99 protein-coding genes and 4 pseudogenes (1 of these 103 only partly in view) are annotated in these 114,492 nt (G+C 71.6%); 53 read left to right on the top strand and 50 right to left on the bottom strand.

Going from position 1 to position 114,492, the window contains the following annotated elements; translation table 11 throughout:
* The 7 genes from ACIBJH_RS45295 to ACIBJH_RS45265 form a co-directional block, all read left to right on the top strand.
* Positions 1-258 carry the end of a zinc-dependent alcohol dehydrogenase gene (locus ACIBJH_RS45295; protein ID WP_399122848.1) on the top strand. It extends 765 nt beyond the left edge of the window, so the window shows 258 of its 1,023 coding nt (coding positions 766-1,023); the start codon falls outside the window, past its left edge; its stop codon occupies positions 256-258.
* A 5-nt stretch (positions 259-263) separates the two neighbouring features.
* Positions 264-1,142, top strand: coding sequence for a universal stress protein (locus ACIBJH_RS45290; RefSeq protein WP_399122846.1), 879 nt, complete (start codon positions 264-266; stop codon positions 1,140-1,142).
* A gap of 80 nt (positions 1,143-1,222) precedes the next feature.
* Positions 1,223-3,604, top strand: a complete 2,382-nt coding sequence (locus ACIBJH_RS45285) for a phosphoketolase (protein ID WP_399122845.1) — start codon at positions 1,223-1,225, stop codon at positions 3,602-3,604.
* Positions 3,605-3,635: 31 nt separating this feature from the next.
* Entirely contained in the window at positions 3,636-4,649 is a 1,014-nt protein-coding gene (gene gap, locus ACIBJH_RS45280; protein ID WP_399122844.1) for a type I glyceraldehyde-3-phosphate dehydrogenase, read from the top strand.
* Between the two features lie 149 nt (positions 4,650-4,798).
* Positions 4,799-7,489, top strand: coding sequence for a GNAT family N-acetyltransferase (locus ACIBJH_RS45275; RefSeq protein WP_399122842.1), 2,691 nt, complete (start codon positions 4,799-4,801; stop codon positions 7,487-7,489).
* Positions 7,490-7,501: 12 nt separating this feature from the next.
* Positions 7,502-8,233, top strand: coding sequence for a CBS domain-containing protein (locus ACIBJH_RS45270; RefSeq protein WP_399122841.1), 732 nt, complete (start codon positions 7,502-7,504; stop codon positions 8,231-8,233).
* Between the two features lie 20 nt (positions 8,234-8,253).
* Positions 8,254-8,763 (top strand): flavodoxin domain-containing protein, encoded by a 510-nt coding sequence (locus tag ACIBJH_RS45265; RefSeq protein WP_399122840.1) that lies wholly within the window; start codon positions 8,254-8,256, stop codon positions 8,761-8,763.
* Positions 8,764-8,844: 81 nt separating this feature from the next.
* Here the strand turns inward: ACIBJH_RS45265 and ACIBJH_RS45260 are convergent, their stop codons facing one another.
* Positions 8,845-9,834 (bottom strand): GerMN domain-containing protein, encoded by a 990-nt coding sequence (locus ACIBJH_RS45260; protein ID WP_399122839.1) that lies wholly within the window; start codon positions 9,832-9,834, stop codon positions 8,845-8,847.
* Positions 9,835-9,978: 144 nt separating this feature from the next.
* Between ACIBJH_RS45260 and ACIBJH_RS45255 the strand changes: the two genes are divergently transcribed.
* Both ACIBJH_RS45255 and ACIBJH_RS45250 read left to right on the top strand, forming a co-directional pair.
* Entirely contained in the window at positions 9,979-10,965 is a 987-nt protein-coding gene (locus tag ACIBJH_RS45255; RefSeq protein ID WP_399122838.1) for an Acg family FMN-binding oxidoreductase, read from the top strand.
* Positions 10,966-10,970: 5 nt separating this feature from the next.
* The gene (locus ACIBJH_RS45250) at positions 10,971-11,558 is read left to right on the top strand and encodes a hypothetical protein (RefSeq protein ID WP_399122837.1); all 588 of its coding nucleotides are present in this window, start codon (positions 10,971-10,973) and stop codon (positions 11,556-11,558) included.
* An 18-nt stretch (positions 11,559-11,576) separates the two neighbouring features.
* Here ACIBJH_RS45250 and hypE read toward each other — a convergent pair whose 3' ends face one another.
* From hypE to ACIBJH_RS45190, 12 genes are all read right to left on the bottom strand, one after another.
* Positions 11,577-12,611: a hydrogenase expression/formation protein HypE gene (gene hypE, locus ACIBJH_RS45245; RefSeq protein WP_399122836.1), complete on the bottom strand. Its 1,035-nt coding sequence runs from the start codon at positions 12,609-12,611 to the stop codon at positions 11,577-11,579.
* Complete coding sequence (gene hypD / locus ACIBJH_RS45240; protein ID WP_399122834.1) at positions 12,608-13,711, bottom strand: hydrogenase formation protein HypD; 1,104 nt, start codon at positions 13,709-13,711, stop codon at positions 12,608-12,610. Before hypD ends, hypE begins: the two co-directional genes overlap by 4 nt.
* Positions 13,708-14,328, bottom strand: coding sequence for a CBS domain-containing protein (locus ACIBJH_RS45235; RefSeq protein ID WP_399122832.1), 621 nt, complete (start codon positions 14,326-14,328; stop codon positions 13,708-13,710). The genes hypD and ACIBJH_RS45235 overlap by 4 nt, the downstream gene beginning before the upstream one ends.
* Positions 14,321-15,682 carry a Ni/Fe hydrogenase subunit alpha gene (locus tag ACIBJH_RS45230; RefSeq protein WP_399122831.1) on the bottom strand — a complete coding sequence of 454 codons (1,362 nt, stop codon included), beginning with the start codon at positions 15,680-15,682 and terminating at the stop codon, positions 14,321-14,323. The genes ACIBJH_RS45235 and ACIBJH_RS45230 overlap by 8 nt, the downstream gene beginning before the upstream one ends.
* Positions 15,679-16,431: an oxidoreductase gene (locus tag ACIBJH_RS45225; RefSeq protein ID WP_399122830.1), complete on the bottom strand. Its 753-nt coding sequence runs from the start codon at positions 16,429-16,431 to the stop codon at positions 15,679-15,681. The genes ACIBJH_RS45230 and ACIBJH_RS45225 overlap by 4 nt, the downstream gene beginning before the upstream one ends.
* 1 nt (position 16,432) lies before the next feature.
* Positions 16,433-17,239, bottom strand: coding sequence for an FAD/NAD(P)-binding protein (locus ACIBJH_RS45220; RefSeq protein ID WP_399122829.1), 807 nt, complete (start codon positions 17,237-17,239; stop codon positions 16,433-16,435).
* Positions 17,236-17,700: a Crp/Fnr family transcriptional regulator gene (locus ACIBJH_RS45215; protein WP_399122828.1), complete on the bottom strand. Its 465-nt coding sequence runs from the start codon at positions 17,698-17,700 to the stop codon at positions 17,236-17,238. The genes ACIBJH_RS45220 and ACIBJH_RS45215 overlap by 4 nt, the downstream gene beginning before the upstream one ends.
* The gene (locus tag ACIBJH_RS45210) at positions 17,700-18,839 is read right to left on the bottom strand and encodes a 4Fe-4S dicluster domain-containing protein (RefSeq protein WP_399122827.1); all 1,140 of its coding nucleotides are present in this window, start codon (positions 18,837-18,839) and stop codon (positions 17,700-17,702) included. Before ACIBJH_RS45210 ends, ACIBJH_RS45215 begins: the two co-directional genes overlap by 1 nt.
* 547 nt (positions 18,840-19,386) lie before the next feature.
* Entirely contained in the window at positions 19,387-19,644 is a 258-nt protein-coding gene (locus tag ACIBJH_RS45205; protein WP_399122826.1) for a HypC/HybG/HupF family hydrogenase formation chaperone, read from the bottom strand.
* Positions 19,645-19,650: 6 nt separating this feature from the next.
* Positions 19,651-21,939, bottom strand: a complete 2,289-nt coding sequence (gene hypF, locus ACIBJH_RS45200; protein WP_399122825.1) for a carbamoyltransferase HypF — start codon at positions 21,937-21,939, stop codon at positions 19,651-19,653.
* Positions 21,936-22,445 carry a hydrogenase maturation protease gene (locus ACIBJH_RS45195; protein ID WP_399122824.1) on the bottom strand — a complete coding sequence of 170 codons (510 nt, stop codon included), beginning with the start codon at positions 22,443-22,445 and terminating at the stop codon, positions 21,936-21,938. The genes hypF and ACIBJH_RS45195 overlap by 4 nt, the downstream gene beginning before the upstream one ends.
* A gap of 190 nt (positions 22,446-22,635) precedes the next feature.
* A complete protein-coding gene (locus ACIBJH_RS45190) occupies positions 22,636-23,466 on the bottom strand; it encodes a universal stress protein (protein WP_399122823.1) in 831 nt (276 codons plus the stop codon).
* A gap of 167 nt (positions 23,467-23,633) precedes the next feature.
* On the opposite strand from ACIBJH_RS45190, the gene ACIBJH_RS45185 reads away from it, so the two are divergent.
* Both ACIBJH_RS45185 and ppdK read left to right on the top strand, forming a co-directional pair.
* Positions 23,634-24,536, top strand: coding sequence for a universal stress protein (locus ACIBJH_RS45185; RefSeq protein ID WP_399122822.1), 903 nt, complete (start codon positions 23,634-23,636; stop codon positions 24,534-24,536).
* A gap of 15 nt (positions 24,537-24,551) precedes the next feature.
* Complete coding sequence (gene ppdK / locus ACIBJH_RS45180; protein ID WP_399122821.1) at positions 24,552-27,239, top strand: pyruvate, phosphate dikinase; 2,688 nt, start codon at positions 24,552-24,554, stop codon at positions 27,237-27,239.
* 104 nt (positions 27,240-27,343) lie between these two features.
* Here the strand turns inward: ppdK and ACIBJH_RS45175 are convergent, their stop codons facing one another.
* The 8 genes from ACIBJH_RS45175 to ACIBJH_RS45140 all read right to left on the bottom strand — a co-directional run bounded on the left by ACIBJH_RS45175 (position 27,344) and on the right by ACIBJH_RS45140 (position 39,506).
* Positions 27,344-28,867, bottom strand: a complete 1,524-nt coding sequence (locus tag ACIBJH_RS45175) for a pyridoxal phosphate-dependent decarboxylase family protein (protein ID WP_399122820.1) — start codon at positions 28,865-28,867, stop codon at positions 27,344-27,346.
* Between the two features lie 115 nt (positions 28,868-28,982).
* The gene (locus tag ACIBJH_RS45170; RefSeq protein WP_399122819.1) at positions 28,983-30,581 is read right to left on the bottom strand and encodes an acetolactate synthase large subunit; all 1,599 of its coding nucleotides are present in this window, start codon (positions 30,579-30,581) and stop codon (positions 28,983-28,985) included.
* Positions 30,565-31,938, bottom strand: a complete 1,374-nt coding sequence (locus tag ACIBJH_RS45165; RefSeq protein ID WP_399122818.1) for an FAD-binding oxidoreductase — start codon at positions 31,936-31,938, stop codon at positions 30,565-30,567. The genes ACIBJH_RS45170 and ACIBJH_RS45165 overlap by 17 nt, the downstream gene beginning before the upstream one ends.
* 30 nt (positions 31,939-31,968) lie before the next feature.
* The gene (locus tag ACIBJH_RS45160) at positions 31,969-33,561 is read right to left on the bottom strand and encodes an oleate hydratase (protein WP_399122816.1); all 1,593 of its coding nucleotides are present in this window, start codon (positions 33,559-33,561) and stop codon (positions 31,969-31,971) included.
* Between the two features lie 257 nt (positions 33,562-33,818).
* Entirely contained in the window at positions 33,819-35,303 is a 1,485-nt protein-coding gene (locus ACIBJH_RS45155) for an anion permease (RefSeq protein WP_399122815.1), read from the bottom strand.
* Between the two features lie 206 nt (positions 35,304-35,509).
* The gene (locus tag ACIBJH_RS45150; protein WP_399122814.1) at positions 35,510-37,378 is read right to left on the bottom strand and encodes a hypothetical protein; all 1,869 of its coding nucleotides are present in this window, start codon (positions 37,376-37,378) and stop codon (positions 35,510-35,512) included.
* Between the two features lie 29 nt (positions 37,379-37,407).
* Entirely contained in the window at positions 37,408-37,608 is a 201-nt protein-coding gene (locus ACIBJH_RS45145; protein WP_399122813.1) for a hypothetical protein, read from the bottom strand.
* A 149-nt stretch (positions 37,609-37,757) separates the two neighbouring features.
* On the bottom strand, positions 37,758-39,506 hold the full coding sequence (locus ACIBJH_RS45140) for a LuxR C-terminal-related transcriptional regulator (protein ID WP_399122812.1): 1,749 nt from the start codon (positions 39,504-39,506) through the stop codon (positions 37,758-37,760).
* Positions 39,507-39,839: 333 nt separating this feature from the next.
* Here ACIBJH_RS45140 and ACIBJH_RS45135 point away from each other — a divergent pair, with 333 nt between their 5' ends.
* From ACIBJH_RS45135 to pflA, 6 genes are all read left to right on the top strand, one after another.
* Positions 39,840-41,318 (top strand): APC family permease, encoded by a 1,479-nt coding sequence (locus tag ACIBJH_RS45135; protein WP_399122811.1) that lies wholly within the window; start codon positions 39,840-39,842, stop codon positions 41,316-41,318.
* Positions 41,319-41,370: 52 nt separating this feature from the next.
* A complete protein-coding gene (locus tag ACIBJH_RS45130) occupies positions 41,371-42,591 on the top strand; it encodes an arginine deiminase (protein WP_399122810.1) in 1,221 nt (406 codons plus the stop codon).
* A gap of 22 nt (positions 42,592-42,613) precedes the next feature.
* Positions 42,614-43,615, top strand: a complete 1,002-nt coding sequence (gene argF, locus ACIBJH_RS45125; protein ID WP_399122809.1) for an ornithine carbamoyltransferase — start codon at positions 42,614-42,616, stop codon at positions 43,613-43,615.
* Between the two features lie 3 nt (positions 43,616-43,618).
* Entirely contained in the window at positions 43,619-44,542 is a 924-nt protein-coding gene (locus tag ACIBJH_RS45120) for a carbamate kinase (RefSeq protein WP_399122808.1), read from the top strand.
* 148 nt (positions 44,543-44,690) lie between these two features.
* Positions 44,691-46,949: a formate C-acetyltransferase gene (gene pflB / locus ACIBJH_RS45115; RefSeq protein WP_399122807.1), complete on the top strand. Its 2,259-nt coding sequence runs from the start codon at positions 44,691-44,693 to the stop codon at positions 46,947-46,949.
* Positions 46,946-47,692, top strand: coding sequence for a pyruvate formate-lyase-activating protein (gene pflA, locus ACIBJH_RS45110; protein ID WP_399122806.1), 747 nt, complete (start codon positions 46,946-46,948; stop codon positions 47,690-47,692). Before pflB ends, pflA begins: the two co-directional genes overlap by 4 nt.
* A 128-nt stretch (positions 47,693-47,820) precedes the next feature.
* Here the strand turns inward: pflA and ACIBJH_RS45105 are convergent, their stop codons facing one another.
* Positions 47,821-48,909, bottom strand: a complete 1,089-nt coding sequence (locus ACIBJH_RS45105; RefSeq protein WP_399122804.1) for a 4-hydroxy-3-methylbut-2-enyl diphosphate reductase — start codon at positions 48,907-48,909, stop codon at positions 47,821-47,823.
* Between the two features lie 166 nt (positions 48,910-49,075).
* Complete coding sequence (locus tag ACIBJH_RS45100; protein ID WP_399122803.1) at positions 49,076-50,461, bottom strand: tol-pal system YbgF family protein; 1,386 nt, start codon at positions 50,459-50,461, stop codon at positions 49,076-49,078.
* Positions 50,462-50,789: 328 nt separating this feature from the next.
* Here ACIBJH_RS45100 and ACIBJH_RS45095 point away from each other — a divergent pair, with 328 nt between their 5' ends.
* From ACIBJH_RS45095 to ACIBJH_RS45065, 7 genes are read left to right on the top strand one after another with little or no spacing between them, the layout of a single operon-like run.
* A complete protein-coding gene (locus ACIBJH_RS45095) occupies positions 50,790-51,719 on the top strand; it encodes an acyltransferase domain-containing protein (RefSeq protein WP_399122802.1) in 930 nt (309 codons plus the stop codon).
* A 55-nt stretch (positions 51,720-51,774) separates the two neighbouring features.
* Positions 51,775-53,601 (top strand): acyl-CoA dehydrogenase, encoded by a 1,827-nt coding sequence (locus ACIBJH_RS45090; protein ID WP_399122801.1) that lies wholly within the window; start codon positions 51,775-51,777, stop codon positions 53,599-53,601.
* The gene (locus ACIBJH_RS45085) at positions 53,598-54,668 is read left to right on the top strand and encodes a 3-oxoacyl-ACP synthase III family protein (RefSeq protein WP_399122800.1); all 1,071 of its coding nucleotides are present in this window, start codon (positions 53,598-53,600) and stop codon (positions 54,666-54,668) included. Before ACIBJH_RS45090 ends, ACIBJH_RS45085 begins: the two co-directional genes overlap by 4 nt.
* Complete coding sequence (locus ACIBJH_RS45080) at positions 54,665-55,504, top strand: SDR family NAD(P)-dependent oxidoreductase (protein WP_399122798.1); 840 nt, start codon at positions 54,665-54,667, stop codon at positions 55,502-55,504. Before ACIBJH_RS45085 ends, ACIBJH_RS45080 begins: the two co-directional genes overlap by 4 nt.
* Before the next feature lie 13 nt (positions 55,505-55,517).
* Positions 55,518-56,645 (top strand): beta-ketoacyl-ACP synthase III, encoded by a 1,128-nt coding sequence (locus ACIBJH_RS45075; RefSeq protein ID WP_399122797.1) that lies wholly within the window; start codon positions 55,518-55,520, stop codon positions 56,643-56,645.
* Positions 56,606-56,872 (top strand): acyl carrier protein, encoded by a 267-nt coding sequence (locus tag ACIBJH_RS45070; RefSeq protein WP_399122796.1) that lies wholly within the window; start codon positions 56,606-56,608, stop codon positions 56,870-56,872. Before ACIBJH_RS45075 ends, ACIBJH_RS45070 begins: the two co-directional genes overlap by 40 nt.
* Positions 56,872-58,107 carry a beta-ketoacyl-[acyl-carrier-protein] synthase family protein gene (locus ACIBJH_RS45065; protein WP_399122795.1) on the top strand — a complete coding sequence of 412 codons (1,236 nt, stop codon included), beginning with the start codon at positions 56,872-56,874 and terminating at the stop codon, positions 58,105-58,107. The genes ACIBJH_RS45070 and ACIBJH_RS45065 overlap by 1 nt, the downstream gene beginning before the upstream one ends.
* 317 nt (positions 58,108-58,424) lie before the next feature.
* Here the strand turns inward: ACIBJH_RS45065 and ACIBJH_RS45060 are convergent, their stop codons facing one another.
* Positions 58,425-58,754: a TfoX/Sxy family protein gene (locus ACIBJH_RS45060; protein ID WP_399122794.1), complete on the bottom strand. Its 330-nt coding sequence runs from the start codon at positions 58,752-58,754 to the stop codon at positions 58,425-58,427.
* Between ACIBJH_RS45060 and ACIBJH_RS45055 the strand changes: the two genes are divergently transcribed.
* Both ACIBJH_RS45055 and ACIBJH_RS45050 read left to right on the top strand, forming a co-directional pair.
* Positions 58,748-59,467, top strand: a complete 720-nt coding sequence (locus ACIBJH_RS45055) for a DUF2182 domain-containing protein (protein WP_399122793.1) — start codon at positions 58,748-58,750, stop codon at positions 59,465-59,467. The genes ACIBJH_RS45060 and ACIBJH_RS45055 overlap by 7 nt on opposite strands.
* Positions 59,468-60,054: 587 nt before the next feature.
* A complete protein-coding gene (locus tag ACIBJH_RS45050; RefSeq protein WP_399122792.1) occupies positions 60,055-60,366 on the top strand; it encodes a hypothetical protein in 312 nt (103 codons plus the stop codon).
* Between the two features lie 373 nt (positions 60,367-60,739).
* Here ACIBJH_RS45050 and ACIBJH_RS45045 read toward each other — a convergent pair whose 3' ends face one another.
* Positions 60,740-61,408 (bottom strand): winged helix-turn-helix transcriptional regulator, encoded by a 669-nt coding sequence (locus ACIBJH_RS45045; protein ID WP_399122791.1) that lies wholly within the window; start codon positions 61,406-61,408, stop codon positions 60,740-60,742.
* An 80-nt stretch (positions 61,409-61,488) separates the two neighbouring features.
* Between ACIBJH_RS45045 and ACIBJH_RS45040 the strand changes: the two genes are divergently transcribed.
* Together ACIBJH_RS45040 and ACIBJH_RS45035 are read left to right on the top strand one after the other, a co-directional pair.
* Positions 61,489-63,072 (top strand): DHA2 family efflux MFS transporter permease subunit, encoded by a 1,584-nt coding sequence (locus ACIBJH_RS45040; RefSeq protein ID WP_399122790.1) that lies wholly within the window; start codon positions 61,489-61,491, stop codon positions 63,070-63,072.
* A complete protein-coding gene (locus ACIBJH_RS45035) occupies positions 63,069-63,860 on the top strand; it encodes an SAM-dependent methyltransferase (RefSeq protein ID WP_399122789.1) in 792 nt (263 codons plus the stop codon). The genes ACIBJH_RS45040 and ACIBJH_RS45035 overlap by 4 nt, the downstream gene beginning before the upstream one ends.
* Before the next feature lie 87 nt (positions 63,861-63,947).
* On the opposite strand, the gene ACIBJH_RS45030 is transcribed toward ACIBJH_RS45035, so the two are convergent.
* The 7 genes and pseudogenes from ACIBJH_RS45030 to ACIBJH_RS45000 form a co-directional block, all read right to left on the bottom strand.
* Positions 63,948-64,613: a vitamin K epoxide reductase family protein gene (locus ACIBJH_RS45030; protein WP_399122788.1), complete on the bottom strand. Its 666-nt coding sequence runs from the start codon at positions 64,611-64,613 to the stop codon at positions 63,948-63,950.
* 110 nt (positions 64,614-64,723) lie between these two features.
* Positions 64,724-65,200, bottom strand: a pseudogene (locus ACIBJH_RS45025) (hypothetical protein); the annotation flags it as partial.
* Between the two features lie 283 nt (positions 65,201-65,483).
* Positions 65,484-65,858, bottom strand: a complete 375-nt coding sequence (locus ACIBJH_RS45020) for a hypothetical protein (protein WP_399122787.1) — start codon at positions 65,856-65,858, stop codon at positions 65,484-65,486.
* Positions 65,859-66,519: 661 nt separating this feature from the next.
* Entirely contained in the window at positions 66,520-67,209 is a 690-nt protein-coding gene (locus tag ACIBJH_RS45015; protein WP_399122852.1) for a DUF4142 domain-containing protein, read from the bottom strand.
* A gap of 194 nt (positions 67,210-67,403) precedes the next feature.
* On the bottom strand, positions 67,404-67,817 hold the full coding sequence (locus tag ACIBJH_RS45010) for a VOC family protein (RefSeq protein WP_399122786.1): 414 nt from the start codon (positions 67,815-67,817) through the stop codon (positions 67,404-67,406).
* Entirely contained in the window at positions 67,814-68,398 is a 585-nt protein-coding gene (locus ACIBJH_RS45005; RefSeq protein ID WP_399122785.1) for a dihydrofolate reductase family protein, read from the bottom strand. Before ACIBJH_RS45005 ends, ACIBJH_RS45010 begins: the two co-directional genes overlap by 4 nt.
* Positions 68,399-68,735: 337 nt before the next feature.
* Positions 68,736-70,250 carry an exo-alpha-sialidase gene (locus ACIBJH_RS45000; protein WP_399122784.1) on the bottom strand — a complete coding sequence of 505 codons (1,515 nt, stop codon included), beginning with the start codon at positions 70,248-70,250 and terminating at the stop codon, positions 68,736-68,738.
* Between the two features lie 65 nt (positions 70,251-70,315).
* Here ACIBJH_RS45000 and ACIBJH_RS44995 point away from each other — a divergent pair, with 65 nt between their 5' ends.
* Positions 70,316-70,468 (top strand): hypothetical protein, encoded by a 153-nt coding sequence (locus tag ACIBJH_RS44995; RefSeq protein WP_399122783.1) that lies wholly within the window; start codon positions 70,316-70,318, stop codon positions 70,466-70,468.
* Between the two features lie 567 nt (positions 70,469-71,035).
* Here ACIBJH_RS44995 and ACIBJH_RS44990 read toward each other — a convergent pair.
* From ACIBJH_RS44990 to ACIBJH_RS44980, 3 genes are read right to left on the bottom strand one after another with little or no spacing between them, the layout of a single operon-like run.
* Positions 71,036-71,758, bottom strand: coding sequence for a hypothetical protein (locus tag ACIBJH_RS44990; protein ID WP_399122782.1), 723 nt, complete (start codon positions 71,756-71,758; stop codon positions 71,036-71,038).
* Positions 71,758-72,153: a hypothetical protein gene (locus ACIBJH_RS44985; protein WP_399122781.1), complete on the bottom strand. Its 396-nt coding sequence runs from the start codon at positions 72,151-72,153 to the stop codon at positions 71,758-71,760. Before ACIBJH_RS44985 ends, ACIBJH_RS44990 begins: the two co-directional genes overlap by 1 nt.
* Before the next feature lie 30 nt (positions 72,154-72,183).
* Entirely contained in the window at positions 72,184-75,135 is a 2,952-nt protein-coding gene (locus ACIBJH_RS44980) for a CHAT domain-containing protein (RefSeq protein WP_399122780.1), read from the bottom strand.
* A 298-nt stretch (positions 75,136-75,433) separates the two neighbouring features.
* Between ACIBJH_RS44980 and ACIBJH_RS44975 the strand changes: the two genes are divergently transcribed.
* From ACIBJH_RS44975 to ACIBJH_RS44950, 6 genes are all read left to right on the top strand, one after another.
* Positions 75,434-75,514 carry a PhnA domain-containing protein gene (locus ACIBJH_RS44975; protein WP_399122851.1) on the top strand — a complete coding sequence of 27 codons (81 nt, stop codon included), beginning with the start codon at positions 75,434-75,436 and terminating at the stop codon, positions 75,512-75,514.
* A 160-nt stretch (positions 75,515-75,674) separates the two neighbouring features.
* Positions 75,675-76,016: an ArsR/SmtB family transcription factor gene (locus tag ACIBJH_RS44970; protein WP_399122779.1), complete on the top strand. Its 342-nt coding sequence runs from the start codon at positions 75,675-75,677 to the stop codon at positions 76,014-76,016.
* Positions 76,013-77,746, top strand: coding sequence for a SulP family inorganic anion transporter (locus ACIBJH_RS44965; protein ID WP_399122778.1), 1,734 nt, complete (start codon positions 76,013-76,015; stop codon positions 77,744-77,746). The genes ACIBJH_RS44970 and ACIBJH_RS44965 overlap by 4 nt, the downstream gene beginning before the upstream one ends.
* Positions 77,743-78,153: a pyridoxamine 5'-phosphate oxidase family protein gene (locus ACIBJH_RS44960; protein ID WP_399122777.1), complete on the top strand. Its 411-nt coding sequence runs from the start codon at positions 77,743-77,745 to the stop codon at positions 78,151-78,153. The genes ACIBJH_RS44965 and ACIBJH_RS44960 overlap by 4 nt, the downstream gene beginning before the upstream one ends.
* Positions 78,153-78,578: an ATP-binding protein gene (locus ACIBJH_RS44955; protein ID WP_399122776.1), complete on the top strand. Its 426-nt coding sequence runs from the start codon at positions 78,153-78,155 to the stop codon at positions 78,576-78,578. The genes ACIBJH_RS44960 and ACIBJH_RS44955 overlap by 1 nt, the downstream gene beginning before the upstream one ends.
* A gap of 49 nt (positions 78,579-78,627) precedes the next feature.
* Positions 78,628-79,041 carry an anti-sigma factor antagonist gene (locus ACIBJH_RS44950; RefSeq protein ID WP_399122775.1) on the top strand — a complete coding sequence of 138 codons (414 nt, stop codon included), beginning with the start codon at positions 78,628-78,630 and terminating at the stop codon, positions 79,039-79,041.
* 103 nt (positions 79,042-79,144) lie between these two features.
* Here the strand turns inward: ACIBJH_RS44950 and ACIBJH_RS44945 are convergent.
* Together ACIBJH_RS44945 and ACIBJH_RS44940 are read right to left on the bottom strand one after the other, a co-directional pair.
* A pseudogene (locus ACIBJH_RS44945) lies at positions 79,145-79,312 on the bottom strand (hypothetical protein); the annotation flags it as partial.
* A 319-nt stretch (positions 79,313-79,631) separates the two neighbouring features.
* Positions 79,632-79,820 (bottom strand): hypothetical protein, encoded by a 189-nt coding sequence (locus ACIBJH_RS44940; protein WP_399122774.1) that lies wholly within the window; start codon positions 79,818-79,820, stop codon positions 79,632-79,634.
* An 8-nt stretch (positions 79,821-79,828) separates the two neighbouring features.
* Between ACIBJH_RS44940 and ACIBJH_RS44935 the strand changes: the two genes are divergently transcribed.
* The 15 genes and pseudogenes from ACIBJH_RS44935 (at position 79,829) to ACIBJH_RS44865 (ending at position 99,011) form a co-directional block, all read left to right on the top strand.
* A complete protein-coding gene (locus tag ACIBJH_RS44935; RefSeq protein ID WP_399122772.1) occupies positions 79,829-80,017 on the top strand; it encodes a response regulator transcription factor in 189 nt (62 codons plus the stop codon).
* Entirely contained in the window at positions 80,014-81,069 is a 1,056-nt protein-coding gene (locus ACIBJH_RS44930) for a sensor histidine kinase (RefSeq protein WP_399122771.1), read from the top strand. Before ACIBJH_RS44935 ends, ACIBJH_RS44930 begins: the two co-directional genes overlap by 4 nt.
* A gap of 897 nt (positions 81,070-81,966) precedes the next feature.
* Entirely contained in the window at positions 81,967-84,783 is a 2,817-nt protein-coding gene (locus tag ACIBJH_RS44925) for a SpoIIE family protein phosphatase (protein WP_399122770.1), read from the top strand.
* 315 nt (positions 84,784-85,098) lie between these two features.
* Complete coding sequence (locus tag ACIBJH_RS44920) at positions 85,099-86,223, top strand: sugar ABC transporter substrate-binding protein (protein WP_399122769.1); 1,125 nt, start codon at positions 85,099-85,101, stop codon at positions 86,221-86,223.
* Positions 86,220-87,002, top strand: coding sequence for an ATP-binding cassette domain-containing protein (locus ACIBJH_RS44915; RefSeq protein WP_399122768.1), 783 nt, complete (start codon positions 86,220-86,222; stop codon positions 87,000-87,002). The genes ACIBJH_RS44920 and ACIBJH_RS44915 overlap by 4 nt, the downstream gene beginning before the upstream one ends.
* Positions 86,999-88,249, top strand: coding sequence for a sugar ABC transporter permease (locus ACIBJH_RS44910; RefSeq protein ID WP_399122767.1), 1,251 nt, complete (start codon positions 86,999-87,001; stop codon positions 88,247-88,249). Before ACIBJH_RS44915 ends, ACIBJH_RS44910 begins: the two co-directional genes overlap by 4 nt.
* Before the next feature lie 40 nt (positions 88,250-88,289).
* A pseudogene (locus ACIBJH_RS44905) lies at positions 88,290-89,354 on the top strand (LacI family DNA-binding transcriptional regulator); the annotation flags it as partial.
* 50 nt (positions 89,355-89,404) lie between these two features.
* Complete coding sequence (locus ACIBJH_RS44900; RefSeq protein WP_399122766.1) at positions 89,405-90,409, top strand: sugar phosphate isomerase/epimerase family protein; 1,005 nt, start codon at positions 89,405-89,407, stop codon at positions 90,407-90,409.
* Positions 90,410-90,452: 43 nt separating this feature from the next.
* The gene (locus tag ACIBJH_RS44895) at positions 90,453-91,886 is read left to right on the top strand and encodes an aldehyde dehydrogenase family protein (protein WP_399122764.1); all 1,434 of its coding nucleotides are present in this window, start codon (positions 90,453-90,455) and stop codon (positions 91,884-91,886) included.
* Positions 91,887-91,937: 51 nt separating this feature from the next.
* Complete coding sequence (gene iolD, locus ACIBJH_RS44890) at positions 91,938-93,905, top strand: 3D-(3,5/4)-trihydroxycyclohexane-1,2-dione acylhydrolase (decyclizing) (RefSeq protein WP_399122763.1); 1,968 nt, start codon at positions 91,938-91,940, stop codon at positions 93,903-93,905.
* On the top strand, positions 93,902-94,681 hold the full coding sequence (locus ACIBJH_RS44885; RefSeq protein ID WP_399122762.1) for an HpcH/HpaI aldolase/citrate lyase family protein: 780 nt from the start codon (positions 93,902-93,904) through the stop codon (positions 94,679-94,681). The genes iolD and ACIBJH_RS44885 overlap by 4 nt, the downstream gene beginning before the upstream one ends.
* A 25-nt stretch (positions 94,682-94,706) precedes the next feature.
* On the top strand, positions 94,707-95,966 hold the full coding sequence (locus tag ACIBJH_RS44880) for a Gfo/Idh/MocA family protein (RefSeq protein ID WP_399122761.1): 1,260 nt from the start codon (positions 94,707-94,709) through the stop codon (positions 95,964-95,966).
* Entirely contained in the window at positions 95,959-96,918 is a 960-nt protein-coding gene (locus ACIBJH_RS44875) for an NAD(P)-dependent oxidoreductase (protein ID WP_399122760.1), read from the top strand. The genes ACIBJH_RS44880 and ACIBJH_RS44875 overlap by 8 nt, the downstream gene beginning before the upstream one ends.
* Positions 96,915-97,691 carry an SDR family oxidoreductase gene (locus tag ACIBJH_RS44870; protein WP_399122759.1) on the top strand — a complete coding sequence of 259 codons (777 nt, stop codon included), beginning with the start codon at positions 96,915-96,917 and terminating at the stop codon, positions 97,689-97,691. The genes ACIBJH_RS44875 and ACIBJH_RS44870 overlap by 4 nt, the downstream gene beginning before the upstream one ends.
* 210 nt (positions 97,692-97,901) lie before the next feature.
* Positions 97,902-99,011 (top strand): sugar ABC transporter substrate-binding protein, encoded by a 1,110-nt coding sequence (locus ACIBJH_RS44865; RefSeq protein ID WP_399122850.1) that lies wholly within the window; start codon positions 97,902-97,904, stop codon positions 99,009-99,011.
* A gap of 39 nt (positions 99,012-99,050) precedes the next feature.
* Here the strand turns inward: ACIBJH_RS44865 and ACIBJH_RS44860 are convergent, their stop codons facing one another.
* A complete protein-coding gene (locus ACIBJH_RS44860) occupies positions 99,051-100,196 on the bottom strand; it encodes an acyltransferase family protein (protein ID WP_399122758.1) in 1,146 nt (381 codons plus the stop codon).
* 1,032 nt (positions 100,197-101,228) lie between these two features.
* On the opposite strand from ACIBJH_RS44860, the gene ACIBJH_RS44855 reads away from it, so the two are divergent.
* On the top strand, positions 101,229-101,393 hold the full coding sequence (locus ACIBJH_RS44855) for a hypothetical protein (protein WP_399122757.1): 165 nt from the start codon (positions 101,229-101,231) through the stop codon (positions 101,391-101,393).
* Positions 101,394-101,406: 13 nt separating this feature from the next.
* Here the strand turns inward: ACIBJH_RS44855 and ACIBJH_RS44850 are convergent, their stop codons facing one another.
* The 9 genes from ACIBJH_RS44850 to ACIBJH_RS44810 form a co-directional block, all read right to left on the bottom strand.
* Positions 101,407-102,057, bottom strand: coding sequence for a ScbR family autoregulator-binding transcription factor (locus ACIBJH_RS44850; RefSeq protein WP_399122755.1), 651 nt, complete (start codon positions 102,055-102,057; stop codon positions 101,407-101,409).
* Positions 102,058-102,224: 167 nt separating this feature from the next.
* Entirely contained in the window at positions 102,225-102,662 is a 438-nt protein-coding gene (locus tag ACIBJH_RS44845) for a VOC family protein (protein ID WP_399122754.1), read from the bottom strand.
* Positions 102,663-102,791: 129 nt separating this feature from the next.
* Positions 102,792-103,040 carry a ferredoxin gene (locus ACIBJH_RS44840; protein WP_399122753.1) on the bottom strand — a complete coding sequence of 83 codons (249 nt, stop codon included), beginning with the start codon at positions 103,038-103,040 and terminating at the stop codon, positions 102,792-102,794.
* A complete protein-coding gene (locus ACIBJH_RS44835; protein WP_399122752.1) occupies positions 103,037-104,359 on the bottom strand; it encodes an NADH-ubiquinone oxidoreductase-F iron-sulfur binding region domain-containing protein in 1,323 nt (440 codons plus the stop codon). The genes ACIBJH_RS44840 and ACIBJH_RS44835 overlap by 4 nt, the downstream gene beginning before the upstream one ends.
* A complete protein-coding gene (locus ACIBJH_RS44830) occupies positions 104,356-105,141 on the bottom strand; it encodes a ferric reductase-like transmembrane domain-containing protein (RefSeq protein WP_399122750.1) in 786 nt (261 codons plus the stop codon). Before ACIBJH_RS44830 ends, ACIBJH_RS44835 begins: the two co-directional genes overlap by 4 nt.
* Complete coding sequence (locus ACIBJH_RS44825; protein WP_399122749.1) at positions 105,138-106,331, bottom strand: FAD:protein FMN transferase; 1,194 nt, start codon at positions 106,329-106,331, stop codon at positions 105,138-105,140. The genes ACIBJH_RS44830 and ACIBJH_RS44825 overlap by 4 nt, the downstream gene beginning before the upstream one ends.
* A complete protein-coding gene (locus ACIBJH_RS44820; RefSeq protein ID WP_399122748.1) occupies positions 106,328-106,627 on the bottom strand; it encodes a hypothetical protein in 300 nt (99 codons plus the stop codon). The genes ACIBJH_RS44825 and ACIBJH_RS44820 overlap by 4 nt, the downstream gene beginning before the upstream one ends.
* 92 nt (positions 106,628-106,719) lie before the next feature.
* Positions 106,720-108,123: an ATP-binding protein gene (locus tag ACIBJH_RS44815; RefSeq protein WP_399122746.1), complete on the bottom strand. Its 1,404-nt coding sequence runs from the start codon at positions 108,121-108,123 to the stop codon at positions 106,720-106,722.
* Positions 108,120-108,806: a response regulator transcription factor gene (locus tag ACIBJH_RS44810; protein WP_399122744.1), complete on the bottom strand. Its 687-nt coding sequence runs from the start codon at positions 108,804-108,806 to the stop codon at positions 108,120-108,122. Before ACIBJH_RS44810 ends, ACIBJH_RS44815 begins: the two co-directional genes overlap by 4 nt.
* Positions 108,807-108,940: 134 nt before the next feature.
* On the opposite strand from ACIBJH_RS44810, the gene ACIBJH_RS44805 reads away from it, so the two are divergent.
* Positions 108,941-111,307: a heavy metal translocating P-type ATPase gene (locus ACIBJH_RS44805; RefSeq protein ID WP_399122742.1), complete on the top strand. Its 2,367-nt coding sequence runs from the start codon at positions 108,941-108,943 to the stop codon at positions 111,305-111,307.
* A gap of 116 nt (positions 111,308-111,423) precedes the next feature.
* Entirely contained in the window at positions 111,424-111,939 is a 516-nt protein-coding gene (locus ACIBJH_RS44800) for a DUF2231 domain-containing protein (protein ID WP_399122741.1), read from the top strand.
* A 111-nt stretch (positions 111,940-112,050) separates the two neighbouring features.
* Here ACIBJH_RS44800 and ACIBJH_RS44795 read toward each other — a convergent pair.
* The 3 genes and pseudogenes from ACIBJH_RS44795 to ACIBJH_RS44785 form a co-directional block, all read right to left on the bottom strand.
* Positions 112,051-113,046: pseudogene (locus ACIBJH_RS44795) on the bottom strand (phosphatidylglycerol lysyltransferase domain-containing protein); the annotation flags it as partial.
* Positions 113,047-113,216: 170 nt separating this feature from the next.
* Positions 113,217-113,888: a hypothetical protein gene (locus tag ACIBJH_RS44790; RefSeq protein WP_399122740.1), complete on the bottom strand. Its 672-nt coding sequence runs from the start codon at positions 113,886-113,888 to the stop codon at positions 113,217-113,219.
* A gap of 170 nt (positions 113,889-114,058) precedes the next feature.
* Positions 114,059-114,184, bottom strand: coding sequence for a hypothetical protein (locus ACIBJH_RS44785; protein ID WP_399122738.1), 126 nt, complete (start codon positions 114,182-114,184; stop codon positions 114,059-114,061).
* Between the last annotated feature and the right edge of the window lie 308 nt (positions 114,185-114,492).

The following is a 114,492-nucleotide window of genomic DNA, read 5'->3' as shown; positions in this document are numbered from 1 at the left end:
CTCGTCATGGTCGCCCTGCCCGCGCACGGCACGATCCAGGTCCCGATCTTCGACACCGTGCTCAACGGCACCTCGGTCATCGGCTCGATCGTCGGCACCCGGCAGGACCTCGCCGAGGTCTTCCAGCTGCACGCCACCGGACGGACCAAGGTCATCTCCGAGACCCGCCCGCTGAGTTCGGTCAACGAGTCCATCGCCGACGTGCTACGCGGCGACGTCAAGGCCCGGATCGTCTTCGACCTCGCCATGGGACGGTGACGGAGATGACGAAGGCCCTGCCGATCGTCGTCGGCGTCGACGGCTCCGAGCCCAGCCTGCGGGCCGTCGACTGGGCGGCCGACGAGGCCGCCGTACGCGGACTTCCGCTGCGGCTGGTGTACGCGTCGCTCTGGGAGCGTTACGAGGGCACCTCGCTCGCCGACGACTTCCACAAGCCGTCCGAACAGGTACGGGCCGAGGACATCGTCGACAGTGCCGCCCGCCGGGCGCGCCGCCGTCATCCGGACCTCGACGTCAGCGTCGACGTACTGCCCGAGGAACCCGAGTACGCGCTGGTGCGGGAGAGCCGCAGCGCCTCCGCGCTGGTGACCGGCACCCGCGGCCGCAGCGGTCTCGCCGAGGCGCTGCTGGGCTCGGTCAGCCTGACCGTGGCCGGGCACGCGCAGTGCCCGATGATCGTCGTCCGCGGCAACCACGACAACCAGGCCCGCACCGCCACCCACGGCCGCGTCGTCGTGGGCGTCGGAGAGAAGCCGGCGGGCTCGGCGGCCGTGCGGTTCGCCTTCGAGGAGGCGCGGCGCCGCGGGGTGCCGGTGGATGTCGTACGGGCCTGGCGCTGGCCCGCCCACGAGACCACCGACCATCCGCTGATGTCGGGAGAACCCGCCCGGCTGCACGAGCGAGAGGCGGCGGAGGCGCTGGAAGCGGCCCTTCAGGACGTTCCCGCCGACGTCGAAGCACACCGCCGTACGGTCGAGGGCCCCACCCGGGCCGTGCTCGTGGACGCCTCGCGTGACGCCGACCTCCTGATCGTCGGAGCCAAGCGCCGCCCCGGGCACTACGGACTCCAACTCGGCCGCGTGGCCCACGGAGTGCTGCACCACTCCGCCTGCCCGGTCGTCATCGTGCCTGAGCACGCATGAGTACGAGCCTGTCCAACTCCGCCCGTTGACCCAGTAGTTACGTCTCTCTCGACTCACGCCGATGACTTCCGGAGCCTCCGATGCCCAAGGTCGAAGACCAGCAGAGCACCGTACTGACCGACGACGAACTGCGCACCCTGGACGCCCACTGGCGTGCCGCCAACTACCTTGCCGCCGGGCAGATCTACTTGATGGCGAACCCGCTGCTCACCGAGCCCCTGAAGCCGGAGCACATCAAGCCACGCCTGCTGGGCCACTGGGGCACCTCGCCCGGCCTCAACCTCGTGTACACCCACCTCAACCGCGTGATCAAGGCGCGCGGCCTGGACGCGCTGTGCGTGTGGGGCCCGGGGCACGGCGGCCCGTCCGTGCTCGCCAACTCCTGGCTGGAGGGCAGCTACAGCGAGACCTACCCGGACGTGAGCCGCGACGGGGCGGGCATGGAGCGCCTGTTCAAGCAGTTCTCCTTCCCCGGCGGCGTGCCCAGCCACGTGGCGCCGGAGACCCCCGGCTCCATCCACGAGGGCGGCGAACTCGGCTACTCCCTCGCCCACGCGTACGGCGCCGCCCTCGACAACCCGGACCTGCTGGTCACCTGTGTGATCGGTGACGGCGAGGCGGAGACCGGCCCACTGGCGGCGGCCTGGCACTCCAACAAGTTCCTCGACCCGGTCCACGACGGCGCCGTCCTGCCCATCCTCCACCTCAACGGCTACAAGATCGCCAACCCGACGGTCCTCTCCCGCCTCCCCGAGTCCGAACTCGACGAACTGCTACGGGGATACGGCCACGACCCGATCCACGTCACAGGCGACGACCCGCTCCAGGTGCACAGGGCCATGGCCGCCGCGTTCGACGACGCGCTGGACCGCATCGCCGTGATGCAGCAGTCCGCCCGCGAGGACGGCGTCACCGAGCGCGTGCACTGGCCGGTGATCGTGCTGCGCACCCCGAAGGGCTGGACCGGACCCGCCGAGGTCGACGGCGTCCCCGTCGAGGGCACCTGGCGCGCACACCAGGTCCCGCTGTCCGAGGTTCGCGAAAACCCGGAGCATCTACGGCAGTTGGAGGCCTGGCTGCGCTCCTACCACCCGGAGAAGCTCTTCGGCCCGGACGGCCGGCCCGTCGCCGACGTCCTGGCCTGCGTCCCCGAGGGCACGAAGCGACTGGGTTCCAGCCCGTACGCCAACGGCGGCCTGCTGGTGCGCGACCTGCCGATCCCGTCCCTGGACCGTTTCGCGGTACCGGTCGAGAAGCCGGGCACCACCCTGCACGAGCCGACCCGCGTGCTCGGCGACCTCCTCGAACAGGTCATGCACGACACCTCGGCCAGCCGCGACTTCCGCGTCGTAGGACCGGACGAGACCGCCTCCAACCGCCTCCAAGCCGTCTTCAACGCCAGCGGCAAGGCCTGGCAGGCCGGGTACCTCCCGGTCGACGAGCACCTGGAGCGGCACGGCCGCGTGATGGAGATCCTCTCCGAACACACCTGCCAGGGCTGGCTGGAGGGCTACCTCCTCACCGGCAGGCACGGACTGTTCTCCTGCTACGAGGCCTTCGTCCACATCGTCGACTCCATGGTCAACCAGCACATCAAGTGGCTGAAGACATCAAGGGAGTTGGCGTGGCGGGCGCCGATCGCCTCCCTCAACTACCTGCTCACCTCGCACGTGTGGCGCCAGGACCACAACGGCTTCTCCCACCAGGACCCGGGTTTCGTCGACCACGTCCTCAACAAGAGCCCGGAGGTGGTACGGGTCTACCTCCCGCCGGACGCCAACACCCTTCTCTCGGTGGCCGATCACGTCCTGCGCAGCCGTGACTACGTCAACGTGGTCGTCGCCGGCAAGCAGCCTTGCTTCGACTGGCTCTCCATGGAACAGGCCCGCGCCCACTGCGCGCGCGGGGCCGGGATCTGGGAGTGGGCGGGCACCGAGAACGGCGGCGAACCGGACGTCGTGCTGGCCTGCGCCGGTGACGTCCCGACCCTGGAGGTGCTGGCCGCCGCCCAGTTGCTGCGCCGCCACCTGCCGCAGCTCGCCGTCCGGGTCGTCAACGTCGTCGACATGACCCGGCTGCTGCCGCGCGAGGAACACCCGCACGGGATGAGCGACTTCGAGTACGACGGCCTGTTCACCGCCGACAAGCCGGTCATCTTCGCCTACCACGGCTACCCGTGGCTCATCCACCGCCTCGCCTACCGCCGGGCCGGCCACGCCAACCTGCACGTGCGCGGCTACAAGGAGTCCGGCACCACGACCACCCCGTTCGACATGGTCGTCCGCAACGACCTCGACCGCTACCGCCTCGTCATGGACGTCATCGACCGCGTTCCCGGCCTCGCGGTACGCGCCGCCGCCGTACGCCAGCAGATGGCCGACGCCCGCACCCGCCACCACGCCTGGATCCGCGAACACGGCACCGACCTGCCCGAAGTCGCCGACTGGACCTGGAACGCCTGAAAACCCCTGCCCAGTAAAGGAGTTCACCGCCATGACCGTACGTGTCGGCATCAACGGCTTCGGCCGCATAGGCCGCACCTATCTGCGCGCGGCACTCGACCGCGCCGAGGCGGGCACCCAGGACGTCGAGGTCGTCGCCATCAACGACATCACCTCGCCCGCCACCCTTGCCCATCTCCTGGAGTACGACTCGACGTTCGGCCGCATCGGACGCGAGGTCACCCACGACGACACCTCGATCACCGTCGACGGCCGGCGCATCGAGGTCACCGCAGAACGCGATCCGGCCGCGCTGCACTGGTCCGACTACGGAGCCGGCATCGTGATCGAGTCCACCGGCCGCTTCCGCGACCGCGACTCCGCCGCCCTGCACCTCAAGGCGGGCGCGCACACCGTGCTGCTGTCCGCCCCTGGCAAGAACGTGGACGCCACCATCGTGATGGGCGTCAACGACACGACGTACGACCGCCGCCAGGACCGGATCGTCTCGGCCGCGTCCTGCACCACCAACTGCGTCGCCCCGATGGTCAAGGTGCTGCACGAGACCTTCGGCATCGAGCGCGGAATGATGACCACCATCCACGGCTACACCAACGACCAGTCCCTCCTCGACGGCCCGCACAAGGACCTGCGCCGGGCCCGCTCGGCCGCTTTGAGCATCATCCCGACCAGCACCGGCGCCGCCCGCGCCGTGGGCTTGGTGGTGCCGGAGATGGCCGGCGCCCTGGACGGCATCGCCGTACGCGTACCGGTCGAGGACGGGTCCCTCACCGACCTCGCGGTGGTCCTGAACCGTGAGACGACGGTGGACGAGGTCAACGCCGCGTTCGCCGAGGCGGCCGACGGCCCGCTCAACGGCATCCTGCGCGTCTCGAAGGCCCCGATCGTCTCCCGCGACGTCATCGGTGACCCCGCGTCCTGCATCTTCGACCCGGCGCTCACCCAGGCGAACGGCACCCTGGTCAAGGTCTTCGGCTGGTACGACAACGAGTGGGGCTACACCAACCGCCTCCTCGACCTGACGGCACTGGTCACCGACGACTGAGCACGACCGCGAGAGGCCCCGTGAGGTGGGCCTGTGGGCGGATTCCTGAGGGCCGAAAGGCCCCATGGTCCGCCCCCAGGCAGCCCATGGGGCCTCTCTCCGTTCCGCGGGACGCTCGAAGTGTCGAAGAACCCCGGAGGAGACCCCCGATGACGGACGACGTGCTCAACCGACCCACAGTCCACGCCCTGCTCGCGGACGGCACCACCGTGTGCATCCGTCCCGTCGAGGCCCGCGACCACGACCAACTCCAGGGCCTCTACGAGGAGATGTCTCCGGAGAACCTGCGGCTTCGCTTCTTCGGAGTGAGCCGTCGCTCCGCCGAGATGGCGGCCGACCGGGCCTGCAGGCCGCACCCCGGATACCGGGCCCTGCTCGCCGAGACCCAGGGTCAGGTGATCGGGCTCGCCGAGTACGACAACGGCGGCACCGGGACGGCGGCCGACATATCCGTCGCGGTCGCCGACGGACTCCACCACCGGGGCGTCGGCACCCTCCTCGTGGAACACCTGGTCTCCGCCGCCCGCGCCGAGGGCATCACCACGTTCACGGCCGACGCGCTCAGCGAGAACCACGAGATCCTGCGGCTCTTCGCCGACCTCGGCCTGCGCACCGCCCGCCGCTTCGAGGGCCCCGAGATGCGCTGCACCATCGAGCTGGACGAGGACGAGAACTACTTGTCGGCCACCGAGGCACGGGGCCGGGCTGCCGACGTCGCCAGCCTCGTACCGTTGCTGCGCCCGGACGCGGTCGCCGTCGTCGGCGCCGGACGTACGGCCGGTTCGGTGGGCCGGGCGATCCTGCACCACCTCAAGGCCGGCGGCTTCACCCGCCGCCTCTTCGCGGTGAACCCCGCGGCCACCTCGATACTCGGCGTACCGAGCTATCCCTCCGTCGGCGCCCTGCCCAGGACCCCTGACCTCGTGGTCGTCGCCGTACCCGCCGCCGCTGTCCCGGCCGCCGCCGAGGAGTGCGGCAAGGCGGGCGTACGCGCCCTCCTCGTCGTCACGGCGGGGCTCGACCACGCCCAGGCCACGGCGTTGACGGCGGCTTGCCGGACGTACGGCATGCGGCTCGTCGGCCCCAACTGCCTCGGTGTCTCCAACACCGACCCGGAACTGAACCTCGACGCGACCTTCGCCGCGGGCCACCCGAGCCCCGGCACCGCGGGCATCGCCGTACAGTCCGGCGGTGTCGGCATCGCCCTGCTCGACGGGCTGTCCCGGCTCGGCATCGGCGTTTCGACCTTCGCATCGCTGGGCGACAAGTTCGACGTCAGCGGCAACGACATGCTGCAGTGGTGGGAGAGCGACGGCACCACCGACCTCGCCCTGCTGCACCTGGAGTCCTTCGGCAACCCGCGGGCGTTCTCCCGCACCGCGCGGCGCGTGACCCGCCGTATGCCGGTCCTGACCGTCGACGCGGGCCGCACCGACGCCGGCCGCCGTGCCGCCGCCTCGCACACCGCGGCAGCGGCCACCCGCACCATGACCCGCGGGGCGCTGTTCACCCAGGCCGGCATCACCGCGACCCACTCGGTCGGCGAACTCCTCGAAGCCGCCGCCCTGTTGCACTCCCAGCCGCTGCCCACCGGCTCCCGGGTCGCGATCGTCACCAACGCGGGCGGAGCCGGGGTCCTCGCGGCCGACGCCTGCGCCGAGGCCGGGCTCGCCCTGCCGACGCCCACCCCGGAACTCGTGGACGACCTGCTCGCCGTACTGCCCGAGGGCGCCGCGACCGGCAACCCGATCGACGCCACCGCGGCCGTGAGCGAGGAGCAGCTGAGGGAGTGCGTGGACCGGATCATGCGCCACGCCGGCGTCGACGCCGTGCTCGTGGCCCTGGTCCCCACGGCGGTCGCCGAGGCGACCGGCGACGATCTTGTCCGGGCCCTCACCCGAGCAACCGGACGCCGGCCCAAGCCGATTGCCGTAGTACGGCTCGAACAGGCCCTGCCCGTCGAGCTGTTGCCCACCACGGACGGACATACCGTCCCCGCGTACGCCGAACCCCAGGCGGCGGCACGGGCGTTGGCGCACGCCGCCCACCGTGCGGCCTGGCTCGCCCGGCCCGCCGGGACGATCCCCGACCTCGACGGAGTCGAGACCGCGCGCGCCCACAGCGTCGTCGAGACCTACCTCGACGCGAACCCGGACGGCGGCTGGCTCGACCCGCGCCGGTGCGCCGAACTCCTCGGCTGCTACGGCATTCCCCAGCTCGCCTGGGCCTGGGCCGACACCGAGGACGGTGCCGTCCTCGCCGCCGAACGGCTGCGCGGCGCCGACGGCCGGGTCGTCATGAAGGGCTACTGGCCCGGCCTGCTGCACAAGAGCGAACAGCACGCCGTCCACCTCGACCTGCGCGGCGACGCCCAAGTGCGCGCCGCCTTCCGGGACTTGGAGACCCGGTTCGCCGGACTGCTGACCGGCGTGGTGGTGCAGCCGCTCGCCGAACGCGGCACCGAACTGTTCGCCGGTGTCGTCCAGGACCAGGTCTTCGGACCGCTCGTCCTGTTCGGGCTCGGCGGCACCGCCACCGAGATCCTCGCCGACCACACCGCCCGGCTCGCCCCGCTCACCGACCACGACGTGCACGACCTGATCACGGCCCCGCGCTGCGCCCCGCTCCTGTTCGGCGCCCACGGCAGCCGCCCCGTCGACCTCGAAGGCCTCGAACAGCTGCTGCTGCGGCTGTCCCGGATGGCGAGCGACCTGCCGCAGCTGGCCGAGGCCGACTTCAACCCCGTACTCGCGGCACCGGGCGGAGTCTCCGTCCTCGATGCCCGTGTCCGCCTGCTGCCCCGCGGGGCGCAGGACCCGTATCTGCGCCGACTTCGCTGAGGAGGGAACACCATGAAGCACAACAAGGTCGGCTCCGTGATGACCACGGAGGTTGTTCGCGCCACCTACGGAACGCCGTTCAAGGAGGTGGCACGCCTGCTCGGCGAACACCGCATCAGCGGCCTGCCCGTGATCGACGAGGACGACAAGGTCGTCGGAGTCGTCTCCGAGACGGACCTGATGGCCCACCAGGCCGAGACCCCCGACCCGTACGAGCCGAAGAAGAGGTTCCGGTTCGCCGACCTGACGCGCAGCGCCAAGCGGCGGGCCGCGAAGGCCACGGCCCGCACCGCCGGCCGGCTGATGACCGAGCCGCCCGTCACCGTGCACGCCGAGGACACCATCGTCGAGGCCGCCCGGACCATGGCGCAGCACCGTGTGGAACGGCTGCCCGTCCTCGACGAGGAGGACCGGCTCGTCGGCATCGTCACGCGGCGCGATCTGCTCCAGGTCTTCCTGCGCTCCGACGCGGACATCCACGACGAGGTCGTCGAAGAGGTGCTGGTCCGTGCCCTGTGGCAGGGCCCGCGCAGCATCGACGTCTCCGTGGTGGAGGGCGTCGTCACCCTCGCCGGTCAGATGGAGCGCAAGAGCGAGACGGAGATCGCCCTCTCCATGACCCGTCAGATCGACGGTGTCGTGGCGGTCGTCGACCAGCTCACCTACCGGCGGGACGACTCGCACATCCAGCCCGAGGAACAGACCTATCGCGGTGTCACCGAGGACTGGTTGCGCCACCTGTGAAATGAGAGGAGGGGACCGCCATGCCCACCAGCGTGCTGGTCGCCTACGGAACGACGAACGGATCGACCGCGCAGATCGCCGAGGCCGTGGCCGACGTCCTGCGCAAGGCGGGACTCACCACTGACCTGTTGCCCGCCGCGTCCGTGTTGAGCGTCATGCCCTACGACGCCGTGGTGCTCGGCAGCGGGCTGTACGCCGGCCGCTGGCACCGCGACGCCCGCCGGTTCCTGAACCGGCACGGCCGTCAACTGGCCGAGCGCCCGGTGTGGTTGTTCAGCAGCGGCCCGCTCGACGCCTCGGCCTCGGAGCGGGACATACCGCCCGTGTTCGGTGTGCGGCGGGCCATGGCCCGGCTCGACGCCAAGGGGCATGCCACCTTCGGCGGCTGTCTGGAGGAAGGTGCCAAGGGGCGTATCGCCCAGTCGATCGTGCGCAACGGGAAGGGCGGAGACTTCCGCGACTTCGGCGCGATCGAGGAGTGGGCGGAGCGGATCGCGGACGAGTTGCTGACCGCGCGGAAGGAGGACTGACCTGTTGTACCTCTCCTTGAGCACGGAAGGGCCCCGGCGCGGAACCGATGCGCCGGGGCCCTTCCGTGCCGCGGGCCGATGTCAGCGGTTCACGGTCAGCGGCACCGTGTCGACGGTCACCTGCCTGCCGTCCTTGGGCGACAGGAAGTACGCGGTGAGCAGCCCCGGGCCGGTCCGGGCCGCCTTGTAGGGGAACGTCACGTCGAAGGTGCCGCGTGTGCCGGTCCCGGACGTCGCCCTGACCAGGACGTCGGCGGCGGTGCGCCCGGCGGTGTCGGTGACCCTCAGCCGGAACTGCGCCTCGAACGTGTTGGCACTGCCCCACACCCTCAGCGGGGTGCGCACGGTGTCACCGGCCATCGGCGACTCCACCAGCACGGCGGGCGCCCGGTCCTCGAAGTCCCCCCGGCCGACCGGCCCGTTGAGGACGACGCCCTCGCCGCCGAAGGAGGTCACCGCCTTGCCGTCGAGTTCGAACGCGACCTTGTGGACGGTGGGGAACCGGGTCACCGTGAACACGACCTGGGCGAGCCGCTCCCGCATCGACAGGCTGCCGCCTCCGTCGTCGTAGCGGCCGGTCAGGTCGACCGTGGCCACGTGGTTCCGGACGACGAGGGACCGCAGTCGGGTCCCGGACGGGATCGCCGTGGTGCGGCCGTGGGCGCGCTCGTAGTGGTCGGGGCCGGCCAGCAGGGCCCGTACGGCGGCGGTGGCGGTCGCCGGCCCGGTCACGGTGCGCGGGGCGGGGGAGACCTTTTCACCGTGCAGGAAGTACACCCCCGTACGGACGCGGGTCGCGGCCGTGCCGCCGGTGGTGGCGGGCGGTGCGGTGGTCTTCGGTGCAGTGGTCCTCGGGGTCGCGGTGCCGGGCTGCGCGGGTGTGCCCGAGGTGCCGCCCGACGTGCCCGTGCCGACGGTGGAGGGCGAGGCCGGGCCGGTGACGGCCGGCGTTCCCGTACCGGCGGTCGTACCGCACGCGGTGACCGTGAGCAGAGGCAGCGCCAGTGCCGTGGTGAGCACGGCGGTGCGGCGGCGGTGGCTGGTGGATGCGAGTGACGATGCGTTGTTCATGGCGTTCTCCTCCGACACTTCCAGCGAACTCCTCCCGACGGGCGGTCACCAGTGCCGCCCGACCCGTGTCCAGGGCCGGAAGGCTCATGCGCGGGAGCGGAAGGGCGAGGACCCTGGGATGAGAAGGCCGACGAAGGGGGCACCATGTCTGTGTCGTACGAACAACACGGCCGAGCGGCCCTGCACTTGGCCCATGCCGCGTCCCTCGCGCCCTCGCCGCACAACAGTCAGCCGTGGTTCTTCGCCGAGGAGGGCCACGACCACGGCTTCGAGATCCACGCGGACCGCGGGCGGCGCCTGGCCCTGACCGATCCGGGCGGCCGCGAGACGGTCATCGCCTGTGGGGCGGCACTGTTCAACGCGCGGATCGCGGTGCGCAAGCTCGGCTTCCGGCCCGCCGTCGACCTGCTCCCGGAGACCGGCAACCCGGCCTACCTGGCCCGTGTGGCCTTCGCCGCCCATGTCCCGGCGACCTACGAGGAGGCGCTGATGGCGGGCGTGATGGCGCACCGGCACACGCACCGCGGGCCGTTCGCCGCCGAGCCCGTCCCGGAGGAGCTCCTCGACGACCTGCGGGAACAGGCACGGGCCGAGGGCGCCGCCCTCCAGGTCGTCGAGGACCCGGACCAGCTGGACCGGCTCGCGGATCTGGTGCGCACGGCGGAGGACGTGCACCGCGCCGACCGGGGGCACACCGCCGAGATCGCGGGATGCGTCGGACCGGCGGGAGTGCCGGTCGAGGCGTGCCTGTACCACCCGGACTGCGTACTGCTGTCCGGCCGCGACTACCTGGGCCTCGTCCGGCAGTTCGCCGTACCGCCCCAGAAATGGGTGTCGCGCACCGGCACGGTCGCCGTCCTGACCACCCCCTACGACACCCGAACGGACTGGCTGCGCGCGGGGCAGGCGCTCCAGCGCGTGCTGCTGTACGCGGAGGCCCACGGGGTCCGGGCGGCCTTCCACACCCAGCCCCTCGAAGTGCCCGCGGTGCGTGCGGAGGTCCGCACGGGCATCGCCTTCGGCCGGTTCCCGCAGCTCGTCCTGCGCCTCGGCCACACGAACCAGACCTGGGCCACGTCACGGCGCGGGCCCGCCGAGACACTGCTCCACAGCGACATGCAGGTCAGGTGAGGATCGTGACCCCCGGCAGGCGCGGAAAGACGGCCCGGATGCGCTGGTGGCGGCTTCGGCGCAACCCCCTCAGGCGCCGCAGCTACCTCGTCGAGGCCTGGCTGCTCCTCGCGGCCTCGGTCCTCGCGGTCCTGGCCGCGGTCGGCACGGGCGCCTGGACGGCCCTCGCGGTCGAGCGGCACATCGACGCCCTGCGGGCCGGCCGGCACTCGGTGTCGGCCGTGCTCATCGAGGACGCCGTACGCACCGTGGGCACGGCCGAGGGCAGTGACAGCTACCGGGCCACCGTGCGCTGGACCGCGGCCGACGGAACGCGGCGCACAGGTCTGGCCCACGTGGACCCCGGCAGCGAGGTCGGGACCACCACTCACGTCTGGCTGGACGGCCGGGGCCGACTCGTGCCCACCCCCGCGACCGCGACCCAGGCACGGATCGAGGGTGCGGTGCTCGGTGTCTGGGCCGCCGCGGGTGCCGCAGGGGCGGTGCTCCTCGTCGGCCGGGTGTTGTCCGGGCGGTTGGAACGGCGGCGCCTGGACCAGTGGGACGCCGACTGGGCGCGGGTCGGTCCGAAGTGGGGTCACAAGACCGGCTGACGAGCCCGTGATCAACGGTCAGCAGATGCGCGGGAGTTGCTCGCCGAGCGGCATCTCCACGATGCGCCGGGCACCGACCAGGGTCCGCAGCGTCACCCGCCCTGGCGATCCCTCCCGCAGCACCTCGCCGATCCGCACGGCCCGCGCCCCCTCGGCCACCGATCGCATCGCGGCGAGGGCGTCCTCCGCCGCGCCCGCGTCCACGAAGGCGACGAGACAGCCCTCGTTGGCGACGACCATAGGGTCCAGGCCGAGCAGGTCGCAGGCCGAGGCGACCGCCTCCGGCACCGGAACCGCGCTCTCCTCGATCTCCACGGCGGCGCACGAGTCGCGGGCGATCTCGTTGAGCGAGGCGGCCAGCCCGCCCCGCGTCGGGTCGCGCAGCACGTGCACGGCACCGCCCAGCGGAGCCAGGGCCCGCACCAGCCGGTGCAGCGGCCGGGAGTCGGAGGCGATGTCCCCCTCGAAACCGAGGCCCTCGCGGGTGCTGAGCACGGTCGTGCCGTGCAGCCCGATCGGCCCCGACAGCAGGACGGCGTCACCCGGGCGTGCCAACGCGGCGGACGGGGTGAGGAGTTCGTGCCGTTGCCCGACGCCGGTGGTGTTGATGAACAGCCGGTCCGCCGCGCCCCGCCCCACGACCTTGGTGTCCCCGGTGATCACGGGCACGCCGACGTCCTGGGCGGCCTTGCCCAACGACTCCATGACGGCCCGGAGTTCGGCCAACGGCAGCCCCTCCTCGACGATCAGGGAGACCGACAGCGCGAGCGGCCACGCGCCCCGCATCGCCAGGTCGTTGACCGTGCCGTGCACGGCGAGGGACCCGATGTCCCCGCCGGGGAAGAACAGCGGGCTGACGACGAAACTGTCCGTGCTCATCACCAGTCCGGGGTGTCCGGGCAGCAGCGCCGCGTCCTCCAGCGGTCCCGGGCCGCCGCCGACGGCGGGCAGCACCAGCCGGTCGAGCAGCTCCTCGGTGAGCCGTCCGCCGGCGCCGTGGCCCAGCAGGACGACCTCGTCCTCGTGGGCCGGGGTGGGGCATTGGATGTTCATGCCGTACTCCTCGTGGGCGTGCGTCCGGCCGCGTGGAAGGCGGCACAGGTGCCCTCGGACGACACCATGGGCGCGCCGAGGGGATGACGGGGTGTGCAACGGGTCCCGTACGCGGCGCAGTCGGTGGGCAGCCGGGCCCCGGTGAGGATGGACCCCGCGATGCACTCGGCGTCCTCGACCGGGCACAGCCCGCCCACGTCGAAACGCCTGGCGGCGTCGAACTCCCGGTACTCCGCGGCGAGTTCGAGCCCGCTGTCGGGCAGCTCGCCGATCCCGCGCCAGGCCCGGTCGGTCACCCGGAACACCTGGCGGACCGCGTCCTGCGCCGCCGTGTTCCCGGCCCGCCGCACGGCCCGCACGTACTGGTTCTCCACCTCGTACCGGCCCGATTCCAGCTGCCGTACGGCCATGAGGATGCCCTCCAGCAGGTCCAGCGGCTCGAACCCGGTGACCACGATGGGGACTTGATACCGGTTGGCGATCGGCTCGTACTCGTGCCAGCCCATCACCGCGCACACGTGCCCGGCGGCCAGGAAGGCCTGCACCTCGCAGTCGGGGTCGTCGAGCAGCGCAGTCATGGCCGGCGGCACGAGGACGTGACTGACCAGCATCGAGAAGTTGGCCAGCCCGAGGCGGGCCGCGTGCAGCACCGCCATCGCGTTCGCGGGCGCCGTCGTCTCGAAGCCGACGGCGAGGAACACGACCTCGCGGTCGGGGTGTTCGGCGGCCAGGCGTACGGCGTCCATCGGGGCGTAGACCACCCGGACGTCCGCGCCGCGCGCCCGCAGCGACAGCAGGTCGGTGTCCGTGCCGGGCACCCGGAGCATGTCGCCGAAGCTGGTGAGGATCACGCCGGGGCGGGCCGCGACGGCCATGGCCCGGTCCAGGGTCTCCAGCGGGGTGACGCAGACCGGGCAGCCCGGACCGTGGATCATCCGCATGCCGGCGGGCAGCAGTTCGTCGATGCCCTGGCGGACCAGGGTGTGGGTCTGGCCGCCGCACACCTCCATGATCCGCCAGGGTCGCGTGGCTGTCCGCCGCAGCTCGTCCAGCAGCCGCCGGGCGAGCACCGGGTCCCGGTACTCGTCCAGGTACTTCATCGGTGGGTGAGGTCGAGCCGGATGTCGACGACCCCCTCCACGGCCCGCACCGCCCGGGCCACCACGGGCACGAGCGACCGGTCGGTCAGGACACCGCCGAGCGTGACCACGCCCTCGGTGACACTCACCGTCAGGTCGGTGGTGACGGGGAGGCGGCCGAGCACGTGGTGCCGGATCTCCTCGGCGATCTCCTCGTCGCCCCGCAGGAACACCTTCAGCAGATCGCTGCGGCTGACGACACCCTGGAGGAAACCGACCGCGTCCACCACGGGCAGCCGCTTGACGTGCCGCCGGGCCATGATGCGGGCGGCCTCGGCGAGCGTGGCGTCCGCGTGCACGGTCACCGCCGGGGCGCTCATCAGCTCGCCCGCGGTCACGGCGCCCGCCTTGGCGGGTATCGGCGTGTCGCCCTCGACAGCGCCCCGGTACTCCTCCTTGGCCAGCAGATCCGCCTCGGACACCACACCGACGACCCGTCCCTCGCCCGCCAGCACCGGCACGGCGCTGACCTTCCACTGGTCGAGCAGCTCGACGATCTCCTTGAAGGGCGCCTCACTGCCGATGGCGACGGCGGTGTGGGTCATCACATCGCTCACGGTGTACGGGGATTCAGACATCACAGCCTCCCGAGGTTGTGTCCGAGGTTCGGACGACGGTCAGGTCGAGGAAGTGGGTGGAGCACGAGATGCACGGGTCGTGGTTGCGGATTGCCCGCTCGCACAGGGCCGTCAACTCGTCGTCGTCCGGGTCGTGTTCGCGGATCGCGTGCTGGGCCAGGCGGCGCAGGTCGTCCTCGATCGCACCCTGGTTCTGCGCGGTCGGCGGCACCAGCAGCGCGCTGCGCACGATGCCGTCGGCGTCGAGTTCGTAGCGGTGGTAGAGCAGCCCGCGCGGGGCCTCGGTGGCGCCGTGCCCGACACCGGCGACCGGCGGCACCTCCGTGTAGGGGTGCGCGGGCGGCTCGTAGCCGTCGATGATGCGCAGCGCCTCGGTGAGGGCGTACACCGTCTCCACCGCGCGGACCAGGATGGACCGGTACGGATTGCGGCACACGGCCCCCTCGCGCGGATCGCCCAGCCCCGCCTCGATCGCCGCCTCCCGCGCCACCGGCGACAGCAGCCGCCCGCTGACCGCGAACCGGGCGAGGGAGCCGGTGAGATGCAGGCGCCCGTCGAGCCGCGAGTGCAGGGCGGTGGAGTGCGCGACATGGGTCTCGACGACGTGCTCGGTGAACTCCCGTACCGGGAAGGAGGAGGTGGTGCCGTCGGCGCGCAGGACGGTCGGGGTGCCGCCCTCGATGGCGTACGTGTCCGGTTCCGCCAGGGCGAGCAGGTCGGCCTCGACGCTCGCGTCCGGGAACTCGAAGCCCGCGACCCAGCGCACGGTCTCCCACGCGTCGTCGAGCGCCTGCTTCAACTCCTCGGTCAGCGACCGCAGTTCGGTGCGCGCCGGAGCCCGGTGGAAGCCGCCGAGGCGCACGTTGACCGGGTGCACGGCCCGCCCGCCGAGCAGCTCCATCAACGAGTTGCCGGCCTTCTTCAGACGCAACCCCCGCTCGACCTCGGCGCGATGCGTACGCGCCAGGTCGATCGCGCTCGGTCGGCCCAGGAAGTCCGGGGCGTGCAGGAGGTAGATGTGCAGGGCCTGGCTCTCGATCCACTCGCCGCAGTACAGCAGCCGGCGCAGGTCGCGGATCACCGGGTCGACGCTCACCCCGCAGGCGTCCTCGATCGCCGCGCAGGCGCTCATCTGGTAGGCCACCGGGCAGATCCCGCACACCCGGGCGGTGATGTCCGGCGGCTCGGTGTAGGAACGGCCGCGCAGGAAGGCCTCGAAGAAGCGCGGCGGCTCGTAGATCTCCAGCCGCGCGCCGGTGACCGTGCCGTCGTGCACATGGAGGCTGAGCGCCCCCTCGCCCTCGACCCGCGACAGCGAGCCGACGTGCAGCACACGGGATCCACGGTGCGTCACTTTCCCAACTCCTTGTCGAAAGCAGGGGCGTTGAAGGTGTGCAGGAACCGCACCACGGCGTCCTCGTCGAGGCCGTCGCGGCGCAGCACCGGGATCAGCGCGGGCAGGTTCACCGTGCCGGCCGGGCCGAAGCAGCCGAAGCAGCCGCGATGGTAGGCCGGGCACAGCGCACCGCACCCGGCGTGCGTGACCGGGCCGAGGCACGGAGTTCCGTGGGCGACGGTCACGCAGACCGTCCCGCGCCGCTTGCACTCGAAGCACACGCTGTGGTCCGGGACGTCGGGCTTGCGGCCGGCCAGGAACGCGGTGATCACCTCGATGAGCTGCCGCCGGTCGACCGGGCAGCCGCGCAGTTCGAAGTCGACGTCCACATGGGCCGAGACGGGGGTGGAGGTGGCCAGCGTGGAGATGTACTCGGGGTGCGCGTAGACCGTGCGCCGGTACTCGTCCACGTCGGCGAAGTTGCGCAACGCCTGGATGCCGCCGGCGGTGGCGCACGCCCCGATGGTCACCAGATGGCGGGAGTCCGCCCGGATCCTGTGAATCCGCTCGGCGTCCTCCGGTGTGGTGACCGAGCCCTCGACGAGGGACAGGTCGTAGGGTCCGGGCGCCATCGTGCTGGACGCCTCCGGGAAGTGCGCGATCTCCACCTTGCCCGCCAGCGCCAGGAGTTCGTCCTCGCAGTCCAGCAGGGTGAGCTGACAGCCGTCGCAGGAGGCCAGCTTGAACACCGCGAGTTTGGGTGCCATCTCACAACTCCCTAATGGACAAAAGGGGTTCGGCGAGGTCCCAGCCGACGACCGCACCGGCCTGGCACACCAGCAGCGGACCGAGCTGGCAGTGCCCGCAATGGCCGGTCGCACAGCGCATGTTGCGTTCCAGCGAGACCCGGACGCGGTCCCGCGCCACACCACGATGGGCGAGTTCACGGGCGGTGGCACGGATCATCGGCTCCGGACCGCAGACGAACGCCGTCGTGTCCTCCGGATCGAAGTGTGCCCGCCCCAGCAACTGGGTGACCACACCGATGTCCCCGCGCCACTCCGCGTCGGGCTGGTCGACCATCACGCCGGTGTACGCCGTGGCCCAGCTCTCGATCTCCTTCCGGCCGATCAGGTCATCCGGGGTGCGGGCCCCGATCAGCACGTTGATACGGCGGTACGCCTCCGGCTCGGCCAGTGCGCTCAGGATCAGCGGCCGCAACGGGGCGAGCCCGATCCCGCCCGCCACGACCAGCACGTCCCGGCCGCGCGCCCGCTCCAGCTCCCAACTCGTGCCGTACGGACCACGAATACCGACGACATCGCCGACCCGGGCCGCACAGAGTCCGTCGGAGACCGCGCCCACGGAGCGGATCGTGTGCGCGAGACCTCCCGTGGCCTGCACGGAACTCACCGAGACGGGGATCTCGCCGCGCCCGAAGCAGTGCACCATCGCGAACTGCCCCGGCACGAAGTCGGGCAGCGCGCCGTCCACCGGTTCGAGCCGCAGGGTCACCGTGTCGCCGGTCTCCTGCCGGCGGGCGACCACGCGATGGGGGACCGGTACGGCGGTCATCGCGGTTCCTTCGTCTCGTACGTCCCGTACAGGTCGACCAGCCGGGCGCGGGCCGCGTTCAGCCGGTGGGCCAGCACCCGGCCGACCCAGTGCTCGACGGCCTGCCCGAAGGCCGGGTCGTCCAGGCACATCAGCCGGACGGCGACCGCGTCGAACTCGTAGGCCCGCAGCTGGGTCACCGTCGCGGCGCCCAACTGCCAGACGTACGGCTCGTACAGCCAGGACCAGCCGACGAGATCCCCGATCCCGAGCGTCTCGACGACCGGCGGCCGGCGACCGGGCACATGCATGTCGAGCGCGGCGGTACCGTCCCGGATGATCCAGAACCGGTTCGCGTGCCCGCCCTCCTCGAACAGCCGGGTACCCGGTGCGAAGGTGACGTCGCGGCCGAGGCGCAGGAGCCGTTCTCGGTGGTCCGGGGGCAGCGCGTGGTTCATCCGGAGAGCGATCGAGGGAGGCATCAGTCCGTCTCCGTTCCGTGTTCGGCGTCCAGCGCGGCGACTTCCTCCGTGATGTCGATACCGGCCGGGCACCAGGCGATGCAGCGCCCGCAGCCCACACAGCCGGAGGTGTCGAACTGGTCGTGCCAGGTGGAGAGTTTGTGGGTCAGCCACTGCCGGTAGCGGCTGCGGGGCGTGGAGCGGACCGGCCCGCCGTGCAGATACGAGAAGTCCAGGTCGAAGCAGGAGTCCCAGCGCTGCCAGCGCTCGGTGTGGTCACCGGTCAGGTCGGTGACCTCCTCCGTGGTGGTGCAGAAGCAGGTGGGGCACACCATCGTGCAGTTGCCGCAGGTCAGACAGCGCTCGGCGACGTCGTTCCAGCGCTCGGCGTCCAGGCTCCCGCTCATCAGCGTCCGCAGGTCGACCGGCGGCATCGAGCGGCCCATACGGTCGCGGGCCGCGTCCACAGATACGCGGGCAGTGGTCTCGGTCCCCGAGTCGGCCGCGCGATGCGGGACTTGCTCGATCAGCCGGGCCCCCTCCTCGCTCCCGACACGCACCAGGAACCGATGACCGTCCTCGTCGATCACCTCGGTCAGCGCGAGGTCGTAGCCGGGATCGGCCGCGGGCCCGCCGCCCATGGACACGCAGAAGCAGGTAGCGCCCGGTTCGGTGCACTCGGCGGCGATCAGCAGCGCCCGCCGCCGACGCTTCCCGTACCCGCTGTCCTCGTACCGCCCGCCGGTCAGCACCCGGTCCTGGATCGCGATGGCCCGCAGATCGCAGGGCCGGACCCCGAGGAACGCGTACGCCGGCGGCTCGGGCGCGTGCTCGGTGAAGACCACCCGCCCCTCCGGCGTCCGGTCGGCACTCCACAGCCGCTCGCGCGCCGGATGCAGATACGACTTCCAGGACTGCGGCCCCGCACTGTGCGCGAAGGCGGCCCCGTCCTCACGGCGGACCAACCGGTAGCGCCCGGCGTCCAGTTCGACGCCCCAGCCGTAGGGGAGCGCGTCCGCAGAGTCCAGCTCTGACAGCACGATCGCACCGTCCCGGACGGTCGGCCCGACGACGGTGCGTCCCTGAGCCACAAGTGCCGCGACCAGTGCGTCCAGACCGTGCCGGTCGAGTACGGCGGCCGGGGCTGCGGGGGCGGTCATGTCGGTCCTCCTCGTACTGGGTGGATCGCGCTTCTCCACCTTCAGCTTCCGACGCGAAAGGGCCCCCACGGCAGGGGCCAACCGGCCCTGCCGCACCAGCCGACCGGATCAACCGAAAGAGACGTGCCGAACGGCACGCCCGGTCATGGACGGCCTGCGGCTCAGAGGCGACCGGTGGTCTCCTGGTCTGCGCGCCCAGCTACGGACGGCCTGCGGTTTCGAACCGGCCTGTGGTTTCCCGTCTGGGCGCTGGCGCGCGGTGCCGTCTGAGGGGCGCGGGGAACGGCGCGATCAGCCACGGATGGCCTGCGGTTTCGAACCGGCCTGTGGTTTCCCGTCTGCAGGCGGGCGCGCAGTGCTCCCGAAGGGGCGCGGGGAACTGCGCGCCCGGCCACGGACGGCCCGCGGCTTCGAGACGACCCGCGTGGTCCCGTCTGCACGCTGGCGCGCAGCGCCGCCCAAGGGGCGCGGGGAACTGCGCGACCAGCCACAGACGGCCCGCAGCCTCGAAACGACCCGGAGTTCCCCAGCCGCACCCAGCCGTGCGTTACGGAAGCGGCTCCCCCAGCTCCCCCTCCACCGCCCCCGCCATCGCCCGCAACACATCGAGCGTGCGCCGCGCCTCCACCTCGTCGACCTGCGTGATCGCGAAGCCGACATGCACGATGACGTACGACCCGACCTCCGCCTCGGGCGTACAGCTGAGGCAGACCTCGCGCCGGATGCCGCCGAAGTCGACCGTGGACATCCGCAGTCCCGCGTCGTCGTGGATCTCCAGAATCCGTCCCGGTATGCCCAGGCACATGCGCGTTCACCTCTCCCCGGCCAGCCGCGCGGCCGCGACCGCCGCCTGGCCGTAGCTGATTCCGCCGTCCCCGACGGGGACCTGGCCGCCGACCAGCACCCGCAGGCCCTGCGCGTGCAGCCGGCGTTTCACCTCGGTCAGCAGCCGCCGGTTGACGAAGCAGCCGCCGCCGAGGCAGACGGTGTGCGGCGCGCCCTCGGCCACCGCCCGTGCCACCAGCTCCGCGGTGACCAGCCCGAGCGTCACATGGAAAGCCGCGGCCAGCCGGGCCACGGGCTCCCCGTCGGCCTGCCGTTCCAGCAGGTCGGTGAGGGTGGGCGCGGGGTCGTACACCCACAGGCCCTGCGCCCGTACGACACGGTGGGCGAGCGGTACGGCGTGCTCGTCGCCCGCCGCCGCTTCGAGGAGGACGGCCGCCTCGCCCTCGTAGCTCACCCGGTCGCAGAGGCCGAGCAGCGCGGCGACCGTGTCGAAGAGGCGTCCGGCGCTGGACGTGAGCGGGCAGTTGACGTCCCGGGCGACCATGGCGCGCACGATGTCCACCTCCGCCGGATCGAGCCGGTCGGTGAAGGACCGCGTGAGCCATGGGTAGGGGAGCGGGGAGCCCAGCGTCTCCCCGCCGAGGAGCCGGCCGAGGGCCGTGCGGGCGGGACGGCGTACCGCCGCGTCGCCGCCGGGCAGGGGCGCGGTCGCGAACCTGCCCACGCGGCGGTAGCCGCTCAGAGAGGCGACGAGGATCTCGCCGCCCCACAGCGTTCCGTCGTCGCCGAGCCCGAGGCCGTCGTAGGCGACCCCGAGGAACGGACCCCGCACCCCGTGCTCGGCCGCACAGGCCGCGACATGCGCGTGATGGTGCTGGACGGGGACGCGGCGCACCTGCTGGGCCTCGGCCCACTGCGTGGACAGATAACCGGGATGCAGATCGTGCGCGAGGGCGACCGGCTCGATACCGGTGAGCCGCTTGAGGTGCTCGTACGACGCCAGGAACGCCTCGTGGGTGGCCACGTCCGCCAAGTCGCCCGTGTGCGGCCCGAGATGGGCCTGGCCGTCGGCGGCCAGCGTGAACGTGTGCTTCAGCTGGGCGCCGACCCCCGCGACCGGTTCGCGCGCGTTCAGCGGCAGCGGGGAGGGGGCCAGGCCGCGGGCCCGGCGGACCGTGATCAGGGTGCGGCCGGCGCACTGCACCACCGAGTCGTCGTAGCGGCTTCGGATCGGCCGGTCGTGGGTGAGGAAGCCGTCGGCGACGCGGGCCAGGGCGCGCCGGGCCTCGTCGTCCCCGATGGCGATCGGCTGGTCGCCGAGGTTGCCGCTGGTGACCACGAGGGGCCGGTTCAGCTCGTCGAGCAGGAGGTGGTGCAGGCCGGTGGTGGGCAGGAACAGGCCGATGTGGTGGAGGCCGGGATGCACCTCGGGCGCGAGCGGGTCGGCACCGTGCCGCTCGCGGCGGGCGAGCAGGACCACCGGGCGTTCCGGAGAGGTCAGGACGCCCCGCTCGGTGGCGCCGATCCGCGCCAGCCGGGCCGCCGCGCCGAGGTCCCCGACCATGACGGCGAACGGCTTCGCCGGGCGGTGCTTGCGCCGCCGCAGCTCCGCCACGGCCGCCGGATCGCCCGCGTCGCACACCAGTTGGTAGCCGCCGAGCCCCTTCAGCGCGACGATCCCGCCCCCGGCGACGGTCTTCACCGCCGACCGCAGGGCCGCCTCACCGCGCAGTTCCTCCCAGGCCAGCTCGGGACCGCACACCGGACAGGCGATGGGCTCGGCGTGGAAGCGCCGGTCGCCGGGGTCGGCGTACTCGGCCGCACAGACCGGGCACATCGGGAAGCGGTTCATGGTCGTGCGGATCCGGTCGTACGGCAGGTCCTCGATGATCGTGGCGCGTGGCCCGCAGTCCGTGCAGTTGATGAAGGGGTAGCGGTGCCGGCGGTCCGTGGGATCGCGCAGTTCGTGCAGACAGGCCGCGCAGATCGCCGCGTCCGGCGGGACCTCGCGCGCCGTGCGACCGGTGGGCGCGGGCGCGCTGTGCCGGACGTGGAAGCCGGGACGGTACGCCGACTGCCGTGTGGCGTCGGCCAGTTGGACTCTGCGTACCCGTGCCAGGACCGGGGCGGTGGTCCGCAGCCGGGCCGCGAACTCGGCGATGGCGGGAGGCGGTCCGGCGACCTCGCCCTCCACGTGCCCGTCGACGTTGGCGACCCAGCCGTCGAGACCGAGTTCGGCCGCCGTGCGGTACACGAACGGCCGGAAGCCGACGCCCTGGACGGTGCCGTCCACGCGGAATCGCCGCAACATCATGACCGCCGCCCCCCGGCCGTCGCGTCCCGGTGCCGTGCGAGTTCGTTCCCCACGGCCGTCACGAGCGGATCCACGGCGGCCTCTACGGCGGGGGAGAGCCCGGTGCCGAACGAACCGTCGGCGCCCTCCACGGCGTACACCACCAGGTGGTCGGGCAGGAGGCCGAGGACGCGGGCCAGTTCGACGGCCTCGCCGAGGCCCAGCCCGTGCGAACTGGTCGTCTGCGGCCGGTCGAGGCGTCCCCCGTCGAGTTCGAGCCGGTGGACTCGGCCGGGAGTACCCGGGTGCGCGTGGGCCGCGTCGACGACCACGGCGAGCGCGGCGCCCTCCCACAGCCCGATCAGCCGGCCGGGGTCGCCGTCGCAGGTCGCGAACACGGTGTCCGGTGGAGACGGCCCGCTCTCGTCCCGCTCCCGGAGCCGTTCGACCACGGCCCAGCCCACGCCGTCGTCGCGCCGGAACTCGTTCCCGACCCCGATCACGGCGATGCGCGTACGCGTCCTCATGGCTCTCACCGTGCGCCACCGCCGCCCGCTCCCACAGGGGCCGAACGACCCATCCGCCGGGGCCGACCCGCCTCGCCGTGGCTCAGGTGTGCGCCAGGGCGACCGGTGTTGCCGTGGCTCGGGTGGGTGCCGGGCCGACCCGTCTCGCCGCGACCTGGATGGGCACCGGACCAGCCCACCTCGCCGCGACCTAGGCCGGAACAACGGCGACCGGGCAGCGCGCATGCCGCAGCAGGGCCAGGGCGGTGGTGCCCGGGGCGTCGTGCCGGCCGAGCACCACCAGTCCGGACGTCTCGGAGGCGTGGGCCAGGGCCTCGGCCGGCGGGAACAGCAGCACGTCCGCCCGGACCTCGACGTCCGGGTACTTGCCGCGCCACGGGCGCAGCACGTCGGACAGCAGGTCCTCCTCGTGGTCCTCCCGGGCGGCCCGCTCCTGCTCCGACAGCGGGAGGAGCGAGGTGGCGGCGCTCGCGGGAAGTGCCCAGGCGTGCACCGCGTGCAGCCGGACGCCGTGCAGCCTGGCCGCCTCGAAGGCGAAGGCGAGCGCGCCGCCGGACGGGTCCCGGGCGTCGACCCCCACGGTGACGGCGTCCGTGTGACCCGGCACATCGAGCCCCGCGAGGGTCCCGGGCACGAGCACCAGCGGCCCGGCGCACCCGGTGGCCAGGGCCGCCGCGGTCGAGCCAAGGGGCATCCGGGTGTGCTGGCCCTCGCCGCGCAGACCGAGCACGACCAGTTCCGCCCGCGCGCTCGCCGCCCGCAGCTCGGGGACGGGTGCCCCGGCCAGGCTCACCGCCCGGACGGTCAACGACGGATGGCGGGCGGTGAGTTCGGCGACCACGTGGTCCGCCACCGCGTCCGGCCGGTAGGGCCAGTGCTCCACCGGGTCCAGGTTCTCCGGCGGCGCCACATGCACCACCCGCAGCGGCAGCCCGCGCCGCAGCGCCTCGCGCGCGGCCCAGTCCGCGGCGACACGGCTGCGTGCCGACCGGTCGACTCCGGCGATGATCACTCGTTCCATGGTGTGCCGCCTTCCAGGTCCGTGGCCCCTCCACCATGACGGTCCGGGCCGGGCGTGTGCTGGGGCCGAACGGACCCCGGGTGGAGACCTGGCGGCCCATACCTGCGGCCGGAGCGCGGGACGACCCTGGAAGGGAGGAGCTGACCGAGCGCAGGAGGTGCGGGATCATGCTTCCGCCCGTCATCGCCGGAGTCGACGGTTCCGCGGAGAGTCTCGCCGCGGCCGACTGGGCCGCCAGGGAGGCGGCACGCCGCCACCTGCCGTTGCGGCTCGTGCACGTCTGGAACTGGCATCCGCGCCAGGAGGACGGCGAACCCGTCACGGCCGCCCAGCGGCAGCAGGCGGGCCGCGTCCTGCGGCAGGCCAGGGCGAGGTGCCGTGCCGTCGCCCCGGAGGTCCGCCCGTACGAGGAGCAGGTGGAGGGTCCCGCGACCGCCGCCCTGCTCAGGGCGGCCGAGGAGGCGGAGCTGCTGGTGCTGGGCTCCCGCGGCCTGAGCGGGTTCACCGGGCTGCTGGTGGGCTCGGTCGCGCAGGGCGTGGTGGCCCGCGCCACGCATCCCGTGGTGCTTGTGCGGGCGGACGAGAAGGCCGCCGACGAGCACCTTCCGGCGGGCGACGGACGCCCCTCCGTCCTGACCGGTAACCGGGACGTGGTCCTGGGCGTCGACCTCGGCGATCCCTGCGACGCGGTGATCGAGTTCGCCTTCGAGGCGGCCCGGGTGCGCGGCGCCCGCCTCCGTGCCGTCCACGCCTGGCAGCCGCCGTCCCTACTGGGGCTCGGCCCCGGTGAGATCGCCCTGGTGAGCGGCCCGCAGCTAGCCGAGGAATGGCACGGCTTCCTGTCCGCCGTACTCCAGGTGTGGCGCGACAAGTACCCCGGCGTCGAGGTCGCCGAGACGGTCGCGGAGGGCCGGGCACAGTCCGCGCTGCTCCGGGCCGCCTCCGAGGCGGGCCTCCTCGTGGTCGGCCGGCACCTCACCGACAGGCCGGCGGGTCCGCGCATCGGCCCCGTCACCCATACCGCCATCCATCACGTCGGCTGCCCCGTGGCCGTCGTACCCCACGAGTGAGAGGCCCGAGTCCTGATGACTGCGCCGACCAAGTACGTGTACGAGTTCGCCGAAGGCAGCCGGGAGATGGCCGCCCTGCTGGGCGGCAAGGGCGCCGGCCTGGCCGAGATGACCCGGCTCGGGCTGCCCGTGCCGCCCGGATTCACCGTCACCACCGAGGCCTGCAAGGTCTACCTGAAGACGGGCGATGAGCCGCCGGAGCTGGCCATCGAGACGGCCCGCGCGCTGGCCGGACTGGAACGGACGATGGGCCGCACCCTCGGCGCGCCCGACGATCCGCTGCTGGTGTCCGTCCGATCGGGCGCCCGCTTCTCCATGCCCGGCATGATGGAGACCATCCTCGACATCGGCCTCAACGACCGGTCCGTCACCGGGATCGCCAAGGCGTCCGGGCAGGAGCGGTTCGCCTGGGACTCCTACCGGCGGCTCATCCAGATGTTCGGCCACACCGTGATGGGTGTCGACGGCGACCTGTTCGAGGAGGCCATCGCCGCGCACAAGGCACGCCGTGAGGTGACCGGCGACCACGACCTCGACGCCGCCGAACTCGCCCTGATCGCCGAGGAGTTCAAGGCCATCATCCGCAAGGAGACCGGCGAGGACTTCCCGCAGGACCCAGCCGAGCAGCTGACCCGCGCGATCCGCGCGGTCTTCGACTCCTGGAACGGCGAACGCGCCCGCGTCTACCGCCACCGCGAACACATCTCGGAGGACCTCGGCACCGCCGTCAACGTCCAGGCGATGGTCTTCGGCAACCTCGGCGACGACTCCGGCACCGGCGTCACCTTCACCCGCGACCCGGCCACCGGCGAACGCGGCATGTACGGCGACTACCTGCCCGACGCGCAGGGCGAGGACGTCGTCGCCGGCGTCCGCGACGCACTGCCCCTGATCGAGCTGAAGCGGCTCAACCCGCGCGCGTACGTCCAGCTCAGCGATCACCTGCGCACCCTGGAGCAGCACTACCGCGACCTGTGCGACGTCGAGTTCACCGTCGAGCGCGGCAAGCTGTGGATCCTGCAGACCCGCGTCGGCAAGCGCACCGCCGAGGCCGCGTTCCGCATCGCCCACGACCTGCGCGAGGAGGGCACCATCGGCGCGGACGAGGCCCTGGTCCGCGTCGACGGCACCGAGCTGACCCGGCTGATGTTCCCGCGCTTCGACACCACCCCGGCCGACGTTCCCCTCGCCCACGGCGTCCCCGCCTCCCCGGGTGCGGCCGTCGGCGTCGTGGTCTTCGACTCCGCCGAGGCGGTACGACGCGCCGCGGCCGGCGAGGCCACGGTTCTCGTCCGCCGCGAGACCACCCCCGACGACCTCCCCGGCATGATCGCCGCACAGGCCGTCCTGACCAGCCGCGGCGGCAAGACCAGCCACGCCGCCGTCGTCGCGCGCGGCATGGGCAAGGTCTGCGTCTGCGGTGCCGAAGCCCTCACCGTCGACCCGACGGCCCGTCAGTTCACCACGGAATCGGGTGTGTTGGTGCACGAGGGCGACACCATCTCCGTCGACGGCACCGCCGGCACCGTCCACCTCGGCGCGCTCCCGCTGACCGCGTCCGACGTCGGCCGCGCGCTGGAGACCGGCACCGCGAGCGGCCCGTTGACGGAGGCGGTCCTGGGAGCCCTCACCCACGCCGACTCCGTACGACGCCTCGAAGTGCGGGCCAACGCCGACACCCCCGAGGACGCCGTACGAGCCCGCAGCCTGGGCGCGCAGGGCATCGGTCTCTGCCGCACCGAGCACATGTTCCTCGGCGAGCGCAGGGCGCTGGTCGAGGCGATGATCCTGGCCCGCGACGACAACGCCCGCCGGGAGGCCCTGGCCGCCCTGCTGCCCCCCCAGCGCGAGGACTTCACCGGCATCCTCACGGCGATGGACGGACTCCCGGTGACCATCCGGCTCATCGACCCGCCCCTGCACGAATTCCTGCCGGACCGCACGGAGTTGGCCGTACGCCTGGCCCGCACCGAGCACCCGGACCCCCACGACCGCGAACTGCTCGCCGCCGTCGAGCGCATGCACGAGCAGAACCCGATGCTCGGCCTGCGCGGCGTCCGGCTCGGCCTGGCCGTACCCGGACTGATGGCCATGCAGGTGCGGGCGATCGCCGAGGCCGTGGTCGAACGGCTGCGGGCCGGTGGCCGGCCACGCGCCGAGATCATGATCCCGCTCGTCGGGACGGTCGAGGAACTGCGCCTGGCCCGCACCGAGGCGGAAGGGGTCCTCGCAGAGGTCCAGGAGGAGACCGGCACGACCCTCGACTGCCCGATCGGCACGATGATCGAGCTGCCGCGCGCCGCGCTCACCGCGGGACGCATCGCCGAGCACGCCGACTTCTTCTCCTTCGGCACCAACGACCTGACCCAGACCACCTGGGGCCTGTCCCGCGACGACGCCGAGGCCTCCTTCTTCCCGCTGTACCTGGAGAAGGGCGTCTTCACCGTGTCGCCGTTCGACACGATCGACCAGGAGGGCGTGGGCCGACTCGTGGAGCTGGCCGTCGAGGCGGGCCGCAGCGTCAACTCCCGTCTGGAGACCGGGGTCTGCGGCGAACACGGCGGTGACCCGGAGTCCATCCACTTCTTCCACCGGGTGGGTCTGGACTACGTCTCCTGCTCGCCGTTCCGCATCCCGGCGGCACGGCTGGAGGCGGGGCGGGCGGCCCTCATGGACATCACTGGAGGCAGCGACAGCAGGTGAGCCGGTCGGTCAGCCAGGAAGGCAGCGCGAGCACAGGTCTCTCCGGTCGATCAAGGAGCGTCGCAGCTCCACGACCGCGGGCCTGTGCTCGCCTCGGCCTGCGGTCATCGGTGCCGCGGCGGCCGACCGGTCCCGGGGGCGGAGTGCTCGGCGTCGGCGGCGTGGAGGACTTCGCGGATCAGCAGGTCGAGGTCGTCGACGGTGGTGCGGTAGTTGCACAGGGCGGCGCGCAGGACGGTGCGGCCGTGCACGGCGACGGTGGCGAGATAGGCCCGTCCGCCGTCCTGGACGCGCCGGGCGACGCGGGTGTGTAGGCCGTCCGGGTCGCCCCCGTCGGGGTCGGTGATCCGGAAGCAGGCGACCGGCCACGGCCCGCCGGCCAGCAGATGAAGCCGGGGCTCGGCGGTGATCCGCTCGCGCAACACGCCGGCGAGGGCCAGGTAGTGCTCGATGAGCCCGGTGACGCCCTCGCGTCCCAGGTGGCGCAGGGTGGCCCACAGGCCGAGGGCGCGGGTGCCGGGACGGGTCAGCTCGATCGTCGCGTGGGACAGCCAGGGCAGGGCGTCCGGTTCACCGGCGGTGAGGTACGAGGCCTGGTGGGCGAAGGCCGTGTGCAGGTGCTCGGGGTCGGGGACGAGCAGCGCCCCGCACCCCACCGGCACGCTGAGCGTCTTGTGCGGGTCCACGGTCAGCGAATCGACACCACCGACGCCCGTGTACCGGGGTGCCAGGGCGGGCACGGCGGCGCCGAGTCCGCCCCAGGCTCCGTCCGCGTGGTGCCACATCCCCACGCTCCGGCACAGCTCCGTGACCGGTTCGAGCGGGTCCACGGCGCCGGTGGCGGTGGTGCCCAGCGTGGTGACGGTGCAGAAGGGCAGCAGGCCGGCGTCCAGGTCGGCGGCCACCGCGGCGCGCAGCGCGACGGGGTCCAGGCGGTCGTACGGGTCGGTGGCGACGGGGCGCAGCCGGTGGGCGGGCAGGCCGATGCAGGTGGCCGCCTTGGCGACGGACATGTGTGCCTGGTCGCTGCAGTAGAGGGTGAGGCGGGCGTGGTCGCGGTCGAAGGTGGGGCCGTCGGCGGAGCCGCGCCGGGTCAGGAACCAGGTGCGGGCGGTGGCCAGGGCGAGCAGGTTGGCCATTGAGCCGCCACTTGTCAGGACCCCGCCCGCACTCTCGGGCAGCCCCGCCAGGTCGGCGAGCATGCGCACGGTGCCGCGTTCCAGGTCCATCAGGGCGTTCTCGCCCATACCGCAGGTCGCGTTGACGGCACAGGCCAGCAGGTCGGCGACGATCCCGGCGGGCGCGGGCGGCGAGTTGACCCAGGCGAAGAACGCGGGGTGTCCGTTCCCGGTCGGGTACGGTGCGATCTCGTCGCGGACGAAGTCCAGCACCTCACCGAACTCGCCGCCCCGCTGCGGCAGCCCTCCGGTACGCAGCCGGGACCGCACCTGTGGAGGCAGGGGACGGGCGACCGGTCCCAGCGGCAGTTCGCTCAGATACCGGGCGGCCCACTCGGCCGCCGCCACGAGTTCGTCCCGCAGCACCTTCGCGTGGACCGCGGGCGGCTCCGGGGACAGGCCGAACCGGCCGAGTCGAGAGGGACCTTGATCGTGCAAACGCTGAGCCATGGTGGCGTGTGGGGCCTTTCGTTCGTCACAGGACCCCCTGGTCGGCGGAGCGAGGGCCATGATCGTAACGAGCGAGCCGCATCGGCCGACACGTGCACCGGCGGTCGGCGACCGTTCAGAACAACACCGGCACAACCGCCTCGATCAGATGCGGCCCCGGCTCGGCGAAGGCCTCGCGCAACCGGTCCGTGAACTCCTCGGCGGTGGTCGCGCGCGACGCCGGTACACCCATGCCCCGGGCGAGGGCGACGAAGTCGAGGCCGGGCCGGGTCAGATCGAGCAGGTCGCGGTGGGCGGGGCCGTACGCACGCGTGCCGAGTCGCTGGGACTCCATGGTGAGGATCGCGTACGAGCCGTTGGCGAAGACCACGGTGGTGATGTCGAGCCCTTCGCGGGCATGGGTCCACAACGCGGAGATGGTGTACATGGCGCTGCCGTCGGCCTCCAGACACAGCACCGGCCGGTCCGGGCGGGCGATCGCCGCACCGGCTGCGAGCGGCAGGCCCTGGCCGATGGCCCCGCCGGTGAGGGTGAGCCAGTCGTGGCGCGGTGCGCCCGCCGTGGCCCCGGGGAGCCAGAGGCCGGAGGTGTTGGCCTCGTCGACCACGATCGCTCCCTCGGGCAGCAGCGCCCCGACGGCCATGGCGGCGGACTCGGCGGTCAGCGCGCCGGTCGGCGATGCCGGCCGTGCGGCGGGCTGAAGCACCGCCGATACGTCCGCCGCGACGGAGTCCGCCAAGTCGCCCAAGGCAGCGGGGATGTCGTCGGCCGTCGTGGCGAGGGTGTGTACCTGGCAGCCGTCCGGCACCAACTGACTGGGCAGAGTCGGGTGGGCGAAGAACGACACCGGGGCGCGGGCGCCCACCAGCACCAGGTGCCGTACGCCGTCGAGTTGGGCCATCGCGCCCTCGGCGAGGTACCCGAGTCGCTCCACCGTCGGCAGGCCCGCGCCGCGTTCCAGGCGTGCCGGGAACGTCTCGCACAGCAGCCGGGCGCCGGTCGCGGCGGCGATCCGGCCGGCCGCGCTCAGCGCCGGTTCGCGGGTGGCGGCGCCGCCGAGGAGCAGGGCGGCGGGTTCGCCGGAGTGCAGGGCCGCGGCCACGGTGGCGATGGTCTGTTCCGGTACGGCAGCAGGTGGCGGGGGCGCGACCGGCGGCGCGGGCTGGGCACCGTCCGACCAGGACACGTCGGCGGGCAGCAGGAGGGTGGCCACTTGCCCCGGATGACCCGTGGCGGCGGCCACCGCCTCCGCCACGTCACCGCCGACCGTGGCGGGGTCGGCGCAGCGGCGGACCCAGCCGGAGACGGTACGCGCCAGCGCGTCGACGTCCGACTCCAGCGGCGCGTCGTACTTCTTGTGGGACGTCGCGTGGTCGCCGACCAGGTTCACCACCGGGGTGGCGGCACGGCGGGCGTTGTGAAGGTTGGCCAGGCCGTTGCCGAGCCCCGGGCCGAGATGCAGCAGGGTGGCGGCGGGACGGCCGGTCATCCGGCCGTAGCCGTCGGCCGCTCCGGTGGCGACGCCTTCGAACAGGCACGGGACGGCGCGCAGGGTGGGCTCGTCGTCCAGGGCGGCGACGAAGTGCAGTTCGGAGGTGCCGGGGTTGGCGAAGCACACCTCGACGCCGGAGTTCCTGAGGGTGCGGGCAACGGCATGGGCACCGTTCACGGTGTTTCCGCCCTTCATGTGGATGCGGTCAGTCGAAGAGGACACCGGGGTTGAGGATCCCGTCGGGGTCGAAGGCGTGCTTGATCCGGCGCATCAGTTCCACCTTGGCGGGGTCCTCCAGTTCCAGGAAGTACCGCTTCTTCGCCGTACCGATGCCGTGCTCGCCGGAGATCGCCCCGCCGAGGTCCGCGCCCGCCCGGAACAGTCGTCGGAGGACCTTCTCCCGTCGCTGCTCGTCCGGTTGGAAGACCGCGAGGTGCACGTTGCCGTCGCCCGCGTGCCCACAGCCGGTGATGATCGATCCGCTGTCTTTGGCGATGACGTCCGCCGCCGCGAGCAGCCGGGGCAGGGAGGCGCGGGGTACCACGATGTCCACGATCTCGTCGGCGCCGGCCGCCTTGGAGGCCCAGAACGCCCGCTCCCGGGCCTCGATCAGCTGGCGCGCGGCTGCCGCGGGCAGCATGTAGACGTCGGTCGCGCCCAGTTCGAGCAACTGCCCGCCGAGTGACTCGACATCGGCTTCGAGCCGTTCGGCCGACTGGTCTTCGAGGACCACGACCAGATAGGCGAGCGCCGTGTCGCGGACCTGTTGCGGGATGCCGAGCCCGAGATCCTGCTGGGCGGTCATCGCCGCCATCGTGAGCATGTCGACGTACTCCAGGGCCAGCGGATCCAGGCCCGTGGCCAGCAGGCGCGGTACCGCGCGGGCGATCTCCTCGGCCGTCGCGAAGGGCGCCAGCACTGTCGCGCCGTGCCCGGCGCGGGGCTTCAGGCGCAGGACCGCCTCGGTGACGAGGGCGAGGGTGCCCTCGGAGCCGACGAGCAGTTGAGTCAGGTCGTAGCCGGTGCTCGTCTTGACGTACTTCCCGCCGCTGCGCACGATCGCGCCGGAGGCGAGGACCGCCTCGACTCCGAGCACGTGGTGGCGGGTGACGCCGTGCCGGACGGCGTGCATGCCGCCGGCGTTGGTGGCGATGGTGCCGCCGACCGAAGCGCTCGACTCACCCGGGCGTACCGGGTAGCAGAGCCCGAACTCGGCTGCGTGGTCGTCGAGTTCGGCCAGGGTGACACCCGGCTGCACCACCGCTACGTGGTTGTCGGCGTCGATCTCCACCACGTGGTTCATCCGCTCGAAGGACACGACGATCCCGCCCGTGGCAGGCACGCAGGCACCGCACAGCCCGGTGCCGGAACCCCGTGCCGTCACGGGGACCCGCTGCATGGCGGCGACCGCCAGAATCTCCGACACCTCGGCGGTCGCCGCGGGACGCACCACGTACCTCGGCCGTCGGGCCGCGACGGCCAGCGACTCGTCGTGCCCGTACTCCTCCGGAACGTGGTCCTCCATGAGCATGTGTTCCGGCCCCACCACCTTCGCCAGGAGCGATCCGGTGTCGGTCATGATCCCGTTCCCTTCGTCGGGGTTTCCCGCTCAGGCCAGCGTGGACCTGAGCACGTCGAAGGCCGTCGTCGGATCGGCCAGGGCGTGGTAGATGCCGGGTATCTCGCGCTCGTCGAGACCGAGGAGGCCGTAGACGGCGTGCATGGCGCCGCGCACGGAGTACTCGACGGTGAAGACCACGTCCTCGGGGATCTCCGTGAACTGGCCCAGGAAGGCGAAGTTGGCGGAGCCGCGCGGGATCACCAGGGGCCGGTCGTGGACGGTGCGCGGGGCGAACTGGCTGGTGATGTACGGCATCATCACCGGGATCACGGTCGTGGTCGCCGCGACCTGTTCCTCGATGTCCGACATCCCGAGGTGGCCGAGGAGTTCGGTGAGGATCTCCCGGCCCGTGGCCTTCGCCATCGGCTTGCCGACGAAGTCGCCGTCGCGGTCGGTGAACAGGCCGTAGCCCCACAGGGTGCAGACGTTCTCGGGCTGGCCGTCGAAGTGCGGGGCGTGCGGTACGACCACGGACATCAGCCAGTTGGAGTCCTTGAACGTCATCAGGGCGCCCGTGCCGGGGAGGTTGCCGGACAGCTCCTCGATGCGGTGCAGGAGCAGCGGGTCGCGCATGGTGAGGGTGAAGGACTCCCACTTGGCCTCGTCCACGTTGCCGTTGAAGGCGGTGGGCCGGCCGAAGTCCTCGGCCTTGGCGGCGATGGTCTCCCAGAGCCGCCATCCGCCGTCCCGCTTGTCGCGGACGAGTTGCGGCGCGCTGTCGTCGGTGCCGTAGGCGGCGTCGGCGGTCATCGATCCCAGGGTGAGGAACGCGTAGTCGTCGGCGGTGAGTTCGTACGTGTCGGGTCGCCCGTCGCGTTCGAGGTGCAGACGGCGAGCGCGTCGTACGCCCTCCTCGTCGGTGGTGAAGTCCACGTCGGTGACCCGCACGCCGTACTCGAAGACCACACCACGGGCATCGAGCCAGGAACGCAGCGGCCGGACGATCGAGTCGAACTGGTTGAGGCGGGTGCGGCGCACGCCCGCGAGGGTGTGCATGCGCGGGAACTCCTGCATGAAGCGCAGGAGATACCGCTTCAGTTCGATGGCGCTGTGCCAGTTCTGGAAGGCGAAGGTGGTGCGCCACATCGCCCAGAAGTTGGTGGCGAAGAAGTGCGGCGAGAAGAAGTCCTCGATCCTGCGGGCGCCGATGACCCCTTCGGGCAGCACCAGCAGACGGGTCAGTTCCAGGCGGTCGCGGGTGTCGAGGCCGTAGTCGGCGGCGTCGAGGATCGTGGTGCCCCGGCCGATCAGACGGGCCTTGGCGTCGGTGGGCCACTTGGCGTTGAACTCGGTGATCTCCTCGCGTACCGACACCGTCTCGTCGGTGAGGGTGGGGATCGTCTCCAGGAGGTTCCACAGGCAGGTGTAGGCCTCCTCCTCCAGCATCCGTCCGCCCCGGGTGACGTACCCGGCGGGCTCGCCGCTGCCGTCCATCGAGCCGCCGGCGACGGGGAGTTCCTCCAGGACGTGGATGTGCTCGCCGGGGAAGTCCGCGTCGCGGACGAGGAAGGCGGCGACCGCGAGGGAGGCGATGCCGCCGCCGACGAGGTAGGCATGGGATGAGTGCGGAGCGTCTGCCATGACGTCCCTCCGTTCTGCCGCCCGGGTGGGTGCGGGCGGTCGACAGTGTTCAGGACCCGGGCACGGACACCTGCTCTGGTTTCGCGGTGTGGGGTGCGGCGGGCGGCGCCGAGGTGCTCGGGACGAGCGTGGCGGCCTTGGTGTTCAGTCAACTCACGGGGTGATCGACCGGGCAGGGGCCGGAGGTCCCTACCCGTCGGCAGATGGTCCCGGGGCCGGCCGCCCGGCGGGACCGGCCGACAGGTGGGGGAGCGGCCTCACCAGCGGCCGAGGACCTTCAGCCACAGGGCCCCCACACTCATCCAGATGACGATGTTCGCGCCGGCGGCGATCAGCCCGGTGCGCCACCATTCGCCGAGGGTGACGTAGCCGCCGCCGAAGAGGACGGGGGCCGGACCCGAGGCGTAGTGGGTCAGACCGCCGTACAGCGAGCTGATGAAGCCGAGCACCAGGGCGGCCATCACCGGCGGTGCGCCGGTGGCGATCGCGGCCGAGAGGAAGGCCGCGTACATCGCCGCCACGTGCGCGGTGTTGGAGGCGAAGAGGTAGTGGGAGAAGAGGTAGACCAGCGTCAGGATCACGAACGCGGTCTGCCAGCCCACGCCGTCGGTGGCCTTGGTCATGGTGTCGCTGAACCAGCCGATCACCCCGAGTTCCTGAAGCTGACCGGCCATCATGACCAGGACGGAGAACCACACCAGCGTCGTCCAGGCCGACTTCTCCGCGACCAGGTCGCCCCACGTCAGTACGCCCGTGACGAGCAGCAGGGCCACGCCGGTGAAGGCGGAGACGGTGGCCGACAGGTCCCAGACCTGGCCGCCCACCGACCACAGCAGGAGCAGCAGGACGAAGACCCCTGCCATGGTCCATTCCTGACGGGACATCCGGCCGAGCTCGGCGAGCTGGGCGCGGGCCTGACCCGGCGCCTGAGGCGTGGCACGGACGGTGGGCGGGAAGACGCGGTACAGCAGCGCGGGGAGCACCAGCAGGGCGACCAGGCCGGGAACGATCGCCGCCAGGGCCCAGGAGGTCCAGGTGAGGTGGATGCCGTGGTCCGCGGCGAGCTTCTGCACCAGGGGATTGGCGGCCATGGAGGTCAGGAACATGGCGCTGGTGACCGTGTTGATCTGCATGGCGGTGACGGTGAGGTAGGCGCCCAGCGTGCGGCGGCTCTCGTCCCCGGGGTGCGAGCCGGCGTTGGCGCTCAGCGAGCGGATGACCGGCTGGATGACACCGCCGGAGCGAGCGGTGTTGCTGGGCGTGGCCGGGGCCAGCACGAGGTCGGTCAGGGTGATGCCGTAAGCAAGTCCCAGGCTGCTGCGGCCCAGAGCGCGGACGAACAGCAGGGCGATACGACGGCCGAGGCCGGTCTTGGTGAAGCCGAGGGAGATGAAGAACGCCGCCACGATCAGCCAGATCGTCGGCTCGGAGAAACCGCCGAGCGCGACGTCCGGCTCCAGGGTGCCGGTGATCATCGTGACCGTGAGGCCGACCAGGGCGACCGCGCCCAGCGGCAGCGGCTGCAGGATCAGACCGAGCACGGTCCCGGTGAAGACGGCCAGGACCGCCCAGCCACCGGACTTGATTCCGTCGGGCTGCGGCAGAAGATAGACGACCAGGCCTGCCAGCACCGGAACGATCCACTTCAGCGCCGTTCCCACGGTCACTGTCCTGGGCGGGGTGACGCTCGTACCGGGCGCCGCCCCGGTGGGCGATCCCTCGGAGTCTTTGAAGGGAGCCATCTCTTCCATCCCACGCGTAGGGTCCGGCGCTCCGCGGAGTCCACGGTCCGAACGGGGTCGATCTTGTGGGTCCACGGTGATGGAGGCGGATGCAACTCGGCATCGGACGACCGGCCCTGTCTCCTGGGGCCGAACGGCACCGGCCGGCCCCGGCACGAATGAGGGGGTGGCGCGTGGCGGAAGCCGCGCACCACCCCGTGGATGGTTCAGCTGCGTGTCAGCGTGTAGTCGCCGTTGCCGCCACCGGCCGCCGTGACCACGAGGCCGTAGCGCCCGGTTCGTGTCGGCGTGAAGGTCACGGTGACCGGCCCACCGGCCGGGGGCGCGGTGGCTGACGCCACGGCGGAGGCGCGGCCTTGGACGAACGTCGACGGCGCGTTCGGATCGTCACCCATGACATACAGGTTGGCCGGCGCACCCGTGCCGGTCAGGGTGACGGTCACCGGTACTCCCGCCGTCAGGTCCGTGTCCTGTACGGCGGCGAACTGCGTGATGCCGAGGTGGAAGGTGTTGGACGAGGCCGGCGGCAGGGTCGCGACACTCTCCACATATTCGAGGGCGTAGGGAACGGGAACGGTGCCTTGGGGCAGGGCCACTTGGGGGTAGTAGTCGCCCAGAGGCCGTAGGTTCGAGTCGATCGCCACGAAGTCGACCGGCTGGTTGGTCGAACTGCTGCTCGCGAGGAGGTTGGGCGATGTCTGCGCCCGGTCGTCGTACATCCTGAGGCTGAAGTCGACTCCCGATCCCGGACCCAGCGCGACCACGGACCACGAGTGGACGACGGTGTTGAAGGCGAAGTTGTGCGGCGTCGGGCCGGGGAGAACCAGGCCTCGTCCGTCGATCAGCGGCTTGCGGTACTGATAGTCGATCGTGCTCTGGTGGAGCGACCCCAGCGCGGAATCGGACACGTCGAATCCATCCGTACTACGGCTGCGCCAGAACGACGCGAACGTGGTGTCGACGTGATGCCACAGCGTGTAGAAGGGAATTCCGAAGCCCTCGGCGTGCTGGTCCCAGATTTCGGCGGTGCCGGAGTTGTCGGTGAGGTCGAACAACGCACCGGCGACCCGGCCCTCCGTCATGTCGCCGTCGGAGAAATTCTGAGTTCCCCAGGTCGGTCCCTCGAAGTCGAACGAGGCTCCACCGGTGAACACATAGATCGGGCTGTGGTACATGGCCAGCGCGAAGAAGTCCGCCCATCCCTCGGTCCACGCGCAGACAGCCGTGGTGGCCACGGAGGGAGAGTGTTGCATGGGGCAGCCCGTGCTCGTCGGAAAGGCGTCGTTGTAGACGTCGTCCATGATCGCGTGCCCGATCTCGTGCACTACGTCCGACCGGGCATCCGGTGCCGCGGTCACCAGATGCACGATGTTGGCTGTGGGATCGTAGTAGGACACTCCGGTGGGCCGGTTGTTCGCCCAGTCGATCTGGATCTGCCGGCACACGGTGTCCTTCGGATCCCAACAAGTGTTCTGGTGCGGTGTCCCCAGCCAGGCGTCGTTGGCCTCGTCGAACGCGTGGGCAGCCCGGTTGTCCGCAGTGGTCCCGGGTTGGAGGAATCCGAAGTTCACCGTGCTGCCCGCCACCGGATTGGCGTGGATCGGGGTACTCCAGTTGTAGACGTCCGTGCCGTTCTGCACTCGCCATGCGCTGACGGCGGCCTTGAACGTGAGGTACAACTGCGTGAACTGCGCGGCGCCGAAGCAGATGTCGTAGTGGCCCACGGAGTCCGTCAGCCCGACGATCAGCGCGCCGGTCAGGTGGTCCCGCACCTGGACCTGCATGTTCATCTGGCTGCGCCACACGCCGGCCTGGTCGGTGTGTCCCCATGTGCCGACCGCGTGCGTGTCACAGGCCAACAGGGCCGGAGAGGCCGCGGAGTTCTGCTTCTCCGCCGGAATCCCCGGTCTCGGCACACCGCTCGTCACCTGCCAGGCCGGACGCTTCGCCACGGTGAGCGATGACTGGGCGACCGACCGCGTCGTGCCGCCCGTCGAGGTTCCGGCAGACGGTGCGTCACCCGGGTGCGCCCGTCCGACACCGGGGCTCACCAACGCGCACAGCACTGTCACCACGACGACGAATATGGCTCTTCGCGCCGCCCTCATCGGCCGAACTGCCCATACTGGTTCACCACGGTGTTGTTGTCCTGGCTCTGCTGCCGAACGGCCGCGCACTTACCGCTGTTGGGGTTGAGGAGGAGGTGGTAGCCGCCGTCGGTGCTGGATTCCGGCACGTCCAGGCACTTGGCGCTGTTGTAGTCGGTCAGCTTGTAGTAGGTCACCGCCTGTGGCTGCGCAGCCACGACACGACAGGGTGACTTCACTCGCGTGTTGGTCTTGCTCAATCCCATGTGGTCATCCCCCGATGACGAGAACTGGGCGTTCGGCGACAACGGTGCCGCCATGGGACAGCGTGCCCGTGCCGCTGCGGCAGGGGATGAGTAATCGGTACTCATGGGCCCGGGCGGCGGTCGGCGGGCTGCGAGTCAGGGCGTGATCGAGCCGGGCGCCGGCCGGATGGCGATGCCCCGACGGCCTGCACGAGTTCGTGCCGGGTGGTGACACCGAGTTTGGCGTAGGCGTGCTGGAGGTGGTTCTCGACGGTTCGCACCGACAGGGCCAGGGTGTCGGCGATGTCCTTGCTGGAGTTGCCGGCAGCGGCGAGCAGAGCGATCTCGCGCTCGCGGACGGTCAACGAGGCGGTGGCCTGGGCGGCGGTCGACAACGGTGTGCGGGCGCCTTCGCAGCGGGCCAGGGCCGAGGCCGCACGCCGGGCGGCTCCGGTGGCGCGGCGGGGTTGGTCCGCCTTGCGCCAGGCCGCCGAGGCCGCGGTGGCCGCCTCGGAGGCGAGCAGGTCGGCGCCGACCGACTGGCACGCGTCGGCGGCCTGGAGGAGCTGGTCGGGATCGTCGGCGGCCAGGGCCGCCGCCAGCCGGTCCCGCTCGCCGACGGCAAGGGCGTCGGCCCGAGCAAGGACCGCCTCGGCCTGATCCCACCGGCCCAGCTGGAAATAGGCGTCGCCGAGCCGCAACCCGGTGGAGGTGGTGCGGTGCTTCTCGGGCAGGGCCCGAAGGAGGGCGATGGTCTGGGGGTAGTCGTGAGCGTGCCGGGCAAGTACGGCGGCCTGGGCGAGGAGGACGGGGTCGGCGGTGCCGGTGGCGGCCAGCCGCCACGAGGCGATGTGCAGCAGGTCGCCGCGGCGACGGGCGCCGTGGGCCGCCACGCGCGCGGCCTGGTCCAGCAAGAGGGTCCGGCGGCGCAGTACCGGCAGACCGGCCCGCAACACCTCGCCGTACAACGGGTGGGCAAGCGACACGGTGGTACGGCGTCGGTCCTGAGCGACACGGATCAGCCCCGCCTGTTCCAGGGCCGTCAGCACCTGTGAGGAAGCGAGCGCTTCGGTATCGGTCAGGGGCAGCGGTTCGCACAACGCCAGCAGTTCCAGGACGGGTTGCCCGGCGGAGCCGGCGGTGGCCAGTCGCGATGCGATCAGTTCCGTGAGCCGCGCCGTGCCCGGCAGACGGCCCGCGCGCAGGTGCCAGATCTCGCCGTCCCCGGCCAACTCCCCGGTGGCCAGGGCGCCGAGGACCAGCTCGCGCAGGTAGAGCACGTTGCCGCCACTGGCGACCGACAGCTCGTGCAGGGCACGCCGGTCGATCGGCCCCCCGAGAGCCACCTGGAGCAGTTCCTCGATCTGCCGGGAGTTCAGTACGGTCAGGTCGACCTCGTACACCGCGTCCCCGCGCCGCAGTGAGGTGACGGCCTCCCCGCACGGCTGACCGGTGCTGACGGTGCCGATCAGCAGCAGAACGCCGGTGTCCATCAACTGCCGCAGCAGTACTGTCGAGGCCGCGTCCAGCAGATGCATGTCGTCGACGAACAGCACCCACTGCCGCCCTGTCCCGACGGCCAACTCCCTTGCCACCACGGCGAATCCGGCGACCGGCTCCGACAGGTCCACCCCCGTCGGCAAGAGATGCGCGATCGCCCCCAACGGCACCGCGCCCGCAGCGACACTCGCCGTGGCCCGCCCCACCCGGAAGCCTGCCGCCGCGGCCCGGTCCAGGCACTCTTCCGCCAGCCGGGACTTTCCGACCCCCGCAGCCCCGCGCACCACGAACCCGCGGCAGTCCGGGTCCGCCAAGGCCGCCGCCCAGCGCTCCAACTCCGGCCCGCGCCCCACCAAGGGCCAACGCCCCACCCACTCCCGCACCTTGGCACCCCCCCCGGCTGGGCGAGACACGCGGGCCCACCCGACCAGTGCACCTGGGGCAGTACTCCATGCACCTGTCATATGCCGCTCAGCACCATCACATCAGCTCACGGCACCTCCATCGGCTGGACTTCAAGCCAATGTCGAGAGCGGCAAGGACCGAACCGTCCTGCTCGACCGATCACTGGGCCGATCGGTCCGTGCCGGTCGGGACCAATGGTCCCGGGTGGGGATATTCGGCCACTGATCACGGGCGCCGGGTCCGAGAAGGATCGTGCGTGGATCGACCGGTCCGCCCCGACCCGCACAGGGAGCACAACCATGCCCAGGACCAGACGAAGTGACGGCTCGTCACCTCCTGTAGCCGCCCTCGGCCTCTCCGGCGCGACCGCGCTCGTGGTCGGCACCATCATCGGAACCGGAGTGTTCGCACTCCCCTCGGCCCTCGCACCGTACGGGCCGATCTCGCTCGTGGCCTTCGGGATCGTCACCCTCGGCGCACTCGCCCTGGCGGTGACCTTCGGGGCACTGTCGAAGCGCGTCCCGGGGAGCGGCGGACCCTACGTCTACGCCCGCGAGGCCTTCGGTGAGTTCGCCGGATTCCTCAACGCCTGGTCGTACTGGATCACCGCCTGGGCGGGCAACGCCGCGATCGTGGTGGCCTGGGTCGGCTATGTCGAGGTGTTCGTCAACACCGGCCACAAGACGGCGATTTCGATACTCATCGCGCTGATCGGGCTCTGGATACCCGCCGCGATCAACCTCACCGGCGTACGGAACATGGGCGCCTTCCAGGTGTTCACCACCGTGCTGAAGTTCGTCCCGCTGCTCTTCATGGCCACCATCGGACTGCTGTTCGTCGACCCGCACAACTTCGGTTCGTTCAACGCCAGCGGTCAGTCGGCCATGGGCGCCATCTCGGCCGCCGCACCCATCGCGCTGTTCAGCTACATCGGCCTGGAGGCCGCCTCGGTGGTCGCCGGACGGGTCCGCGAGCCGGGCCGCAACGTGCCGCGCGCCACGATCTACGGCACCCTCGCCTGCGCCGTCATCTACATCCTCGGCACCCTCGCCGTCTTCGGCACCGTCTCGCACGGCCAACTCGGCGCCTCCACCGCCCCGTTCACCGACGCCGCCAACAACATCCTCGGCGGTACCTGGGGCGGCGACACGGTCGCCGTGGCCGCCATCGTCTCCGGCATCGGCGCCCTCAACGGCTGGACCATGCTGTGCGCCGAGATGCCGTACGCCGCCGCCCGCGACGGACTCTTCCCCGGCGCCTTCGCCAAGCTGCGCGGCGAGAGCGGCGTCCCGGTCTTCGGCATCATCGCCTCGACCGTGCTGGCCTCGCTGATCACCGTGTTCAGCTACACGCGTTTCGACGACGTGTTCACCAAGATCGTGCTGCTGAGCGTGCTCACGGCGGTGATCCCGTACCTGTTCTCCGCCGCCGCCCAGCTGTACTGGCTGGTCGTGCGCGGACGCGAGAGCATCGCCGGCCGACGGCTGGCCCGCGACGTCACCGTCTCGGTCCTGGCGATGGCCTTCTCGTACTGGGCGATCCAGGGAAGCGGCTACCAGACCGTCTACTACGGCCTGTTCGTCCTGCTGCTCGGCCTGCCGGTGTACATCTGGCTGAAGCGCGGCCAAGGGGTCTACGGCGAGGAGCCGACTCGGAAGCCGGTCTCCGAGGGCCGGGCCCCCGAGACCGTCACACCGCCCGCCAAGCGGATCTCCCGCGGACTGCCCACCACCCGCACCGGCGGCCTCCGGAGGAATCCGCTCCGGCACGGCGACTGACCGCGCCGCCCCGCATCAACCGCACGTGTACGACCACAGGAGCAGCCCCGCCATGAACACCACCAGATTCCACGTCGACTCCGAGGTCGGCCGCCTCCGCCAGGTGATCCTGCACCGCCCCGGCCTGGAACTCTCCCGGCTGACCCCGCGCAACGTCGACGCCCTGCTCTTCGACGACATCCTGTGGGCCAAGCGCGCCCGCGAGGAGCACGACGCCTTCGCCCAGGTCCTGCGCGACCACGGGGCCCGTGTGCACTACTTCGCCGACCTGCTGGCCCAGACCCTCGACGCTCCCGAAGCCCGGGACTGGCTGCTGGAGCGGGTCTTCACCCCGGCCACCGTCGGGCCCGCACTGATCGACCCGCTGCGGGAGTTGTGCGTCGACCTCGACGGGGAGACGCTCGCCGCCCGCCTCATCGGCGGGATCCTCAAGAGCGACCTTCCGCTCGCCACCCCGCACAGCCTGGTCTGGAACGCGCTCGACGCCGAGGACTTCGCGCTGACCCCGCTGCCCAACCACCTCTTCCCGCGCGACAACTCCTGCTGGATGTACGACCGTCTGTCGGTCAACCCGATGGCCAGGACCGCCCGGCGCCGCGAAAGCCTGCACGCCGAGGCGATCTACCGCTTCCACCCGATGTTCGCCGGCACCGTCACCACGCCACTCCTGGACGGCGCCGTCGGCACCCTGGAGGGCGGCGACGTCCACGTCCTGGGCAACGGCGCCGTCATGGTCGGCATGGGGGAGCGCACCACCGCCCAGGCCGTGGAGAACCTGGCCGCCCGGCTCTTCGCCACCGGCACGGCGAACCGTCTGATCGCCGTCCAACTCCCCGCCGCCCGCGCCTACATGCACCTCGACACCGTGCTCACCATGGTCGACCGCGACGCCTTCACCGTCTATCCGGGCCTCGCGGACTCCCTGCGCTCGTGGACGCTGCGGCCGAGCGACACCCGCGGGACAGGCTTCGACGTCACCCCGAACTCCGACCTGGCCGGAGCCCTGGCCGAGGCCCTGGACCTGGACAAGGTCAGGATGCTGTCCGCGCCGCAGGACATCCGTAGCGCCGAGCGCGAGCAGTGGGACGACGGCAGCAACTTCCTCGCCCTCGCCCCCGGCGTGGTCGTCGGCTACGAGCGCAACGTCACCACCAACACCTACCTCCGCAAGCAGGGCATCGAGATCGTCACCATCGCCGGTGCCGAACTCGGCCGCGGCCGGGGCGGACCGCGCTGCATGAGCTGCCCCATCGAACGCGACCCGGCCACCTGACCCGAGAACGAGGGACTTCACCATGACCGTCGACCTGCGAGGCCGCTCCTGTCTGGGCGAACTCGACTTCACCGCCCCCGAGATCCACCACCTCCTCGACCTCGCCGCCGACCTCAAGACGGCCAAGCGCGACGGCACCGAGCGACCCCGGCTGACCGGCCGCAACCTCGCGCTGATCTTCGAGAAGACCTCCACCCGCACCCGCTGCGCCTTCGAGGTCGCCGCCGCCGACCAGGGCGCCCGTACCACCTACCTCGGCCCCGGCGACACCCACATCGGCACCAAGGAGTCCATCGCCGACACCGCCCGCGTGCTGGGCCGCATGTTCGACGCCATCGAGTACCGCGGCTCCGACCAGGCTCTCGTCACCGACCTCGCCACGTACTCCGGCGTCCCCGTCTACAACGGCCTGACCGACACCGCGCACCCCACCCAGAGCCTGTGCGACGTCCTGACCATGCACGAGCACAGCCCCAAACCGCTGCCCGACATCGCCTACTGCTACCTCGGCGACGCCCGCAACAACATGGGCAACTCGCTGCTGTCCATGGGCGCCCTGCTCGGCATGGACGTACGCATCGCCGCCCCGAAGGAGCTGTGGCCCGCGGCCGAACTGGTCACCGCCTGCCGGGAGTTGGGCCAGAACAGCGGAGCCCGGATCACTCTCACCGAGGACGTCGACACTGCCGTACAGGGGGCCGACTTCCTCCACACCGACGTGTGGGTCTCCATGGGCGAGCCCGCCGACTCCTGGCGGAAGCGGATCGAGCTGCTCCTCCCGTACCAGGTGAACGACAAGACGCTGGCCGCCACCGGCAACCCGGACGTCAAGTTCATGCACTGCCTGCCGGCCCTGCACGACCACCGCACCCACCTCGGCCAGGACCTCTTCGACACCTACGGCCTCGACGGCCTGGAGGTCACCGACGACGTGTTCTCGTCCCCCGCGTCGATCGTCTTCGACCAGGCGGAGAACCGCCTGCACACCATCAAGGCCGTACTCGTCGCCACCCTGGAGGACTGAACCATGCGCATCGTCATCGCCCTCGGCGGCAACGCCCTGCTGCACCGCGGCGAACGCCCCGACGCGGCCGTCCAGGAGGCCAACATCGACCGCGTGACCAACGCGATCGCCGCCCTCGCCCACGACCACGAGATCGTCATCACCCACGGCAACGGCCCCCAGATCGGCCTGCTCGCCGTGGAGAGCGCCGCCGACCCCACCCTCAGCGCCCCCTACCCGCTCGATCTGCTCGGCGCCCAGACCCAGGGCATGATCGGCTCCCTGCTCGTGCGCACCCTGCACGACGCCCTGCCCGGACAGCGGATCGCCGCGCTGGTCACCCACACCCTGGTCAGGGCCGACGACCCGGCCTTCGAGCACCCCACGAAGTTCGTCGGCCAGGTGTACCCCCACGACGTCGCGTCCGCGCTCGCCCGCAAACGCGGCTGGCACATCGGCGCCGAGTCCACCGGCTGGCGCCGTGTGGTCCCCTCCCCGGTGCCCGAGCGAATCCTGGAGACCGAGACGATCCACGACCTGCTGAGCGGCGGCACGCTCGTCATCTGCGCGGGCGGCGGAGGCGTCCCCGTCACCGCGGACAACGACACCGGCGCGCTCACCGGGGTGGAGGCCGTCGTCGACAAGGACCTCACGGCAGCCCTGCTCGCCGAGCATCTGAAGGCCGACTTCCTGCTCATCCTCACCGACGTGCCCTGCGTCTACTCCGGCTACGGCACCCCCGACCAGCGGCCCGTCCTCGGCGCCACCCCCGAGCAACTGCGCGACGGCGACTTCCCGGACGGCTCCATGGGACCGAAGACCGAGGCCGCCGCCCGGTTCGTCGAACGCACCGGGGGACTGGCCGCGATAGGAGCCCTGGACGCGGCGTACGAGATCGTCCACGGCAGGTCGGGCACCCTCGTACGCCCCGACCTGCCCGTCGGGTGAGCGCGTCCCGACGGGTGAGGGCCGTTCGGCCCCACCAAGGGGTCGAACGGCCAAGGTCAGGCCCCTGACCGGCCCTCTCGTCGGCGGAGGAGCCGCACGAGTATCGGTAGTGAGGCATTCCAGTGCGAAGCAAGGGAGAGAACCGGCGATGACAACGACAGCGGAAGCCGGAGCACGCGCAGCCGAGGCATGGCGTGGCTTCGCCGGCACCTCCTGGCGCGAGCGCGTCGACGTCCGCGACTTCATCCAGGCCAACTACACGCCGTACGAAGGCGGCGCCGGCTTCCTGACCGGCCCCACCGACCGCACGCGCGCCGTCTGGGAGAAGGTCAGCGCCCTGTTCCCGGAGGAACGCAGCCGGGGCATCCTCGACGTCGACACGAAGACCCCCTCCACGATCACCTCGCACGCCCCCGGATACATCGACCGCGAACGGGAGTTGATCGTCGGCCTCCAGACCGACGCCCCCCTGAAGCGCGCGATCATGCCCAACGGCGGCCTGCGCATGGTCGAGAACGGCCTCAGGGCGTACGGCTACGAGGCCGACCCCTTCGTCACGAGCGTCTTCGGCACCTACCGCAAGACCCACAACGACGGTGTCTTCGACGCCTACACCCCCGAAATGCGCGCCGCCCGCAAGGCCGGCATCATCACCGGGCTTCCCGACGCCTACGGCCGCGGCCGGATCATCGGCGACTACCGGCGCGTCGCGCTCTACGGCACGGACCGGCTGATCGAGGCCAAGCGCGTCGAGCGGGCCAAGCTCGACGCCTGCGCGTCCGTCGCCGACATCATCCGGGACCGGGAGGAACTCGCCGAGCAGACAAGGGCGTTGGGTGAACTGACGCGGATGGCGGCCACATACGGCTGCGACGTCTCCCGCCCCGCCGCCACCGCCCACGAGGCCGTCCAGTGGCTCTACCTCGGCTACCTGGCCGCAGCGAAGGAGCAGAACGGCGCCGCGATGTCGCTCGGCCGCACCTCCACCTTCCTCGACGTCTACCTCCAACGCGACCTGGACGAAGGCGTGTTGGACGAGTCCCGGGCCCAGGAACTCATCGACGACTTCGTCATCAAGCTGCGGATCGTACGGTTCCTGCGCACCCCCGAGTACGACGCCCTCTTCTCCGGCGACCCGACCTGGGTGACGGAGTCCATCGGCGGCATCGGCACCGACGGCCGCCCCCTGGTCACCCGCACCTCCTTCCGCTTCCTCCAGACCCTCTACAACCTCGGCCCCGCACCCGAACCCAACCTGACCGTCCTGTGGTCCCCCCAACTCCCCTTCGCCTTCAAGGAGTTCTGCGCCCAGGTCTCCATCGACACCAGTGCCGTCCAGTACGAGTCCGACGACCTGATGCGCCCACGCACCGGAGACGACACCGCGATCGCCTGCTGCGTCTCCGCGATGGAGGTCGGCAAGCAGATGCAGTTCTTCGGCGCCCGGGTCAACCTCGCCAAGGCGCTGCTCTACGCCGTCAACGGCGGCCGGGACGAGATGACCGGCGACCAGGTCGCGACCCCGACGCCCCCGCTGACCGGGGAGTACCTGGACTACGACGAGCTGTCGGCGGCGTACGACCACGTCCTGGACTGGCTGGCCCGGACCTACGTCAACGCGCTCAACGTCATCCACTACATGCACGACAAGTACGCCTACGAGCGCATCGAGATGGCTCTGCACGACTACTCCGTGCACCGCTTCATGGCCTGTGGCATCGCCGGCCTGTCCGTCGCCGCCGACAGCCTCTCCGCCGTCAAGTACGCCCGGGTGAAGGTGTTCCGGGACGCCACCGGCCTCGCCGTCGACTTCCGCACCGAGGGCGACTTCCCGGCCTACGGCAACAACGACGACCGCGCCGACAGCATCGCCGTAGGCCTGGTGGAGTCCTTCATGGCGAAGGTCCGCCAGTACCCCACTTACCGGGACGCCGAACACACCCAGTCGGTGCTGACGATCACCTCGAACGTGGTCTACGGCAAGCACACCGGCAACACCCCCGACGGCCGCCGTACCGGACAGCCCTTCGCCCCCGGCGCCAACCCGATGAACGGCCGCGACCGGCACGGAGTCGCCGCCTCCGCCCTCTCGGTGGCCAAGCTGCCCTACGAACAGGCCCGTGACGGCATCTCGTTGACGACGACGATCACACCCGAGGGACTGGGCCACGCGCCCGACGAGCGCGCCGGCCACCTGGTGGGCATCCTCGACGCCTACATGTCGGCGGGCGGCTTCCACATGAACGTCAACGTCCTCGACCGCGCGACGCTGGAAGACGCGATGGAACACCCGGAGAACTACCCGGACTTGACGATCCGGGTGTCCGGCTACGCCGTCAACTTCGTCCGCCTGACCCGCGAGCAGCAGCTCGACGTGATCAGCCGTACCTTCCACGGATCGCTGTGAGCACCGTGCGCACCGCGACGACCGGCCGGATCCACTCCTGGGACCTGTCCACCGGCGTGGACGGTCCCGGGACCCGGTTCGTCCTCTTCGTCTCCGGCTGCCCGCTGCGCTGCCTGTACTGCGCCAACCCCGACACCTGGCACATGCGCGACGGACGGGAGGCGACGGTCGACGAGGTGATGCGGGAGATCGAGAAATACCGCGCCTTCATCACCACGGCCGGCGGCGGAGTGACGGTCACGGGCGGTGAGCCGCTGCTCCAGTCGGCCTTCACCGGCGAAATCCTGCGCCGCTGCAAGGAAGCGGGCCTGCACACCGCCCTCGACACCTCCGGCTTCCTCGGCGCCCGCGCCACCGACGAACTCCTCGCCGACACCGACCTGGTGCTCCTCGACATCAAGTCCTTCGACGTCAACACCTACCGGAAGCTGACCGGCGGCGAGCTCGCCCCCACCCTCAACTTCGCCACCCGCCTCGACCGGCTCGGCGTCCCGATGTGGATCAGGTACGTCCTGGTCCCCGGCTGGACCGACGACCTGGCGTCCGTGGACGCCCTGGCCCGCTTTGTGTCGGGTCTCGGCGCGGTCGAGCGGGTCGATGTCCTGCCGTTCCACAAGCTGGGCGCCTCGAAGTACGAAGCGCTCGATGTTCCCTTCCCGCTGCAGGACACCCCGGGGCCTGCCCCCGCTCTGATCGAGAGCGTCCGCGCATGCTTCAAGGAGCATGGAGTCCCGGCTTTTTGATCATCTCGGGCCGGTGGCAACGGGCGAGGCGCCATCGACGCTGTGCTCGGCCAGCCGGGGGTTCCGGCGCTGGACGCCCGGGCGGTCAGCTGTCCCGGCAGAGACCTGTTTCAGGCCTCCTGGGCGGGTCAGTCGTGGCCTTCCGTCAAGGTGGGTTTCGTCGGTCCGGCACATAACGTGAAGGACCCCGGCGTGGTGGTGCGCACCTGTCGGCAGGCGTGGCTTGCCGGTCCGAGGCCGTCGAGAGCCTGTGTCACCTGTCGGCGGACCCGTCCGTCGGGGGAGGCGTCCAGGACGGCGATCGTGGCGGCGTCGGTGTCCTGGGGGCGCAGGTGGTCGAGGGCCGGAACGTGGCGGACACGTACTTCCATGCGGGCCGCCTGGGGCAGTGCGGTCCTGACGACGGGGCTGTCTCCGCGGCCGGTCACGAGAAGGACGTCGGACTGGGCCAGCACCGAGCCGACGGCGGTGTTCAGGTCGTCCATCGTGTAGCACCACTCGCGCGGGTGCTGGCCCTTCAGGCGGGGGAATCGTCGGCGCAGCACGTTGAGCACGCGTGTCGCCTCGGTGATGACGGTGCCCGGGGCGACGACGTAGGCCAGGCGGTCCGGGTCCGGGACCGTCAGGGATTCGGCCTGGTCGAGCGTCGCGACGGGGCGTCCCTGCGCATGGAGGATTCCGTCCCGCCATGTTCGGGAGCCGGGGGTGTTCGGTACGCCGACGATGAGCACGTCGTCACCTCGGTCCAGGAAGCGGTGCAACGAGCGGGTGGCGTACTCCGCAGCCGCGCACGCGGTCGTGCCGGGGCATCCGCAGGCCCGCCATGAGGTGGGGGAGTGGCCGGGCTGTTGTCTTGGCAGCGACGTGTCGGTTCGACCCGCGGTGTCCAAGTGCTCCTGCGGTGCGTCGAGGCGTACGTACAGCATCCGGCGGGTGCGGAGTGCGGTGGACCAGGATGAGATCTGTTCGCGGGCGAAGGCGGCCGTGGCGGTGTCCGACCCGTGGACGGCGATGGCCAGTCCGCTGTGGCCGCAGTCCGGATTCTCGTAGGAGACGGCGAAGACGGTCGTCTGCGTCGGGCCGTCGGCGTGGGTGACGGGTTGGCGCAGGACCTGGGAGTGGGCTTCGTATCCGGCTCGTCGTGCGTGTGCCGTCAGAAGGTGGTGGGCGGGGCAGTCGATCGGGCCGCGCACCGGGTGCGTCCACGATGTGGCCACCTCCAGTGTTCCCGGTGCGAGGAGTGGTGCGGTTGCGCGGAACACTTCGGAGAGCACGCTTCGGTTCATCGTTCCTGAAGGGGAGGTTGAGGACACGCGACAGCGTCATCCAAGACGGCCGGTCGGCCCCGGTGGCGCTCTTGCCGGTGAGCGCCACCCCAATGGATCAGTGATCGCCACGGGAGGCCCCGGCTGCCCTCTGCTTCCTCCGCGTCTCGCGCGCCCGGGCGATCAGGAGCGCGGCGGACTGGTTGACGGTGTGCGGGCGCAGCCGCGCGGTCAGGGCCCGGAGCCGGTCGTCGGCGCGGGCGCTGGAGATGTGGGGATAGAGGTCCAGGAAGGTGTGCCAGGTGTGGCACGCCTGGTCGAGGTGGCCGATCGTCAGCTGGGTCTCCGCCAGTTCGGCGAGGCAGATGGCGTGGGAGCGTCGTTCGTCGGCGGGGCGGTGGCGCAGGGCGCGGCCGAGTGCCTCCACGGCGGCCTGGTGGCGGCCCTGGCTGCGGGCCGCTGCCGCGTGCTGGAGTGCGAGCGAGCCCGGATGGAAGGAGCCGACCGGTGAGTTGGTACCGCCCGACGCGCTGTCCAGACACTTCTCGGCCCGCACGAGATGGCGGACATGGCCGCGGTCGCCCAGGGCCGCCCCGGTGACCGCCAACTGGCCCAGAAGGAAAGCCTGTTGGTGCTGGGGAGTGTGCCGGATGCCGACCCGTACGGCCTGTTCGGCGAGGCGGTGGGCGGCGGCGTGGTGTTCGAGCGCGTGGGCCTGGACGCTCAGGCCGCGCAGGGCCAGGGCGTAGCCGACGCGGTCCCCTGCCTCGCGGGCGAGTTCGGCGCTCGTGAGGTAGAAGTGCTGGGCCGCGGCCTGATGGTTGGTGTCGAAGTGGGCGAACGCGCACAGGTAGGTGAGCCGGGCGGCCACGCTGAACAGCTCCCTGCGGACGGCGGGTTTGAGGTCCGCCTTCAGCCAGGGCAGCACCGCTGTGGCCAGGTACCGGCGCAGCGGCTGCCGTATCCGGCCGGCTCCGAAGACGGCGTCGCCGCGGGCGAGAACATCGAGCAGTTCGCGCGCCGACTCGACGTGCGCCATGCGGATGGCCGACCTTGTTCCGCTGCGAGGGGCGACAGGTCCCCGGACCGGGGAGGAGGGCCAGCGGGGCGCTGCCAGCGCCCCGAGTGAGTAGGCGCCCAGCAGGGCGGCGGTCCGTCGGTCGGTGAGGCGCAGCAGGTGATCGAGGCGGTCCACTCCGCTCCCTTCGCCGGGCGGGGCGCCGGGCAGGTCACCCGGGTCCTGTCCGCGTGCGGTCAGCCCAGTGTCCTGCGGGCGGACGGGCCTGCCCAGATGGCGTGAGAGGGCCTCGGCGACGAGAGAGGGGACGGGCGGCCGGGGCCGGCTGCCCGCCAGCCAGTGGGCCACCGATGTGCGGTCGTAGTGCAGCGCCGTTCCCTGCTCGGTGCCGAGCGCGTTCACCTCCCGGGCCAGCCGGGCGCCGCTCCATCCCGCCTGGCCCAGGAGGCTTCGTAAGTCCTGGTTCGGTGTGCTGGCAGATCGCACGGCCCTTCCCTCGCTTTCGTGACAGCCGGTGGATGCGGAACAACCGGTTGATGCGATGAGGACGTTCAACGTCCGCTCAGGTTCAACGTCCTGGTCGCCCGCACCTGCGATGGAAGCGCTTTCGTGCGAGCAGGCTCAGTGTGGAGCGCGCTCGCGGCGGTGTGCAGTGCGCAAGATCGGCGCATCCACCGCAGTCGTGCGCCCCTCATGCCGTGACTCATAACTGGAGCGAAGGATGGAAATGGAAAGGATGGAGACGGACGCGAGCGCATCGCGGATCCCCGGTCGCTCGCGGATCCCCGATCATGCGTCCGGCCGGTGGAGAACAGTGCATCTCTTTCCCGGGCAGGGTGACTTCTCCGTCGGCACCCTGGTGCGCGCCGTACGGGCCGACGCGTCGATGCGCACGGCCGCCGAGCAGGTCTTCGGGGCGATCGACGGCGTCGCGGGGGAGCGTGGCCTGCGGCCGCTGGGGCCCTGGTTGCTGGGCCCGACACCGCCGACCGCTCGCGAGCTGGCCGACGAGGCCGTGGGAGTCGCCCAACTCGCCCTGTTCGGAGCCTCCATGACGGTGCATCAGGCACTGTGCCGTGCCCACGGGGCGCCGTTGGCCGTCGTCGGGGTGAGCTTCGGAGAGATCGCGGCGCTCACCGCCGCCGGTGTTCTCACCCCGGGCGACGGTGCCCGGGCCGCGCACGACCTCGCTCGCGTCCTCTCCTCCTGTCCCGGGGGCCTGACCCTCCTGTCCTGTCCGGAACGGACCGCACGGGACCTGATCGACCGTGCGGGCACCCGGGACGTGGTGGTGGCCGTGGTCAACGACGACCGGTCCGTGGTGGTCGCCGGGCCCGTCGCCGAACTCACCCGGGTCGAGGAGAGGGCAGCCCGGACCGAGGTGACCGCCCACCGTCTCCGCCTGCCGTTCACCTCCCACCACCCCGCGCTCCAGGCCCAGTCGGAGGCGTTCGCCGAGGCCGTGCGCGCCTACCCCCGCGCCGAGGCACACTTTCCCGTCCACTCGGCCGTGGCCGGCCGTGCCTACACCGCCGCCGACGACCTCCCCCGACGGCTGGCCGACTGCCTGGTCCGGCCCGCAAGGGTGCCCGACGTGCTGCGCCAGGTGGCGCTGTGCGAACCGGACGTCGTCTTCGAGGCCGGCACCGGCAGCGCCCTGGCGTCCAGCGCCCGCGCGGTCCTGTCCGGGCACCCCACACTCGTACGCGCTCCGCTCGCCGAACTCGGCCCTCTCTCCCGATGACCTTCCCCGCCGATCGCCCTGGAGTCTTCCGATGCCCTCCGCACCTCCTCCTCCCGTGGCCGCCCGTGAAGCGTTACGGCAGTTCGTCGACGGCCCCTGCGACCCTTCCTTCCTCTCCGCCCTCCACAAGGCGCTGGCCGGCGATCAGGGGACGGACGGTGTCCGCGGCGAGCGCCTACTGCGTCGGCTGCGGGCGCTGGGCGAGGAACTGCCGCCCGCCCGCCGCCTCTTCGAGCACCCGGCCCAGCTGGCCGCTTTGCACGCCTGGACGGCCGTGGCGGATCCCGCCCTGTGCCTGACGGCGCTGGTCCACTACCTGCTCTGCCTCGGATCCATGGCCCAACTCTCCGGCGAACCGGCCGCCTTGGAAGCCCGCATGGCGGCACTGGAGTCCGGACGCGCCAAGGGCGTCTACCTGATCACCGAGGTGGGCCAGGCGAACAGCCACCTCGCCACGGCCACCCGCGCCGCATTCGACCCGGCGAGCGGCGAGTTCGTCCTGCACACCCCAGACCCGGGCGCCGCCAAATTCTGCAGCGCCGGATCACGCACCGTCCCGCAGACCGGCGTGGTCCTCGCGCGGCTGTACGCCTGGGGCGTCGACCGGGGCGTCTTCGCGTTCGTGGCCGACATCACCGACGAGCACGGGCCCCTGCCCGGCGTCGAGATGTCCTCGGGCCTCGAACTGGGCGCCCTGCCGCTGGACTACGTCCACATCCGCTTCCACCACGTCCGCCTGCCCTTCGCCCACTGGCTCTCCGACGGCGCCCGCATCGGCGGTGACGGCACCTTCCACGATCCGGCCGGCTCCGCCGATCTGCGGCTTCAGCGCACCCTGCGGGTGGGCCAGGGGCTGTGGGCGACGATGCCCGCGGTGGCCGCCGCGACCTGCCGCCAGTCCGCCGTGCAGGCCGTCAACTACGCACGGCAGCGCCGTACTCAGGGACGGCTCGCCCCCGGCGCACCGCTGCTCGGCTACCGCAGCCAGCAGCGCGCGGTGCTGGGCGCCCTCGCCGACGCGTTCGCCCTGACCTGCGCCGCGCACCGGGCGAGCGCCCTGTGGGCCGACTCCCTCACGGCCGGCGACACCCAACAGGCGGACACCGCCCTGGGGTTCACGCCCTGGGCCGCCGTCAGCGCCCCCCTGGCCGCCTACAAGGCCCTCGCCGTGCGTACGGCGGCCCGTGTCGCCGCCGACTGCCAGCGCCGCTGCGGCTTCTCCGGCCATCTGGACGCCAACGGCCTGGCCGGCTACCACGGCTTCCACCACGCCTTCGACACCGCGGGCGGAGACAGCCAGCTCATCCTGTACGACATCGGTCGCACGCTGGTCGGACAGTACGTCCCGGTCCCGGCACCTCCAGCTCCCGACGACCCGTCCCCCGACTCGCCGTTGTGGTGGCCGACGCTCGCCCGACGCCACGAGCACCTGCTGACCGAGCACCTACGAGAGCGGCACGACCTCCGTGCCCGGGAGACGGCCGACCCCTTCGACCTCTGGAACCCCCTCCTGGAGGACGCCGGCCTGCTCGGCGAGTTGCACGCGACCCGGCTCATGGCCGACGACGTGGCGCACACCCTCGCGCGGACGACGGACCCCGAACTCACCCGGGCCCTCGCGCCCCTGGCCGCACTGCACGGCGTCACCACGGCCCGCCGCTGGGCGGGAGCACTGCTCGCCCGCGGCACGCTGCGGCCCACGGACGTCGATGCCCTCACCGCTGCCGCCGACCGGCTGTGCGACGCGCTCCTGCCCCGACTCCCGCTGCTGACCGAGGCGTTCGCCTTCCCCGACGACATCGCCGCCGCCCCGCTCGCCGCACCGGACGTCAACGCGGCGACGGACGCCAGGCTGACGTGGACACTCGGAGGCGCGGCATGACGGACGCCGCCGGCCGCCGTATCGGTGTCCTCGGCATGGGCACATACCTGCCGGCCCAGGTGCGTTCCAACGCCGATGTGGCCCGCGACGCCGGGGTGACCGCCGAATGGATCAGTGAGCGCACCGGCGTACGGGAACGCCATGTCGCCGCCGACGACGAGGCCGCCTCCGACCTGGCCGCCCGTGCGGTGCGCGCCGCGGCCGACACCGCCGGGATCCACGTGTCCGACATCGGGCTGCTGGTCTGCGCGACCTCCACACCCGACGAACTGGGCCCGTCGACCGCCTGCCGGATCCAGGCCGCGCTGGGCGCCTCCCGGGCCGTTGCCCTTGATGTCGGCGCGGCCTGTTCCGGATGGCTCTTCGCGGCGAAAGTGGCGCACGACTGGCTGCTCGCCACCCCGGAGATCCGGTACGCGGCGGTCGTGGGCGTCGAGGCGTACTCGAAGTTCCTCGACCCCGCCGACCGGGGCACCGCGGTGCTGTTCGCCGACGGAGCCGCCGCCTCGATCCTCGCCCCGGTAGCCGCCCCGCAGGGCTTCGCCCACTTCTCCTTCGGCTCCGACGGCACCCTCGCCGACCGGGTGCTCATCCCGGCCGGCGGCAGCCGTCTGCCCGCCGACGCGGCCACGGTCGCGCGGGGCGACCACCGCATCCGCATGGACGGCCGGACCATCAGCCGCTTCATCACCGAGGTCTTCCCGGGCCTGATCACGGACACCCTCGACCGCGCCGGCCTCACGCTCCAGGACATCGACCGAGTCGTCGCCCACCAGCCCAACCCCGTGCTGCTCCGCCGTATCGGAGCCGAACTGGGCATCCCCGACGGCCGGTTGGTCGTCGTCGGGGACGAGGTGGGCAACATCGGCGCCGCCAGCACGCCGTACGCCCTCGCCGCCGCCGCGCGGAACGGACTGCGGGCCGGCGACCGGGTCCTGCTCGCCGTGTTCGGTGCCGGCATGACCTGGGGGAGCGGACTGCTCACCTGGACCGGCGCACCGGCCCCCACCGCGCCCACCCGGACCGCTCCACCCGCACGTCACGAGACAGAAGGATCCGCCCGATGAACGCTGTTGACCTCTTCCGCCTGGACGGCGCCCGCGCCCTGGTGACCGGTGCCTCGCGGGGCATCGGCAAAGCCGTCGCCCTGGGGCTGGCCGACGCCGGCTGCGACCTGGCGCTGTCGGCCCGTACCCCGGCCGCCCTCGACGACACCGTGCGGTCGGTCCAGGACCGCGGCCGCAAGGCCGTCGCCCTCGACGCGGACCTCGCGGAACCCGGTGCCGCCGCAGACCTCGTCGACCGGGCCGCCGCCGCGCTGGGCGGCCTCGACGTGGTCGTCCACAACGCCGGCACGCTCCCCACCACCGGCGACGGGGCACCGCTCCTGGTGCCCCTGCAACACGCCCGGCAGGAGGACTGGGACACCGTCGTCACCGTCAACCTCAACGCCACGGCGGCCCTGTGCCGCGCCGCCCACCCGCACCTGGCCGACTCAGGGCGGGCCAGTCTCATCCTGATGTCGTCCGTCGCCGGACTGGTCGGCACCCCCATGATGGAGGCCTACGCCGCCACCAAGGCCGCCCAGCTGTCCCTGACCCGCTCGCTCGCCGTCGGCTGGGCACGCCAGGGCATCCGGGTCAACGCCCTGTGCCCCGGCTGGACCCGCACCGACATGACCGCCTTCGCCGCCGACACCGAGCCCCTGTCCGACTGGCTCACCAGCCATGTCCCGCTCGGCCGCTGGGCCACCGCCGACGAGGTGGTGGGCGCCACGCTCTTCCTCGCCGCACCCGCCTCGTCGTTCGTGACCGGGCACGCCCTGGTCGTCGACGGCGGACTGGCGGTGCCCGACGGGGGCCTGGCCGGCCATCCCAAGCCGCCCTCGCCGTTCGCCGCGTGAGGGGCCGTGCGTGATGTCCGCCGCCGAGCGCAACGCCACCGCCGTCATCACGGGAATCGGCGCCTGTCTTCCGGAACACGTCGTCGACAACGCCATGGTCATCGCGCGCGGCGCGCTGCACACCGACGACACCTGGATCCGTACCAGGACCGGCATCGCCCGCCGCCGCCACGCCGAGCAGGGCACGAGCACCGGCGACCTCGCCGTCGGCGCCGGTCGCGCGGCCCTCGACTCCGCCGGGGACCACCGGCCCGACCTGCTCCTCCTGGCCACGAGCACCCCCGACCACCCCTGCCCCGCGACCGCCCCCGCCGTCGCCCACCGGCTGGGCCTCGGCACGATCCCCGCGTTCGACCTCGCCGCGGTCTGCTCGGGATTCCTGTACGCACTCGTCACCGCGACCGCCCTGGTCCGCGCCGGAACCTGCTCGACCCCGCTGGTGATCGGCGCCGACACCTACACGACGATCGTCGATCCGCGGGACCGGGCGACAGCGCCGATCTTCGGCGACGGCGCCGCCGCGGTCCTGCTCCGACCAGGTGGCCGCGACGCCCCCGGCGCGGTCCTCGCCACCGACCTGGGGGCCGACGGCAGCGGCAGCGATCTCATCACCGTGCCCGGCGGCGGCTCCCGCCACCCCCGCGGACTGCCTCCGCCCGGACCCGACGCGCACTACTTCCACATGCAGGGACGCACGGTGTACGCCCATGCCGTGCGCCGTATGACCGAGTCCTCCAGGACCGTCCTGGGGCGGACCGGATGGCCGCCCGACACCCTCGGGGCGTTCATCGGCCACCAGGCCAACCAGCGCATCCTCGACGCCGTCGCCGAACGCCTGGGCATCGCCGCGGACCGCCGGTTCGGCACCATCCACCACACCGGCAACACCGCGGCCGCGTCCATCCCCCTCGTCATGGCCGACAGCACCGTGCACGCGGCCGTCCGGCCCGGCGCGCGGGCCCTGCTCACGGCCTTCGGCGGGGGCCTCACCTGGGCCTCCGTCGCCCTCAACTGGCCGGACGCCGTGCCTTGTTCGCAGGCGCCGCCCGCCGGCCCGGACACCGCGCCACTGTGCACCGCCGACCTCTCAAGGAGTCACTCATGGACCTCGACCACGCCGACATCCACGCCCGCCTCGTGACCATTCTCGGCGACAAGTTCGAAGTCCCCGCCGACCGGATCAGCGAAGCCGCCACCCTCGACGACCTGGAGCTGGACTCACTGGCCGTGGTGGAGCTGTACGTCACCCTCCAGGAGGAGTGGCAGGTGCCCCTCGACGACTCCACGGTCTCCGGCGATCTCACCGTCGCCGACGTGACCCGCGCGGTGGCCGAGCTCCTCGGGGATCCCCACCGCGGAGCGGCGTGATGCGCGGGAGCGGCGGGACGCGCCCGGAGGAGATCGCCGTCACCGGCATCGGTCTGGTCACGCCGGGCGGGGTCGGTACCGAGGCGACCTGGGAAGCGGTGTGCGCCGGACGTTCCGCGGCGCGCACCGACCCCGACCTGCACAGCCTGCCCGTGACCCTCTCCTGTCGCGTACCAGCGCACGAGCAACTCCCGGGCAGACTCTGGCGCTACGACCGGAGCACCCGCTTCCTCCTGCTCGCGGCCGAGGAAGCCCTCGCCTCGGCGGGCCTTGCCGGGAGGGAGTGGGACCCCGCCCGGGTCGCCGTGGTCGTCGGCACCGCGGCGGGCGGCATCGACACCCTGGAGACCCAGCACCGCAAGCTGCTCACCACCGGGCACGCCACCGTGTCCCCCATGACCCTGCCCGCCTTCCTCCCGAACATGGCCGCGGGCCACCTCGCCCTCCAACTCGGTGTCCGGGGCCCCTCCTTGCAGACCTCGACGGCCTGCGCCTCCGGGGCCACGGCCCTCATCACCGCCCTGTTGCTCCTCCGGGCCGGGGCCTGCGACATCGCCGTCGCGGGCGGGACCGACGCGATGGCCACGCCGCTGTGCGCCGCCGCCTTCGCCAAGATGGGGGCGCTCTCCCGGCGCGAGCACGAACCCGGCCGGGCCTCACGGCCGTTCGACAAGGAGCGCGACGGGTTCGTCCTCGGCGAGGGAAGCGCCCTCCTCGTCCTCGAACGCCGACGGCACGCTCAGGCGCGGGGCGCCGGGGTCCTGGCTCTCCTGGCCGGTCACGGCAGCACCAGCGACGCCCACCACCCCACCGCACCGCACCCCGAGGGGGTCGGCTTGCGCGCGGCCATCGAGGGCGCTCTCGCCGATGCCGGGGCGCACGCCGACGACGTCGACCACATCAACGCCCACGGCACGAGCACCCCGCTCAACGACAGGGCCGAAGCCGCGGTCATCCGCGACCTGTTCGCCGCCCGGCACCCGCCGGTCACCTCGGCCAAGGGAGCCCTCGGGCACACCATGGGTGCCGCGGGCGCCGTCGAAGCGGCGCTCACCGTGCTGACCATCGCCCGCGGCACCATCCCGCCCACCGCCAACTTCGAAGCCCCCGACGACACCACCGCCGGCATCGACGTCGTCGCGGGGGCCCTCCGCCACCAACGCCTCGGACTCGCCCTCAGCCACTCCCTCGGTTTCGGGGGCCACAACACGGTGCTCGCTCTGACACCCGCATGAACCGGAAGGACCCCCGGGCACGGGGTCCAGGCTCGCTGGGACCTTGCGGATCAGTCCGTCGCGAGCACTTGTGACGCTCGTTCTGATGGGGCGTCAGGCGCGTTGGGATGCTGGTCAGGGCGCCTGTGGCGGCGTGGGAACGGGTGGCTCTTCAGCGAAAAGGGCCCTCGGTGTTGGCCGGTGTACGGCGCGTGCTGGAGCACGGGTCGGCCCAGATCGGCGCGGCTGCAGCACGCTGGTGCGGGCGAGCGTCGCCACGTTGGAGACCCCTCGGGCTGCGGCTCCGGTTCGTCCAGCCGGGCGCGGTCCGGTTCCGCTCAGTTGGGTGGCAGGGTCGCGGCGAAGGCGTGCCCCTCGTCGACCCAACGGCCGAGCGTGTCGTCCTCGGTCAGTACGGAGGAGTCGACCAGGATCCAGCCGCGCATCGGGCGGCCGGTCATGTCGAAGACGCGGGTGCCGGGCTGGGCCAGGGCCGCGTCGGTGCGCTCGGGCCCGACGCGCACCATGAGGTCGCTGCCGCTGATGCCCACGGCCATGTTCCCTCGGTACAGGAAGGCGATCCCGCCGAACATCCGCTTCTCGGTGACGCCCGGATGCACGCCGAGCCGTTCGCGCACGCGCTCGGCCAGCCCTTCGTCGTATGCCATGGGAATCCCTCATTCAGGCCCGTGACATGGGGGTCGAGCCGGGAACCATGGGTATGGGCGTCCCGCTGTTCCTGCTGCTGTGGCTGGTCATGATGATCGCCATGATGTTCCCGTCGGTGGCCCCGGTGGCCCTCACCTGGGCGCGGGCCATCGGGCGCCAGTCGTCCACGGGGGTCGTGCGGGTGGCTCGTACCGCCCAGTTCGTCGGCGGGTACCTGCTGGCCTGGACGGCCTTCGGACTGATCGCCTACGGGCTCCTCGCCGGGACCGGGCTCCTGGTGGACGAGCACCCGGGCGCCGGGCGCTGGATCGGCGCGGGGGCCTTCCTGGTCGCCGGGCTGTACCAGTTCGGCCCGTGGAAGGACCTCTGCCTGCGGCACTGCCGGAGCCCGATGGGCCAGCTCGTGCGCTACGCGGGCTTCCGGCCCCGGGCCCGCGATCTGAGGGTCGGAGCGCACCACGGGGCGTACTGCGTGGGCTGCTGCTGGGGTCTGATGGTCGTGCTCGTCCCGCTCGGCGTCATGAACGTCCTGGCGATGGCCGCGGTGGCCGTGGTGATCTTCGTGGAGAAGCTCTGGCGGCTGGGCCCCGTCTTCGCGCAGGTCGTGGGGGCCGCCTTCCTCGTACTCGCGGTACTGAGCCTCTTCCAGCCCTGGCTGCTGCCGGGCCTGATCCCGTCGCAGTCGCCCATGCCGGAGATGCTCCGCCCCTAGACCGTCCCTTCGGATCGTCGGTCGATGCGTGTCGTTGGCTGACGCCCGGCACGCCGCCGGGGCCCCGTCAGACAGGGCCCCGGCCGACCGAGCCCCCCGGCCACGCCCTCGGACGCTCCCACGGTGGACGGACAACCGAGAACCACTCCGTCTTCGTGCAGGTCATGGCTCGCTTACGGGTGCCCTGGCGGACAAGGTCTACTCGTCCCGGGCGATCCACCGCCGGGGCACGGTGAGCCTGCACCGCGTGGTTTGACGGGGTTGTAGATGATCGCGACCGGGATCACCAGCCTGGGCTCCGGCTCCACGGCGTCGACTTGTTCGACCACCGGCGGGTGGTGGGCGAAGTGGGAGCCCAGGCCCGCTCCGATCTCGATCCCCCCGACACTCTTGTTCCGGGCGGGACCAGTCCTGCACGGTCAGACGCGGCATGTGCCGCCGGGGGACGGCAAGGCCAGTGTCGTCTGTTCGGGGGCTGCAGTCGGGGCCCGATGCTCCAGCTGCAGAGCCCGATTCTGTCGGTCGGAAGTGGTGCGCAGGCAGTCCGTGGGCCTGACGCGTAGCGTGGAAGGGGAGGAGATGAGGTCATGACCGGACAGGTGTTGAGCGAGGTGAGTGCCGTCGTCGCCCCCGAGCGTGAAGCCGACCTCGTCGCGGCCTACGGCGCGCTTGTGACCCGCCCACTGCCCGATGGGCTGGTGCGAACGGAACTGCTGAGCGGACGGGACGGATGCTGGCGTATTCAGTCGCTGTGGCGGGACCGCGCCGCCCTCGATGTTGTGCGCGCCGCCCCGGGCGGCCCGCCGGCGCCTCGGCTCTTCCGTGAAGTTGGCGCCGAGCCCGTACTGGCAGTGTTCGAAGTCAAGGTCCACCGCGTCGCGCTGGTCTCGCCGGGCTGACACTCCTGAAGGACGCTGGATGATCGCCGGGGACGCCGAGGAACTCCCGACGCGGCGCACACCTGCAAAGGGCTGATCACGCCAGGGCGCTCAGGCAGCCGACAGGACACGCCGGGCGCGGTGAAGACCTCCGACGTGTCCGCAGAGTTCCTCCCCCAGAGGGGGTGCCCCCAGCCCCGCGACGCCCGGCACGCTCCCCAACTGCCTTAAGGGCGTGGGAGGTGCCCCCACTCGCCGCACCCAGATCGCACACCGGACGCCGCGGGGCCCGCCCTCCTGGCGGACGACGGGACTTTGCGGACACGACCCAGGACGTGGCGTCGGATCCGGGCATCTTCGCGCGCGATCATGGCCGTCCGGTCGGTGTCGCGGTTCATTGGCGGGCCTGGTCCTGAGTGCCTGTCGGGTCCTGCGTGACGGGGCGGAGACGGCTGAGCAGGTCGCGTCGGCCACGGGCGGACAGGCCGAGTTGGGCGGCCCGTTCGAGATCGAGCATGCCGCTGAGCAGTCCGAGGACGGCACGGGGTGGGCCGTCCAGGACGAGGTCCGGGTCGGTGGCGCGGCCGAGCCGGGTGTGGACCTGGCCGTCTCGCAGCTCGATGACGGCCGACTCGTCGGATGCGACCAGCTGAATGACGGCTGGCGGGGCGTCGGGATCGGCGTCGGTGGTGAACCATGCGGGACCGTAGGCGAGCCACTGCGCGCGGAACGCGTCGTCCGGCCGTTCGACGCTCATGAACCGCAGACCCCACAGCCCGAGCGCCTTCAGCACCGGCTCCAGCGCCAGGCCCGTCTCGCTCAGGGTGTAGAGGGCGGTGGCGACCGGTGGCGGCGCGTCCTCGCGAGTGATCAGTCCGGCGGCCTCAAGTTCCTTGAGGCGGGCCGACAGCAGGTTCGCCGCGACGCCCGGCAGCCCGTTCTTCAGGTCCGTGAACCGGCACGGGCCCTGCAGCAGCAACTCCCGGACGATCAGCAGCGTCCAGCGGTCTCCCACGACGTCGAGGGCCCGGGCGATCGAACAGTACTGACCGTAACTCCGCATACGCCAAGCCTAGCCCCGGGTGGTTTATTTTCAAAATTGAGTGATAGAAAAAATCAACCAGCCGGGTCTAGTCTTCCACCATGACTCGTACACCGTCGAAACCGCTCGTGCTCGTCGCGCTCCTGGCGGCATCGTTCGTGATCAATCTCGACACCACTCTGGTGAACGTGGCGTTGCCCACGCTGATACGTGAACTGGGCACCTCCACCGCGCAGTTGCAATGGGTGGTGGATGCCTACAACCTCGTGTTCGCCGCCCTGCTGCTGACCTCGGGCAGTCTGTCCGACCGCTTCGGTCGCAAGGGCATGCTCTTGGCCGGCCTGCTGGTCTTCGGCGTGGCCAGCTTCGCCGGGGGATACGCCGACACCCCGGCGGAGCTGATCACGGCCCGGGCCGTGATGGGTCTTGGGGCCGCGATGACGTTCCCGGCCACGCTCTCCCTGCTCATCGGCGTCTTCACCAGCCGCAAAGAGCGGGCGCTGTCCATCGGCCTGTGGGGCGCGACGGCCGGTATGGCCATCGTGCTGGGGCCGATCGCAGGCGGCTTCCTGCTCAAGCACTACAGCTGGTCGAGCATCTTCTACGCCCTCGGCCCGGTGTCCCTGGCCGTCATCGTCCTGGTGGCGGTGTTCGTCCCCAGGTCGCAGAATCCCCTCCCGCACCGCCTGGACTTCCTGGGCCTGGTCCTGTCCGGCGGATTCATGGGGCTGCTCGTCTACACCATCATCGAGGCCCCGGACCGTGGCTGGGCATCACCGGCGTCACTCGCGGGCTTCGCCGGTGCCGTGCTCCTGCTGGTCGCGTTCATCGCCGGCGAGCGCCGCGCCGAAGAGCCGATGCTCGACGTGCGGCTCTTCAAGGACATGCGCTTCAGCGCCGCGAGCGCCTCGGTCACGATCGCGTTCTTCACGCTGTTCGGGTTCATCTTCCTGATGACGCAGTTCTTCCAGCTCGTCCGGACGTACAGTCCCGTGTCCACCGGCGTCCACCTGCTGCCTGTCGCGGTCTCTGTCGCCGTCGGATCCACCCTCGGGACACGGCTGGCGGTTCGGGCCGGCACCAAGGCGGTCGTCACCGCCGGACTGGCCCTCCAGGCGGTCTTCTACTTCTGGGTCGCCGGCGACATCTCTCCGACTCTCGGTTACGGCGTCATCGCCGTCCAGATGGTCGTCTACGGCCTGGGGATGGGCCTGACCTCAGCGCCCGCGACCGAGTCCATCATGGGCGCGGTCGCCGCCGACCAGGGCGGCGTGGGATCCGCCGTGAACGACTCCACCCGCCTCCTCGGCGGAACCCTCGGCGTCGCGGTCATCGGCAGCGTGTACGCCTCGCTGTACGGCGCCCGGCTCGACACCGCTCTCCCGGCACTGCCCCCGGCGCTGACGGACCTCGCCCACCAGTCCGTCGGGGCGGCGTTCGGCGTCTCCGGCCAACTTGCCGCCGACGGTCGGCCCGCCGTGGCCGACGCCGTACGGCAGGCAGCGACCGGCGCCTTCGACCACGGTCTCAGCGTCGGATGCGTCGTGGCCGGAGTCGTCGCGGTCGCCGGTGCGCTGCTCGCCGCCGTCTTCCTGCCCGCTCAACCCCCGCAGCAGCCCGGACCGGCACACCTCCCGGCCGAGTCTGCCGACACCACCAGCGACCGGAAGGACCCGGTGTCATGACCTACGAAGAGACCGCCGTCAGCCAGACCGTCGACCGGCTCCTGAGCGACCGTCACGATCTCGACGCCGCGGCCGACGGAGCCCTGGACAACCTCGACCAGTTCCACATCGGTGGCGCCGACGCCGTCGAACTGCTCATCCCCACCCTCGCCCTCGCACCCGGTGACGTCGTCCTGGACGTCGGCTCCGGATTCGGCGGCCCCGCACGCCAGATCGCCCGCCGCACCGGCAACCACGTCGTGGGCATCGACATCACCCCGGCCTACGTCGACGCCGCACGCGACCTCACCGCTCGGGCCGGACTCGGCGACCTCGTCCGGTTCCATGCCGGGGGCATCGCCGAATTCCCGCCCGATCCGGCCTTCGGCGCCGCGCTCACCATGCACGTCCAGATGAACGTACGGGACAAGACCATCTGGTTCCGTCACATCGCCGAGCGCCTCACGCCCGGCGCGCGCCTGGCGGTCTGGGAGGTCTGCCAACCACACCAGGCGGACCTGCCCTGGCCCATGCCGTGGTCACTCGACGGCACCGACAGCTTCCTCGTGTCCGCCGGAACACTGCTCGCCGGCATCAAGGACGCGGGGTTCGCAACGGTCGAATGGACGAACGAGTCGACCTGGGTCCAGGACCGGATCACCAAGACCTTCGCGAACGGCCTGCCCGCCGGACCCGCACTCCCGATGCTCCTCGACGACGGCTACACCCGCGTCCTCAACTACGCCACCGCCCTTGCCGACGGCTCCCTCGAAATCTGGCGCGGCTGTTTCACCGAGGACGCCGACTGACCCACAACGAGATCCCAGCGGTGCTCTCGCCGTCGGACGAACCCGGCAGGATGGTTCGGGGACTCCCTGCCCGGTGGTCGGACGGGTTCACAGCAGCGTCTGCCAGTAGGTCCAGAAGCGGGTGGCGATCAGCATCACGATGCTCAGGTACCAGGTCACCGGCACCACCCAGTGGAACTCCCGCACGCCCGCGACGAGTACGCGTGGTGCCGGGATGATGCCGTGGCGGAGGTTGTGGGCGGTGACGTACCAGAACATGGCGATGGTGGCCGCCCAGGCCAGGCAGCACCACAGGCACAGCGCGCCGATCTCGTACAGCGCCTGGGTCATCAGCCACATGCAGAAACCCGCGCCGAACAGCGTGCCGAGGTTCAAGCCGAGCCAGAACCAGCGGCGGTGGCGGGCTCCGGACAGCAACGCCGCACCGACGGCGACGACCACCGGATACGTGATCAGGCCCAGCAGCGGATTCGGGAAGCCGAAGACGGACGCCTGGTGACTGCGCATCACGTTCGTGCACGACAGCACCGGGCTGATGTTGCACGACGGCGAGAAGCCCGGGTCCTGCACCAGCTGGAACTTGTCGATGGTGATCACGAAGGAGGCGAGGATCCCGAGGGCGCCCGAGACGATCAACAACCAGGCAAAACGGCGCGAGGCGCCGCTCGCGCCCACCGCCGTGATCTCCCGGTCGCCTCCGTCCCGCCGGGCCTTGGTGACGAGGTGGTGCGCGGTCGTGGTGATGCCGGTCATCGGAGGGTTCTCGCTTCGGTGGCGGTCGGGGCGGGCCGGCGGCCCGCGGTGGTCGACGAGTGTCCGCCGCCACGCGGACCGCGCCCGCGTTCCGGCTGCGGTGCGATGCGTATGCCCTCGCGTACGGCGCCCCGCGGCCACACGATCTCGACCGGAACGCCATGAGCCCGGGCATAGGCCACCAGATGTGCGGTGGCGTCACATCCGCTGGACGGGGAGCCGTCCCAGACGGCCAGCAGCTGCCGGGTACCCGCGATCATCCGCTCGTCCGCACCCACGCACGCGTCCCGGTCGGCCGGGTCGTACGCCAGCAGCCGCACCTGCCAGGCGAGGGTCAGCAGTTCGCCGGTCGCCACCCGATCCCGCCCCGGCAGCAACGCGGGCACCATCCCCTGCGTGGGCATCACCACGACCAGTTGACGCCCGGCCGCCCGCAGTGCCCGGCCGAACGCCAACGGCACACCGGCACCTGCCCGCACCAGCCCCGGCCCCCTGTCGGACGTCTGCTCCAGCCGCGCCCGCAGACGGGCCTCCACGAGCTTCAGCGTGCCCGCGGTCAGGTCGGCATGCCCCACTGCCGCGATCATCTCCGCGCTCACCTCCTCGCCGTACTGTCCGGACGGCACTGTGCCGTTTTTCCTCGTACTGGACGGTCCCGCCCGCCTCCCCGTGAACGGGACCGCGAGATCAGTGAAGTCAGTCAGTCCGACCAGCGACAAGGGCCGAACGGCCCCGGCAGAGAAGGCTGGTCGGGGCCGTCGACCGCGCCGAACGGCCCTGCCCGGTCCGCATATTGCGATCATGTTGATGTGATGAGTTGAAGAAGTCTTCACATCGTGGGCAGACGTGAGCCCTGCATGCCGGGACGAGCTAGATCTCGATCTGCCCTTCGACGCGTTTGAGTTGGTGGCGGGCCATGGCCAGGTTCGAGCGGGCCTTGTCGAGCACGAGGTACAGGAACAGGCCGTTGCCGCCGCGACCGGTGATCAGGCGGATCAGGTGGTACTGGCTGTCCAGCGTGATCAGGATGTCCTCGATCTGGCCCTTGAGGCCCAGCTGTTCCATGGTGCGCACCTTGGCCCGGATCACATCCGTGTTGCCGGCCGCGGCGACCGTCAGGTCCAGGGTCTTGCTGCCGCCCAGCGTGCCCAGCGCCATCCCGCTGGTGTAGTCGACGACCGCTGCCCCCAACGCCCCCTCGATGCCGGCCATCATTTCCTTCAGCGACACTTCCACACTCGCCACGATGCCTCCTCTTGTGTTGCCGTGACTGCGGCGGACCGCTGTTGCCGGCCCGCCTCGGTGTCCGGACCGTAGGCACGCAGCCCTCACCCGTGGGGAGTCTCTTCGGGACTGACCCGCGACGATCGAACAACGGCCCGACGGGACCTGTTGATGAGCCAGAACTGCCCTGACTGGTATAGAAGTTGACGCCTTGTCCGGCCCGAGCCGCACATCGGGATCATGCGGCTCGGGCTCACCGACCGCGCGTTCGCGGAACCTGCTCCGGCAGCTCCCGGAAGGGCGCAGCTTTCCTCACGCACCTTGCCGGTGACCAGAGGTCGAGGTCCGATCGGCGGCGACCGGACGCCCCTGTTCACGGACATCCACAAAGGGCTTCCAGCTCGTGACCGACGGCACCTGCACCGGTGAAGTCCCACCGCAATGCCCTGCGCCTGTGCCCGAACAACTGGAGGCGGAGGAGCTTCGGTGGGCGGAGGACGCCGCCGCCGAAGTGCTGAACTCCACCCGGACGGACAGCTGACGGTGCGTGGCCGACCTCTCCGGTACGGCGGTGGAACTGCCGCCCTGAGAGGGTGCTGACCAGCAGTGCGCCGCGGAGATCGGCGGGAGGCTGAGGCCGGACACGACGGCCTGGTCGGCGTAGGAGGTGCGGCCCGCGTCTTCAGCCGGCCGACGGACTCGGTGAGAGCGTGCTGTTCGCCGGCGGTGTGAGAACGACCTGCGGCTGTGTCGCGGCCGGGGGCGGCGGGGTCACGTCCTGGGCCGGGAGCGTGGGCGCGGTGGTCTCCTGGAAGAGTGCCTGGCCGAAGTCGACCAGGCCGGTGTTCTCCAGGACCGTGATGTGGTCCAGGACGATGCCGTTGGCCCGGTCGGCCAGGGCGCGGACCAGCGTGTTCTTCGTGGTGGTGCGGACACTCGCGATCGTGGAGAGGATCCGGCCGTTCGTCGCACGCAGGAGGGTGGCCATGTCGGTGTCGAACTGTTTGCCGCTGTCCGCGTTCAACTTCGCTACGAAGCTCTGCTGTTGGGGCGACGGCTGGTTGGGCATCGTGATGTCCAACTGGCCGGCAACCGTGCGGGAGGCGGCGTCCAGCGAGGCATCCCCATCGATCAGGTGCTTCCCCGCGGTCTTGACCGCCTTCGTCGTGCCCTTCCGCAACGCCGTCTGACCGACGGGGTACTCCCACAGCCCGGCGGCGCGCACCTCGACCACGAAGTCCCGGTCGGCTTCGGTCAGCGGTCCGGTCGCCGGGGTGGCGATGACCCGTTCGGGCGCGCTGTTGATCTTCTGGAGTCTGAGCATGGCGGGATAGAGAAGTGCCCCGAGGGTGGTGACGAGCGCACCACCCACGAAGAGGGTTCCCGCCGCTTTCCGTGAAACGAGCACCGTGTCTCCTGCCCGTTTCGGAACCCGCACTTACAGCAGTACGGATGCGGGGTCTCACGGAACCTTTTGGGATCGCAAACTCGGGGGAGTGCCCGACGCCGTCACGAGCCACGGTCGGGCTCCGGGGAAACCTCATCACTCCGCGGGCCTTGGCCGCCTCAGGCGAAGTCCGCTGCGGTGATGCCGGCGGGATGTCCGGTCGGCCACTCCACCAACTCGATCCGGTAACCGTCCGGGTCCGTGAGCCACGAAGTCTTCGGGCCATGGGGGCCGCCCGGGTACTGGAGGGGTTCGGGCCTCGGACCGGCTTCGGTCAGCGTCTCCAGGGTCCTGGCCAGCCTCTCCACCTGGATCGCGAGGTGATCGAAACCGTTGCCCACGTCGACCGGTCCGTCGCCGGGGCGGTGGACGAGTTCGAGCGAGGCCGCCGGTTCGTCGGGGAACTTGAGGATCACGAGGCGAGCCCCGTCGCCGCCCTCGACCCTGCCCAGTTCGGCGTAGCCCAAGGCGGTGTAGAAGGCGAGCGAGCGGTCCAGGTCGGTGACGCGGTAGGAGACGAAGAGCGTCTTCATACGGCCTCCTTGGGTCGATGCACCCGGTAGCGGAGATGCGTAACGTCTCGATCCTCCAGCCGTCGGACGAGGTCAAGTTCGATGTGATCACCACCGAGGTGGTCGAACAGCGCTCGACCGTCCCCGAGGAGGACCGGAACCAGGTGGATCTCCATCTCGTCCACCTGCCCGGCTCGCAGAAGTGCTTGAGCCGCCCCCGCTCCATGGACCATGACCGGCCGGTCCCCGGCGGCCGCGCGAGCCTGACGGGCGCAGTCCTCGACATCGGTGACGAAACGCGCGTGGCCGGGCGGCACGTCCCCGTCATCCACCTGGTGGGTGAGGACGAAGATCGGCACGCCGTCGTGGTGATCGCCCTGCCGGCGCCCGGCGAGTTCGAAGGTCCGGCGGCCGGAGATCACCGCGTCGGTCGCCAGCGCTTCGCGGTAGACCTGACCGCTCGGGCCGTCGGACTCCCGGTCGTCGAGCCAGTTGAAGAGCCGTCCACCGTCGTGTCCGAGCTCCTGCCCCGGCCGATCGTCCGGGCCGGCGATACAGCCGTCGAGCGACATCGACATGTGCAGCCGAATCGGATTGTTCATCCTGGCCCCCATCTCTCCTTCATGACACCGGATCGGGTGTTTCCTGATCCGCCGCCGGGGCGGCCTTGTCACGAGGAAGACTTCAGGCAGTCTGCAGACTCATCGGCCCGACGCGCCGGCCTGCCGCAGCGCCTTCGACTACCTGACCTGTACCGACTCGGGCATCCGCTGACGGGTGATACAGCGGCGCTGGACCTGCCGGTGTTCATCAGAACGGCGCCGAGCGCGGGTCCGTCGGCGCCACGTCCACCTCCTCGTCCTCCGGCTCGAAGGAGACGTGGCGCGGAGCCGCCCCGGCGAACTTGCCGGGGCGGCTGTTGCGATCAGGGGTTGTCGGTCAGGGGCTGTCCTCGCCGCCCCCGGTGCCGCCGTTGGCCAGCCATTGTGCGTAGGCGATCGCGGCCAGGCGGGCCGAGCGGGCGTTGTCACGTGCGGTGGCGGTCGTTGCGGTGGCGGTGCCGGCGGCCGCGGTGAGGCCCGAAGTCGGCGTGTACATCGCCTCGTTGAAGACCGATCCGCTGGGGGCCGAGGCAACGGCGAACACGGGGTGGGCCGTTCCGCCGGAGAAGGACGTCGAGATGTAGTCGCCGACCATGGTGCCCTGCGTGGTGCTCGCCAGCCAGGAGTGGGTCATCGGACCGGCCAGCTGGGTCGGCGCCGTCCAGGTGCTGCCGCCGTTGGTCGAGGAGACGTACCCGACGTCCAACTGGCATGTGGCGGCGGTGCAGTTGGCGACCGGGTGGTAGTAGTACGCCAGCGCCAGGTGCGCGGTGCTGCCCGAGGTGGCCGGGTCGACGGCGAGGCCGGGGATGAAGTGGTCGACGGTGCTGGTCGTCGCGTCGATCGGGATGCGGGTCACCGACGACCAGGTGGTGCCGTTGGTGGTCGTCGCCATCACGATGTCGTTGGCGGTGCAGGAGCCCCCGCTCGCGCGGAAGCGGCAGTCCTGCCAGACGACGTACACCTTCCCGGCGGCGTCGATCTCGGCGGAGGGCAGCGGGCCGCTGCGCAGGCTTCCGCGCACGGTGAACGAGCTGACGGTGGCCACGGTGGTGGCGTTGGTCCAGGTGCTGCCGCCGTTGGTGGAGGTGAAGGCGCGGATCGCGGTCTCCGAGGCGTTGGCGATCGGTACCACCACGGTGCCGTTCGGCTGGACGACGGGCTGTCCGCCCAGGCCGGTGGCGTTGTTGCCGGTGTTCTTCGAGGCACCCCAGGTGAGTCCTCCGTCGGAGGAGGTGGTCATCTTGATGCGGTCGCCGTCGCCGTTGTTGTCGTACTCGGTGTAGCAGTTGCCGTAGAAGGCGCTCGTGGCGGTGTTGTCGCAGACGATCCAGTTCTTGTCGAGGCTGGAGCCGGTCGCGGTGATGACGGGGTTGCTCCAGGTCAGGCCGCCGTCGGTCGAGCGGCTCGTGTACACCTGGGGCACGGTGACGGAGGACGTGATGGGGATGGTGGAGATCAGCCAGGTGTTGTGCTTGGCGTCGTAGGCCACCGACGGGTCGCTGACCCGTTGGAAGGTGCCGCCCGCCTGCGTGGTGATCCCCGGCAGGAAGCCCTTGGTCCAGGTGGCGCCGCCGTCGGTGGAGGTGGAGAAGCCGACGTTGGAGGAGCCGCCGTCGTTGAAACGGCCGACCTGGAAGGCGGAGACGATCGTGGAGCCGTAGGAGAAGGTGTCCGGCTCGACCTCGGTGGCGTGCTGGCTGGTGGAGTTGGTGTAGGGGTCGGTGCTGATCTGGGTGAGGGCGGGCGCGGCGCCGGCGGTAGTCGTCGACAGGGCCAGCGCGCCGGCCGCGAGTGCAGCCGTCACCAGCCCGGGTCTCGCCAGACGGTGGAGCAGGGATGCCAGGGACATGATCCGTTCCCTTTCACGGAAGGGGCACGTCCGGCATCGGTGCGTCGCGAAGTGGGGTCGGGAGCATGCCTCGTACACGTCCGCACCATCAGAGCGGGCGGAGCCCGGCCGAACCGAACATCGTGCAGGACGTGCTGAAGGACGCCGCCACTCTGCTGCGCAAGCATGGTCATGTCAACGCTTTCCGTGGCAACACCGCCCGTATCGCCGGGAATTGACATCCCCTTGACCTTCGGACACTCCGATGGCCTGCCTTTGCCGCACCACGCCTGACGACGGGCAGCCCTTGCCGGGGGACGGCGCAGGGCAGGAACGTCTTACCTCGGCGGGGTGGCTTCGCCGTGACTCACCGGTGGCCCGTCCGCGGCTCGACGGACACACCGGCACCTGCACGGACTGCGCGAGGACGGCAGCGAGTTTGCCGTCGAGATCAGTCTCAGTCCTGTGGTTCGAACCTGCGACAGTCGCGCAGCGGGGCGACTTCCCATAGCAAGCCCTTCGGTCACGCTATGTAGTACGGCCTTGTCAGAAGGCTACGAGCTTTCGACCGGATGCCGGCAGGCACTGCGCGGGGTTTCGCCGCCGGCCTCGCGGCCCGCTCTCCTCCTCCGGAGCGGTCACTCTTGCAGCCGGTTCCGTGACCTGGCGCTCCACGACGGCCGGCCACGGCGATGCCGCCCGCGCCGCCCTGACGATCGCTCCCGCGGCCGTCAGGTCCGCCGGCACCGGTGGGCCGGTTCGCGTCGAGCGGCTCCAGGAGGCGTGGCGGACGAGGTGCCGCAGGATCAGCGCGTCCGGCCCTTGTTCAGGAGTTCGTTGATCTCCGCGCCCTCGGCCGTGCGCACCCTGCCGTGGCGCAGGTCGACGCCGAGGGCCGCCGCGAGACCGTTCAGGCCGGTGTCCACGGTCGCCTCGATCGTCTCGCCCAGGACCCGGACGCTGCCCTGCCCCGCCCGCCAGCCACTCACCGCCAGCGCTACGGCGATCAACGGCCCCGGCCACCACAGCAGCGACGCACCCAGCACTGCGTAGGGCAGGGCCCAGGCGGTGCGCAGCGCGGCGCCCGAATAGCCGATCCACGCGGCCCGCACGTCCTGCCGGGCCGCGTCCGGCGCCAGCTGCCACAGCCGCGGCCAGACCAGTGCCATGTACACCCCGTGCTGGATCCGCACCCGCTCCTCGACATCGCGCAGCGGGGCCGAGACCCGGGCCCAGGGCCGCCGCCACAGGCGGGTCACCCACTGGCTCAGCCAGTCCGCGAACAGCGCCGGGCCCGACATCGCCAGCAGGCCGAGGACCAGCGCCGCGGCCTTGCCGGACGGGGTCGCGTACCGAGTGGCGCGCAGCCGGTCGAGCCAGTGCGTCGTCGCCGTCATGTCGATCACGTGGTGCCGTCCCGGCGTCGCCGCGAGCGCGACCGCCACCACGAACAGCAACCCCGGCAGCACGATCCGGGTCAGCCAGCGGTCGACGAGCTTGCTGCCGACCGTGCCGAGGAAACCCTCCATCAGCGGCCGGCTCCCGTCACCGGTTTCATCGGCACCCCGTCGGGGTGCTCCGGATCGAGCCGGCACTCCGGCCAGGCCCCCGAGGCGTCCCGGCTCACCTGGGCGCTGCACCGGGCCGTGCTGCGCGGACACCGGAAGACACCGCTGACCTCGGGGGCGCTCCACAGCTGCGACGTGCCCAGCAGATCCGTACCTCGGGACCCACCCGACCGCGCCGGATCATGCCCCAGCGCCCGCAGCGCCGCCAGCGCACTGCCACCGCCGCGCACCTCGTCGATCACGTCGTCGAACTCGTCCAGGAAGCCGTCTTCCTCGGCGTCCGAGCGCAGCACGGCGTACTGCGCGCACAGCCAGGAACGGGCGTGCCGCTCGGCCGCCCGGTCTTCGTCGGTCATCGCTTCCGCCCCCGTCGTACGTTCACGAGATCATCCTCCTACGTGGATGTAGGGAACCCAACGTCCGGGCAACGCCGGGTGGGCGCGGCGCAGTTCGGCGAGAGCGGCGTGCAGGCTCCGTGCGGCGCGCGCAGGCCGAAGCCCGTCCTCCTCGGTCATGCCCGCGTACACGGAGTCGGCGACCAGGGCAGCGGTGGCGTCCTGAACGGGATAGAGGCTCGCGACGACTTGACGGAAGCCGCCGAAGTACAGCACGGCGGCGGGGTGGACCGCCTCGTCCAGGACCTCGGGATCCGGCGTCGCGGTCTCGCAGGCCGACAGGAAGGCGAACTCGGCCGACGTGGCCGGGATCCGGGACAGCCGCAGCGGCGACAGATACGCACCGCCGTAGAGCCGCAGCCCCTCGCGCGCCACCCCGTGACAGGCCGCGTGCAGATGGCGGTGCCGGGGCAGCAGCCGGGCCACGGCATCGACGGTGGCGTCGGCGCCGTGCAGCCGGCGGGTCCCGGGCACCCTGCCCGTCACCACCTCCGCCTCCCGTTCCACCTCCGGGAGATCCGGCTCGGGCACGGTCACCAACAACAGTTCCGACACGGCCTGTTCGTCCTCGGTACGCGGTCTGCGGGCGTGGATCAGCGACTTCAGCGTCGGTGCGTACGAGGGCACGACGCGCTCGGAGACGCTCTGACCCGGCGCGCCGTCCCGCGCGCCGGCGGCATGCAGGGGCAGATAGGTCGCGAGCCCGGTCGGGCACCACCACAGCCGGGGCAACCCGCCCTCCGTCCCGGCCAGTTCGGGCAGCGCGTCCAGTACCGGCCGGGCGATGCCCTCCCAGAGTCGGTCGAGCATCCGCAGGACGGCCCGGGACCGGCGTATCTCGGCGTGGACGACCGCCGTCCCGGCCCGTTCGCGCTCCTCGGCGGTGCGGGCCTCGTACAGATCGGCACGAGCCGAGGCGACACGGGCGTCGGCCTGTGCCAGCCGGTCCAACTCCTGTTGCAGCCCGGGGTGGTCGACCTCGTCCAGGGGAATCACCAGGGGCACGTCCGCATCGGTCACCACGAGCGCGTGACAGCCGAGCAGACTGATGTTCACGATGACGACGGGGCCGTCGGCCGCCGCCGCGCGCAGGTCCGCGTACACGGGGACACGCAACAGGCCGTGGTCACGCACGAGTTCGTCCCAGGCGCGGGCCAGGGCGGTGCGCCGCTCCTCCTCGGCGGCGGACCGCTCCCCGTGTGCAGACGCCGGTGGCGCGTCCAACTCCCGCCGGATCTCGTCGAGGTCTTCGAAAAGCTCGGGGTCCGTGGCGCGCAGCCCGGCCAGTTCCCCGCTGCGCAGCTCCAGGATCTGGGACCACATCACCGTGCGCCCCTGTTCCAGAAGCTCCACGGCACGCTCGGGCCGTGCGGCGCGGATGCACGCGGCGGCGGCGTCCACGGCCAGTTCGCTCCACTCCGACAGGATCCGCCGTTGGTCGGGATGGGCGATGCCGCGCCAGGCGGCGAGCGGCTGCAGCGACACGGCCAGGTCGAAGGCGTCGGCCGCGTCGGACCACAGGGCGAGCCGGACCTCAGCCGAGGCGAGGCTCTCCTCCTGTGCGGCGGACGCGGCGATGACGACCTGGAAGTAGGCCAGTGTGTACGCGGCGTTCAGCCGGATTCTGGGAAAGCCCCAGGTGTTGTGCGCGGCGGAACGGAAAGAGAGCACCGCTTCCTCCGCTTCGGCCTTGCCTCCTCCGGGTGCCAGAAACTGCCCCCTCAACGCCAGGGCCAGCATGAGGTCGCGTTCCGCGCGCTCACTGGACTCCGGCTCGGCGTCGGCGGCGAGCCGCCGGGCCAACTGGACCGCCTCGGCCCGGTCCTCGGCCGCCGCCCGGTCTCCGTCCGATTCGCCCCGAGCCTCGGCCCGTAGCAGGAGCGCGCGCACCAGGCCGCTCCGGCAGTGGCGGCCCATGAGGCCGTCGTGCAGAGCCGCTCCCTTCCGGTAGGCGGTCATGGCGGCATCCAGTGCGGTGGCGTCCTCCGGATCCGCGTCGTGGACATGGAGGTACTGGTTGCCGAGCACGAGAAGCCGCGCCGCCCGCCTCCGCTTCGAACGGCTCGGGTGTCGAGCGGCGCGGCGGGCATGGGCCAGAGCCTCGCGCGCGTCGGCGGGGTCGCCGCGTTCCTGGTACCGGGCCCCGAGCGCCTCCGCCAGATCCTGCCGGTTCTCCAGCAGCCAGATGGGCCAGGGCCAGTTGGGCAGGGACCGGCGGATCCTGATCACCTCGTCCAGGGCGTCCAGGCTGTGCGCGTCCTGGTAGCGATACCAGAGGCTGTCGGCGAGGTCGTCCCGCGCCGACAACGCCAGCCACTCGCCGATCAGCCGCACGGAACGGTTCGCCGCCAGATTCAGGCTCTCCCGGGTGAGCGCGAGGCCGAGGTCCAGTGACGTCCGGTCGTCGTTGTGCCTCACGTCCGAGAGCAGGGCCTGGGCCTCGAAGCCCAGCGCCATGGAGCGGCTCAACGCGTCGACGGGCGCTACGCCGACCGGTTCGAGCAGGGGCGCCACGACCCTCCGTACCGTGGCGGCGTCGCCCCGGGACGATGCGTGCGACATCACCCGCAGAACGCGGGCCAGGAACCAGTACCGACCAGAGATGAACGCGGTCCAGGGCACCCACACGCACCACGCGGCCAAGGCGCAGAGCCCGAGCCCCGCCCAGAGCCATGGATGGGTCTCCCACTGGTCGACCCAGGCGCGCAGTCCGTCCAGGAGGCTGCCGCCCACGAGCCCAGAACTCACTCCCACGGCCAACAGGCCCGCGACCACCGGCAGCGGGATCCAGAGGACCTGCATCCGCACCAGGCGCAGCGGCGGCAGGTGGCGCCAGACGGCACGCACGGACCGGCTGGCCAGGCCCGCGGCCACGACGAGCAGGAAGGCGCTGTACTGCAGCGCCCAGGGAGTGGTGTGCCGGACGACGAGGGACAACGTCACGACAGGAAGGGCGAGTTGGACCACCGTCGTAGTGTGGCACCGGTGATCCACGGAGTGGAGGGTCGAGCAGCGGTCCAGGAACACGGCGGACTGCCGTACGCCATTGACTGGGCAGCGATTCTCGTGGCGTGAGGCGCTGCCGGGCCCCTGCTCCGACGTGTTGCCCTGCCTGGCCCGACGCCAGGTAGGGCGACCGGTCATCGACCCCGGCTCCACGAATCCCTCGCCCGTCTCAGGGCCGAGCGCGCGGCTGCTCCCCAAATCGACGCGCCCTGCAGCGGCGGTGTTCCAGCGGTGACTGAGGAGGTCGCCCATCGACTGCAGGATCGACGGTTTCGGGGCGATGCAGCTCAAGTCGAGCGTGGTCAAGAAGGGCTGACCCACCCCCCACTCGCCGGGGCGATCCGGCAGTAGTCGGATGCTGAATTGCAAAATTTAGCAATTGGCTAGATGCTTTGTTGGCTGAGTCTGCATGTAGCCGCAGTCGCAGCCTTCACTTGCCTCCCGGGTGGGGGCGCTGTCGGGGAAGCCGAGGGGTCGTGTCCGTTCCGCTGTATCAGGCCAAGGCCGAGTTCTTCCGGATGCTGGGACATCCCGTACGGATACGGGTGCTGGAGCTGCTGCAGGACGGGCCGATGCCCGTGCGGGATCTGCTGGCCGCGATCGAGGTGGAGCCCGCCGGCCTGTCGCAGCAGCTGGCGGTGTTGCGCCGTTCCGGGATCGTCACCTCGACGCGGGAGGGGGCCACGGTCGTCTACGAGCTGGCCGGCGGGGACGTCGCCGACCTCATGGGGGCCGCGCGCCGGATCCTGACCGAGATGCTCTCCGGGCGAAAGGAACTGCTCACCGAGCTGCGGGAAGCCGAGGCCGTCGCGCGATGATCATCGCCTTCACCCGGATCCGGGGCAGGATCGCGGCGCTGCTGCCCGGCCGTACGGACCTGGCGGAGGCACGCCGCGACCCGCGCCGCGATCTCCTGGCAGGTCTCACGGTGGCGGTCGTGGCGTTGCCGCTCGCGCTCGGTTTCGGTGTCTCCTCCGGGCTGGGCGCCGAGGCCGGATTGGCGACCGCGGTCGTCGCCGGTGCGCTGGCGGCGGTGTTCGGCGGTTCGAATCTGCAGGTGTCCGGGCCGACGGGCGCGATGACCGTGGTGCTGGTGCCGATCGTCGCCGCGCACGGACCGTCCGGGGTACTCATGGTGGGGCTGATGGCGGGCGTGATGCTCGTAGGGCTCGCCCTGCTGAGGGCCGGGAAGTACATGCAGTACGTGCCCGCTCCGGTTGTGGAGGGCTTCACCCTCGGCATCGCCTGCGTGATCGGTCTGCAACAGGTCCCCAACGCCCTGGGGGTGCCCAAGCCGGAGGGCGAGCGTGTACTCGTGGTGACCTGGCGCGCGCTGGAGGATTTCGCGAAGGAACCGAACTGGACCTCCATCGCCTTCGCGGCGGCGGTTGCCGCCGTGATGCTGATCGGTGCCCGCCTGCGACCCACCGTCCCGTTCTCCATCCTCGCGGTGATCGTGGCCACCGTCGTGGCCCAGGCGGCACGCCTGGACGCCGTGACGCCGATCGGCGACCTGCCGTCCGGCCTGCCCTCACCCTCCCTCGCCTTCCTCGACCTCGGTGCGCTGGGCTCCCTGCTCGCCCCGGCTGTCGCGGTGGCGGCCCTCGCCGCGCTGGAATCGCTGCTGTCGGCATCGGTCGCCGACGGCATGACGGTGGGTCAGAGACACGATCCGGACCGGGAGTTGTTCGGGCAGGGCCTGGCCAACCTCGCCGCTCCGCTGTTCGGCGGGGTGCCGGCGACGGGCGCGATCGCGCGCACGGCGGTCAACGTCCGTACCGGGGCAGGGACCCGGCTGGCCGCGCTCACCCACGCCGCGGTCCTCGCGGTGATCGTCTTCGCGGCGGCGCCCCTGGTCTCCAGGATCCCGCTCGCCGCGTTGGCCGGGGTGCTGCTGGCCACCGCGATCCGCATGGTGGAGGTGGGCTCGCTGCGTGCGATGGCGAAGGCCACCCGCTCCGATGCGCTGATCCTTGTCCTGACCGCGGTCGCGACGCTCGTGCTCGACCTCGTGTACGCCGTGATCATCGGCCTGGTGGCCGCAGGCGCGCTCGCTCTGCGTGCGGTGGCCATGCAGGCCCGCCTGGACCAGGTCCCGCTCGACCGTGGCGACCACAGCGCCGAGGAGCACGCGCTGCTGGGCGAGCACATCGTGGCGTACCGCATCGACGGGCCGCTGTTCTTCGCCGCCGCCCACCGCTTCCTCCTCGAACTGGCCGAGGTCGCCGACGTACGGGTCGTCATCCTGCGTATGTCCCGCGTGACCACCATCGACGCCACCGGTGCCCTCGTCCTCAAGGACGTGGTGGACAAGCTGAACCGGCGCGGCATCGTCGTCATGACCTCCGGAATACGTCCTGGCCAGCGCCAGGTCCTGGAATCCGTGGGCGCGCTGGAAGTGCTGCGCCTGGAGGAACGCGAGTACACCACCACACCCGAGGCGATCCGGGGCGCCCGCAGCCACCTGGAGCGCGCGGGAGTCATGCCGCCGCTCCCCGCCCGGACGCGGCGGCCCGTCAACGAGGACTCAGGGGAAACCGTCGGATGAGTACTGCGCCCGCACCGCTGCGCATGGTCGAGGTCTCCGGCACGGAGGCCCTGTGGCTGCTGGAGGGCAGCGAGCTGGGGCGGCTGGTGTACCCGCAGCGGGGCCTGACCGTCATCCGGCCCGGCCGGCACACCTGGGAGTACGGGCGCCTGGTGGTGCGCGCTCCGGTGCAGGCGGCGGCGGTTCCGCTGACGGCGACGTACCAGGTGGACGAGGTACGTGCCGCGACCGGCACCGGCTGGACGGTGACGGTGGCCGGGCCCGCGGAGGTGATCACCGATCCGAACGAGGCCGCGCATTACCGCCGTACGCTCACCGGCTGGACGTACGGCCCCCATGACACGATCGTCCGCCTGCATCCCCAGACCGTTTCCGGCTTCCGGCTGGCCCGCGGGACGGCGAGTTGATGGCCACGCGTCTCGAAGCCCTGCCCCACCGGCATGTCCTCACCCTGCCCACCGAGCCGTCCGCCGTCCGGCTGTCCCGGCAGACCGCCGAGCGCGCGCTGACCGAGTGGGGGATCAGCCTGCGCCACCCCACGGTCGACCCGGCCCTGCTGATACTCGGCGAGCTGGTCACCAACAGCGTCCGGCACGCCGCCGTGCTCTCACCACAGATGACGGTGATCTATGCGGCGGGCGCGGACTGTCTGGCCTTCGCCGTGCACGACCGCCACCCTCACCAGCCTGCCCTCCATGGCGCGGTCGTCGGCACCGGGGCGGGCGGCCTGGCCACTGTCATGGAGCTCACCCTCGGCCTGGGCGGCACCGCGGTGGTCCGGGGCGACGCCGACGACAGGGGCAAGAGCATCTGGATCACCCTGCCTCTCTGAACCCGTATCCACGAACCGGCAGGCCGACCGCGCAAGGGAGTTGACGACCATGACCATCGAGTGGCGCTACACCGTCGAGCAGGATCTCGGCATCCTCCATGTCACCGGATACCTCGGCCCGGACGCCGTCCACCGCTTCGCGGGTGCCGTCGGCTGGGTGGTCGGGCGCGGCAGCGGTCCGGTCGTCGTCGATCTGACCGGACTGCGCGGATGGTCGGCCGAGGGGCAGCTGGCGATCACCGAGGCCGCGCGCCGTCTGGCCGCCGTGGGCCGCGGCCTGGAACTGGCCGCGATCCCCGCCGACGGATCCCTTGTCCCCGACGGGGATGGCCCGCCCATTCCCGTCCACGCCGACCGGGCCGGTGCGCTCGCCGCACACAGCACCCGGCACGGTGAGCCGGTGAAGGGCCGCCACGAGTGGCGCACGACAGGGTGGCCGACGGGAGACGACGCGGGCGCGTGAGCCCGGCGGGTTCAGCCGGGTACGGAGGCGCCGTCGCCGTCCCGCACGGGACGATGGCGGAGAGGTCCTCCTCCGTGGCGACGGCCACGTCCTCGGCGAAGCCGGCAGCGGTCGGTTCCCGGCCGGACGCACCGGTCGCGACCGCGCGCGAGATCGGCAGTGCCCTCGTGTAGGCCACTTTCGCGGCGGCTGCCTCAGGGGAGAGCGGTCCCGCGCCCTGGTGATGCAGGTCGGAGACGAGGGCGCCGGCGCAGAGCAGGTCTTCCAGCACGGGACGCGGGCTGCCGACTGCGGTGATGTTGCGCAGCCAGGCGGCGACCACCCGTACCTGAGGCGGTGCGGCTGTCGCGATGGCCGCACCGGGCGTGCGACGAAGGGAGCGCGGCGCAGGTGGGCCGGGGAGAGAGACCAGGGGCTGTCGGCCGTGACCGCACGGCGGGCCACAGCCGGCCGAGCGCCCGACTGTTGTGCGTAGACGGCGGCTGCCTTCTGCGCCGCGGCCCCCACTCGAAGCGGATCCCGCTCCTGGACCGGCCCTCCCGGTCACGCACGACACATGCCCCTTCGTCGGGCCGCGTGCCGGGTGTGGGTCAGCGGCCGTCGTCGCTGTCCGGCGTGGACGCGGTGGTCCGGCCGCCGAAGGACAGCCGCATCATGTGGGCGTTCCCGCACCGGGGGCAGGAGCCCTCCGCGCCGATGGCGGTGGGGCGGCACTTGAGGCGGCAGGCGGGGCACTTGTACCAGGCGACGCCCGCGCCGCGCAGCGGAGTGATTCTCACGCATCTCTTTGACAGCGCGCGAGCTTCAGGTCCTCTCGCTGCTCGCCCTGGGCCACACCAACCAGGAGGTCGCGCGGCGTCTCTACGTTTCCGTCCGGACGGTGGAGACCCACCGCGCCAGGGTTCGGGACAAGCTCGGGACCGAGACGCGGGCGGAACTCATCGCCGCCGCTCGCGAGCGCGGGCTGCTGGGATGAACGGCGCGCTGCGCGCCAAAGCAGGCCCGATCATGGAGGCGACCGGTGCCGCGCTGCTCGTCGTCGCCTTCGCGGTCGAGGTCCTCCAGCAGCAGCCTGGCTGGGTGATGCGCTTCTCGCTCGGCGCCGCCGTCGTCCTCATCGTCGCGGCGGCACTGAGCAACGCCGTACGGAGGGCATGGCTGGCGGCGTTGTGCGGACTCGCGCTCATACTCTCCGTGTCACAGCTGGTTCGCATGACCAACATGACCAAGGAGCCACTCTTCAACGGCTTGAACATCGTGCCGCTGCTGCTGATCGGCTGCGCCTTCATGCTGGGCCGCAGTGCGGTAGCGCGCCGCAGGAGTCTCGCCCGGGAGCGGGCTCAGGCCCGCAGTGACGGCGAAGAACGAGAACGTCGGCGCTGGGCCCGCGAGTTGCACGATGAGACCCTTCAAGAGCTGGCCGCTGTTCAGATCGTTCTGTCGGCAGCATCCGGCACGGGACAGTCCGCTGTCATGAACGAGGCCATTGACCAGGCCCGGAGCTTGATCGCGAACCAGATCACCTCCTTGCGCCACCTGATCCTGGAAATGCGGCCTTTCGCTCTTGACCAGCTCGGACTCGCGCCCGCCCTGGAGACGCTGTGCCGACGTACCGAGGAAACCTTCGACCTGAACGTCGGACTGCGCCTCGGAGCGGAGTGGCGCGGGATTGAGGACGAACTGTCGCCGGAGGCCCAGGCCCACGTCTACCGCATCGTGCAGGAAGCGGTGAACAACGCGGTCAAGCACGCTCAGGCAGACCGGCTTCTCGTGGAACTCGACAGCGACGACCATGCGATCAGCGTGGCGATCAGGGACAACGGCCGCGGGATGGACCAGCAACCGTCAGCATCGGTCAACCGGTCGGCGCTCCGCACGGTGGTCTCCACAGGCACGGGGCTGTCGGCCATGCGTGAGCGAGGCCACCTGCTGGACGGACACCTCAGTGTTGGTTCCACGCCAGGCGAGGGCACCTGCGTCACCCTGCTGATACCCCGCCGTGCCAAGCGGATTCGTTACAGAACGTGATGAGCGTTTGCTGCAGTCCACCCCCTGGCTCGCATCAGTGCTGAAGTGCGCATCGCGCATCAGCGGGAGTTCGCGTTGCAGGGTGGGGCGGGCACGGTAAGCGCCTCGTTGTGGCCGCTGTCCGTGAACGGTCTCTTGCTTCTTGGCCACGGTCGGCCTGTTGAAGGCTTCCTGGGCCGACACTTGCCGGGCCCGAGGCGCTGTGTGGTCCGCGTTCTTTCTCGGTATCGCGGTCTCTCTGGCCGCGAACACTGCGGCAGCCCCGACTTTGTCGCTGGGTGGCCGTCCAGGAAGCCTGGACGATGCCGCCCCGCTCGCCGCCGCCAACCCGTCGCAGATCGTCATGGTCACCGGCGCTCCAGTTCACCGGGGGAGACGCCCTCGTCCACGGCATGGATCCGGGCCATGGACTCGCCTGGGCCGGCGTACCGCGTCTCCTGGCCCGGACGGGCGACCGCCATCGCCTCGGCCGTCCACAGGTCTTGATACTCCGCCTGGCGAGACGGGACAACATCGCCGAGGGGCGTGCGCCATCACGGGCAACTCGGCCGCCGCACGGTGCGACGCATCCTTAGCCACTAGTTCCGCAGCCGCTGGTTCCGCGCATTCGACTTCCTCTTCCTTGATCTGACGAGAACGAAGACGAGGGGGCCAGGAGGGCGTACATCACCGCCTCACAAGAGGGTGCGACCGGCGTCCGGCAGGGCGACAACGCTGCCGCGCCCATGCCCGTCGATGCGGGAGAAGCCTCGGTTGTCGGTGGTCATGGTGGGTCGGAACCCGCGTCGGCGCCTCACTGCACGCCGAGGGGATTGACACCGCAGTAGATTGAAATGTGGTGTTGTGTCCCAGCGGGGGGCGTGGCATCGAGACGGCCCGCACGGCCGGCCTAGGGAAGTGATTCCGGTGACCGATGATTGGGGTGACCCGGACCTGGTCACGGCGCGGGCCCGGGAGAGGTTGCTGTCCGGTGACGTCGTCCTGGGAGGCCCGCGCGGTGCCATCCTCAGCTCGTGGCAGCGGTGTCGGTCACTGGCCATCAATCCCGACCGATGGGCCCCGCCCTACGAGGCCGATCTCGACCTGGACGCCCCGTTGGTCCGCGCGGCCGGGCCGATGCTCGACTGGCTGCAGTCCCGGATCACCGGCACCCGGGCCCGTGTGTCACTCGCGGACAGCCAGGGGAGGAAGCTGCTGCGCCGCGTGGGGGAGGCGTCCCTGGCCGGCCGTCTCGACGCCGTCTCCGACGCCCCGGGCTTCTGCTTCGCCGAACACGCGGTCGGCACCAACGCCATCGGCCTGGCACTGGTCGAACGGCGTCCCTGTCACGTCCTGGGCGCGGAGCACTTCACCGAGCACACCCAGCGCGATGCCTGCGTGAGCGTGCCGATCCGCAACCCGCTCGACGGGCACCTGGAAGGGGTCATCGACTTCGCGTGCGACGTAGCCGATGTCACCCCTGAGGCCGAGTACCTCATGTACGAGGCGGGCCACGCGATCGAACTGCGGATCCTGGAGCAGGCGAGCGAGCGCGAACGCGCCCTGCTGCGGACGTACGTGGCGGCCGAACGGCGCGTGCACGCACTGGCCCACTCCGCGGGAACGCCGGTGGCCCCTGACGCGCTGTCCGGCGGCCGGGGCGCGCACGAAACTCCGCCGATCCTGCGGGAGAGGGCCGCCGAACTCGTCGGTGCGGGGCGTCGGGCCGCCGTAGAGGTGCCGCTGGGACACGGTCTGACCGCCACGCTGCTGTGCAGGCCGCTGGTGACTCCTTCCGGGGTGGCGGGGTTCGCCGTGGAGGCCCTCTTTCCGGATGGGCCGCTCCAGCACGTCACGCCGAGTGTGCCGGACACCGTCGAGGTGCCGCAGCCAGGGGGTCCGCAGCGTGCGAGCGCCGACACCCCTCCGGCACCGCGACCGAACCGTCCGGACCCGGCGTCGTACCCGATGGCCGGTACACCCGACGGCACTGGGCCCGCCGTTCCCCGCCGCGCCACGGGCGTACAGCTGATCAGCGTGGGAGAACAGGGAATCGGCCGTCTCGCGGTCGCGTCGCGGCGGCGTCTCAGGCTGTTGATCGAGGCCGCCGCGCACATCGGCACCACCCTCGACGTGACCCGTACCGCGGAGGAACTCGTCCGGGCGGCCGTGCCCGAACTCGCCGACCTGGCGATGGTGGACCTGGCGGAGCCCGTCCTGCGCGGGGAGGAACCGGGCAGCGCGATCGCAGCGGGCACCATGCTGCGTCGTACCGCGCTGCACGGGTTCCACGAGGGACTCTCGCTGTACCCGGTGGGTCATGTGGCCGGCTTCCTGGCCACCACCCCGCAGGCGCGCTGTCTGGCCGCCGGCCGAGCCGTACTGGAGGCCGACCTGCGCGCCGCTCCGGGCTGGAAGGCGCAGGATCCCGAACGCGTCGAGCGGATCCTCGCGCAGGGGATCCACTCGCTGATCACCGTCCCCCTGATCGCCCGTGGCGTCACCCTGGGCGTGGCCAGCTTCTACCGCCGGACGCAGCCGGAACCGTACGAGGAGGACGACGCGGCCCTGGCCTCGGAGCTCGCCACCCGGGCCGCGCTGTGCCTCGACAACGCCCGCCGCTACACCCGCGAACGCGCCACCGCGCTCACCTTGCAGCGCAGCCTCCTGCCCCGGGAGCTTCCCGAGCAGACCGCGGTCGAGGTCGCCCACCGCTATCTGCCCGCCCAGGCAGACGTGGGCGGCGACTGGTTCGACGTCATACCGCTGTCCGGGGCCCGCGTCGCGCTCGTCGTCGGTGACGTCGTCGGGCACGGCCTGCACGCCGCGGTCACCATGGGGCGGCTGCGTACCGCCGTGCACAGCTTCGCCACGCTCGACCTCGCCCCGGACGAACTCCTCGCCCGTCTCGACGACCTCGTCATCGACTTCGACCGGAGCCGGACCGGCGGACCGGACGACGCCGAGATCATCGGCGCCACCTGCCTGTACGCCGTCTACGACCCGGTCTCGCAGTCCTGCACGCTGGCCCGCGCGGCCCATCCGCCGCCCGTCGTGGTGCACCCCGACGGCACGGTGGAGACTCCCGACCTGCCCGCCGGCCCGCCCCTCGGCCTGGGCGGCCTGCCCTTCGAAACGGGCGAGTTGCATCTGCCCGAGGGCAGTCAGCTCGTGCTCTACAGTGACGGGCTCATCGAGGACCGCGACCGGGACATCGACGACAGTCTCGACCTTCTGCACCGGGCGCTGGCCCATCCCGACCGGACCCCGGAACAGACGTGCCGGGCCGTCCTGGACGCTCTCCCCACCCCGCACAGCAGTGACGACGTCACCCTGCTCGTCGCCAGGACCCGCGCGCTTCCGCCCGCGGACATCGCGTGCTGGGACGTGCCGGACGATCCCGCCGCCGTCTCCGACATCCGCGCCGCCGCCCTGCGTCAGCTCTCCGAGTGGGGACTCGACGAAGCCGCCTTCACCACCGAACTCGTCCTGAGCGAGCTGGTCTCCAACGCCATCCGGCATGCCAAAGGACCCATCCAGGTACGGCTCCTCCGCGACCGCACCCTGATCTGCGAGGTCTCCGACGGCAGCAGCACCGCACCCCACCTGCGCCATGCCGCCGACACCGACGAGGGCGGGCGCGGTCTGTTCCTGGTCGCCCAGCTCGCCGACCGTTGGGGCACCCGCTACACCGCGCACGGCAAGGTCATCTGGGCCTCGCAGCCCCTCGACTGAGACGCCTGAGACGTCTGAGGCATCTGACACGACTGAATACGGCCGACGCGGCTGACATATGCGTGCTCACGGCAGTTGTCCGAATCGAAACATGCGCGGGACGGCTTTTTCGGTGACGGCGGCCGACGGCGCTACTCATCGGTAAACGGCGACAACCTGCGCTTCTTCCACCTGCCCCGCGTCGCCGTGTCTCGTCGTTGTGCAAACGATATCTCGGCGCCCGCATCTTCTTTGGCTCAAAGTATTGACCCGCCAGAAACCTCGGTGCAAAGGTTTGCGCACTCTGAGGGCCGGATTCACGAAGGAGTGTCATCCATGCGCCGTTTGCCCTGTTCACGAAGAATCGCCGTACGCCTGGCCGCCCTGCCGGCGGCGGCCCTTCTGGTCGCCGCCTGCGGCTCCAGTGGGGGCAGCGGGAGCGCGAGTGGCGGCAAGACCGTCTACATGCTGCTGCCCAACACCACGACCGTGCGCTTCACCACTCAGGACGGCCCCGACTTCAAGGCCGCCATGAAGAAGGCCATGCCGGACGCCAAGGTCGTCATCCAGAACGCCGAGAACGACCCGCAGAAGCAGGTCCAGCAGGTCGAGACCGCCATCTCGGGCGGCGCGTCCGCGATCGTGCTGGTCGCCGCCGACCCCTACATAGCCGGCGGCGCGCTCCAGAAGGCGTCCGTCGCCAAGGTCCCCGTGCTGCTCTACGACCACGACGCCCGTGGTGGTCCGGCGGCGGCACAGGTCGTGTTCAACTCGCTGTCGGTCGGCCAGAACCAGGGCCAGGACGCCGCCAAGCTGCTCGCCGGCGGCACCACCGCCAAGCCCAAGGTCATCGCCCGCATCTACGGCAACCAGGGCGACTACGGCACGACCCAGTACAAGAAGGGCCAGGACCAGTACATCCAGCCGCTGGTGAAGGCCGGCAAGGTCAAGGTCGCCTGCGAGACCTACACGCCCAACTGGGACCCGGCCAAGGCGCAGTCCGAGATGGAGCAGTGCCTGACCAAGACCGGCAACAAGATCGACGCCGTGGTCGTGATGAACGACGGCACCGCCGGTGGCGCCATCGCCGCGCTCAAGGCCCAGTCGCTGACCGGCAAGGTGCCTGTGATCGGCGGTCAGGACGCCGACCTGCAGGCCGTCCAGTACATCCTGCTCGGCTACCAGTACAGCACCGTCTACAAGCCGTTCAAGCTGCAGGCTTCCAAGGCCGCCGAACTGACGGTCCAGCTGCTCAAGAACGGCAAGATCGCCAAGAGCGACATCTCCGGTTACGTGGACAACGGCTTCATGAAGCCCGGCGTCCCGGCGGTCTTCCTGCCCGTCCAGGACCTGCACGCCGACACGGTCTCCACGCTCGTCAAGGACGGCGTGTGGACCTGGAAGCAGATCTGCACGGGTGCCACCGCGGCGACGGACACCTGCAAGAAGGAAATGGGATGAGCAAGGAAACGGCCGCCGTGACCACGGCGGCCCCGCTCCTCGAACTCCGCCAGGTGGTCAAGCTCTTCGGCGGGGTGCACGCCCTGGAGGGCATCGATCTCACCGTCCGCCCGGCCGAGATCGTGGCCGTGGTCGGCGACAACGGAGCGGGCAAGTCCACCCTGATGAAGATCATCTCCGGGCTGCAGCCCGCCGACGGGGGCGAGATCCGTTTCGACGGCAAGCCGGTCGAACTGCGCCGCCCGGTCGACTCCACCGCGCTCGGCATCGAGACCGTCTACCAGGACCTCGCGCTCTGCGACAACCTCGACACCGTCCAGAACCTCTTCCTCGGCCGGGAGGAGACCAGCTCCTTCCTGCGCGGCGCGCGACTGCGCCGCGCGGACATGGAGCACCGGGCGCAGGAGACCATCCGCCGCCTGGGCGCGAAGATCCCCTCCCTGCGCACTCCGGTCGGCCGTCTCTCCGGCGGCCAGCGGCAGTCCATCGCCGTCTGCCGCTCCACCCTCTCCAACCCGCGGCTCGTGCTGATGGACGAACCGACGGCGGCGCTCGGCGTCGAGCAGAGCACCGGCGTACTCGACCTGATCCGCCGGCTGCGCACCGAGCACGGCTGCGCGATCGTGCTGATCTCGCACGCCCTGCGCGACGTCCTGGAGGTCGCCGACCGCATCGTCGTCCTGCGCCTGGGCAACAAGGTCGCCGAGTTCGACAACAGCGACCGCACCACCAGCTCGGACCAGCTCGTCGCCGCCATCACAGGAATCTCGGCCCCATGACCACATCGAACCAGTCGCCCGCGGCCGTCGCCGCCACGTCCTCCCCGCCGCCCGTCGCGCGCGTCGAAGGCCGCCAGTCCCGCCGCCGGCAGATGCTCGACGCCATCGCCGGACGGTACCGATTCGTCCCCGTCATCCTCATGCTGGCCGTGATCTGGGCCTTCTTCACCGCCCAGGACAGCGCGTTCATGGGCAACCGCAACATCACCAACCTGCTGGTGCAGATCGTCGTCACGGCGACGATCGCCCTGGGCATCGTCTTCGTCCTGCTGCTCGCCGAGATCGATCTCTCGGTCGCCGCCAACAGCGGCGCGGCGGCGGCACTCACCGCGATCCTCGTGGTCAACCACTCCTGGCCCGCCTGGCTCGGCCTGCTGGCCGGGATCGCGGCCGGGGCGGTGATCGGCCTGATCCAGGGAGCCGTGGTCACCCAGTTCGGGGTGCCGTCGTTCGTCGTCACGCTGGGCGCCCAGCTCATGCTGCTCGGCGCGATCCTGGTGCTGCTGCCCGGCGGCACCGGACAGGTCAGCCTTTTCGGCACCGGCATCGCCACCCTGTCCAGCACCTATCTGCCACCCGCCCTGGGGTGGGCGCTCACGGCCGCGGGCATCGTCGCGTTCGTCCTGCTGCGCCTGCTCGCCCTGGGCGAGTCCCGGCGCCGGGGCATCGACATGAGCCTGGTCCGCGAGGTCGTCGCCCCCGGCATCCTCGTCGGCGCCGCAAGTGTGACGGCCGTGGCGGTGCTCAACAGCTATCTCGGTGTGCCTCTGCCCGTGGTGATCCTCTTCGCGCTGCTCATCGTGTTCAGCTACATCACCACGCAGACCCGCTTCGGCCTGCACCTCTACGCCGTCGGCGCCAACCCGGACGCCGCCCGCCGGGCCGGCATCCCGGTGGCCCGCGCCAAGATGATCGCCTTCAGCCTGGCAGGTGGACTGGCCGCGCTCGGCGGCATCCTCGCCGCCTCACGGCTGCTCGGGGTGTCGGCCTCCTCCGGTACCGGAACGGTTCTGCTGGAGTCCATCGCGGCGGCCGTGATCGGCGGAACGAGTCTCTTCGGCGGGCGCGGCAGCGTCTGGGACGCCCTGCTCGGCGCCCTGGTGATCGGCTCCATCTCCAACGGCCTCGACCTGATCGGTGCGGAGACGGTGGTCAAGTACGTCGCCGAGGGATCCATCCTCGTCCTCGCGGCGACTGTGGATTCGATCCTCACCCGTGGCAGTGTCTTCGCCCGAGCGACCAAGTAGCGCGGGTCCGCCGCCGAGACCGCCCTCGTAAGGAGCCCCGATGCCTTCCAGCCAGGACCAGACCCCCGGTCCGGTCGACCCCTCCCGCCGACGCCGTCCCACCCTGACGGACGTCGCCGCGATGGCCGGAGTGTCCGTGTCCACGGTCAGCCGGGCTCTGGACGGCAACCCCCGCATCCCGGGGGAGACCCGGCAGAAGGTCGTCGAGGCGGCGACCGCGCTGGGCTTCAGGCGCAACATCTCGGCGCGGTCCCTGCGCACCCAGTCCTCCATGCTCGTCGGCGTCGTCGTCCCCGACATCGCCATCGCCTTCTACGCCACGGTCCTCAAAGCCGCCCAGAACGTGCTGGAGGCCGCCGGCTACCAGGTCGTCGTCATGAACACCGAGCGCGACGCCCAGCACGAGACCGTCGCCCTGCGCACCCTCCAGGACCGCCAGGTCGACGGACTGCTGGTCGCCACCAGCGGCGGCTACGTCCCGGACCGGGGACCCGTCGTGTTCTTCGACCACGTCATCCCGGACACGGGCCTCGGCTACGTCAGCCCGGACAACGCCGGCGGCATGACCACCCTCGTGGAACACCTCGCCACCGTCCACGGCCACACCAGGATCGCCTTCCTGGGCGTCCCGCCCGGCCCCACCGCCCGCACCCAGCGGATGGAGCACGCCCCCGCCACCGAACGCCTGGAGGCCTTCCGCCACGTCATGGGCGCACGGCGGCTGCCGGTGCCCCCGGAGTACCTGGTCTACGGCGACCACGAGTGGACCGAGGCCAGCGCGCAACAGGCGGTGGCCCAACTGATGCGGGTGGCCGAGCCGCCGACCGCGATCATCGCGGCGGGCGACACCCTCGCCCTCGGCGCGCTCCGTCAACTCCGGGCCGACCAGTACAAGGTCGGCACGGACATCGCCCTGGTCTCCTTCGACGACCCGGTCTCCAGCGACCTGCTCGACCCGCCGATGACCGCCCTGCGCCGGCACGACCGCGAACTCGGCGAGATCAGCGCGCGCATGCTGCTGGACGCTCTCGAAGGCCGCAAGTCCGGCGTCGCGCCCAAGACCGAGCACCCCACCGAGACCCGGGTGCCACTCGACCTGATCGTCCGGCGCAGCTGCGGCTGCGCACCGGAAACGCCTGAATCGGAGCCTCCACCATGAGCCGACGCCCCGTCACGCTCTTCACCGGCCAGTGGGCCGACATGCCGATCGAGGAACTCGCCGAGAAGGCAGGCAAGTGGGGCTACGACGGCCTCGAACTCGCCTGCTGGGGCGACCACTTCAACGTCCGCCAAGCCGTCACCGACCCCGGGTACGTGAAACGGCAGCGCGCACTCCTGGAGCGCCACGACCTCAACGTCTGGGCCATCTCCAACCACCTGACCGGCCAGGCCGTCTGCGACGTCCCCCTCGACCACCGCCACCGTGACGTACTGCCGCCCCACGTCTGGGGCGACGGCGAACCCGAGGGGGTACGCGCCCGGGCCGCCGCCGAGATGGCCGACACCGCCCGGGCCGCCGCCGCCCTCGGCGTCACCCGGGTCAACGGCTTCACCGGCTCCAGCATCTGGTACATGCTGGCCGGCTTCCCGCCCGTCTCGGCGGAGACCATCGACGCGGGCTACGACGACTTCGTGGAGCGCTGGACCCCGATCCTGGACGTCTTCCAGGCCGAGGGCGTCGTCTTCGGCCTGGAGATCCACCCCGCGGAGATCGCCTACGACTACTGGACCACCGAACGCACCCTCGACGCCATGAAGCACCCGGCGTTCGGCATCAACTTCGACCCCAGCCATCTGCACTGGCAGCAGGTCGACCCGGTCGCCTTCCTGGAGGGCCACGGCGACCGCGTGACCCACGTCCACTGCAAGGACGCCACCCGCCGCCTCAACGGCCGCAACGGCATCATCGCCTCCCACCTCCCCTTCGGAGACCCCCGGCGCGGCTGGGACTTCCGCACCGTCGGACGCGGCGGCATCGACTGGGAGGAGATCATGCGCGCGCTCAACCGCCTCGGCTACGACGGCCCGCTCTCCGTCGAGTGGGAGGACGTCGGCCTCGACCGGGAGACCGCCGCGCCCGAGGCGCTGCGTTTCGTCCGCTCGGTCGCCGCGGAGGCCTCCGACCGGCAGTTCGACGCCGCGTTCAGCACCAACCGCTGAGCCCTCACCTCCCGTAAGTAACCCCTGTGGATTGGTAGTTGTCATGGTGGACATGCTGATCGGCGGTACCTGGACGCCCGCGCTCTCGGGCGTGGCCGAGGAAGTGACCTCGCCGTTCGACGGCGCGGCCGTGGGGACCGTACCCGTGGCCGGAGTGAAGGATGTGGAGGCCGCGCTCGCGGCGGCCGAGGCCGGCGCGGCCGTCTGGCGCGCGACCCCCGCCCACGAGCGGATGCGGATTCTGTTCCGCGCGGCCGTGCTCGCCGACCGGCGAGCGGCGGAGACGGCGCGGCTGATCAGCGCCGAGACCGGAAAGACGATCACCGAGGCGACCGGCGAGGCGGGCCGCTCCGGCGACATCATCCGGCTGGCCGCGTTCGAGGGCGCCCATCTCTACGGCGACACCCTGCCGTTGGACGCCAACCGGGGCACCGGCCACGACAAGATCGGGTTCACCGTCCGCCAGCCCTGCGGAGTGGTCGTCGCCATCACCCCGTTCAACTACCCCGCCCTGCTGGTACTTCACAAGCTCGCCCCCGCGCTCGCCGCCGGCAACGCGGTCGTACTCAAGCCCGCCCGTACGACACCGCTGACCGCGCTCGCGCTCGCCGCGTGCTTCGTCGAGGCGGGCCTGCCGGAGGGCGTGCTCTCCGTGCTGACCGGACCGGGCGGGGAACTCGGCGACGCGCTGGTCTCGGACCCCCGGGTGCGCAAGGTCTCCTTCACCGGCTCGACCAGGACCGGCGAACACATCACCCGCGTCGCCGGCGTGAAGAAGCTCTCGCTGGAACTGGGCGCGTCCTGCCCGGTGGTGATACTCCCGGACGCCGACATCGAAGCCGCGGCGAGCGCCGTCGCCCTCGGCGGCTACATCAACGCGGGCCAGGTCTGCATCTCCGTACAACGCGTCATCACCCACCCCGCGATCAGCGGCGACTTCCTGGACGCGCTGGTGCCCAAGGTCGAGGCCATCCGCACCGGCGACCCCGCCTCGGCGGACACCGGTATCGGCACGCTGATCACCCGGCAGGAGGCGGAACGCGTCCACGCCTCCATCGCCGACGCGGTCTCCGGCGGCGCCCGGCTGCTGACCGGCGGGGAACGGGACGGCGCCGTCGTCACACCCGCGGTGGTCGCGGACGTGGCACCCGGATCGCCGTTCAGCCAGGACGAGTTGTTCGGCCCCGCCGTCGCCGTCAGCACCGCCGAGGACTGGCAGTCGGCCATCGCCCAGGCCAACGGCACCGCGTACGGACTCGGCGCGGGCATCTTCACCAGCGACGTCAGCGGCGCCGTCCGCGCCATCCGGGAGATCGACGCCGGCACCGTGCACATCAACTGGACCCCCCTGTGGCGCGCCGACCTCATGCCTTACGGCGGGCTCAAGGGCAGCGGCATCGGCAAGGAGGGCCCGCGCGCCGCGGTCGAGGAGATGACCGAGGCCAAGACCGTGATCCTGCACGGCCGCCCCTGGTGAACAACCCCGGTCCGTGCCCCTCGTACAGCGTTGTACGGAAGGAAATCCCCTGTGAGTGTGTCCCGATCCGAGCCCACCACCCGACTGACCGTGGCCCAGGCCGTCGTCTCCTATCTCTCCCACCAGTACAGCGACGCCGACGGTGAACGGCGGCGGCTGATCCCGGCCACCTGCGGCATCTTCGGCCACGGCAACGTCGCGGGACTCGGCCAGGCGCTCGACCAGTTCTCCGACCGGATGCCGTTCGTCCAGGGTCGCAACGAACAGGCCCTCGTGCACCTGGCCACCGGCTTCGCCAAGCACGCCCGGCGCCACGCCACCCTCGCCGTCACCGCCTCGATCGGGCCGGGCGCGCTGAACATGGTCACCGGCGCGGGCCTGGCCACCGTCAACCGGCTGCCGGTCCTGCTGCTCCCCGGCGACAGCTACGCGACGCGTCGTCAGGGCCCGGTGCTCCAGCAACTCCAGCACCCCATCGAGGCCGACACCTCGGTCAACGACGCCTTCCGGCCCGTCTCGCGCTTCTTCGACCGCATCACCCGGCCCGAGCAACTGCTCACGGCCCTTCCGGCGGCGATGCGGGCGCTCACCGACCCCGCCCAGACCGGCGCCGTGGTCCTCTCCCTGCCGCAGGACGTGCAGTCGCACGCGTACGACTTCCCGACCGCACTCTTCCGCGACACGGTCTGGCGGATCCGCCGCCCGGCCGCCGATCCGGACGAGGTGACCCAGGTCGCCTCGCTGCTCGCCGAGGCCCGGCGACCGCTGATCATCGCGGGCGGAGGCGTCAACTACTCAGGCGCCACAGCGGAGTTGGAGCGGCTGGCCGACCTGGCGGGCGTCCCGGTCGTCGAGACCTTCGGCGGCAAGGGCGCGGTGCAGCAGCGTACTTGGTGGCAGCTCGGCGGCATCGGACTCGAAGGCACGCCCGCCGTCAACGAGTTGGCGCGGGAAGCCGACTTCGTGCTCACCGTGGGCTCCCGGCTGACCGACTTCGCCACCGCTTCCCACTCGCTCTTCCAGGACCCGGACGTCCGCTTCGCCAGCATCAACCTGGACGTCCAGGACGCGGGCCGGCTGGGCGCCGTAGGCATCGTGGCCGACGCCAAGCGGGCCCTGGCCGCCCTCGCCGACGAGGTCGAGGCCCGGCGGATCGCCGCTCCCGCCGACTGGCGGCAGCGGGTCGAAGCCGCGCACGCCCGGTGGGTCCCGGTCCGTGCCCGGGCCATCGACCCGGGCGTCCCCTTCGACAAGTCCGCGGTGCCGGCCGACTCCGACGTGGTCACCGACACGGACGCGGTACTGACCCAGGGCCAGCTCATCGGGGTGCTCCAGGAGCACGCCCGGCCCGGCGACACCGTCATCGCCGCCGCCGGAGGACCGCCCGGCGACCTGCAGAAGGTCTGGGACGCCACCGAAGGACGCCACTGCCATCTCGAATTCGGCTTCTCCTGCATGGGCTACGAGTTGCCCGCCGCGATCGGGGTCCGGCTCGCCGAACCCCGGCCGGAGGCCCGTGTCACCGCGTTCATCGGTGACGGCACCTTCCTGATGGCTCCCACCGAACTTGTCACCGCCGCCCAGGAACGCGCCGCGGTCACGATCGTCATCGCCGAGAATCACGGCTACCAGGTCATCCACCGCCTCCAAATGGGCCGCAACGGCGCCGAGTTCGGCAACGAGTTCCGCTACCGCACCAGCGCCCTGGACCTCACCGACGGCAAGCCCGCCCGGCTGGAGAGCGACTACCTCGACGTCGACCTGGTGAGCGTCGCGGCCGGGCTCGGTGCCCGCGCTCTCCGGGCCACCACCGCCGACGAGTTCACGGAGGCCCTCGACTCCACCCGGGACCACCAGGGCCCGGTGGTCATCGTCGTCCCTGTCATCCCACATGCCGATCTGCCCGGCGCGGGCGTCTGGTGGGACGTGGCCCCCGCAGAGGTCGCCGAACAGCCGACCGTGGCCGCACTGCGCGCCGAGTACGAGGCCGGGCTCGCCGAGCAGAGGTGGTTCGGATGATCCCCTCGCCGCTGGACCACGGCCGTCTGCGGCGCCGACTGGCCACCGGGGAACCGACCGTGGGCACGTTCGTCGGCGCCGCCGCCCCCGTCGTGGGAGAGGTCTGCGCCGCCGCGGGAGTCGACTGGCTGCTGCTCGATCTGGAGCACGGCGCGGGCGGCGAGGAGCAGGCGCGCGCGCTCGTGCCGGCCGCCGCCGCGTACGGGGTGCCGACCGTCGTCCGCGTCGAGTCCGCGGCCCGCATCCGCGTCGGGCGGGTGCTCGACCTGGGCGCGGCCGGTGTGATGCTGCCCCGGCTGGACAGCGCGGACGAAGTCGTCGCCGCGCTGCGGCACTTGCGCTATCCGCCGACCGGCGACCGGGGTGTGGCCACCTACAACCGGGCCTGCCGCTTCGGTCTCGACCCCGGGGCGCTGGACCGCGAGGAGGACCGGCCCCTCGGTGTGGTGCAGATCGAGTCGGCCGCCGCACTGGACGACGTCGACAAGATCGCCGCACTGGACGGCGCCGACGTGCTCTTCGTCGGCCCCCGCGACCTCAGCCACGACCTCGGTGTCCCCGGACAGTTCAACTCGCCTGTCTACACAGCCGCGTTGGACAAGGTCCGCGCCGCCGCAGCAGCACACGGCAAGGCAAGCGGCCTGCTGGTGAACGACGGCGCCGGGGCGGCGGCCCGGATCGCCGAAGGCTGGACCTTCGTCGCCATCGGCTCCGACTCCACCCTGCTCGCCGCAGCCGTCACCGCCCACCTCAAGCAGGCACGCACCGCGTCCTGATCCCGCACAACCCTGGAGCACAACCATGACCAACGGCAACGAATCCGACGGCTCCGAGGACGCGGCAACGCTCGGTGTGGGCCTGATCAGCGTGGGCTGGATGGGCAAGCTGCACACCCGCGCCTACCAGGCCATCCCCGTCGTCTATCCCGAACTCGGACTGCGGCCAAGACTCGTGCACGCCGCCGACACCGCACCCGACCGTGCCGCCTACGCCCGAGACGTGCTCGGCTACGCCAGAGCCTCCGCCGACTACCGCGAGGTCCTCGCCGACCCAGAGGTCGACGTGGTCTCCATCTGCGGGCCCAACCACGTGCACCGCGAGATCGCCGTCGCCGCCGCCGAGGCGGGCAAGCCGTTCTGGATCGAGAAGCCGGTCGGACGCAGTGTCGCCGAGACCGCCGCGGTCGCCGCCGCCGCCCACGCGGCAGGCGTCGAGACCTCCGTCGGCTACAACTACCGCGGCGCACCGGCCGTCGAGCGCATCCGCGAACTGGTCGCGGACGGCACGCTCGGCCGGATCACCAACGTCCGCTCCGTCTTCTACTGCGGCTACGCGGCCGAGCCCAAGGGCGCGCTCTCCTGGCGCTTCCGCCGCGAGTTCGCCGGCAGCGGCGCACTCGGCGACCTGCTCAGCCATGTCGTCGACCTCGTCCAGTACGTCGTCGGACCGATCCGCGAGGCCAGTTCGCTGCTCTCCACCGTGTACACCGAGCGGCCCGTCCTGCCCATGGGCTCCGGCACGCACTTCGCCGTCATCGAGGACGGAGAGATGGCACCGGTCGAGAACGACGACCACGTCTCCGCCCTGGTCCGCTTCGCCGACGGCCCGCACACCACCGGCGCGGTCGGCACCCTGGAGGCGTCCCGCGTCATCGTCGGCCCGCAGTGCGGACTCGCCATCGAGGTCTACGGCACCGACGGCTCCGCCTCCTGGAACTTCGAGCGGCTCAACGAGCTGCAACTGTGCCTCGGGCGCGGCGGCCCCAACGTCGGCTACACCACGGTCCTCGCCAACGCCTCCATGGGCGACTACGCGCGCTTCCAGCCCGGACCGGCCAACAGCATGGGATTCGACGACCTCAAGGTGATCGAGGCCAAGAAGTTCCTCACCGCGCTGGCCGGCGGCGAACAGCGCAACGCGACCATCTACGACGCCCACCAGGACGCCGAGGTCCTCGCCGCCGTCGCCGCCTCGGCCGAGGACGGACGCTGGCACCCCGTCAGCACCGTCCCCGACGCCGCCTACGGGCGCACACCGCACGTCGAGGCGAGCCATGCCTGATCCCACCGTCGTCGCCCTCGGCAGCGTCGACCCCGCGCTGGTGCAGGGCCCGCTGTCGGGACAGGCCGCCTTCGTGCCCCGCCCGGGGCCGGACGACCTGGCCGCGGCGGTCGGCGCGATCGTCCGTGCCGACGCCGTGGTCGACCGTGACGCACTGGACCGGATGCCCAACTGCCGTGTCCTGGCCCGCACCGGCGTCGGCGTCGACCTGGTGGACGTGGCCGAGGCGACCGCGCGCGGCATCGCCGTGGTCATCACCCCCGACAGCGGCTCCCAGGCCGTCGCCGAGGGCGTCCTGGGCATGGCACTGCACCTGGTCAAACGCTTCGGACCGTTGAACCGCCTGGTGCGGGAGGGCCAGTGGGCACGGCGCACGGAGATCCCGGTCGGCGACCTGTCCGGCGCGCTCATCGGGATCATCGGCTACGGCCGCATCGGGCGCCGGGTCGGCGTACTCGCCGAGGCCTTCGGGATGCGGGTGCTGGCCCACGACCCGTTCGCCACGCCCCCGGACGCGGTCAACTGCCCCGATCTGACCGAACTCGTCGCGCACAGCGACGTCATCACCCTGCACCTGCCGCTCTCGGACGCCACCCGCCGGCTGGTGGACCACCGGTTCCTCGCGGCGGTCAAACCGGGGGCCGTGCTGCTGAACTGCGGTCGCGGCGGACTGGTCGACCTCGACGCCGTACAGGACGCGCTCCTCACCGGCCGCCTCTCAGGCGTCGCCCTGGACGTCTACGACCCCGAACCGCCCGCCCACCACCCGCTCTTCGACCACCCCGACGTACTGCTCACCCCCCACCTGATGGGCATGAGCATCCGCGCCGAGGCCGCGACCTACGCCGACGCGGCCCGAGGCGTCGCCGACGTACTGGCCGGACGCCGACCGGCCGCGCTCGCCAACCCCGAGTGGATGCCCGCCAGTTGTTCCAAGGAGAGATCGAGATGACACTGCTGGACGACAAGGTCGTGCTCGTCAGCGGGGGCAGCCAGGGAGTCGGCGGCGCCGTCGCCCGAGCCGCGGCCCGAGCGGGCGCGTCGGTGCTCCTCACCGGTCGCCGGACCGAGCCCGGCGAGGCACTGGCCGCCGAACTCACCGCCCTGGGAGCCCAAGCCGCCTTCGTCAGGGCCGACGTCGCCGACGTGGAGCAGGCCAGGGCCTCGGTGGCCGCCGCCGTCGCCCGGTTCGGCCGGGTCGACTGCCTGGTCAACTCCGCGGGCCTGACCTCACGCGGTTCGCTGCTGGACACCACGCCGGAGCTGTTCGACGCGCACATCGCCGTCAACCTGCGCGCACCGTTCTTCCTGATGCAGGGCGCCGTCGCCGACATGCTCTCCCGGCACGCCCACGGGACGATCGTCAACATCATCTCCACCTCGGCGCACTGCGGCCAGTCCTTCCTGACGCCGTACTCGACCGCCAAGGCCGCCCTGGCCGGACTCACCCGCAACGCCGCGCACGCCCACCGCTTCGACCGCATCCGCATCAACGGGCTCAACATCGGGTGGACGGACACCGAGGGCGAGGACGCCACCCAGCGCGTCTTCCACGGCGCCGGCGACGACTGGAGGGAACAGGCCGGGAAGAACCTGCCCATGGGCCGCCTGGGCCGGGCGGACGAGATCGCCGACTTCGTCGTGTTCCTCCTCTCGGAGCGCAGCGGAGTGGTCACCGGGTCCGTCATCGACTGGGACCAGAACGTCATCGGCGCCATCGACTGAACCTGGACGGCGTCATCGCCGCCACCCCTCTCTCCGCGAGCACTGCCCCGTCCGCGTGGTGGAAGTGCACCGGTGACGGTCGGAGGTCGTGGAGGAATCAGCTCCGCAAGGACGCGGCCGCGTGCGCCGCGCGAAAGTCACCCCGCTACCCGCTCTCCTTTTAACCGGAAGGCTCCTGACGTGAGCGCTCCTGTCCTGTGTCACACCCCTGTGCGTCGCCTCGCCACAGTCCTGACCGCCTCGGCGTCGGCCCTCGCGCTCACCGCGTGCGGTGTCGTCGACGGCATCGGCGGAAGCGGCAGCTCCGCATCCCCGAAGAAGGGCGACGACATCACGGTGGGCCTGCTCCTGCCCGACAAGGACACCGCACGCTTCGAGGACTTCGACCACCCCGTCATCGAGAAGGAGGTCGCCACCCTCACACACGGCAAGGGCAAGGTCGTCTACGCCAACGCCGAGGCGAGCCAGGACAAGCAGAGCCGCCAGTTCCAGGAGATGGTGGACCAGAAGGTCGACATCATCCTGGTCGACGCGCTGGACGCCAAGGCCATCGCCCCGGACGTCCAGAAGGCGAAGGACGCCGGCATCCCCGTCATCGCCTACGACCGGCTCGCCCAGGGCCCGATCGCCGCGTATGTCTCGCACGACAACGAACTCGTCGGCGAGGTCCAGGGCCGCGCCATCCTGGAGGCGCTCGGCAGCAAGGCGGCCACCAGCAAGATCGTCATGATGAACGGCGACCCCGAGGACACGAACTACGCGAAGTACAAGCAGGGCGCTCTCAGCGAACTTGAGAACAAGGTCCGGATAGCCAAGGAGTACGACACCACCGGGTGGTCGCCGAAGGTCGCCGAGGCGAACATGAAGAAGGCGATCCAGGCGGTCGGCCTCGACAACATCGACGCCGTCTACGCGGCCAACGACGGCCTGGCCGGCGCCGTCATTCAGGCGCTCAAGGACGCGGGCGCCACCAGGATCCCGCCGGTGACCGGCCAGGACGCGAACCTGGACGCGGTGCAGCGGATCGTCTCCGGCGAGCAGTACATGACCGCGTACAAGCCGTTCCTGGAGGAGGCCACCCGCGCCGCGGAGATGGCGGTGTACAAAATCCAGGGCCGGGACATCCAGTTCGACGCGCTGACCCGGGACACGGTCGACAGCCCCACCGAGAAGAAGATCCCCGCGATGCTGGTGCCGGTCGTCTCCCTCACCAAGGACAACATCGAGGACACGGTGATCGCGGACGGCGTCTACTCCGTCAAGGACATCTGCACCGCGAAGTACGCGACGGCCTGCGCGGCGATCGGCCTGCACGGCTGAACCACGGCGACGGTGCTGCGCGGTGTCGCGCAGCACCGGTCACATCGCCGGTGAGCGTCCCGGGACGGCGACGGGTCGCAGCCGCCGTACACGGAACCGTTCACGGCGCATGAGGGGCCGTTCGACGAGGGCGTACGAGGCGAGAGCCGCGAGGAGTGTGGCCGCGAGGCCGACCGGAAGCAGCGGATCGCCCCGCACTCCGAGGTCGTGGAGCAACCGGATGACGGGGTAGTGCCACAAGTACATCCCGTAGCTGAGGTTGCGCCCGATCCACACCGGGGCGGACAGCGACAGCAGACGGGTGGGCCACGCCTCGGGGCACAGGTCCAACGCGGCCACCACGCAGGCCGTCAGCAGAGCGGCGACCAGGAATCCCACCGTGTACCAGACCGGATTCCACCCGCTGACCTCGGTGATCGGGATCTGCCAGGCGATCAGCCCCAGCACCACCAGCGCGGGGCAGCACAGTCGTCCCGCCCAGCGGCGCAACTGCGCCAGCCGGAGATCGTCGGCGCGCAGCCGGGCCAGCACCAGGGCCAACAGGGCGCCGACGAGGAGCTGGTCGGCGCGGGTGTCGGGGCCGTTGTAGATGCGGTGTGCCGCCGAGGGATCCCAGAGCACGGTCCGCCAGAGCACCGGCAGCACGCACAGCACCGCGACCCAGCCCAGCACCGCACGCGCCCTCGCACGCCGGAGCAGCACCAGCAGGAGGAGGGGCCAGGCCAGATAGAACTGCTCCTCCACGCCCAGGGACCAGGTGTGGCTGAGCGGCGCGGTGAGATCCGAGTACGTCCCGGCGTTCCCGGCCCGGACCAGGTTGACGACCGAGCCCGCGGCCAACACCGCCGCCATCCACGCCCCTTGGAACAGCGGCAGCGCGAACGCCACGGACAGGACGGCGGTCACCGCGCACATCACCAGCAGGGCCGGCATCAGCCGCAGCCACCGTCGGCGGTAGAACGACCACAGCCCGATACGGCCGGCACGGGCGTACTCGGTGACCAGCAGCCGGGTGATGACGAATCCGCTGATCGTGAAGAACACGTCCACGCCCACCGAGCCACCGGGAACCAGGTCGGGTTCCACGTGGTAGACGATCACCAGCACGACGGCGACCGTCCGCAGCCCGTCCAGCCCCGCCACCCGCCCACCACCGCGCAGCCCGGACGCAAAGCCCTGTCTCACGTCTCTTGCGTCAGGGCGCTGTCCGGTGGCCTCGTCTACCGCGCTTCGATGGAGGGTGCTCATAACGGCGGCGTCTGCCCAGCCGGACGGGGATCACACAAATTCTCATGTTCCTCATGAAGCGGCGGCACGATCAGGCAGCGCCCCTGCGCAAGCCCTCATCGCAGCCTGCTTGGAACCAGGCCTTCATTCGCCATGCGGGGGCGCAGGCCCGTCCGGCACGGCCTTGAGATCAACGCCTGCGCCTACGACCTCCCCGGCGGCCCGCGACTGACCGCCAACTGGCCCTGGTCACCGGACCAGTTCGACGAGAGCGAGATCCGCCGGCTCGGCCGGCTCCGGGAAACGGCCGTCCACGGCATCGTCCGCCACATGCGGCACCCGCACACCCGAGGCCCTGGAAGCCGCCCACCCCGCACTGGAGGACGTCCTCCCGCCGACTCCGGACCAGAGGGTCGGATTCATCGGAACCGAGGCACTGCCACGTCCCGTGCAGTGGGCCGTCCATCTCGGGGGAGACCTCGACCCCGAGAGACTGCGTACGGCGATCACCGAGGGGGAGAACGGTCTCGTCCACTTCGTCGTCGCCGACGAGACCCAGGCCCGTCCTCCGCTGCTCCGCTTCACCCTCCTCCGCCTCGGAGCGGACGAGCACCGCCTCGTCATGACCAACGACCACCGTGTGCTGGACGGTTGGTCCTTCCCCGTCCTGCTCGGGCCTGGCTCAGGTTTCCTCCTGTCGAAGCTACTTCGAGGAACTGACAGCGGCGCTGACCGACATCGCCGGCCGGCACGGCATGACAGTGGGTACGGTCTTCCAGGGAGCCTGGGCCGCCGTGCTCGGCCGGGCGATCGGCGAGGAGGACGTCGTCCGCCGGCGAACCTCACCCTGCTGCGGGTCCGACTCGACAGCGAAAGGCCCTTCATCGAGGTACTGACCCGGCTTCGCGACGAGCAGGCGGAGCTGCTGGCACACCAACACCTGCCGCCGATGGACGTGTTGGCGGCCACTGGAATGTCGCCCTGAACCCCATGCTCTACCCCGGATCGCCCTGCACGATGGTGGTGCGACACCAGCCGAAACAACTCGACGAGACCCAAGTCCGGGACATGTGCGCGCAGTTCACCGATCTGCCGACGGCCGTGGCAGCCGCCCAGGACCTCCCGCTCGCCACCCTCTGGCCCGCCCACCGGTAGGGGCCGCCCAGCATCAGGCCGTGTCGGTCTGTGTCTCGGTGTGGACGACGAGGGCGCGTTGCGGACTGAGGTCGAGGGAGGTGAGGACGGACGAGTGCACGACGGAGGGCAGGGTGTGACGGAGGAGGGCGGAGGTGGCGTGAGGGAGGTTCTGGTAGGCGGTCGTCGCCTGGGACATCGCCTGTATGCCGGCGAAGGCCCCGACGAGGACCTCGGCCGTCTCGACCGGGTCGACGTGGGGGAGGAGTTCGCCCTGGCTCCGGGCCTTGTCGAGCAGGTCGGTGACGAGGGAGGTCCAGTGGTGGAACGGGCCGGTGCGGTCGACGCCGTCGGCACGCTGATCGAGAGCGAGCCGGGCGCCTGCCCGCACCATGGGGTCGGTCTGCAGGTGGTAGGCGTGGAGCATGGCCGTGTCGACGAGCTCCTGGGTCTTGCAGGGGCGGTCGGGGACGGCGAGGTTGTCGTTCTGCCCGGCGAGGACGCCTTCGGCGAGCTGTTCCTTCGACTTGAAGTGGAAGTACAGGGCGCCCTTGGTGACATTGGCGGCGGTGAGGATCTCGCTGATCGTGGCCGCCTGGTATCCGCGCTCCTCGAAGACGCCGGCCGCGGCGACAAGGATGGTGCGGCGGGTACGGATCGCCCGGTCCTGCTTGGGTCCTGCCATGGGCCGGCGCCTTTCGTTACGCGTGAGCTGCGCAGTCCAACTCGGTAAAAATACCGTCCAGTTCGTATAGTCTACGGCGCTCCGCAACTCGCTGGTGAGCCCGTGGCGGGCCTGTTGAGAGCGGGAACGTCGTCAACAGGCGTGTGTCGGCTGGTTTTCCGTACCGGTCATGCCGTTTGTCGAACCCTGTTCGGCCAGTCGGTCGCCCTTGGAGGTGCGCTGCTCCGTCCGTCGGGCCGCCCGCTCAGCTCGGCGTCCAGCGTCTCCCGGGCCACGCGCGCCCGGCCGCCGGCTTCGACCGCGCGGGAGGACGTCCTGTCCGCGTCCGCGACGAAAACGCGCAGCAGACTTGGCATGGCCGGCCGGTCCGCGTACCGGTCGAAGGCCGGCACGACGGTCTCGCCGACGTGGATCTCCTCATGGCCGATCAATCCGTCCTCGGTCGCCACCCGCCCGAGTTCTTCACCGCCGAACGCCTGGGTGGCGAAGTCGAGGAACGCTCCGGTGTCGTCGGTGACGATCCAGGGCGCGACGGTGGTGTAGTCCTGGCTGGATCTTGCCTGGTGGTTCCAGACACTGACTCGATGTGTGAAACCGCCAGGCAAGGGCAGGTACTGCTCCGCGCTCGGTCCATACCGTGCGGGCCTCCGCCGCCTCGTCCGCTCACGCATCGCTCACGCACGGCGAGCCGCCGAGCAGCGGCTTCGTACGTCCGCGGGTGCCCTTGATGCGGCTCAGGGGCGATCGGGCGGGGGCGCGGGCACGCGGTTGAGGCGGAGCGCCATCACCGGACAGGCGGCGACCGCGCGTCGGGCGTGGGGGAGCAGTTCGGCCGGGACCGTGGCGCTGTGGAGCACGGGGTAGCCCCATTCGTCCAGGCCGACCAGTTCGGGTACCAGTTCGGCGCAGAGGCCGTGTCCGTCGCAGGCGGCGAAATCGACGGCCAGTACGTGAACCTGGGCTTCGGCTGGGGCGCGGGTCATCGCCATTCCTCCTCCTCGGGGGGCCGGGGTGCGGGCACGGGCAGGACGAGGGGGCCGTAGGCGGCACGGCACGGCCCTGTGTGTACGTGCTGGTGGACGTCGTCGGCGAAGACCCGCAGCGCGGAGGCGGCCAGCCGTGCTCCACCGTCGGGATGGCTGCACGCGCCGCGTCCCGGGAGCAGCCCGAGGCGGTGGTGGAGCCGGTCGATCCGCTGGGCATCGGCGCTGCCCCGGGCGAGCGCGGCGAAGTCCTCGGCGACGGCCGGCAGCCCGAACCGGCACGGCCCGCACTGTCGGGCACTCTGCGCGGCGAGGTACGCCAGCGCGGCTGCCGTCTCGGCGAGGCCGCAGGTGCCTTCGGGCAACGCCACCAGGACACCCGCGCCGCGTTCGAGGGCCGTGGTGCTCAGCGGCACCGGCAGCCAGCTGCCGAAGAAGCCGCCCGCGAGCACGGCGCAGAGCCGTCCCTGAGGGCCGCCGGCCCGGGCCAGGGCCGTGGGCACCGGACTGCCCGCCGGGATCTCGTACACCCCCGGGTGCCGGACGGCGCCCGAGACCGTGACCAGCGTGCTGCCTGGTGCCCGGGGACTGCCGCTCTCGCGGAACCAGGCGGAGCCGTAGCGGGCGATCAGCGCGAGGTGGGCCAGGGTCTCCACGTTGCCGATCAGCGTGGGCCGTTTGCCGACGCCCTTCTCGAAGGGGCGCGGTGGGGTCGCGAGGGGGCGGGCGTCGCCGCCGTTCAGCCAGCTCACCAGGGACGTCTCCTCGCTGGAGACGAAGTGGTGGGGCAGGGTGTGGACCTTCACCGGTACCGGGTCGAGCCGGGCGCGGCGCCGCTCGGCGACCGCCGCGGTGAGCTGGTCCGCCTGCGTCGCCCGGGTGCGGGGCACGCACAGGTGCACCACGTTCGCGCCGACCGCGACGGCGGCCAGCACCGCGCCGTCCAGGACGAGGTGCGGGGCGAGAGAGAGCAGCACCTCGTCCTTGTGGCTGGCGGGCTCGCTCTCCATGCCGTTGGCGACGACCACGGCAGGGCTCCCCGCCCCGGCGACCGAGCGGAGTTTGCGGCCGGTGGGGAAGCCCCCGCCGCCCCGGCCGGTGAGCCCGGCTTCCTCAACGGCGCGTACCAGCGGCATGGAGGCCCCGCGACTGCGTGCCGAGGACAGCGGGAGCGGGCCGTACCGGCCGAGATGTTCGGTCAGGTCGGCGGTCCGGCCGGTGTCGTACCAGCCTTGGAGCAGGCGTTCGCCGTAAGGCCCGCCAGGGGCCGCCGCATGTTCTCCGGCGAGTACGGTCCCGGCCCCGGTGTCGGAGTTCATTCGGCGTCGTCTCCCTCGTGTTCGGCTTGCTGATCGGACTGCTGCTGTGGGGTCGGCGACTGATGGGGTACCGCCGGGGCGGTGGGCGACGCCGGGGCCTGTGCCATGCCGCCGGCGCGGTGTGCCCAGCCGGGCCGCAACGGGCCGTCGGCCAGGAACGCGACCAGTGCCACGGGCACCAGCACCAGGGCCGCCGTCGCCCACCGTCGCACCCGGACCGCTCCCGCTCCGGCCCGGACCAGCCGCCACCACACAGCGGCCACGACGGTCAGCAGACAGCCCGCGTACAGCACCAGCTGCGGGCCCAGACGGGTGTCCGTGCCGGTGCCGGCCGCGTGGAAGAGCGCCACCGGCCAGGACACGTACGCCAGCCAGTGCACAGCCTTCCAGCGGCGCAGGCCCAGGCGTCCGCGGACCGCGCTGGTCACCGCGACCGCCAGCAGCAGGTCGAGCGCCACCGCGCCCAGGCCCACCCACAGCGGACGGTAGGAGGCCACGAACGGCACGAACGCCGTCGGCCAGGTGAGATGGGCGTAGCTGTCCGCGATGGCGGTGACGATGTGCATCCCCAGGAAGGCCAACGTGAGCAGCGACAGGTTGCGGTGCAGCGCGGACACCTCGAACCGGCCCAGGCGCACCGGCGCGTACCGTCCCGCCGTCGCGATGCCGAGCGCGACCGTCGCGGTCAGCAGGACCAGCGAGACGGTGCCGCCGGCCCGGGTGGCGTACCAGAGCGGGCTGGGGCCGGAGGTTCCCGCGGCGAGCAGGACGGCGCCGTTCATCGGGCGCCTCCCTCGGCGGGCCAGGCTCCCAGGCGCAGCACGCTTCCGTCCGTGCGGACCAAGCGGGCCGGCAGGCCGGTGCCGCGCAACCAGTCGAGGGCGCGTTCGCCGAGGACCAGCGCGGCGGTGGTCGCGGTGTTGGCGTCCACACAGCTGCCCGCGGCGACACTGACGGTGCGCCAGACGGGCGGCGGGACGTCGCCGGTGGCCGGGTCGACGATGTGGTGGAGGGTCCGGCCGCCGCGCCGCCAGGTCCGTACGGTGGTGCCGGACGTGGCGAGACCACCGTCACGGATCGAGACGACCGGAGGTCGGGGGCCGGAGTCCGGGGCCGCGTGGTTGTCGGTGGTCGCAGGCTGCGGACCGGTGTGCGGGGCCGTGTGGCGATCGGCGGTCGCGGCCTGCGTACCCGCGTTCGAGGCTGTGCGGTCGTCCGTGATCCCGGCCCGCCAACCGCCCTCCGGGCCCGCATGGTTGTCGGCGATGGCGACGCGCCAGCCGCCGGCCGGCGGTTCACCCGCCGCCGACAGGTCGCCGCCGAGGTTGACCAGGACTCCGCAGCCCACCGCGGCGGCGGCGCGGTGGGCCGCACGATCCGCGGCCAGGGCCTTGGCCGTGGCGCCGAGGTCGAGCGCTGTACCGGCGGGAAGGCGCAGCAGCCGTAGAGCCGGGTCCCAGCGGACGGACCGCCAGCCGGCTGCGGGCCGGAGCGCGGTCGCGGGACCGGCGTCGTCGGGCCGTCGCGCGGCCACCTCGGCGAAGGTGCGGTCGTAGCCGAGTGCCACGACCGCCGGGCCCACGGTGGGGTCGACGGCTCCGTCGGTGAGTTCGGCGGCGCGCAGGGCCACCTCCACGGCCTCGGCGAGCAGCGCGCTCACCGGTACGGGCCCGCGGCCCGCGGTGGAGTTGACCCGGGACAGCTCGGAGTCGGGACGGAACCGGCTGCACGCGGCGTCGATGGCGGCCAGCTCGGCCCGCAGGATCAGCAGCGCGTCGTCGGCGCGGGCCGGGTCCGCGGTCAGCAGTACGGCGGTGGTGCCCAGCGCGGAGAAGACCGCGGTCGCGGGCTCGGCGACGGCCGAAGCGGCGAAGGCGGGAGGAGTGGTGACCGTACGACCGGTCGCCGCCGGGAGGGCGGCGCCCGTACCGCCTCCGACTCGGCCGCGTGCGCCCGCCGACGTCGCGCTCACGACGCACCCGACTGGGTCTGCGGCGCCTGCCCGGTCGGCGCGGGCGCCTGCCCTGCGGGCTGGAGGCCACCGCTCGTGCCCGTACTGGTGCCGCTGCCGTGCTGGGCGGCCCCGGTCGGCAGGGGGATGCCGGGGAGCGCGTGCGCGTATCCGGCGCCCAGTACGGCGGTGCCCGCGACGGCCGCGGCGGCCACCCAACGGGTCGTCACGCTCACCCGGCGCAGTCCTCGTTCACGGCGCCGGACGGCATCGCGCACGGTTCGGTCGGCGGCTGCGGGCCGCTCGGGAAGAGGCATGGTTGAACTCCTCGCTGGGAGGTCGGTTTGTCCCACCACCCAGGCTGCCCGGTGGCCCGTCGGGAGCCGGTTCAGGAGTTCTTCAGAAGCGGTTAAGATCCCGCCCGCAGGCCGCGGGACGGCCCCCGCGACGGCGGCGCGGGCAGCTCCAGCACTACGGTCAGCCCCCCGCCGGCCGTGTCTTCGAGCCGTACGGTGCCGCCGTTGGCGGTGACCAGCCGGTGCACGATGGCCAGCCCCAGGCCGCTGCCGGACGCGTCCGGATTGCCGAACCTCCGGAAGGCCGCCTCGCGTGCCGCCGCGCTCATCCCGGGACCGTCGTCCACCACCCGCAGCAGCACGCCGTCGCGCGTCGGCTTCCCCTCGACGCGTACGGCCGCTCCCTCGCCCACCGCGTCCAGGGCGTTGGCGACCAGGTTGTCGATCACCTGCTCCAGATCCCCCGATCCCAGGTACGCCGTGAGCTCGGCGCCGCAGCGGCCGACGAGCGAGATCTGCCGCTCCCGTGCCACCGGCTCCCAGGCTGTGACCCGCTCGTCGACCACCTGGTCGACCCGGACCGGCACCGGCCTGGGCACCGCGGTCTCCGCGCGGGCCACCGCGAGCAGCCCGTCCACCAGCCGGGACAGCCGGGCGATCTCCTCCTGCGCACCGGCGAACTCCGCCGCCGTCGCCTCGTCGGCGCCCGCCGCCAGCAGGTCGAGCCGTAGCCGCAGCGCGGTCAACGGTGTCCGCAACTGGTGCGAGACATCGGCGACGACCGCCCGATGTCCGTGGATGAGGGCCTCCATCCGGGCCGCCATGGTGTTGAAGGTCGAGGCGAGCCTGCGTACCTCCTGCGGGCCGTGCCCGCCCGGCGCCCGTACGTCGAGTGCGCCTTCGCCCAGCCGCAGCGCGGCGGCGTCCACGGCCCGCAGCGGGCGTCCGACCCAGCGGGCCAGGGCCACCGCCACCAGCCCGCCCGCCACCAGACCACCGGCGCCGATCAGGGCCAGCCGCCCCCACATCGCGCTGATCCGGTCGTTCGTGCTCTCCGCCGACCGGGACAGCACCGCCACCCCGACCGGACGGGCGGTGTCGCCGATGGGCACGGCGACGACCAGCCGGTCGTCCCGCTCGCGTGTGGCCGTCTCCGGGTGGGCGAGCACCTGGTGCGCCAGGTCGCCCCAACTGTCGGCGGCCTCGTCCTCCGTGTCGCCGTCGCCTGTCTGCCCGGGACATTCGGTGGCCGCAACGACGTGTCCCGCCGTGTCGAAGACGGCGGCGCAGTCTCCGGCCCGCTCGGCCTGTTCCAGCAGCTGCCGCATGGAGGCGGCGGAACGGTGGTCCGAGAGGTGCTCCTCGGCCGCGGCGGCGATCGTCCGGTCCACCGCCTCGGTCGTGTCCCGGAAAGAGGTGCGCTCACGCTGTGACAGGGACAGCCCGAGCGGCACCACCGCCAGCACCAGCAGCGTGACGATCAGCGCGATGAAGGCCAGTGCGATACGCCGGGTCATCGCGCACCGGCGTCCGGGTCCTGGCCCGGCTCGGGCCTGCCGAGGCGGAATCCCCGGCCGTACACGGTCTCCACCAGTCCCGGTACGCCGAGCTTGCGGCGCAGCGCCGCGATGTGCACGTCCAGCACCTTGGTGGGGCCGTACCAGTGCGCGTCCCAGGCGCGTTCCAGGACCTCCTGTCGGGTGACCACCCGTCCCGGGTCGGCGGCCAGACACTCCAGGATGTCGAACTCCTTCGGCGTGAGGGCGACTTCGCGGCCGTCGACGGTCACTTTGCGGGTCCGCGGGTCCACCGCGAGGGGGCCGTGCCGCAGCAACTCGGAGTCGGACGGCCGGACGCGGCGCAGCACGGCCCGGATCCGCGCCAGCAGCTCCGCCAGGCCGAACGGTTTGACCAGGTAGTCATCGGCGCCCTCGTCCAGGGCCGCGACCCGGTCTGCCTCCTCGCCGCGCGCCGTCACCACGATGATCGCCGCCCGGGAACGGCTCCGCAGCCGGCGGCAGACCTCGACACCGTCAAGGTCGGGCAGTCCCAGGTCCAGCAGTACCACATCGGGTTCAGGGTCCGCGACCAGTGCTTCCCGCCCGGTGGCGACGCTGCGCGCCCGGTACCCGGCCCGCTCCAGCCCCAGCACCAGGGAGGCAGCGATCCCCGGGTCGTCCTCGACCACCAGCACATGCACGCCGACATCCTACGATTCCGCCGCCCCTGCCCGAATTGGCCGACCGGCCTGTCGTTGTGGACCGTTCGGCCCTGCCGTCCCGTGCGGTGTGCGCGGTTGCATGGACACCCGGGGATGCTGTCGCGCCCGGCGGCATGCATGTCCGGAGAAGCCGGAGGTCCGCTGCCGTGTCAGAGAGGGGAGCCGCCGGAGACGGGCAGGAGCGGCAGGCCCGGAGCGTCCGTGAACTACTCGAACCGGCCCTGCTGGCCGTGACGGCGACCGCCCTGCTCAGCGGCGGAATCGCCTGGGCGGCCGGGAGTCAGGACGTCGCCGACGCCTGCTGGGCGGCCGGCACGGTGGTGGCCGTCGTTCCCGCCGTGGCCTGGGTCCTGGCCGCGGTGCGGAAGGGACGGGCCGGCGTCGACCTGATCGCGGTGCTGGCGCTGGCCGGGACCCTGGCGGTCGGCGAGTACCTGGCGGGTGCGCTGATCGCGCTGATGCTGGCGACCGGGCGGGCGCTGGACGCCGCGGCCGAGCGCCGGGCCTCGCACGACCTGCGGGCCCTGCTGGAGCACGCCCCCCGCTCGGCCCGCCGCCGGACCGGCCGTGAGGTGACCGTGGTCCCGCTCGCCGAGGTCGTCGTCGACGACGTGCTCGTGGTCGGCCCGGGAGACGTGGTCCCCGTCGACGGCAACATCCTGGCCGGTACGGCGGAACTCGACGAGTCCGTGCTGACCGGCGAGTCCGCCCAGATCGAGCGAGGCACCGGCGAGCCCGTACGCAGCGGCGTCGTCAACGCGGGCGGCGTCTTCGAACTCCGCGCGACCGCCACCGCGCAGGACAGCACGTACGCGGAGATCGTACGGCTGGCTCAGCACGCGGGCGCGGAACGGGCACCGACCGTGCGGTTGGCGGAGCGTTACGCGGCATGGTTCCTGCCGCTGTCGCTGGGGTTGGCCGGTGTCGCCTGGCTGCTGAGCGGGTCCGCCGTCCGCGCGGTCGCCGTCCTTGTCGTGGCGACGCCCTGCCCGCTGCTGCTCGCCGCACCGGTCGCGGTCGTCTCGGGACTGTCGCGGGCGGCCCGCCGCGGTGTCATCGTCCGGGACGGTGGAGCGCTGGAGCGCCTGGGTCGGGCCCGCACCCTGGTGATCGACAAGACCGGCACCCTGACGGTCGGCCGACCGCATGTCCTGGCGGTCGCCGCCGCCCCCGGGCGGTCGCCGTCCGAGGTGCTGCGGCTGGCCGCATCGCTCGACCAGGTCTCCGCGCATGTGCTGGCCGAGGCGATCGTCCGCGAAGCACGGGCCCGGGGCCTCGCGCTGTCCGTGCCCGTCGACGCCACGGAGGAACCAGGGCGCGGCCCCTCGGGCACAGTGGACGGCCTGCATCTCGGCGTCGGCAAGTCCGGTGTTCCGCAGGCGGCCCTCCCCGACTGGGCCCACGCCGTGGACAACCGGGCCGTTCTCGACGGGGCCGCCATCGCCTGGCTCACCATCGACGACGCGCTCGCCGGTGCGGTCCTGCTCCAGGACCCGCTGCGCCACGACGCCCCGCGCACGGTCCGCCGACTGCGGTCGGCGGGGCTGACCCGGCTGCTCATGCTCACCGGTGACCGCGCCGAACCCGCCCGCGAGGTGGGAGCCGTCCTGGGCCTCGACGACGTCCGAGCCGGTCAGCTTCCCGCCGACAAGGTCGCGGCGGTACAGGAGGAACACGCGCGGGCCGTCACCGTCATGGTGGGCGACGGTGTCAACGACGCGCCCGCGCTGGCCGCCGCCGACATCGGCGTGGCCATGGGCGCCCGCGGCTCCTCCGCGACCTCCGAAGCCGCCGACATCGTCCTCACGACCGACCGGGTCGACCGCCTCGCCGACGCCATGGAGATCGCCGTACGGGCCCGCCGGATCGCGGTCCAGAGCGCCGCGGGCGGCATGGCGATGTCACTGGTCGCCATGATCGCGGCCCTCCTGGGCTGGCTGCCGCCCGCCGTCGGAGCCCTTCTCCAGGAAGGCATCGACGTCGCCGTCATCCTCAACGCTCTGCGCGCACTGCTGCCGGCCCGTGGCGCCGGTACCGCTCTCGAACCGGACGCCGAGGACCTCATCCACCGTTTCGCGGCCGAGCACGACGACCTCAGGGACGCCCTGGACGCCATCCGTGAAGCCGCCGGCCTGCTCTCCGCGCAGGACGGTCCGCGCTCGCTGGCCGCCGTGCGCCACGTCGACCACCTGCTCACCACCCGGCTGCTCCCGCACGAATACGCGGAGGAACACCAGCTCTACCCGGCCCTGAACAGACAACTGGGGGGCCCGGAGACCACCGAGACCATGAGCCGGGCCCACACCGAGATCGCCCGCCTGTCCCGACGCGTCACGACCCACCTCCGCATGGCGGACGAGACTGGCGCGCTGAAGCCGGAACAGATCGACGACCTGCGCGCCTGCCTGTACGGGCTCCATTCCGTTCTCCGCCTGCACTTCAGCCAGGAGGAGGAGAGCTACTTCTCACTCGCTCCCTGAGCCGGACCACCTGGCACCCATGCGGTCAGTGAGCCTGGCGGGACTCAGAGGCAACTGAGAGTTCCCTGTGAAAAATTGCGCCGTGGTACCCCCAACACCTCCTGGAGAAAGCCCAAATGAGTCTCACTGTTGTCAACGGACTGCCCGCGCACGTCCTGTTCGTACACTTCGTCATCGTGCTCGTACCCCTGAGCGCCCTGGCACTCGTGGTGTGCGCGGCCTGGCCCGCAGGTGCCCGGCGGCTCGGCCTGCTGCTGCCGATCCTCGCGCTCGTGACGCTGGCCAGCGTTCCGGTGGCCACCCACGCGGGGGAGTGGCTGGAACAGCACGTCGGCAGCAACCCGTTGGTGCGCAAGCACGCCGAACTCGGCGACGGCCTGCTCCCGTGGGCTCTCGGCCTCTTCGTGATCTCGGCCGTCGTCTGGTGGACGGCCCGCCGCTCAGCACCCGCCGCGGACGGCACGGCGGGTGCCTCATGGTCGCCCTCGGTACTGGTTCGGGGCGCGGTCGTGGCTGTTTCCCTCGCTGTCGCGGTCGGCGCCGTGGTGGACGTCTACCGGATCGGCGACTCGGGCGCCAAGGCCGCCTGGAAAGACAACTACTCCAAGACGGCCACACAGAACGGCGGCTGACAGGACGAGGCCGACGGTGCGCCCGGAATCCGCCGGACCGGCAGTGGTACTGCCGTCGAGGTGAACTCGGGCGGGATCCGGTCCGGCACGGACTTGCCCGCCGCGCGTTCGTCAGTCGGGTGACGGCGTGCTCGTCGGCAACGGACCGCTTCCCAGTGGCGGTCGGGAACTCTCGCCGGATGTCCGATGCCGACGGCGGCGGCCGAGTTCCGGCAGCGCGGGCAGGGCGAGGAATCCCTCGGCGCGGGCGGCGGCGAACCCGATGCGGGGCAGTTCGTCGGCCGTCTCGAACAGGAGATGGCGCGGCTCCCGCACGGGCTGGTACTTGGCGTTGGCACGGTAGAGCGATTCCAGCTGCCACCAGCGGCACAGGAAGGTCAGCACGGAACACCACGGACGCAGCACGGGCCCGGCCCCCAGCCGGGAGCCGCGCTCGAAGACCGCTCGGAACACGGCGAAGTTCAGCGACACCCGCTCCACGCCGAACTCCTGCGCAGGCAGGGGCAGTTCGATGACCATGAACTCGATCAGACCGTTCTGGGAGCTGCGGTCCCGGCGCATCAGATCCAGCGACAGCCCCTTCTCGCCCCACGGTACGAAGCTGAGGACGGCCCGCGGTCGTGCCGCACTGTCGTGGCACTCCAGCATGACGCAACGGCCGTCCAGCGGATCACCGAGCCGCCCCAGGGCCATCGAGAAGCCTCGCTCCGTCTCCCCGTCCCGCCAGTGGTCCGCCCTGTCGACCAAGGTGGCCATGTCGCACTCCGGGATGTCCTCGTGGCGACGGACGCGCACGGTGTACCCGGCTCGGCGGACACGGTTGTGCGCCTGGCGCACGCCACGCATCGCACGCCCCTCCAGGGTGAAGTCGGCACGGTCCACGATGGCTTCGTCGCCCAACTCCAGGGCGTCCAGACCATGCCGGGCATAGATGGTGCCCGCTTCCTCGCTCGCTCGCTCTCGTCACGGCCGGCGTCCACGCGTGCCGGCGCGCCTCGTGCAGCCACACCTCGATCGCGCCGGGCCACGCCTCGGGTCGCCCATGGGGTCGCCGGAGGCCAGGGCCACGCCGCCCACGATCCGGTAGGTGATCGCCGCCTTCCCGCTCACCGTGCCGGGCCAGCGGCGCGCGCAGCCGTCGGACGGAACGACCTCTTAGGGAATGCGTTCGAGTCAGGATCTCAGTTGGGTCAGGGCCAGCGGGCAGGGATGGCGGGGCCGTCCGTCCGTTGAAGTGTTCGGTCCGGACGGCGCCCGTCGAAGGTGTCTGTCAGCTCTCAGGACCAAGTGATGATGACGGCCCCACTGGCGCCCTCGGCTCCTGCGCCGCCCTTGTCACCCGCAGCACCGTAGCTCCCCTGGGAGCCGTGCACGCACTCACTGACCGCTGTCCCCAGGTTGGGGTCGTAGCAGCCGCCCTTTCCGCCGTGACCACCGTATCCGCCGCGGCCACCTGTTCCGCCCGCGCCGCCCGCGCCGTAGGTCGCCACCGCGCCCTCCCCGGACGCCCCGCCCGCACCCCCACTGCCGCCACTGCCACCGGTTGTCATACCGTTCTGGATCCCCTCCCCCCGCTGCCCGGCCGCCCCGGCCTCGCCGGCCGCCCCCACACCACCGGTCTTGCCGTCCGGGCCGCTCTTGTTCGTCCATGCGCTCTTGCAGTCGAAGTAGTTGGTGATGGCGTTGCGCCCTTCTCCGCCGTCGCCGCCCTGCCCGGTGCCGGTCGCGCCGGCGCCCCCGCCACCGGCGCCGCCGCTGCCACTACGCCCGCCGGTGCCGGGCTTGCCGACCCAACCGCCTCTGGCCTCAAGCCTGTTCACGAAGGAGGACTCCCCAGTGGACAGCGTGTCGATGGCCGGCCGTCCCGTTTCGCCGCTCTTCCCGTCGCTGCCGCCACCAGCGACCAAGGGCGCCCCGCTGCCACCTTCGCCCCAGGTTTCTCCCGTCATGCCACCGGCTCCTCCGCCCGCACCGGCGCCCCCCTTGCCGACGGTGATACTCAGGAAGGTGACGTCTTTCTGGAGCAGGCACTCCAGGTGTGCACCGCCACCACCGCCCCCGCCTGCTCCGCCGCCCGCGCCGCCCCCGCCCCCGCCACCACCACCGCCCGCGTTCGCGTTCAGGGAGCTCCTGCCGCCACCCCCACCGCCGCCGCCACCCCCACCGCCGCCTCCGCCGCCTCCGCCGCCTCCGCCGCCTCCGCCGCCTCCGCCGCCTCCGCCGCCTCCGGCAGCCCCACTGCCACCGCCGCCTCCACCGCCACCGGCTCCGTAGATGTCGACGACGACCTTCGTCGCCCCACTGGGCGCCTGCCACGTATACGTGCCCGGGGTCAGGAACTCCTTCTTGTTCTCTGCGGCCGCGTGGACCGGAGCGCCCATACCCAGCGGCATCAGCGAACCGGTCAGGGCCAGCGCCACCGCGGCGGCACGAAGACCACGGTGCCGGGGGAGGGAAGCATCCGCGAGCTGGAGATGGAGCGTGATGTGTGCAAGCGATTCGTGGCCTTGTGGGTGAAGTAGCTGACGCGGACCCGGCCGTGGCGGTCGGGGT

Source organism: Streptomyces sp. NPDC050548, assembly GCF_044457385.1.
Taxonomy (GTDB): domain Bacteria; phylum Actinomycetota; class Actinomycetes; order Streptomycetales; family Streptomycetaceae; genus Streptomyces.
This window is presented reverse-complemented; position numbering and strand designations above follow the sequence as displayed.

What these genes read in the sequence shown, in the direction of transcription:
- ACIBJH_RS44985 (WP_399122781.1), bottom strand. Translation starts at nt 72,153, where the DNA reads ATGACCGACGAAGACCGGGCGGCCGAGCGGCACGCCCGTTCCTGGCTG.
- hypD (WP_399122834.1), bottom strand. Translation starts at nt 13,711, where the DNA reads ATGAAGTACCTGGACGAGTACCGGGACCCGGTGCTCGCCCGGCGGCTG.
- ACIBJH_RS45000 (WP_399122784.1), bottom strand. Translation starts at nt 70,250, where the DNA reads ATGTCCCTGGCATCCCTGCTCCACCGTCTGGCGAGACCCGGGCTGGTG.
- ACIBJH_RS45055 (WP_399122793.1), top strand. Translation starts at nt 58,748, where the DNA reads ATGCCATGGGAATCCCTCATTCAGGCCCGTGACATGGGGGTCGAGCCG.
- ACIBJH_RS44955 (WP_399122776.1), top strand. Translation starts at nt 78,153, where the DNA reads ATGGCCACGCGTCTCGAAGCCCTGCCCCACCGGCATGTCCTCACCCTG.
- ACIBJH_RS44815 (WP_399122746.1), bottom strand. Translation starts at nt 108,123, where the DNA reads ATGACCCGGCGTATCGCACTGGCCTTCATCGCGCTGATCGTCACGCTG.
- ACIBJH_RS45075 (WP_399122797.1), top strand. Translation starts at nt 55,518, where the DNA reads ATGTCCGCCGCCGAGCGCAACGCCACCGCCGTCATCACGGGAATCGGC.
- argF (WP_399122809.1), top strand. Translation starts at nt 42,614, where the DNA reads ATGACCGTCGACCTGCGAGGCCGCTCCTGTCTGGGCGAACTCGACTTC.
- ACIBJH_RS44850 (WP_399122755.1), bottom strand. Translation starts at nt 102,057, where the DNA reads ATGGCAGGACCCAAGCAGGACCGGGCGATCCGTACCCGCCGCACCATC.
- ACIBJH_RS45035 (WP_399122789.1), top strand. Translation starts at nt 63,069, where the DNA reads ATGACCTACGAAGAGACCGCCGTCAGCCAGACCGTCGACCGGCTCCTG.
- ACIBJH_RS45080 (WP_399122798.1), top strand. Translation starts at nt 54,665, where the DNA reads ATGAACGCTGTTGACCTCTTCCGCCTGGACGGCGCCCGCGCCCTGGTG.
- ACIBJH_RS44855 (WP_399122757.1), top strand. Translation starts at nt 101,229, where the DNA reads ATGCTCTACCCCGGATCGCCCTGCACGATGGTGGTGCGACACCAGCCG.
- ACIBJH_RS44995 (WP_399122783.1), top strand. Translation starts at nt 70,316, where the DNA reads ATGCCTCGTACACGTCCGCACCATCAGAGCGGGCGGAGCCCGGCCGAA.
- ACIBJH_RS44960 (WP_399122777.1), top strand. Translation starts at nt 77,743, where the DNA reads ATGAGTACTGCGCCCGCACCGCTGCGCATGGTCGAGGTCTCCGGCACG.
- ACIBJH_RS45290 (WP_399122846.1), top strand. Translation starts at nt 264, where the DNA reads ATGACGAAGGCCCTGCCGATCGTCGTCGGCGTCGACGGCTCCGAGCCC.
- ACIBJH_RS44880 (WP_399122761.1), top strand. Translation starts at nt 94,707, where the DNA reads ATGACCAACGGCAACGAATCCGACGGCTCCGAGGACGCGGCAACGCTC.
- ACIBJH_RS45120 (WP_399122808.1), top strand. Translation starts at nt 43,619, where the DNA reads ATGCGCATCGTCATCGCCCTCGGCGGCAACGCCCTGCTGCACCGCGGC.
- ACIBJH_RS45065 (WP_399122795.1), top strand. Translation starts at nt 56,872, where the DNA reads ATGCGCGGGAGCGGCGGGACGCGCCCGGAGGAGATCGCCGTCACCGGC.
- pflB (WP_399122807.1), top strand. Translation starts at nt 44,691, where the DNA reads ATGACAACGACAGCGGAAGCCGGAGCACGCGCAGCCGAGGCATGGCGT.
- gap (WP_399122844.1), top strand. Translation starts at nt 3,636, where the DNA reads ATGACCGTACGTGTCGGCATCAACGGCTTCGGCCGCATAGGCCGCACC.
- ACIBJH_RS45235 (WP_399122832.1), bottom strand. Translation starts at nt 14,328, where the DNA reads ATGTCTGAATCCCCGTACACCGTGAGCGATGTGATGACCCACACCGCC.
- ACIBJH_RS44895 (WP_399122764.1), top strand. Translation starts at nt 90,453, where the DNA reads ATGGTGGACATGCTGATCGGCGGTACCTGGACGCCCGCGCTCTCGGGC.
- ACIBJH_RS45135 (WP_399122811.1), top strand. Translation starts at nt 39,840, where the DNA reads ATGCCCAGGACCAGACGAAGTGACGGCTCGTCACCTCCTGTAGCCGCC.
- ACIBJH_RS45265 (WP_399122840.1), top strand. Translation starts at nt 8,254, where the DNA reads ATGCCCACCAGCGTGCTGGTCGCCTACGGAACGACGAACGGATCGACC.
- ACIBJH_RS45045 (WP_399122791.1), bottom strand. Translation starts at nt 61,408, where the DNA reads ATGCGGAGTTACGGTCAGTACTGTTCGATCGCCCGGGCCCTCGACGTC.
- ACIBJH_RS45275 (WP_399122842.1), top strand. Translation starts at nt 4,799, where the DNA reads ATGACGGACGACGTGCTCAACCGACCCACAGTCCACGCCCTGCTCGCG.
- ACIBJH_RS45070 (WP_399122796.1), top strand. Translation starts at nt 56,606, where the DNA reads ATGGACCTCGACCACGCCGACATCCACGCCCGCCTCGTGACCATTCTC.
- ACIBJH_RS44885 (WP_399122762.1), top strand. Translation starts at nt 93,902, where the DNA reads ATGATCCCCTCGCCGCTGGACCACGGCCGTCTGCGGCGCCGACTGGCC.
- ACIBJH_RS44820 (WP_399122748.1), bottom strand. Translation starts at nt 106,627, where the DNA reads ATGCCTCTTCCCGAGCGGCCCGCAGCCGCCGACCGAACCGTGCGCGAT.
- ACIBJH_RS44830 (WP_399122750.1), bottom strand. Translation starts at nt 105,141, where the DNA reads ATGAACGGCGCCGTCCTGCTCGCCGCGGGAACCTCCGGCCCCAGCCCG.
- ACIBJH_RS45050 (WP_399122792.1), top strand. Translation starts at nt 60,055, where the DNA reads ATGACCGGACAGGTGTTGAGCGAGGTGAGTGCCGTCGTCGCCCCCGAG.
- ACIBJH_RS45085 (WP_399122800.1), top strand. Translation starts at nt 53,598, where the DNA reads ATGACGGACGCCGCCGGCCGCCGTATCGGTGTCCTCGGCATGGGCACA.
- ACIBJH_RS45270 (WP_399122841.1), top strand. Translation starts at nt 7,502, where the DNA reads ATGAAGCACAACAAGGTCGGCTCCGTGATGACCACGGAGGTTGTTCGC.
- ACIBJH_RS45225 (WP_399122830.1), bottom strand. Translation starts at nt 16,431, where the DNA reads ATGGCACCCAAACTCGCGGTGTTCAAGCTGGCCTCCTGCGACGGCTGT.
- ACIBJH_RS44840 (WP_399122753.1), bottom strand. Translation starts at nt 103,040, where the DNA reads ATGACCCGCGCCCCAGCCGAAGCCCAGGTTCACGTACTGGCCGTCGAT.
- ACIBJH_RS45160 (WP_399122816.1), bottom strand. Translation starts at nt 33,561, where the DNA reads ATGGCAGACGCTCCGCACTCATCCCATGCCTACCTCGTCGGCGGCGGC.
- ACIBJH_RS44930 (WP_399122771.1), top strand. Translation starts at nt 80,014, where the DNA reads ATGAACGGCGCGCTGCGCGCCAAAGCAGGCCCGATCATGGAGGCGACC.
- ACIBJH_RS44920 (WP_399122769.1), top strand. Translation starts at nt 85,099, where the DNA reads ATGCGCCGTTTGCCCTGTTCACGAAGAATCGCCGTACGCCTGGCCGCC.
- ACIBJH_RS44965 (WP_399122778.1), top strand. Translation starts at nt 76,013, where the DNA reads ATGATCATCGCCTTCACCCGGATCCGGGGCAGGATCGCGGCGCTGCTG.
- ACIBJH_RS45195 (WP_399122824.1), bottom strand. Translation starts at nt 22,445, where the DNA reads ATGAGGACGCGTACGCGCATCGCCGTGATCGGGGTCGGGAACGAGTTC.
- ACIBJH_RS44910 (WP_399122767.1), top strand. Translation starts at nt 86,999, where the DNA reads ATGACCACATCGAACCAGTCGCCCGCGGCCGTCGCCGCCACGTCCTCC.
- ACIBJH_RS44915 (WP_399122768.1), top strand. Translation starts at nt 86,220, where the DNA reads ATGAGCAAGGAAACGGCCGCCGTGACCACGGCGGCCCCGCTCCTCGAA.
- ACIBJH_RS45190 (WP_399122823.1), bottom strand. Translation starts at nt 23,466, where the DNA reads ATGGAACGAGTGATCATCGCCGGAGTCGACCGGTCGGCACGCAGCCGT.
- ACIBJH_RS44805 (WP_399122742.1), top strand. Translation starts at nt 108,941, where the DNA reads ATGCATGTCCGGAGAAGCCGGAGGTCCGCTGCCGTGTCAGAGAGGGGA.
- ACIBJH_RS45005 (WP_399122785.1), bottom strand. Translation starts at nt 68,398, where the DNA reads ATGAACAATCCGATTCGGCTGCACATGTCGATGTCGCTCGACGGCTGT.
- ACIBJH_RS44990 (WP_399122782.1), bottom strand. Translation starts at nt 71,758, where the DNA reads ATGGAGGGTTTCCTCGGCACGGTCGGCAGCAAGCTCGTCGACCGCTGG.
- ACIBJH_RS44800 (WP_399122741.1), top strand. Translation starts at nt 111,424, where the DNA reads ATGAGTCTCACTGTTGTCAACGGACTGCCCGCGCACGTCCTGTTCGTA.
- ppdK (WP_399122821.1), top strand. Translation starts at nt 24,552, where the DNA reads ATGACTGCGCCGACCAAGTACGTGTACGAGTTCGCCGAAGGCAGCCGG.
- ACIBJH_RS44950 (WP_399122775.1), top strand. Translation starts at nt 78,628, where the DNA reads ATGACCATCGAGTGGCGCTACACCGTCGAGCAGGATCTCGGCATCCTC.
- ACIBJH_RS44870 (WP_399122759.1), top strand. Translation starts at nt 96,915, where the DNA reads ATGACACTGCTGGACGACAAGGTCGTGCTCGTCAGCGGGGGCAGCCAG.
- ACIBJH_RS45220 (WP_399122829.1), bottom strand. Translation starts at nt 17,239, where the DNA reads ATGACCGCCGTACCGGTCCCCCATCGCGTGGTCGCCCGCCGGCAGGAG.
- ACIBJH_RS45255 (WP_399122838.1), top strand. Translation starts at nt 9,979, where the DNA reads ATGTCTGTGTCGTACGAACAACACGGCCGAGCGGCCCTGCACTTGGCC.
- ACIBJH_RS45060 (WP_399122794.1), bottom strand. Translation starts at nt 58,754, where the DNA reads ATGGCATACGACGAAGGGCTGGCCGAGCGCGTGCGCGAACGGCTCGGC.
- ACIBJH_RS44790 (WP_399122740.1), bottom strand. Translation starts at nt 113,888, where the DNA reads ATGACGGGAGAAACCTGGGGCGAAGGTGGCAGCGGGGCGCCCTTGGTC.
- ACIBJH_RS45040 (WP_399122790.1), top strand. Translation starts at nt 61,489, where the DNA reads ATGACTCGTACACCGTCGAAACCGCTCGTGCTCGTCGCGCTCCTGGCG.
- ACIBJH_RS45205 (WP_399122826.1), bottom strand. Translation starts at nt 19,644, where the DNA reads ATGTGCCTGGGCATACCGGGACGGATTCTGGAGATCCACGACGACGCG.
- ACIBJH_RS45175 (WP_399122820.1), bottom strand. Translation starts at nt 28,867, where the DNA reads ATGGCTCAGCGTTTGCACGATCAAGGTCCCTCTCGACTCGGCCGGTTC.
- ACIBJH_RS45215 (WP_399122828.1), bottom strand. Translation starts at nt 17,700, where the DNA reads ATGCCTCCCTCGATCGCTCTCCGGATGAACCACGCGCTGCCCCCGGAC.
- ACIBJH_RS45165 (WP_399122818.1), bottom strand. Translation starts at nt 31,938, where the DNA reads ATGACCGACACCGGATCGCTCCTGGCGAAGGTGGTGGGGCCGGAACAC.
- ACIBJH_RS44875 (WP_399122760.1), top strand. Translation starts at nt 95,959, where the DNA reads ATGCCTGATCCCACCGTCGTCGCCCTCGGCAGCGTCGACCCCGCGCTG.
- ACIBJH_RS45285 (WP_399122845.1), top strand. Translation starts at nt 1,223, where the DNA reads ATGCCCAAGGTCGAAGACCAGCAGAGCACCGTACTGACCGACGACGAA.
- ACIBJH_RS45155 (WP_399122815.1), bottom strand. Translation starts at nt 35,303, where the DNA reads ATGGCTCCCTTCAAAGACTCCGAGGGATCGCCCACCGGGGCGGCGCCC.
- ACIBJH_RS45130 (WP_399122810.1), top strand. Translation starts at nt 41,371, where the DNA reads ATGAACACCACCAGATTCCACGTCGACTCCGAGGTCGGCCGCCTCCGC.
- ACIBJH_RS45010 (WP_399122786.1), bottom strand. Translation starts at nt 67,817, where the DNA reads ATGAAGACGCTCTTCGTCTCCTACCGCGTCACCGACCTGGACCGCTCG.
- ACIBJH_RS45185 (WP_399122822.1), top strand. Translation starts at nt 23,634, where the DNA reads ATGCTTCCGCCCGTCATCGCCGGAGTCGACGGTTCCGCGGAGAGTCTC.
- ACIBJH_RS45210 (WP_399122827.1), bottom strand. Translation starts at nt 18,839, where the DNA reads ATGACCGCCCCCGCAGCCCCGGCCGCCGTACTCGACCGGCACGGTCTG.
- ACIBJH_RS44835 (WP_399122752.1), bottom strand. Translation starts at nt 104,359, where the DNA reads ATGAACTCCGACACCGGGGCCGGGACCGTACTCGCCGGAGAACATGCG.
- hypF (WP_399122825.1), bottom strand. Translation starts at nt 21,939, where the DNA reads ATGATGTTGCGGCGATTCCGCGTGGACGGCACCGTCCAGGGCGTCGGC.
- hypE (WP_399122836.1), bottom strand. Translation starts at nt 12,611, where the DNA reads ATGAACATCCAATGCCCCACCCCGGCCCACGAGGACGAGGTCGTCCTG.
- ACIBJH_RS45260 (WP_399122839.1), bottom strand. Translation starts at nt 9,834, where the DNA reads ATGAACAACGCATCGTCACTCGCATCCACCAGCCACCGCCGCCGCACC.
- ACIBJH_RS44900 (WP_399122766.1), top strand. Translation starts at nt 89,405, where the DNA reads ATGAGCCGACGCCCCGTCACGCTCTTCACCGGCCAGTGGGCCGACATG.
- ACIBJH_RS45030 (WP_399122788.1), bottom strand. Translation starts at nt 64,613, where the DNA reads ATGACCGGCATCACCACGACCGCGCACCACCTCGTCACCAAGGCCCGG.